This window comes from Microbispora sp. H10670 (genome assembly GCF_014161385.1).
GTDB lineage: Bacteria > Actinomycetota > Actinomycetes > Streptosporangiales > Streptosporangiaceae > Microbispora > Microbispora triticiradicis.
The window spans coordinates 228,793-341,963 of the sequence record NZ_JABBWW010000006.1; the positions used below are offsets into that span (position 1 = coordinate 228,793).

General features: G+C 72.6%; 106 protein-coding genes (2 of these 106 only partly in view). 61 read left to right on the plus strand and 45 right to left on the minus strand.

The window, feature by feature from the left end; all coding sequences use genetic code 11:
- Positions 1-399: the start of a PD-(D/E)XK nuclease family protein gene (locus tag HHX33_RS11650; RefSeq protein ID WP_117410591.1), read on the minus strand. Its footprint begins 462 nt before the window's first position; 399 of the gene's 861 nt are visible here — the first part of the coding sequence; the start codon lies at positions 397-399; its stop codon lies off the left edge, out of view.
- 186 nt (positions 400-585) lie between these two features.
- On the opposite strand from HHX33_RS11650, the gene HHX33_RS11655 reads away from it, so the two are divergent.
- Together HHX33_RS11655 and HHX33_RS37145 are read left to right on the plus strand one after the other, a co-directional pair.
- Positions 586-1,716 carry a site-2 protease family protein gene (locus HHX33_RS11655; protein ID WP_117410590.1) on the plus strand — a complete coding sequence of 377 codons (1,131 nt, stop codon included), beginning with the start codon at positions 586-588 and terminating at the stop codon, positions 1,714-1,716.
- A 250-nt stretch (positions 1,717-1,966) separates the two neighbouring features.
- A complete protein-coding gene (locus tag HHX33_RS37145; RefSeq protein WP_182874586.1) occupies positions 1,967-3,577 on the plus strand; it encodes an FHA domain-containing protein in 1,611 nt (536 codons plus the stop codon).
- A 60-nt stretch (positions 3,578-3,637) separates the two neighbouring features.
- Here HHX33_RS37145 and HHX33_RS37150 read toward each other — a convergent pair whose 3' ends face one another.
- Positions 3,638-4,231, minus strand: coding sequence for a TetR/AcrR family transcriptional regulator (locus HHX33_RS37150; RefSeq protein ID WP_182874587.1), 594 nt, complete (start codon positions 4,229-4,231; stop codon positions 3,638-3,640).
- Between the two features lie 52 nt (positions 4,232-4,283).
- On the opposite strand from HHX33_RS37150, the gene HHX33_RS11670 reads away from it, so the two are divergent.
- Together HHX33_RS11670 and HHX33_RS11675 are read left to right on the plus strand one after the other, a co-directional pair.
- Positions 4,284-5,186: a carbohydrate kinase family protein gene (locus tag HHX33_RS11670; protein ID WP_182874588.1), complete on the plus strand. Its 903-nt coding sequence runs from the start codon at positions 4,284-4,286 to the stop codon at positions 5,184-5,186.
- 65 nt (positions 5,187-5,251) lie between these two features.
- Positions 5,252-6,475, plus strand: coding sequence for an aminotransferase class III-fold pyridoxal phosphate-dependent enzyme (locus HHX33_RS11675; protein ID WP_182874589.1), 1,224 nt, complete (start codon positions 5,252-5,254; stop codon positions 6,473-6,475).
- A 146-nt stretch (positions 6,476-6,621) separates the two neighbouring features.
- On the opposite strand, the gene HHX33_RS11680 is transcribed toward HHX33_RS11675, so the two are convergent.
- Positions 6,622-7,722, minus strand: a complete 1,101-nt coding sequence (locus tag HHX33_RS11680; RefSeq protein WP_182874590.1) for a GNAT family N-acetyltransferase — start codon at positions 7,720-7,722, stop codon at positions 6,622-6,624.
- A 119-nt stretch (positions 7,723-7,841) separates the two neighbouring features.
- Between HHX33_RS11680 and HHX33_RS11685 the strand changes: the two genes are divergently transcribed.
- The 4 genes from HHX33_RS11685 (at position 7,842) to dop (ending at position 13,695) form a co-directional block, all read left to right on the plus strand.
- Positions 7,842-8,705, plus strand: coding sequence for a tRNA (adenine-N1)-methyltransferase (locus HHX33_RS11685; protein ID WP_117408707.1), 864 nt, complete (start codon positions 7,842-7,844; stop codon positions 8,703-8,705).
- Between the two features lie 205 nt (positions 8,706-8,910).
- Positions 8,911-10,674 (plus strand): proteasome ATPase, encoded by a 1,764-nt coding sequence (gene arc, locus HHX33_RS11690; protein ID WP_117408706.1) that lies wholly within the window; start codon positions 8,911-8,913, stop codon positions 10,672-10,674.
- Positions 10,675-10,890: 216 nt separating this feature from the next.
- Entirely contained in the window at positions 10,891-12,102 is a 1,212-nt protein-coding gene (locus HHX33_RS11695; RefSeq protein WP_310741313.1) for an acyltransferase, read from the plus strand.
- A 75-nt stretch (positions 12,103-12,177) separates the two neighbouring features.
- Positions 12,178-13,695, plus strand: coding sequence for a depupylase/deamidase Dop (gene dop / locus HHX33_RS11700; protein ID WP_117408704.1), 1,518 nt, complete (start codon positions 12,178-12,180; stop codon positions 13,693-13,695).
- A 33-nt stretch (positions 13,696-13,728) separates the two neighbouring features.
- Here the strand turns inward: dop and HHX33_RS11705 are convergent, their stop codons facing one another.
- A complete protein-coding gene (locus HHX33_RS11705) occupies positions 13,729-13,899 on the minus strand; it encodes a hypothetical protein (RefSeq protein ID WP_182874591.1) in 171 nt (56 codons plus the stop codon).
- A gap of 343 nt (positions 13,900-14,242) precedes the next feature.
- Positions 14,243-15,361, minus strand: coding sequence for a serine/threonine-protein kinase (locus tag HHX33_RS11710; RefSeq protein ID WP_182874592.1), 1,119 nt, complete (start codon positions 15,359-15,361; stop codon positions 14,243-14,245).
- Between the two features lie 256 nt (positions 15,362-15,617).
- On the opposite strand from HHX33_RS11710, the gene HHX33_RS11715 reads away from it, so the two are divergent.
- Positions 15,618-15,830, plus strand: coding sequence for a ubiquitin-like protein Pup (locus HHX33_RS11715; protein ID WP_117408698.1), 213 nt, complete (start codon positions 15,618-15,620; stop codon positions 15,828-15,830).
- Between the two features lie 97 nt (positions 15,831-15,927).
- On the opposite strand, the gene HHX33_RS11720 is transcribed toward HHX33_RS11715, so the two are convergent.
- The 3 genes from HHX33_RS11720 to HHX33_RS11730 all read right to left on the minus strand — a co-directional run bounded on the left by HHX33_RS11720 (position 15,928) and on the right by HHX33_RS11730 (position 22,047).
- The gene (locus HHX33_RS11720) at positions 15,928-17,490 is read right to left on the minus strand and encodes a phosphatase PAP2 family protein (protein WP_182874593.1); all 1,563 of its coding nucleotides are present in this window, start codon (positions 17,488-17,490) and stop codon (positions 15,928-15,930) included.
- Between the two features lie 107 nt (positions 17,491-17,597).
- Positions 17,598-20,723, minus strand: a complete 3,126-nt coding sequence (locus tag HHX33_RS11725; protein ID WP_310741314.1) for a glycoside hydrolase family 38 C-terminal domain-containing protein — start codon at positions 20,721-20,723, stop codon at positions 17,598-17,600.
- 61 nt (positions 20,724-20,784) lie between these two features.
- Positions 20,785-22,047, minus strand: a complete 1,263-nt coding sequence (locus HHX33_RS11730; RefSeq protein WP_310741315.1) for a Gfo/Idh/MocA family oxidoreductase — start codon at positions 22,045-22,047, stop codon at positions 20,785-20,787.
- A gap of 314 nt (positions 22,048-22,361) precedes the next feature.
- On the opposite strand from HHX33_RS11730, the gene prcB reads away from it, so the two are divergent.
- The 5 genes from prcB (at position 22,362) to HHX33_RS11755 (ending at position 27,352) form a co-directional block, all read left to right on the plus strand.
- Positions 22,362-23,177, plus strand: coding sequence for a proteasome subunit beta (prcB, locus tag HHX33_RS11735; RefSeq protein WP_208759019.1), 816 nt, complete (start codon positions 22,362-22,364; stop codon positions 23,175-23,177).
- Between the two features lie 21 nt (positions 23,178-23,198).
- The gene (gene prcA, locus HHX33_RS11740; RefSeq protein WP_182874594.1) at positions 23,199-24,035 is read left to right on the plus strand and encodes a proteasome subunit alpha; all 837 of its coding nucleotides are present in this window, start codon (positions 23,199-23,201) and stop codon (positions 24,033-24,035) included.
- A 159-nt stretch (positions 24,036-24,194) separates the two neighbouring features.
- Entirely contained in the window at positions 24,195-24,881 is a 687-nt protein-coding gene (locus tag HHX33_RS11745; RefSeq protein ID WP_117408750.1) for a hypothetical protein, read from the plus strand.
- 69 nt (positions 24,882-24,950) lie between these two features.
- Positions 24,951-26,309, plus strand: a complete 1,359-nt coding sequence (pafA, locus tag HHX33_RS11750; RefSeq protein WP_150934758.1) for a Pup--protein ligase — start codon at positions 24,951-24,953, stop codon at positions 26,307-26,309.
- Positions 26,310-26,380: 71 nt separating this feature from the next.
- Positions 26,381-27,352, plus strand: coding sequence for an FKBP-type peptidyl-prolyl cis-trans isomerase (locus HHX33_RS11755; protein WP_182874595.1), 972 nt, complete (start codon positions 26,381-26,383; stop codon positions 27,350-27,352).
- 79 nt (positions 27,353-27,431) lie between these two features.
- Here the strand turns inward: HHX33_RS11755 and HHX33_RS11760 are convergent, their stop codons facing one another.
- Entirely contained in the window at positions 27,432-28,298 is an 867-nt protein-coding gene (locus tag HHX33_RS11760) for a chitosanase (protein WP_310741316.1), read from the minus strand.
- A gap of 232 nt (positions 28,299-28,530) precedes the next feature.
- Here HHX33_RS11760 and HHX33_RS11765 point away from each other — a divergent pair, with 232 nt between their 5' ends.
- Entirely contained in the window at positions 28,531-29,277 is a 747-nt protein-coding gene (locus tag HHX33_RS11765) for a transcriptional regulator (protein WP_310741317.1), read from the plus strand.
- A gap of 14 nt (positions 29,278-29,291) precedes the next feature.
- A complete protein-coding gene (locus tag HHX33_RS11770) occupies positions 29,292-29,768 on the plus strand; it encodes a DUF3291 domain-containing protein (protein WP_138461125.1) in 477 nt (158 codons plus the stop codon).
- On the opposite strand, the gene HHX33_RS11775 is transcribed toward HHX33_RS11770, so the two are convergent.
- The gene (locus HHX33_RS11775) at positions 29,714-30,781 is read right to left on the minus strand and encodes a DUF3866 family protein (protein ID WP_182874596.1); all 1,068 of its coding nucleotides are present in this window, start codon (positions 30,779-30,781) and stop codon (positions 29,714-29,716) included. The genes HHX33_RS11770 and HHX33_RS11775 overlap by 55 nt on opposite strands.
- A 38-nt stretch (positions 30,782-30,819) precedes the next feature.
- Between HHX33_RS11775 and HHX33_RS11780 the strand changes: the two genes are divergently transcribed.
- The 7 genes from HHX33_RS11780 (at position 30,820) to HHX33_RS11810 (ending at position 38,050) form a co-directional block, all read left to right on the plus strand.
- Entirely contained in the window at positions 30,820-31,761 is a 942-nt protein-coding gene (locus HHX33_RS11780) for a helix-turn-helix transcriptional regulator (protein ID WP_117408325.1), read from the plus strand.
- Positions 31,758-32,711: a helix-turn-helix transcriptional regulator gene (locus HHX33_RS11785; protein WP_244301966.1), complete on the plus strand. Its 954-nt coding sequence runs from the start codon at positions 31,758-31,760 to the stop codon at positions 32,709-32,711. Before HHX33_RS11780 ends, HHX33_RS11785 begins: the two co-directional genes overlap by 4 nt.
- Positions 32,712-32,747: 36 nt before the next feature.
- Complete coding sequence (locus tag HHX33_RS11790; protein ID WP_182874597.1) at positions 32,748-32,936, plus strand: hypothetical protein; 189 nt, start codon at positions 32,748-32,750, stop codon at positions 32,934-32,936.
- Between the two features lie 64 nt (positions 32,937-33,000).
- Positions 33,001-33,318 carry a Sec-independent protein translocase subunit TatA gene (tatA, locus tag HHX33_RS11795; RefSeq protein ID WP_182874598.1) on the plus strand — a complete coding sequence of 106 codons (318 nt, stop codon included), beginning with the start codon at positions 33,001-33,003 and terminating at the stop codon, positions 33,316-33,318.
- Between the two features lie 39 nt (positions 33,319-33,357).
- Complete coding sequence (gene tatC / locus HHX33_RS11800) at positions 33,358-34,221, plus strand: twin-arginine translocase subunit TatC (RefSeq protein WP_182874599.1); 864 nt, start codon at positions 33,358-33,360, stop codon at positions 34,219-34,221.
- Between the two features lie 49 nt (positions 34,222-34,270).
- Positions 34,271-35,161, plus strand: a complete 891-nt coding sequence (locus HHX33_RS11805; RefSeq protein ID WP_182874600.1) for a diacylglycerol/lipid kinase family protein — start codon at positions 34,271-34,273, stop codon at positions 35,159-35,161.
- A 171-nt stretch (positions 35,162-35,332) separates the two neighbouring features.
- Entirely contained in the window at positions 35,333-38,050 is a 2,718-nt protein-coding gene (locus tag HHX33_RS11810) for a DEAD/DEAH box helicase (RefSeq protein WP_117408320.1), read from the plus strand.
- Positions 38,051-38,078: 28 nt separating this feature from the next.
- On the opposite strand, the gene HHX33_RS11815 is transcribed toward HHX33_RS11810, so the two are convergent.
- Positions 38,079-38,558 carry a hypothetical protein gene (locus tag HHX33_RS11815; RefSeq protein WP_182874601.1) on the minus strand — a complete coding sequence of 160 codons (480 nt, stop codon included), beginning with the start codon at positions 38,556-38,558 and terminating at the stop codon, positions 38,079-38,081.
- Positions 38,559-38,644: 86 nt separating this feature from the next.
- Entirely contained in the window at positions 38,645-40,072 is a 1,428-nt protein-coding gene (locus HHX33_RS11820; RefSeq protein ID WP_310741318.1) for an RNB domain-containing ribonuclease, read from the minus strand.
- 64 nt (positions 40,073-40,136) lie between these two features.
- On the opposite strand from HHX33_RS11820, the gene HHX33_RS11825 reads away from it, so the two are divergent.
- Together HHX33_RS11825 and HHX33_RS11830 are read left to right on the plus strand one after the other, a co-directional pair.
- Positions 40,137-40,394, plus strand: a complete 258-nt coding sequence (locus HHX33_RS11825; protein ID WP_182874602.1) for an IS3 family transposase — start codon at positions 40,137-40,139, stop codon at positions 40,392-40,394.
- Positions 40,395-40,433: 39 nt separating this feature from the next.
- On the plus strand, positions 40,434-40,889 hold the full coding sequence (locus tag HHX33_RS11830) for a hypothetical protein (RefSeq protein ID WP_182874603.1): 456 nt from the start codon (positions 40,434-40,436) through the stop codon (positions 40,887-40,889).
- Between the two features lie 267 nt (positions 40,890-41,156).
- On the opposite strand, the gene HHX33_RS11835 is transcribed toward HHX33_RS11830, so the two are convergent.
- Positions 41,157-42,116 carry a quinone oxidoreductase family protein gene (locus tag HHX33_RS11835; RefSeq protein ID WP_182874604.1) on the minus strand — a complete coding sequence of 320 codons (960 nt, stop codon included), beginning with the start codon at positions 42,114-42,116 and terminating at the stop codon, positions 41,157-41,159.
- Positions 42,113-42,373 (minus strand): hypothetical protein, encoded by a 261-nt coding sequence (locus HHX33_RS11840; protein WP_182874605.1) that lies wholly within the window; start codon positions 42,371-42,373, stop codon positions 42,113-42,115. Before HHX33_RS11840 ends, HHX33_RS11835 begins: the two co-directional genes overlap by 4 nt.
- 80 nt (positions 42,374-42,453) lie before the next feature.
- Between HHX33_RS11840 and HHX33_RS11845 the strand changes: the two genes are divergently transcribed.
- Positions 42,454-43,086 (plus strand): TetR/AcrR family transcriptional regulator C-terminal domain-containing protein, encoded by a 633-nt coding sequence (locus tag HHX33_RS11845; RefSeq protein WP_182874606.1) that lies wholly within the window; start codon positions 42,454-42,456, stop codon positions 43,084-43,086.
- 66 nt (positions 43,087-43,152) lie between these two features.
- Here HHX33_RS11845 and HHX33_RS11850 read toward each other — a convergent pair whose 3' ends face one another.
- Entirely contained in the window at positions 43,153-43,761 is a 609-nt protein-coding gene (locus HHX33_RS11850) for a TetR/AcrR family transcriptional regulator (RefSeq protein WP_182874607.1), read from the minus strand.
- Between the two features lie 114 nt (positions 43,762-43,875).
- Between HHX33_RS11850 and HHX33_RS11855 the strand changes: the two genes are divergently transcribed.
- Both HHX33_RS11855 and HHX33_RS11860 read left to right on the plus strand, forming a co-directional pair.
- Complete coding sequence (locus tag HHX33_RS11855; RefSeq protein ID WP_182874608.1) at positions 43,876-44,685, plus strand: nuclear transport factor 2 family protein; 810 nt, start codon at positions 43,876-43,878, stop codon at positions 44,683-44,685.
- Between the two features lie 183 nt (positions 44,686-44,868).
- The gene (locus tag HHX33_RS11860) at positions 44,869-46,224 is read left to right on the plus strand and encodes an FAD-binding oxidoreductase (RefSeq protein WP_182874609.1); all 1,356 of its coding nucleotides are present in this window, start codon (positions 44,869-44,871) and stop codon (positions 46,222-46,224) included.
- A 20-nt stretch (positions 46,225-46,244) separates the two neighbouring features.
- Here the strand turns inward: HHX33_RS11860 and HHX33_RS11865 are convergent, their stop codons facing one another.
- From HHX33_RS11865 to HHX33_RS11875, 3 genes are all read right to left on the minus strand, one after another.
- Positions 46,245-47,714, minus strand: a complete 1,470-nt coding sequence (locus HHX33_RS11865) for a PLP-dependent aminotransferase family protein (RefSeq protein ID WP_310741319.1) — start codon at positions 47,712-47,714, stop codon at positions 46,245-46,247.
- A gap of 72 nt (positions 47,715-47,786) precedes the next feature.
- Positions 47,787-48,677, minus strand: a complete 891-nt coding sequence (locus HHX33_RS11870; protein ID WP_182874674.1) for a 5'-3' exonuclease — start codon at positions 48,675-48,677, stop codon at positions 47,787-47,789.
- Positions 48,678-48,702: 25 nt separating this feature from the next.
- Positions 48,703-49,725, minus strand: coding sequence for a PP2C family protein-serine/threonine phosphatase (locus tag HHX33_RS11875; RefSeq protein WP_182874611.1), 1,023 nt, complete (start codon positions 49,723-49,725; stop codon positions 48,703-48,705).
- A gap of 209 nt (positions 49,726-49,934) precedes the next feature.
- Here HHX33_RS11875 and HHX33_RS11880 point away from each other — a divergent pair, with 209 nt between their 5' ends.
- From HHX33_RS11880 to HHX33_RS11905, 6 genes are all read left to right on the plus strand, one after another.
- Positions 49,935-51,059: a M24 family metallopeptidase gene (locus HHX33_RS11880; RefSeq protein WP_310741320.1), complete on the plus strand. Its 1,125-nt coding sequence runs from the start codon at positions 49,935-49,937 to the stop codon at positions 51,057-51,059.
- A 150-nt stretch (positions 51,060-51,209) separates the two neighbouring features.
- Positions 51,210-51,683, plus strand: a complete 474-nt coding sequence (locus HHX33_RS11885; protein ID WP_117408305.1) for an Lrp/AsnC family transcriptional regulator — start codon at positions 51,210-51,212, stop codon at positions 51,681-51,683.
- A 99-nt stretch (positions 51,684-51,782) separates the two neighbouring features.
- The gene (locus tag HHX33_RS11890) at positions 51,783-54,134 is read left to right on the plus strand and encodes a HelD family protein (RefSeq protein ID WP_182874612.1); all 2,352 of its coding nucleotides are present in this window, start codon (positions 51,783-51,785) and stop codon (positions 54,132-54,134) included.
- Between the two features lie 541 nt (positions 54,135-54,675).
- The gene (lnt, locus tag HHX33_RS11895) at positions 54,676-56,244 is read left to right on the plus strand and encodes an apolipoprotein N-acyltransferase (RefSeq protein ID WP_310741321.1); all 1,569 of its coding nucleotides are present in this window, start codon (positions 54,676-54,678) and stop codon (positions 56,242-56,244) included.
- Positions 56,244-56,987 (plus strand): polyprenol monophosphomannose synthase, encoded by a 744-nt coding sequence (locus HHX33_RS11900; RefSeq protein ID WP_138461107.1) that lies wholly within the window; start codon positions 56,244-56,246, stop codon positions 56,985-56,987. Before lnt ends, HHX33_RS11900 begins: the two co-directional genes overlap by 1 nt.
- A 71-nt stretch (positions 56,988-57,058) precedes the next feature.
- Complete coding sequence (locus HHX33_RS11905) at positions 57,059-57,670, plus strand: FxsA family protein (protein WP_310741322.1); 612 nt, start codon at positions 57,059-57,061, stop codon at positions 57,668-57,670.
- A gap of 312 nt (positions 57,671-57,982) precedes the next feature.
- Here HHX33_RS11905 and HHX33_RS11910 read toward each other — a convergent pair whose 3' ends face one another.
- Both HHX33_RS11910 and HHX33_RS11915 read right to left on the minus strand, forming a co-directional pair.
- Positions 57,983-58,867 (minus strand): PRC-barrel domain-containing protein, encoded by an 885-nt coding sequence (locus HHX33_RS11910; RefSeq protein WP_182874614.1) that lies wholly within the window; start codon positions 58,865-58,867, stop codon positions 57,983-57,985.
- 208 nt (positions 58,868-59,075) lie between these two features.
- Positions 59,076-59,777, minus strand: coding sequence for a CBS domain-containing protein (locus tag HHX33_RS11915; RefSeq protein ID WP_117408299.1), 702 nt, complete (start codon positions 59,775-59,777; stop codon positions 59,076-59,078).
- Between the two features lie 257 nt (positions 59,778-60,034).
- On the opposite strand from HHX33_RS11915, the gene HHX33_RS11920 reads away from it, so the two are divergent.
- The 3 genes from HHX33_RS11920 (at position 60,035) to HHX33_RS11930 (ending at position 62,801) form a co-directional block, all read left to right on the plus strand.
- Positions 60,035-60,697: a CBS domain-containing protein gene (locus HHX33_RS11920; RefSeq protein WP_182874615.1), complete on the plus strand. Its 663-nt coding sequence runs from the start codon at positions 60,035-60,037 to the stop codon at positions 60,695-60,697.
- A gap of 69 nt (positions 60,698-60,766) precedes the next feature.
- The gene (locus tag HHX33_RS11925) at positions 60,767-61,756 is read left to right on the plus strand and encodes an Acg family FMN-binding oxidoreductase (RefSeq protein WP_182874616.1); all 990 of its coding nucleotides are present in this window, start codon (positions 60,767-60,769) and stop codon (positions 61,754-61,756) included.
- Between the two features lie 460 nt (positions 61,757-62,216).
- The gene (locus HHX33_RS11930; protein WP_182874617.1) at positions 62,217-62,801 is read left to right on the plus strand and encodes a hypothetical protein; all 585 of its coding nucleotides are present in this window, start codon (positions 62,217-62,219) and stop codon (positions 62,799-62,801) included.
- A 40-nt stretch (positions 62,802-62,841) separates the two neighbouring features.
- Here the strand turns inward: HHX33_RS11930 and HHX33_RS11935 are convergent, their stop codons facing one another.
- The 3 genes from HHX33_RS11935 to HHX33_RS11945 all read right to left on the minus strand — a co-directional run bounded on the left by HHX33_RS11935 (position 62,842) and on the right by HHX33_RS11945 (position 65,569).
- The gene (locus HHX33_RS11935) at positions 62,842-63,222 is read right to left on the minus strand and encodes a hypothetical protein (protein ID WP_182874618.1); all 381 of its coding nucleotides are present in this window, start codon (positions 63,220-63,222) and stop codon (positions 62,842-62,844) included.
- A gap of 289 nt (positions 63,223-63,511) precedes the next feature.
- On the minus strand, positions 63,512-64,474 hold the full coding sequence (locus HHX33_RS11940; RefSeq protein ID WP_396784634.1) for an alpha/beta hydrolase family protein: 963 nt from the start codon (positions 64,472-64,474) through the stop codon (positions 63,512-63,514).
- A 72-nt stretch (positions 64,475-64,546) separates the two neighbouring features.
- On the minus strand, positions 64,547-65,569 hold the full coding sequence (locus HHX33_RS11945) for an aldo/keto reductase (RefSeq protein WP_182874619.1): 1,023 nt from the start codon (positions 65,567-65,569) through the stop codon (positions 64,547-64,549).
- Between the two features lie 199 nt (positions 65,570-65,768).
- On the opposite strand from HHX33_RS11945, the gene HHX33_RS11950 reads away from it, so the two are divergent.
- The 3 genes from HHX33_RS11950 to HHX33_RS11960 all read left to right on the plus strand — a co-directional run bounded on the left by HHX33_RS11950 (position 65,769) and on the right by HHX33_RS11960 (position 68,455).
- Positions 65,769-66,440, plus strand: a complete 672-nt coding sequence (locus tag HHX33_RS11950; RefSeq protein ID WP_220501715.1) for a TetR/AcrR family transcriptional regulator — start codon at positions 65,769-65,771, stop codon at positions 66,438-66,440.
- A gap of 123 nt (positions 66,441-66,563) precedes the next feature.
- Positions 66,564-67,307, plus strand: a complete 744-nt coding sequence (locus tag HHX33_RS11955) for a sensor histidine kinase (protein WP_182874621.1) — start codon at positions 66,564-66,566, stop codon at positions 67,305-67,307.
- Between the two features lie 149 nt (positions 67,308-67,456).
- Positions 67,457-68,455 carry a lactonase family protein gene (locus HHX33_RS11960; RefSeq protein WP_182874622.1) on the plus strand — a complete coding sequence of 333 codons (999 nt, stop codon included), beginning with the start codon at positions 67,457-67,459 and terminating at the stop codon, positions 68,453-68,455.
- A gap of 24 nt (positions 68,456-68,479) precedes the next feature.
- Here HHX33_RS11960 and HHX33_RS11965 read toward each other — a convergent pair whose 3' ends face one another.
- The 3 genes from HHX33_RS11965 to HHX33_RS11975 form a co-directional block, all read right to left on the minus strand.
- Positions 68,480-69,352, minus strand: a complete 873-nt coding sequence (locus HHX33_RS11965) for an SAM-dependent methyltransferase (protein ID WP_310741323.1) — start codon at positions 69,350-69,352, stop codon at positions 68,480-68,482.
- A gap of 92 nt (positions 69,353-69,444) precedes the next feature.
- Positions 69,445-70,260 (minus strand): DUF4253 domain-containing protein, encoded by an 816-nt coding sequence (locus HHX33_RS11970; protein ID WP_182874623.1) that lies wholly within the window; start codon positions 70,258-70,260, stop codon positions 69,445-69,447.
- A gap of 49 nt (positions 70,261-70,309) precedes the next feature.
- Complete coding sequence (locus HHX33_RS11975) at positions 70,310-71,281, minus strand: helix-turn-helix transcriptional regulator (protein WP_182874624.1); 972 nt, start codon at positions 71,279-71,281, stop codon at positions 70,310-70,312.
- A gap of 119 nt (positions 71,282-71,400) precedes the next feature.
- Between HHX33_RS11975 and HHX33_RS11980 the strand changes: the two genes are divergently transcribed.
- Genes HHX33_RS11980 through HHX33_RS11990 form a run of 3 tightly spaced genes read left to right on the plus strand, consistent with a single transcriptional unit; the run spans position 71,401 to position 74,759 of the window.
- Positions 71,401-72,996 carry a peptide ABC transporter substrate-binding protein gene (locus HHX33_RS11980; protein WP_182874625.1) on the plus strand — a complete coding sequence of 532 codons (1,596 nt, stop codon included), beginning with the start codon at positions 71,401-71,403 and terminating at the stop codon, positions 72,994-72,996.
- A gap of 7 nt (positions 72,997-73,003) precedes the next feature.
- Positions 73,004-73,933: an ABC transporter permease gene (locus HHX33_RS11985; protein ID WP_111701538.1), complete on the plus strand. Its 930-nt coding sequence runs from the start codon at positions 73,004-73,006 to the stop codon at positions 73,931-73,933.
- On the plus strand, positions 73,920-74,759 hold the full coding sequence (locus HHX33_RS11990) for an ABC transporter permease (protein WP_310741324.1): 840 nt from the start codon (positions 73,920-73,922) through the stop codon (positions 74,757-74,759). Before HHX33_RS11985 ends, HHX33_RS11990 begins: the two co-directional genes overlap by 14 nt.
- A 53-nt stretch (positions 74,760-74,812) precedes the next feature.
- On the opposite strand, the gene HHX33_RS11995 is transcribed toward HHX33_RS11990, so the two are convergent.
- Positions 74,813-75,373 carry a DUF1707 SHOCT-like domain-containing protein gene (locus HHX33_RS11995; protein WP_182874626.1) on the minus strand — a complete coding sequence of 187 codons (561 nt, stop codon included), beginning with the start codon at positions 75,371-75,373 and terminating at the stop codon, positions 74,813-74,815.
- Positions 75,374-75,551: 178 nt separating this feature from the next.
- On the opposite strand from HHX33_RS11995, the gene HHX33_RS12000 reads away from it, so the two are divergent.
- Entirely contained in the window at positions 75,552-76,886 is a 1,335-nt protein-coding gene (locus HHX33_RS12000; RefSeq protein ID WP_220501716.1) for a hypothetical protein, read from the plus strand.
- Here the strand turns inward: HHX33_RS12000 and HHX33_RS12005 are convergent.
- The 4 genes from HHX33_RS12005 to HHX33_RS12020 form a co-directional block, all read right to left on the minus strand.
- Complete coding sequence (locus tag HHX33_RS12005) at positions 76,874-78,160, minus strand: M20/M25/M40 family metallo-hydrolase (protein ID WP_182874689.1); 1,287 nt, start codon at positions 78,158-78,160, stop codon at positions 76,874-76,876. The two genes, HHX33_RS12000 and HHX33_RS12005, sit on opposite strands and share 13 nt — an antisense overlap.
- Positions 78,157-79,998, minus strand: coding sequence for a S9 family peptidase (locus tag HHX33_RS12010; protein ID WP_310741325.1), 1,842 nt, complete (start codon positions 79,996-79,998; stop codon positions 78,157-78,159). Before HHX33_RS12010 ends, HHX33_RS12005 begins: the two co-directional genes overlap by 4 nt.
- Positions 79,995-81,101 carry a C39 family peptidase gene (locus HHX33_RS12015; RefSeq protein WP_259402353.1) on the minus strand — a complete coding sequence of 369 codons (1,107 nt, stop codon included), beginning with the start codon at positions 81,099-81,101 and terminating at the stop codon, positions 79,995-79,997. The genes HHX33_RS12010 and HHX33_RS12015 overlap by 4 nt, the downstream gene beginning before the upstream one ends.
- Positions 81,102-81,202: 101 nt before the next feature.
- Complete coding sequence (locus tag HHX33_RS12020) at positions 81,203-81,781, minus strand: TetR family transcriptional regulator (protein WP_182874627.1); 579 nt, start codon at positions 81,779-81,781, stop codon at positions 81,203-81,205.
- 64 nt (positions 81,782-81,845) lie between these two features.
- On the opposite strand from HHX33_RS12020, the gene HHX33_RS12025 reads away from it, so the two are divergent.
- Positions 81,846-82,562, plus strand: coding sequence for an alpha/beta hydrolase (locus HHX33_RS12025; RefSeq protein ID WP_182874628.1), 717 nt, complete (start codon positions 81,846-81,848; stop codon positions 82,560-82,562).
- Positions 82,563-82,570: 8 nt separating this feature from the next.
- On the opposite strand, the gene HHX33_RS12030 is transcribed toward HHX33_RS12025, so the two are convergent.
- Positions 82,571-83,305, minus strand: a complete 735-nt coding sequence (locus HHX33_RS12030; RefSeq protein ID WP_182874629.1) for a TNT domain-containing protein — start codon at positions 83,303-83,305, stop codon at positions 82,571-82,573.
- Between the two features lie 124 nt (positions 83,306-83,429).
- On the opposite strand from HHX33_RS12030, the gene HHX33_RS12035 reads away from it, so the two are divergent.
- Entirely contained in the window at positions 83,430-83,663 is a 234-nt protein-coding gene (locus tag HHX33_RS12035) for a hypothetical protein (protein WP_182874630.1), read from the plus strand.
- A gap of 98 nt (positions 83,664-83,761) precedes the next feature.
- On the opposite strand, the gene HHX33_RS12040 is transcribed toward HHX33_RS12035, so the two are convergent.
- The gene (locus HHX33_RS12040; RefSeq protein ID WP_259402355.1) at positions 83,762-84,946 is read right to left on the minus strand and encodes a DUF5925 domain-containing protein; all 1,185 of its coding nucleotides are present in this window, start codon (positions 84,944-84,946) and stop codon (positions 83,762-83,764) included.
- A 160-nt stretch (positions 84,947-85,106) separates the two neighbouring features.
- On the opposite strand from HHX33_RS12040, the gene HHX33_RS37155 reads away from it, so the two are divergent.
- The 4 genes from HHX33_RS37155 to HHX33_RS12060 all read left to right on the plus strand — a co-directional run bounded on the left by HHX33_RS37155 (position 85,107) and on the right by HHX33_RS12060 (position 88,624).
- Positions 85,107-85,886 (plus strand): N-acetylmuramoyl-L-alanine amidase, encoded by a 780-nt coding sequence (locus tag HHX33_RS37155; protein ID WP_182874631.1) that lies wholly within the window; start codon positions 85,107-85,109, stop codon positions 85,884-85,886.
- Positions 85,887-85,979: 93 nt separating this feature from the next.
- Positions 85,980-86,996, plus strand: a complete 1,017-nt coding sequence (locus tag HHX33_RS12050) for a phosphotransferase (RefSeq protein WP_220501717.1) — start codon at positions 85,980-85,982, stop codon at positions 86,994-86,996.
- A 56-nt stretch (positions 86,997-87,052) separates the two neighbouring features.
- Complete coding sequence (locus HHX33_RS12055) at positions 87,053-87,628, plus strand: nucleotidyltransferase domain-containing protein (protein WP_182874632.1); 576 nt, start codon at positions 87,053-87,055, stop codon at positions 87,626-87,628.
- A 117-nt stretch (positions 87,629-87,745) separates the two neighbouring features.
- Entirely contained in the window at positions 87,746-88,624 is an 879-nt protein-coding gene (locus HHX33_RS12060; protein ID WP_182874633.1) for a hypothetical protein, read from the plus strand.
- Positions 88,625-88,742: 118 nt separating this feature from the next.
- Here the strand turns inward: HHX33_RS12060 and HHX33_RS12065 are convergent, their stop codons facing one another.
- The gene (locus HHX33_RS12065; RefSeq protein WP_182874634.1) at positions 88,743-89,489 is read right to left on the minus strand and encodes a VOC family protein; all 747 of its coding nucleotides are present in this window, start codon (positions 89,487-89,489) and stop codon (positions 88,743-88,745) included.
- Between the two features lie 203 nt (positions 89,490-89,692).
- Between HHX33_RS12065 and HHX33_RS12070 the strand changes: the two genes are divergently transcribed.
- From HHX33_RS12070 to HHX33_RS12085, 4 genes are all read left to right on the plus strand, one after another.
- Positions 89,693-91,483: a methylmalonyl-CoA mutase family protein gene (locus tag HHX33_RS12070; protein WP_182874635.1), complete on the plus strand. Its 1,791-nt coding sequence runs from the start codon at positions 89,693-89,695 to the stop codon at positions 91,481-91,483.
- Complete coding sequence (gene scpA, locus HHX33_RS12075; RefSeq protein ID WP_138461086.1) at positions 91,480-93,609, plus strand: methylmalonyl-CoA mutase; 2,130 nt, start codon at positions 91,480-91,482, stop codon at positions 93,607-93,609. The genes HHX33_RS12070 and scpA overlap by 4 nt, the downstream gene beginning before the upstream one ends.
- Positions 93,606-94,667, plus strand: coding sequence for a methylmalonyl Co-A mutase-associated GTPase MeaB (meaB, locus tag HHX33_RS12080; RefSeq protein WP_182874636.1), 1,062 nt, complete (start codon positions 93,606-93,608; stop codon positions 94,665-94,667). The genes scpA and meaB overlap by 4 nt, the downstream gene beginning before the upstream one ends.
- Positions 94,668-94,893: 226 nt before the next feature.
- Positions 94,894-96,846 carry a CehA/McbA family metallohydrolase gene (locus HHX33_RS12085; RefSeq protein ID WP_310741326.1) on the plus strand — a complete coding sequence of 651 codons (1,953 nt, stop codon included), beginning with the start codon at positions 94,894-94,896 and terminating at the stop codon, positions 96,844-96,846.
- 17 nt (positions 96,847-96,863) lie between these two features.
- Here the strand turns inward: HHX33_RS12085 and HHX33_RS12090 are convergent, their stop codons facing one another.
- The 7 genes from HHX33_RS12090 to efeU all read right to left on the minus strand — a co-directional run bounded on the left by HHX33_RS12090 (position 96,864) and on the right by efeU (position 104,920).
- The gene (locus HHX33_RS12090) at positions 96,864-97,484 is read right to left on the minus strand and encodes a hypothetical protein (RefSeq protein ID WP_182874637.1); all 621 of its coding nucleotides are present in this window, start codon (positions 97,482-97,484) and stop codon (positions 96,864-96,866) included.
- On the minus strand, positions 97,471-99,036 hold the full coding sequence (locus HHX33_RS12095; protein ID WP_182874638.1) for a VWA domain-containing protein: 1,566 nt from the start codon (positions 99,034-99,036) through the stop codon (positions 97,471-97,473). The genes HHX33_RS12090 and HHX33_RS12095 overlap by 14 nt, the downstream gene beginning before the upstream one ends.
- The gene (locus HHX33_RS12100) at positions 99,033-100,196 is read right to left on the minus strand and encodes a toxic anion resistance protein (RefSeq protein WP_310741328.1); all 1,164 of its coding nucleotides are present in this window, start codon (positions 100,194-100,196) and stop codon (positions 99,033-99,035) included. The genes HHX33_RS12095 and HHX33_RS12100 overlap by 4 nt, the downstream gene beginning before the upstream one ends.
- A 56-nt stretch (positions 100,197-100,252) precedes the next feature.
- Positions 100,253-101,389: a hypothetical protein gene (locus tag HHX33_RS12105; RefSeq protein WP_182874639.1), complete on the minus strand. Its 1,137-nt coding sequence runs from the start codon at positions 101,387-101,389 to the stop codon at positions 100,253-100,255.
- A gap of 204 nt (positions 101,390-101,593) precedes the next feature.
- A complete protein-coding gene (gene efeB, locus HHX33_RS12110) occupies positions 101,594-102,844 on the minus strand; it encodes an iron uptake transporter deferrochelatase/peroxidase subunit (RefSeq protein ID WP_310741329.1) in 1,251 nt (416 codons plus the stop codon).
- A gap of 58 nt (positions 102,845-102,902) precedes the next feature.
- On the minus strand, positions 102,903-104,045 hold the full coding sequence (gene efeO, locus HHX33_RS12115) for an iron uptake system protein EfeO (protein ID WP_111701561.1): 1,143 nt from the start codon (positions 104,043-104,045) through the stop codon (positions 102,903-102,905).
- Between the two features lie 14 nt (positions 104,046-104,059).
- A complete protein-coding gene (gene efeU / locus HHX33_RS12120; RefSeq protein WP_182874640.1) occupies positions 104,060-104,920 on the minus strand; it encodes an iron uptake transporter permease EfeU in 861 nt (286 codons plus the stop codon).
- Between the two features lie 252 nt (positions 104,921-105,172).
- Between efeU and HHX33_RS12125 the strand changes: the two genes are divergently transcribed.
- Entirely contained in the window at positions 105,173-106,135 is a 963-nt protein-coding gene (locus HHX33_RS12125; RefSeq protein ID WP_182874641.1) for a hypothetical protein, read from the plus strand.
- Positions 106,136-106,208: 73 nt separating this feature from the next.
- Here the strand turns inward: HHX33_RS12125 and HHX33_RS12130 are convergent, their stop codons facing one another.
- A complete protein-coding gene (locus HHX33_RS12130; RefSeq protein ID WP_396784655.1) occupies positions 106,209-106,493 on the minus strand; it encodes a zf-TFIIB domain-containing protein in 285 nt (94 codons plus the stop codon).
- Entirely contained in the window at positions 106,494-107,375 is an 882-nt protein-coding gene (locus tag HHX33_RS12135; RefSeq protein ID WP_310741330.1) for a phosphotransferase family protein, read from the minus strand.
- A 23-nt stretch (positions 107,376-107,398) separates the two neighbouring features.
- Here HHX33_RS12135 and HHX33_RS12140 point away from each other — a divergent pair, with 23 nt between their 5' ends.
- Positions 107,399-108,289 carry a TIGR03619 family F420-dependent LLM class oxidoreductase gene (locus tag HHX33_RS12140; protein ID WP_182874642.1) on the plus strand — a complete coding sequence of 297 codons (891 nt, stop codon included), beginning with the start codon at positions 107,399-107,401 and terminating at the stop codon, positions 108,287-108,289.
- A 73-nt stretch (positions 108,290-108,362) separates the two neighbouring features.
- Here HHX33_RS12140 and HHX33_RS12145 read toward each other — a convergent pair whose 3' ends face one another.
- Positions 108,363-109,424 carry an LLM class flavin-dependent oxidoreductase gene (locus HHX33_RS12145; RefSeq protein ID WP_182874643.1) on the minus strand — a complete coding sequence of 354 codons (1,062 nt, stop codon included), beginning with the start codon at positions 109,422-109,424 and terminating at the stop codon, positions 108,363-108,365.
- Positions 109,425-109,593: 169 nt separating this feature from the next.
- On the opposite strand from HHX33_RS12145, the gene HHX33_RS12150 reads away from it, so the two are divergent.
- The 4 genes from HHX33_RS12150 to HHX33_RS12165 are packed head-to-tail and all read left to right on the plus strand — an operon-like array spanning position 109,594 to position 111,823.
- Complete coding sequence (locus tag HHX33_RS12150) at positions 109,594-110,373, plus strand: HAD-IIA family hydrolase (protein ID WP_182874644.1); 780 nt, start codon at positions 109,594-109,596, stop codon at positions 110,371-110,373.
- A 54-nt stretch (positions 110,374-110,427) separates the two neighbouring features.
- Positions 110,428-111,063: a hypothetical protein gene (locus HHX33_RS12155; RefSeq protein ID WP_182874645.1), complete on the plus strand. Its 636-nt coding sequence runs from the start codon at positions 110,428-110,430 to the stop codon at positions 111,061-111,063.
- Positions 111,064-111,095: 32 nt separating this feature from the next.
- Positions 111,096-111,338 carry a hypothetical protein gene (locus tag HHX33_RS12160; protein ID WP_138461077.1) on the plus strand — a complete coding sequence of 81 codons (243 nt, stop codon included), beginning with the start codon at positions 111,096-111,098 and terminating at the stop codon, positions 111,336-111,338.
- Positions 111,335-111,823 carry an SRPBCC family protein gene (locus tag HHX33_RS12165; RefSeq protein ID WP_117410505.1) on the plus strand — a complete coding sequence of 163 codons (489 nt, stop codon included), beginning with the start codon at positions 111,335-111,337 and terminating at the stop codon, positions 111,821-111,823. The genes HHX33_RS12160 and HHX33_RS12165 overlap by 4 nt, the downstream gene beginning before the upstream one ends.
- Positions 111,824-111,869: 46 nt before the next feature.
- Here the strand turns inward: HHX33_RS12165 and arfB are convergent, their stop codons facing one another.
- Complete coding sequence (gene arfB / locus HHX33_RS12170; RefSeq protein WP_182874646.1) at positions 111,870-112,292, minus strand: alternative ribosome rescue aminoacyl-tRNA hydrolase ArfB; 423 nt, start codon at positions 112,290-112,292, stop codon at positions 111,870-111,872.
- A gap of 203 nt (positions 112,293-112,495) precedes the next feature.
- On the opposite strand from arfB, the gene HHX33_RS12175 reads away from it, so the two are divergent.
- Positions 112,496-113,171: the 5' portion of a hypothetical protein gene (locus tag HHX33_RS12175; protein WP_182874647.1), read on the plus strand. 158 nt of this gene lie beyond the right edge of the window; 676 of the gene's 834 nt are visible here — the first part of the coding sequence; it begins with the start codon at positions 112,496-112,498; its stop codon lies off the right edge, out of view.

Consider the following 113,171-nt stretch of genomic DNA (forward strand, 5'->3'; position numbering starts at 1 on the left):
CACGGCCTCGACGTACATCTCGCGCTCGGCGGGCTCCAGCCGCTGCGGGTCCTCCAGCGTGAAGTAACGCTCGACCATGCCGCGGGCCTGGGTCAGCCAGGCGTCGCGCTCCTCGTCGGTCTCGAACAGCCCCGCGTAGTCGGGCTCCTCGGTCAGCAGCCGCCGCCACTGCGGCTCCAGCAGCTCCTGCGCCGCGGCGACCGTCCGCGCCTCGGCCGGCAGGTCGTACAGCCGCTCCAGCACGGCGTGGACGAGGGTGCCCCGGACCGCGGCCGCCGAGGGACGCTCGGGCAGCTGGTCGATCACCCTGAACCGGTAGAGCAGGGGGCAGGTCATGAAGTCACCGGCCCGGGAGGGGGACAGCGCCCCGATAACGGCGCGCTCTTCGGCGAGGGTCATGCCGGAACTGTAGGACATCGAGCCGACAGAACGCGTCCGCGCCGGCGGTCCCCTCGCCGCCGTCTCCCCGCCGCCGTCTCCCGTACCGCCGGGACGATCGCGTGCTCCGCGGCGGGCGGGCAGCTCTTAGGCTGATCTCACGTCGCGCCGCGTAGCATCGAGGGGCGCGGGAGGGAAGGCGGCCAAATGAGCACACCTGCCAAGGAGTCCACCGGACTGCGGATGGGGCGGCCGTTCGGCATTCCCGTCTACGTCTCGCCGACGTGGCTCATCGTGGCGGCGTTCATCACGGTCAGCTTCCAGCCGCGGTTCGCCGACATGCTGCCCGGCTACGGCGAGTCCGCCACCTACCTGGTCGCGCTGGCCTTCGCCGTGCTGCTGTACGTCTCCGTCCTGCTGCACGAGCTGGCGCACTGCGTGGTGGCCAAGCACTACGGCCTGCCGGTGCGCCGGATCACCCTCTACATGCTGGGCGGCGTCTCGGAGATCGAGCGCGAGCCCGAGACGGCGGGCCGGGAGTTCAACGTGGCCTTCGCCGGGCCGCTGCTGTCGCTGGGGCTGGCCGGGATCGGGGCCCTCGTGGAGGCGTTCGTGGTGCCGCCGGGCGGTCTGGCCCAGGTGCTGATGTGGCAGCTCTGGCTGTCCAACCTGATCGTCGGCGTGTTCAACCTGCTGCCCGGCCTGCCGCTCGACGGCGGCCGGATGCTGCGGGCGGCCGTGTGGAAGGTCAAGCGCGACTCGGGCACGGGCACGATGGCCGCCGCGTGGGTCGGGCGCGGCGTGGCGGTCGCGGTGGTCGTGGTGCCGCTCCTGATGAACCTGATGGCCGGGCAGGAGCCGGCCATCGGCAGCATGCTCTGGACGGTGGTGCTGGCGTCGTTCATCTGGCTCGGGGCCTCCCAGTCGCTGCGGGTCGCCCGCGTACGGGCCCGGCTGCCGCAGTTGCGGGCCCGGGTGCTGGCGCGCAGGGCGATCCCGGTCACCGCCGAGGTGCCGCTCTCCGAGGGCCTGCGCCGGGCGCGCGAGTCCGGAGCCGGGGCGATGGTGGTGGTGGACCACGACGGGCACCCGGTGGGCATCGTGAACGAGGCGGCGGTCAACGCCACTCCCGAGCAGCGCAGGCCGTGGGTGAACGTCGGGGCCCTGTCGCGCACCCTGGAGCCCGCACTGGTGCTCGGCGCCGACCTGGAGGGGGAGTCGCTGCTCGACGCCATGCGGGGCTCTCCGGCGCCCGAATACCTGCTCGTCGAGCGCGGCGGAGAGATCTACGGCGTGCTCGCCACCGCCGACGTCAACCGCATGTTCAGCGGGGTGTGAGCGGCACCCGGGCCTTAGGGGCGCGGCGGGCCGGTGCGCCCGGGGCAGGGCCCGCGCACTCGTCATCGGGACGGCCGGGGGCTAGGGTGCTGAGCGAGACCGGGGCCCGAGCACGCTCGGTCGCCCGTACGCGCGCTCCGGCAGGCCGGTTCACCATACTTTTTGCTACTTTCTGGGGTGATCGATCCGGCACACGGCGTGCCGGCGATGATGCCGGACATCCGGTGGCGTTTCCGGAGGGAGAACTTCTGTGACGGAACAGGGCGTGGGGGTGGTCCGCCCGCTGCCGGGAGAGGGCGTGGTCGCCCATCTGAACGGCTTGCTGCTCGTGTGCGCCACCGGCGGCGACCAGCCGGTCGAGGACCTGCTGAGCGCGTTGCACGAGACCGCCACGACGGGCGGGGACGGCCGGGCGCTGGCCCGGCGCGTGGCCCAGGTGCTCGCGCGCGCCATGGACCGCTCGATCGGGGAGCCGGTGGCCTGCGCGGTCGCCGGTCCCGCCGGGGGAGGCGTGGCCGTGCTGGTCAGCGGGGCCGCGTACGCGAGCGTGTCCGGCCCGGAGGGCGAGGTGCGCCTCGCCGGGCACGACGCGCTGACCTGGACCGACCGCCTCGTCAACGGCCCGGTGTCCACGGTGCTGCTGCGCCTGCCGGGAGCAGGCCCGTCGAGCCCGTACGCCCGGCTGGACGGCGGCGTCGTCACGGGAGCCGGGCTGGAGTGCGACCTCACCCGGCACGGCGACCTCGCCTTCCCGCCGCTGCCCCCGCGCCCGCCGCAGCACCAGCCGCAGCACCAGGGGCAGCACACGGGCGCGCAGCCCCCGCCGGTGGGGGTGCCGGAGCCGATCGGGCCGCGGGGGCCCGTGGTGCCGCCCCCGCCCGTCTCCCCGCCCGCCCAGCCGCCCCTCTCGCCGCCCGTCTCGCCGTTCGGCGGCGGGCCGTTGTCCGGCCCCGGGCCGTCGGCCGAGCACGCGGCGCCCCAGTCGTCCGGTCCGTCGTCCCAGCCGGTCCCCCCGCCCGCCCAGCCGCCGCACGTCTCCCAGCCGCTGCCGCCGTTGCCGTCCGGACTGTCGGACCCGGCGCCCGCGCAGCACTCCGGCCCCCAGCCCGCCCCGCCCTACACCCCGTCCCACTCCGGGCCGCAGCAGTCCCCGGGGCTGCCCGAGCCGTCCGACGACCGCGGCGGGCCCCAGGACGCCCAGGACGGGCCTGCCCAGGACCGGGGAGCACAGGACCGGGGCGGCTCCCCGGACGGGCCGGGAAGCGGACCGCTGGGCGGCCCTTTCGACGGACCCTTCGACGGGCCCTTCGAGGGGGCGTCGCAGTCCTCCGACGACGAGCCGGGGGAGGCGACCCAGCTCGACGTGGCGCCCGACCCGGAGCCGCGGCCCATGGTGTACGGCGTCGACTGCAAGAACGACCACTTCAACGACCCGCGTGCGCCGTACTGCGCGGTCTGCGGCGTCCCCATCGACCAGCGCGCGGTGGTGCCGTACAAGGGCCCGCGCCCGCCGCTCGGCGCGCTGCTGCTCGACGACGGCATGGCGCTGCCGCTGGAGGCCGACTACCTGCTGGGCCGCGACCCGGAGCGGGCCCCCGAGGTGCAGTCGGGCGAGGCCAGGCCGGCCAGGGTCACCAGCCCGGACGGCTCGGTGTCCCGCCGGCACCTGCGGGTGTTCCTGGAGAACTGGGACGTCAACCTGCTCGACCTGGGGTCGGTGAACGGCACGCAGATCCAGCCGCCCGGTGACCCCAACTTCTACGACATCCCGCCGAACGAGCCGGTGCCGATCCTGCCCGGCACGACCGTGCGCATCGGGGTCTCCCGCACCATGCGCTACGAGGCACACCGCCCCGCCTGACGCCCGCCTGAGACGGCGGCCGGACCGCCGGGGACCCGGATACGGGCTCCCGGCGGCCGGTCAGCCGCCGCGCAGGCGGTCGATCTCGCGCAGCAGGAGCCGCTCCAGCCGCTCGGCGGTGACGTTCGCGGGATACAGCAGCCGGTGCACGCTGAGGCCGTCCACCAGCGCGAGCAGCCGTTCGGCCACGTCCTCCGGGTCCTCGTCCGTACGGATCTCACCGGCGTCGGCGGCGGACCTCAGCAGGCTGGTCACCACGTAGCGGAGCTCGGCGGCCTCCCGCCGCTGCACCTCCAGCAGCGCGGGACTGGTCAGGCAGCGCCCCCAGAAGCCGACCTCGAGCCCGGTCTCCCCGGCGCGCTCGCCGTCGAGGGGGACGTTGTCGAGCAGCAGTTCCCGCAGTGCCGCCAGCCCGGTGCGGCCGGACAGCTTCTCCCGCAGCCGGTCGGCGATGCGCCGGTGCGAGGCCTCCAGCGCCGACAGCAGGATCTCGTCCTTGTCCGCGAAGTAGTGCGTGAGCACGCCGTTGGAGTAGCCGGCCTCCTTCGCGATGGCCCGGGTGGTCGCCGCCTCGATGCCGTCGCGCAGGATGATCCGGCGGGCCGCCGCGACGACCTCCCCCCGGCGTTCCTCATGATTGACGATCTTCGGCACGCTCCATCACCTCGGTTGACATCGTAGTCGGGCGCCCGTCTATTATCCGCACATGACGGTTGTGACAGTCGGCGTGCATATCGTCGACGTCCTGGCCCGCCCGGTCGAGTCCATCCCGTCCGGCCAGGACACCCACCTGCTGGAGCAGATCCGCATCACCGCCGCGGGGGCGGCCGCCGGCACGGCCGTGGCCCTCGCGAAGATCGGTGTGCCGGTGGCCACCATGGGCGCCGTCGGCGGCGACGAGCTGGGCGACTTCCTCCTGATGATCATGGCGCGGCACGGCGTGGACGTGAGCGGCGTCGTGCGCCGGCCGGGGGAGCAGACCGCCGCCTCCATCCTGCCGATCCGGCCGGACGGGGGACGGCCCTCGTTCCACGTGCCCGGGGCCAACCTGGGCCTGGCGACCGCCGACCTCGACGCCGGCCGCCTGACCGCCGCGAAGGTGGTGCACCTCGGCGGCATGGACGTCACCTGGGGCCTGCACGACCCCGAGTTCTACGCGCTGCTCGGCAAGGCCCGCGAGGGCGGCACGATCGTCACGCTGGACCTGCTGTCCAACCTGCCGGACCTGATGCCCGCCGTACGGGCGTTCCTGCCGCACGTCGACTACCTGCTGCCCAACGAGGAGCAGGCGCTCATGCTCACCGGCGCCGCGACCCCGGAGGAGGCCGCCGCCGCGCTGCTCGGCGAGGGCCCGAAGGGCGTGATCGTCACCCTCGGGGCCGCCGGCAGCCTCGTGGCCACCGCCGCCGGGCTCACCCGGGTGCCCGCCCTGGACGTGCCGGTGGTCGACACCACGGGCTGCGGCGACGCGTACTGCGCCGGGTTCGCCGCCGGCCTGCTGCGCGGCCGGGACGTGCTCGGCGCCGCCCGCCTCGGCACGGCCGTCGCCGCGCGGGTCGCGGGCGGGCTCGGCTCCGACGCCGGCCTGGACGGCCCCGTCGACGACTGATCTCGCTCCGGTCCCGGTCCCCGCCGCTCCGGTTCCCCCTCCTCCGATACCCCGGGAGTCCGCCCATGTCCGTCGACGCGTCCCTGCGGGCCCGTGCCGCGAAGGTCATCCCCGGTGGCATGTACGGCCACCTCAACGCGGTCCTGCACGGCGACCGCTATCCCCAGTTCTTCGTCCGGGCCGAGGGAGCCCGTCAGTGGGACGCCGACGGCCGCGAGTACGTCGACCTGATGTGCAGCTGGGGACCGATGATCGTCGGCCACCGCGAGCCCCGGGTCGAGGCCGCCGCCGCGGCGCAGCAGGCGTCCGGCGACTGTCTCAACGGCCCCGGCCCGATCATGGTCGAGCTGGCCGAGCTGCTGGTCGACCTGATCCCGTCGGCGGACTGGGCCATGTTCTCCAAGAACGGCACCGACGCCACCACGCAGGCCCTGATGGTGGCCAGGGCGGCCACGGGCCGGACCAAGGTCCTCGTCGCCCACGGCGCCTACCACGGCGCCGACCCCTGGTGCACGCCCGGCCTCTCGGGGGTCACCCCCAACCAGCGGGCGGACACGATCGAGTTCACCTACAACGACCTCGCGAGTGCCGAGGCGGCGGCGGCCGAGGCGGACGGCGACGTCGCCGCGATCCTCGTCACCCCCTTCAAGCACGACTCGTTCGAGGACCAGGAGCCGGCGGACGCCTCGTTCGCCCGGGGGGTGCGGGCGCTGGCCGACCGCCTCGGCGCGGCACTGGTGATCGACGACGTGCGGGCCGGGTGGCGGCTGGACCTGCGCGGCTCGTGGGAGCCGCTCGGCGTGCGCCCCGACCTCACGGCCTGGAGCAAGGCGATGGCCAACGGCTTCCCCATCGCCGCGCTCACCGGCGCCGACGCGCTCCGGGGGGCGGCCCAGTCGCTGTACTCGACCGGCTCGTTCTGGTTCTCCGCGACCGCGATGGCCGCCGCCAAGGCGACGATCGAGATCCTGCGGGAGAGCGACGGGCCCGCGCTCATGCACCGGGCGGGGACGCGGCTGCGCGAAGGGCTCGCCGCCCAGGCCGCCGCCCACGGCTTCGTGGTGCGGCAGACCGGCCCGGTGCAGGTGCCGTGGCTGTCCTTCGAGGGCGACGACACGCTGGAGAAGGGCATCCACTGGGCCGGGGCCTGCCTTGAGGAGGGCGTCTACCTGCACCCCTGGCACAACTGGTTCCTGTCGGCCGCCCACACCGACGAGGAGATCGACCGGGCGCTCCAGGGGACGGATGCCGCCTTCGCCAAGCTGCGGGCCGCGTACGGCGCCGACTGAGGGGCCGGCCGGCATCGGTGTGGCCGGGACGCCCCGGCGGGCGTGGCGGGCCGCGGACGGCCCGCGCTCGGGTGCCGGGTTCCGGGCGGCGCCCGAGCGCGGGCGGGTTGTCCGTTCCGCGATGCTCCACGAGGTCCGGGGAGGGCTCAGTCGCGCGTACGGGCCCATTGGAGGTCGTCGACGCGGGTGCCGCCGGGACCCGGCAGCAGACCCCGCACGAGATGCTCACGGGTGAAACCGGCGCGCTCCAGCACCCGGTGCGACGCCGTGTTGCCGGTCATGGTGCCGGCCACGATCCTGCGCAGCGGCGTCTGCCCGAACGCCCAGTCGACCAGCAGCGTCACGGCCCGCGTCACCAGGCCGCGCCCGCGGAAGGCGGGGAGCAGGCTGTAGCCGAGCATGGCCTGGCCGAGGTCCGGGACGACGCCGGTGAGCTGGATGTCCCCGGCGAACTCCCCGGTGCGGGCGTCCCTGATCGCGGCGTCCACCCGCTGCCCGGTCAGCCATCGATGGCGCGCGTACCGGCAGACGAGCTCGCTGGCGGCGTACACCGGTGGCCTGGGCGGCACGTGCGACTCCGTCACGTCGGGCACGGACGCCAGGGCGAAGTGATCGGCGGCGTCGGCGGCGGTCAGCGGCGTGAGCCGCACCACGCCGTCGGTGAGCGAGCCGCCCGGGAAGAACGGCAGGAAGGGCGTGATCGGGTCGCCGGGGTCGGTGCTCAGCCGCCCGAACACGGCGACGTCGGAGGAGGTGTCGCCCCGGGGGACGCCCGCCCCGCGCAGCACGCCTTCGTGGGCGAACCCGGACCGGAAGGCGACCCGCTGGCTCGGGATGTTGTCCACGTCGGCCAGCAGTGAGATCCGGGTGACGCCCAGGGCGAAGGCCCGCTCCGCGAGCACCCGCACGGCCGCGGTGGCGACGCCGCGCCCCCGCGCCCACGGCGCGAGCCAGTAGCCCACGTCGGACGCGCCGAAGCGGTCGCGCGGTTGCAGCCCCGCGGCGCCGAGGACCTCGTCCGTCGCGGGATCGGCGACGACGAAGTACGCGCCGCCGTCCCCCCACTTCTCGGGCACGGTCTTGGTGATCCACGTCAGCGCGTCGTCCCGCGTGTACGGCGAGGGCATGAACGGGACGTACCGCGGGATGCCGGGGTCGGAGCAGGCGCGGGCGATCTGGTCGGCGTCCCCCTCGACCGGCAGGCGCAGAACGACCGGACCGGCGGGGATGGCCTCTTGGGGCAACATGTCCCATTGTTACCAGCGGTCTCCCCGCCACGGCCAGGCGTTTTCCGGCGGCCGGGGACACCCGGCGCCACCGCTCCGGACGGGCAAACCTCGGCGGTCGCGGCACTAGCCTTTTCCGCATGGGTTTTCGCAGGCACGGTCCGTTCCGGGCTGGAGATCAGGTCCAGCTCACCGACCCCAAGAACAAGCGGCACACGGTGACGCTGAAAGAGGGCGGCGTCTTCCACACGCACAAGGGGTCGATCCCGCACGACGACCTGATCGGGCAGCCCGAGGGGTCCGTGGTGCGGTCCTCCGGCGGCACGTCCTACCTGGCGTTCCGGCACCTGCTGGCCGACTACGCGGTCTCGATGCCGCGCGGCGCGGCGGTGGTCTATCCGAAGGACGCGGCGCAGATCGTCGCCATGGCCGACATCTTCCCCGGCGCGCGGGTCGTCGAGGCCGGTGTGGGGTCGGGCGCGCTCACCTGCTTCCTGCTGCGGGCGGCCGGGCCGGAGGGGAAGGTCACCTCCTACGAGCGGCGCGCGGACTTCGCCGAGGTGGCCACCAAGAACGTGGAGAAGTTCTTCGGGGGCCCGCAGGGGCAGTGGCGCCTGGTGGTCGGAGACTTCGTCGACGCGCTCGACGAGGCCGACGTGGACCGCGTCGTCCTCGACATGCTGGCTCCCTGGGAGTGCGTGGACGCGGCGGCGAAATCCCTCACCCCAGGAGGAGTTATCTGCTGCTATGTTGCGACAACGACCCAGTTGTCCAGAACGGTGGAGGCCCTGCGGGAGCACGGGAGTTTCACCGAGCCCCACGCGTGGGAGACCCTGGTTCGCGACTGGCATGTCGAGGGTCTCGCGGTCCGGCCGGACCATCGGATGGTCGGACACACGGGTTTCCTCGTCACGGCCCGTCGCATGGCGGACGGCGTCACGCCCCCGCCGCGGCGCAGGCGCCCCGCCAAGGGGGCGTACGGAGAGGGGACCGAACAAGTGTGACGATTCGGCCACATCCCGGCAAAGCCCCGTGACACGGGAGCATTCGGGTGCGTTGCTAATGCTGATCCGAATATTCCACCCATAAGGCATCAAACGCCGAACACCCAACGTAACTACACGAACACTGCCCGGCCAGGTTACGTACAGCGCCAAGATAGGTAGGGTCTTGAGTAGTCGTTCTCGACGGGGAAGGAGGTGACGGGGCGTGGCAGCTCGCGACGACGCTGAGGCTCGAGCCGCGCAGCGCGAACGGGAGGTCGCCGATCTCACAACACAGGTCTCCTTCCTGCAGGAGGAGATCACCGCGTTGCGCCGGAAGCTGGCCGAGTCTCCCCGGCAGGCCAGGGTCATCGAGGAGCGCCTCCATGAGGCGCAGGCACAGGTGGCCGCTCTCACGAGCCAGAACGAGCGTCTGGTCGCCACCCTCAAGGAGGCCAGGGACCAGATCGTCGCCCTGAAGGAGGAGGTCGACCGGCTGGCGCAGCCGCCGTCCGGTTTCGGCGTGTTCCTGGAGGCCAGGGACGACGGCACGATCGAGGTGTTCACCGGCGGGCGCAAGCTCCGGGTGAACGTCAGCCCGGCCGTCGACGCCGACTCGCTCAAGCGTGGCCAGGAGGTCATGCTGAACGAGGCGCTCAACGTCGTCGAGGCCCTCGGCTACGAGGACGTCGGCGAGATCGTCATGCTCAAGGAGTTGCTGGAGAGCGGCGACCGTGCGCTGGTCATCTCCCACGCGGACGAGGAGCGGGTCGTCAAGCTCGCCCACTCGCTGCTGGACCAGCCGCTGCGCGCCGGCGACTCCCTGCTTCTCGAACCCCGATCCAACTACGTCTACGAGCGCATCCCCAAGTCGGAGGTGGAGGAGCTCGTCCTGGAGGAGGTCCCCGACATCTCCTACGAGGAGATCGGCGGCCTCAGCCGGCAGATCGAGCAGATCAGGGACGCCATAGAGCTGCCCTACCTGCACGCCGACCTGTTCCGCGAGCACCAGCTGCGCCCGCCGAAGGGCGTGCTCCTGTACGGCCCGCCCGGCTGCGGCAAGACGCTGATCGCCAAGGCCGTGGCCAACTCCCTGGCCAAGCAGGTCGCGGAGAAGACCGGACAGTCCGGCAAGAGCTTCTTCCTCAACATCAAGGGCCCCGAGCTCCTCAACAAGTACGTCGGCGAGACCGAGCGGCACATCCGCCTGGTGTTCCAGCGGGCCAGGGAGAAGGCCTCCGAGGGCACCCCGGTGATCGTGTTCTTCGACGAGATGGACTCGATCTTCCGGACCCGCGGCTCCGGCGTCTCCTCCGACGTCGAGAACACCATCGTCCCCCAGCTCCTGTCGGAGATCGACGGTGTCGAGGGCCTGGAGAACGTCATCGTCATCGGCGCCTCCAACCGCGAGGACATGATCGACCCGGCGATCCTGCGGCCCGGCCGCCTGGACGTCAAGATCAAGATCGAGCGGCCGGACGCCGAGGCGGCCAAGGACATCTTCTCGAAGTACCTGGTCAGCGAGCTGCCGCTGCACCCGGAGGATCTGAGCGAGCACGGCGACAGCCGTGAGGGCACGATCGCCGGGATGATCCAGCGGACCGTCGAGCGGATGTACGCCGAGAGCGAGGAGAACCGCTTCCTCGAGGTGACCTACGCCAACGGCGACAAGGAAGTCCTCTACTTCAAGGACTTCAACTCCGGCGCGATGATCCAGAACATCGTCGACCGGGGCAAGAAGATGGCCATCAAGGAGTTCCTCGACACCGGGCAGAAGGGCCTGCGGATCTCCCACCTGCTGGCCGCCTGCGTGGACGAGTTCTCCGAGAACGAGGACCTGCCCAACACCACCAACCCCGACGACTGGGCCCGCATCTCCGGCAAGAAGGGCGAGCGGATCGTCTACATCCGCACGCTCGTGCAGGGCAAGCAGGGCACCGAGGCCGGCCGTTCGATCGACACGGTCGCCAACACCGGTCAGTACCTATAGGCATCCGTAGTCGGCATCGTCCGGCGCCGGCCTGGCCGGCGCCGATGCCGAGAAGGACACGGAGGAGGAGCGGCGCGATCCCGGATCGCGCCGCTCCTCCCGTTTTCCGGGGGTCGTCCAAAGATCGTGGATCTCGGAGGGAACCGGAAGGGCATGTGATCACGTCAAAGATGGCGTGATCTTTCTTGGCGCGCGCGGGTGGGTCCTGTGAGTCCTGTGCGACATTCCGTTCCTCCCGCGGGCGCGCCGGACGCGCCCGGCGACGGCCGGTCCGCGAAGGGCCGCCGCCTCGTCGAACTCGACGTCCTGCGCTTCGTCGCCGCGTTCGCGGTCATGTCCTTCCACTACATGGCGGCCAGCAAGTCCCTGTGGGACGAGTTCCCCACGAAGCTGTTCGCGCCGGTCGCCCGCCTCACCACGCTGGGCATCCTCGGCGTGGAGTTGTTCTTCCTCATCAGCGGGTTCGTCATCCTGATGAGCGTGTGGGGCCACACGGTCGGCGAGTTCGCCGTGTCCCGGGTCTCCCGGCTGTACCCGGCGTACTGGTTCGCCGTGATCGTGATCTTCATCCTGTACCGGTTCAGCGGGGTCTCCGGGTTCGACCCCAAGCTCAGCACCGGGGAGTACCTGCTCAACCTGACCATGCTGCAGGGGGCGTTCGACGTCGGGCACGCCGGCGGCGTCTTCTGGTCGCTCTGGGTGGAACTGCGGTTCTACGTCCTCCTGGCGCTGTTCTCCCTTGTGGGGATCACGTTGCGGCGCTGCCTGGTGTTCCTGGCGGCCTGGGCCGGCCTGGCCCTGCTCGCCGAGTTCACCCAGAACGACGTGCTGGTCTTCGTCTTCATGCCGAGGCAGGCGCCGTACTTCATCGCGGGCATGGCCTTCTTCCTGATCCACCGCTTCGGGGCGCGGTCGGCGGCCTTCGTGCCGTGGCTGCTCGTGGCGGCCGGCTACGGGATGTCCCTGCACGCCGCCCTGGAGCGCGTGGGGGAGCGGGTGCGCCTGATCGGGATCGCCCGTTACCCGGCGCCGCCGGAGGCCGTCATCGTCGCGATCACGCTCATCTACCTCCTGATGGCCGCGGTCGCCCTCGGCTGGCTGCGGTGGGTGCGCTGGCGTCCCCTCGTCACCGTCGGCGCCCTCACGTACCCGCTCTACCTGCTGCACCAGACGATCTCCGCCGTCCTGATCCCGGCGTACCGGGACGTGCTGGACCCCTGGCTGCTGACCGGGATCACGATGACGGTCTCGATCGCGCTCGCGTACGCGGTCTACCGGCTCGTCGACAGGCCCGGCCAGCGGTGGCTCCGGTCCAGGCTGGGGGCCCTGCTCGACCGCTCGCGCGGGTCCCGCCGGCGCGGCCGGGGCACCCCTTCCCGGACGGTGCCGCCGATTCCGGCGCAAAGTCCCGAGGCATCTGTGCCGTAACTGTTCGGTAGCAGGGCATAGAGAAAGGGCTAGGCTCGGATATGACGACGACGGCCTGACACGGGCGGGGTGGGAATGACGGTTCGGCGGGTGATGGGCATCGAGACCGAGTACGGCATCGCCGTGCCCGGTCAACCGGGGGCGAACGCGATGGTGACCTCTTCACAGGTCGTCAACGCGTACCTGGCGGCGTCGGCCGCCCGCGCCCGCCGGGCCCGATGGGACTTCGAGGAGGAGAACCCGCTCCGCGACGCCCGGGGATTCGATCTCGCCCGTGAGGTGGCCGACCAGAGCCAGCTCACCGACGAGGACCTCGGGCTCGCCAACGTGATCCTCACCAACGGCGCGCGTCTGTACGTCGACCACGCCCATCCGGAGTATTCGACGCCCGAGTGCACCAACCCCAGGGCGGCGGTCATCTGGGACAAGGCGGGCGAGCGGGTGATGTACGACGCGGCGGTCCGGGCGTCCGCCGTCCCCGGCAACGCGCCCATCCAGCTCTACAAGAACAACACCGACGCCAAGGGCGCCTCGTACGGGTGCCACGAGAACTACCTCATGCGCCGGGCCACGCCGTTCGCGGACATCGTCCGGCACCTGACCCCGTTCTTCGTGTCGCGGCAGGTCATGTGCGGCGCGGGGAAGGTCGGCATCGGCCAGGACTCGCGCGGCGAGGGCTTCCAGATCAGCCAGCGCGCCGACTTCTTCGAGGTCGAGGTCGGGCTGGAGACCACGCTGAAGCGGCCGATCATCAACACCCGGGACGAGCCGCACGCCGACCCGGAGAAGTACCGCCGCCTGCACGTGATCATCGGCGACGCCAACATGTCGGAAATTTCGACATATTTGAAGCTCGGTACAACGGCCCTGGTCCTGGCGATGATCGAGGAGGGATTCCTCACCATCGACCTGGCGCCGGAGTCGCCGGTCGCGGCGCTGCGCGCGGTGTCCCACGACCCGACCTGCAAGTACGAGATCGCGCTGCGTAACGGGCGGAAGATGACCGCCGTGCAGCTGCAGATGGAGTACCTGGAGCAGGCCCGCAAGTACGTCGAGGACCGCTTCGGCTCCGGCGTGGACGACCTGACCAAGGACGTGCTCAACCGCTGGGAGTCGGTGCTCACCCGGCTGGCCGAGGACCCGATGCAGCTCTCGCGGGAGCTCGACTGGGTCGCCAAGCTGGAGATCCTGGAGGGCTACCGCACCCGCGACAACCTGCCGTGGTCGCATCCCCGTCTGCAACTGGTCGACCTGCAGTACTCCGACATCCGGCCCGACCGCGGGCTGTACAACCGCCTGGTCGCCCGGGGCCGGATGCAGCGCCTGGTGACCGACGAGGACGTCGACCGCGCGGTCGAGACGCCGCCCACCGACACCCGGGCCTACTTCCGCGGCCGGTGCCTGCGTCAGTACAGCGAGTCGGTCGCCGCGGCCTCCTGGGACTCGGTGATATTCGACATCCCCGGCCGAGAGTCGCTCCAGCGCGTGCCGACCCTGGAGCCGCTGCGCGGCACCAAGGCGCACGTGGGCGACCTGCTCGACCGGTGCCGCACCGCGGCCGACCTCGTCGCGGCCCTCACCGGCGAGGCCTGACCCGCCACCGGCCACGAGAGGACGCCGGCGGGGTCAGACGTGCCGGGAGATTCGAGGGGCCGGCACGCCGCCGGGGCAGCGCACCTCGATCTCCAGCCTGCCCTCGTCAGACTGGAACTTCACGCGGGCGCGGTCGTCCGGGCCCGGGTCGACGTCGTCGACCCGGAAGCCCTGGGCAGGGGTGGGCAGTACCAGCGCGGGCACCGTGACCCGGCCTCCCGCGACGGCACCCGGTTCTCGTGCGTCCACCCCGGGTGCGGGTGGGCCGGGCATGCCGACACCAACGCCGCGATCAACATTCGCAACGCCGCAGGAACTGCGGTGTCAGGACGTGGAGACCTCGGGACTGCCCGGTCTGCGAAGCGTCAACGCCCGCACGCCGCCTGACGGCGACACGACGGGAGAAGCTCCGGCCTTCAGGCAGGAGAGGAGTTCAAGTCTCGATCGCCACCGGACGGACGGATCGTCAAGTTCCGCACCCACCACGGCTGACCGAGGAGCACGATCCGGCCGTCCTTCGCGCCGGGCCCGGGGGGTGGCCCAGGCGTCACAGGGGGGCGGCCGGCGGGCGTGGGCCGTCCGGGTGACCTCCACCGAGATTCCGGGGAAAGCCCGGACCGGAGGGACTGGTCAGGCCGCCGGCACCGCCGGGACGGCGCGGACGGCCGGGCGGCGCGGGCCAGCGTGGAAGGCCGCCACGCTGGCGGTTCTCTCCGTGCGGCGGAAACCCGGCGGTCAGCTCGCCCTGCCGAGGGGGTGCGCCGAGAGCGGGGGAGTGCCCGTACGGGTTGGTCCTGGCGCGGCTGGGCAGCTCACCGGAGGTCCGGCCCGGCGCGGCGGCGGGGATGCCCTGCCGCCGCAGCACCTCCACCAGCATCTGCATGGCCTGCTCGATCGTGAGGCGGTCCAGCGGATCACGTCGCAGCAGGCCCTCGATCAGGGGCCGCAGCGGGCCCGCCCGGCGCGGCGGGTCCGGCTCGCGGCCGAGCATCATCCCGGCCGACAGCGGGCCCATGCTCGGGTACGGCGGCCTCCCCTCCACACCGCAGTACAGCGTGGCGCCGAACGACCACAGGTCGGCGGTGGGGGTGAGGGCCTCGCCACGAAGGCGCTCGGGTGCGAGATAGGCCCCCGACCGCGTCACGGGCACCGTCGCCGGTCCCGTCACATCCCGGTCGAAGGCGGCGATGCCGAAATCGGTCAGCACCACCCGGTCCTCGGTCAGCGTCACGTTGCCCGGCCGGATGTCCCCGTGGACCACGCCCATCGCGTGCGCGTGCCGTACGCCCGAGAGGAGCTGGAAACCGACCCAGGCGGCCCAGTGGACCGGCAGCCGCCCGAGATGACGCACGGTGTCCCCGAGCGTGAGCCCCTGGAGCAGTTCGGTGACGATCCAGAGGCGGCCCTTGTCCTCCAGCAGGTCGTGCACGGTGATCACGGCCGGATGGCTCAGCCGGGCCGCCGAGCGGGCCTCCCGCAGCGCCTGCCTGCGGGCGGCCGGCAGGTCCGCCACGTCCACACGGTACGGCGGCTGCACTTCCTTGATCGCGACGTCGCGTTTGAGGCGAAGGTCATGGGCCTGCCACATGATCCCTCCGCCGTCCCGCCGGAAGGGCGTCAGCAGCTTGTACCGATCCGCCAGCAGTTGCCGTGCGTGCGATGCCATCGACCACCCGTGCGCTAGAGCCAGCCCAGATCCGTGATCCCCCATTGTCGTCCCGTAGGTGGGGGCACGACGACGAAAGACGGCCACGAAGAGTGTGACGTCGATAACGATCCGATGTAGAGAAGGCCCACGCCGAGGGCCGATGTGCCCGCCGCGGGCACCGTTCCAAAGATCGCGTGCCCCGGGGCGCGCATTGTCGGTCGGTTCGGGGAAGATATGGGGAGAGGCGTCCCCCCGAGCAGCGGAGGTGTCAGGGATGGCGACCAAGGAAACCGGTGGCGGCCAGAAGCAGACTGGCCGCCAGGAGAACGAGGTCGAGGAAGTCGAGGCGCAGGCGTCTTCGGACGTGCAGGAGCGCCACGAGAAGCTCACTGACGATGTCGACGCGATCCTGGACGAGATCGACGAGGTCCTGGAGGAGAACGCGGAGGAGTTCGTCCGCTCCTACGTGCAGAAGGGCGGACAGTAACCCAGGGGGGAGACGTCTGGGCCGGTGGCGGCGCCCGGGACCTCCCGGTGCGCCGGCCGCCGCGCCCCCGTTGCCGGCCGGGCGAGCGCCCGGCCGGTCACCGGCTTCGGCGACCGGACGGTGTGGGCTGAGTGGCTGGTGGCCGGTGTGTTCGGTGTGGCCGGTCGCGGAGCAGCACCCACCACGCCACGGCGACCCACGGAAGCGCCAGCAGCGCGCTCGCGAGCACGCCTATGGGGTGCTGCGTTCCTCGGTAGATCTGCGACAGGGCGCACAGCAGCGGGACGAGCACGGCCGCCGCGCCCGCGGCCAGTAGCCAGGGGCGGCGTGCCGCACTGTGCCGGACCAGCACCACGATCGCCGTGAAGAGGGCCACCACGCCGGCGACCTGGCCGGAGGGGAAGCCGGACGTCAGCGGCCAGGACTCGTGCACGGCGACCGCCAGGCCGGCCGCCGGATCGCCGGGCGGGGCGACCGGCGGGGCGGTGGGCCGGACGATGGTCAGGTCGCCGGGCAGACGGACGGGCTCGGCGGGCTGGGAGCGGCCGACGGCCGCCGCGGCGGTGAGGACCAGGGCCAGTTGCCCGGCCGTCGCCACGAGCAGGAACAGCGCCGGCCGTGCGCGCCGCAGCACGGCCAGGGCGAGAGCGCAGGCCGCGAGGGCGCCGGCGAGGATCCACGGAGTGCCGCCGATCCGGCTGCCGAACGCGGCCACCCCGTCCAGCACCGGACCGCGTAGATCGGCGACCCACCGGACGACCACGTGATCGGCGACCGCCAGGGCCGTGCTCCCGGACGCCCGGGTGAGCAGCAGCCCGGTCCCGAACAGCGCCCCGAGGACGAGCACCCAGGCCGTGAGCGCCTCCGCCGCGGCGCGCCAGGGATGCGGCAGCGGCTCCCGGCCCCCAGGCTCCCGGCCCCCGTCCTGTCCGGGGGCGCCCTCCAGGACCGGTCCCTCGTCCGGTGACGTGCCGGGCACGGCCTCCGGACGCCAGGGCCGGAAGGCCGCGGCGGTGACCCACAGCCAGACCAGCCCGAGGAGCCAGCCGCCGATCACGTCGCTCAGGTGGTGTACGCCGAGCGCGACGCGGGTGAAGCCGACGAGCACGACGAGGCAGGCGACCGCGGCGACGGCGAGGGCACGCGCCCGGCGAGGCGCGAGCGGCGCGAAGACCAGCAGCAGCACGCCGTAGGAGACCAGGGAGCTCATGGAGTGCCCGCTGGGGAAGCTCAACCCGGTCGCCGTGGCCACGGGCTCGGCCACGACGGGACGCAGCCTGCCGATCAGCAGCTTCAGCACGGGGTAGAGGATCAGCGAGCCGAGCGACGTGGCCACGACGTAGGCGGCCTGCCGTACCTCGCGCCGGACGAGCAGGAGAACGGTGGCGAGGACCAGCACACAGGTGAAGACGGTGCCGCCGCCGAAGTCGGTCAGCGTGCTGAGGATCTCCAGGGTGAGCGCGTCGCCGGCCACCAGCCGGTTGAGATCGTCGGTCACGGCCCGGTCGGCGGCGTACAGCGGCTCCCACCGGCCGGCCACCAGACCGGTCAGGAGTGCGAAACCGGTGCCCGCCAGGCTCACCGCGGCCAGTCCCGGCGCGCCGCGGAGAGCGAAGCGTTCCAGGCGGCCCGGCTCCAGGCGGTGCGACCGGTCCAGCATGCCCTCCTCCTGTCCCACTGGTGCTCGCCCGGTGCCGGAGGCGAGTGGATATCTCCCCTACCCCGGCCGGGCCGTCGGAAAAGCGCTGGCCGGGAGGGCGCGCCGGGTCAATCCTCCGACAGGTGGATCGTGGCGATCTCGAAGGGCCGCAGGCGGAGCCGTACGCATCCGTCCCGCACCGGCAGCGGACGCACCGGGAAGCCCAGCGTGTCGGCCGTCCAGGCCGCGGTGAAACCGCCCCGCACGACCGCCTCGGTGGCCGTGGGATGCTCGGCCACCAGGCGGACCTCCAGCCGTCCGTCCCGCTCGCGCAGCGCCGCCATCACCACGCCCTCTCCCGACACCGACAGCCCGCCGCCCGGTCCGGCGTCCGGCCCGCGACCGGGCTGAGCCGCCCGGCCGGCGCCGGCGCCCGGTACGGCGAGCAGATCGTGGCGGAACTCCTCCGCGAGTCTCGGCAGCCCCGCCTCGTGCCACTCGCCCGCGTACGGCAGGACGGCGAGGCGCACCGACAACGGCCCCTGGCACTGGGCGGCCGGAGCAGGGATCTCGGGGCCCGCCGGCTCGTCCCGGTAGGGGTTGCGGTTCCTGGACAGATGGCCGACCGACCGGACCAGCGTCACCGCCAGCTCCGTCCCGCCCTCGGTGATCTCGTATTCGCTGACATGGTCGAGCAGCACGGCCAGGCCGCCCGCGGCGGCGAACGACTCCGCGGGGAAGACCGGGATCGGCCGCTCGCCGCCCCCGCCCTCGGCCGTCAGGCCCCGCCGCACCACCGCGAACTGCCCCTCCGCGTGCGACTCCGCCGCCGGCCGCGGCAGCGGTGCGTGCCAGCGGACGCGGTGGTCGCGGCAGCGCACGTCCATGGTGATCTCGCACCGCGCGTACGGCTCGCCCGCCCGCAGCTCCACCCGCGTGGTCACGGCCGTCCGGACGTCCGCGCCGCCGGACCGCTCTGTGTTGCCGGACCGCTCTGTGTTGCCGGACCGCTCTGTGCCGCCGCCGATCGCGGCGGGCCAGTCGTACTCCCGGACGATCTCGTACACCCCGGTGAGCGGGCCCGAGCAGATCTCCTCGACGGAGACGCTCACAGGCCGGTCGAGGAGCCGGTCGATCGGCGGCGGGGCGTGGTTGTAGGTGTCGCCGACGTCCCCGCCGTGGACGACGCGCCCGACCCCGTGGACCTCGGTGCCGTCGGCGGCGAGCAGTGAGAGCGTCCCGTCCGCGGCCACGGACACCCGCAGCAGCCCGTTGTCGAGCACCGGGTCGAAGCCGTACGGATCGACCCGCAGGGGGTGCGCCACAGCGGCCGGCTCCGCGGGCCCGGCGGTCTCCTCCGGGACGGCGGCCTCTTCCGGGACGGCGGCCCCGGCAGGCGCGGTGCCTCCGGAAGGCTGCGGGGCTTCGGCGCGGGCGGCGTCGTCCCGGTCGACGGCGGGTGCGGGGGACCGGGCGGTGAGGACGGCGCGGCCGAGCGGCGGCACGGTGACGAGCGCCGCGACGGTGACCACGGGCTCGGCCACCGTGCGGACGACCCAGAACCCCGGGCTCGCCTCCAGGATCGCCCGCCGCAGGTCCTCGTAGGCGTAGCGGCCGGAGGCGTGACGGCTCACGGTCACGGTGAAGACGCCGTCCGCCGCGTCCCAGGAGACGATCTCGTGGCCGTAGAGCTCACGCTCGTGGACGCGGCCGAGGAGCAGCCGCAGGTCGTCCATGACGGTCTCGTCGAGCAGCGTGGGCGCGTGCCCGAGCCGCTGGAGGGGGACCGCGCGTCCCGCCGCGTCCACCAGCCGGGCGCGGCCTTCCGGCAGGTCGGCGAGCACCAGGCCGGTCCGTTCGAACGGCGAGGGGTTGACGACCACGAGGGAGCCCTTCGGCGCCGCCTCGGCGAGCGCGGCGGCGACGAGGTCCACGACCGCCTGGGCCGTCTGCCCGGCCTCCGCGATCCGCGCGGCCACCTGGAGAGCGGTCTCGTCGGAGCCGCACCCGGTGACGGAGTCGTGCCCGCCGGCGGCGATCACCGCCCGCCACGCCATGTCGAGCAGCCGTCCGGCCGGAGCCTCGCCGAGAGGTTCGCGGCCGGGACCGAGGGGGTTCGCGCGGGCGGCGGACCCGGGCGGCCGTTCCTCCTGGGCATGGCCGGCGGCGTGCCGCCGGGACGGCCGGCCCGCGAGCCACAGTGCGGACAGCGGCTCGGCGTAGCGGATGAGAGTCCGTTCGGCCCGCGCCATGGCCTGTTTGAGCGGGACACGCGCCGAGACGACGCCGGGCAGGATGTTCGCCCGTGCGTGCGAGCGCAGCTCACCCTGAACCCGCGGCACCGCCGGGCCGGTTCCGCCGCCGGACCCGCCGTCGTCGGCGAGGGCCTCGGCGAGGGTGGCGACGCGCAGTCCGGACGTGGTGATCTCCCGGACGGGGGCCGAGTGGTCGCCGCCGCACATCGCCAGCAGGGTCCCTCCGGCCGCCCAGCCCTCCATGGCGGAGGCGAAGGCGGCGACCCGGTCGGGCAGGCCCTCCGGCGGGCCGGTGAACAGGCCCGACGCGTTGCCGTACCCGCCGGGCAGGTATCTCGTCCTGATCGTCGTGCCGTCGGCGCCGGTCCAGTCGAAGACGTCGCGGTCCACGCGGGCCGGCACGCCGCGCCACACGCAGGCCCGGCGCAGCCCGGCCAGCGCGAGCATCTGCGGCATCTGGGCGCAGTGGCCGAACTGGTCGGGCAGGTAGCCGACCGGCATCGCCCCGCCGAGCGCGGCGGCGCCGCGCATGCCGTACTCCAGGTTGCGCAGCAGGGTCTCGCCCGAGCACAGGAACTCGTCGGCGAGGATCAGCCAGGGTCCGGCGGCCAGCCGCCCCTCGGCGACGAGACGCGCGATGTCTCCGCGCCGCGACGGCCGGAGCTCCAGGTAGTCCTCGATCGCCGCGAGCTGGCCGTCCATGGTGAACCGGTAGGCGGGATCGGCCGTCATGGCGTCCAGGACCTCGTCGAGCACGCGCACCAGCCCGGCCCGGAACCGCTGGAAGGGGAGATACCACTCGCGGTCCCAGTGCGTGTGCGGAACCACCACGATCTCCCGGCCCGCGCCCGGCACGTCCCGCGCGGGCACGGGCTCCGCCGCGCCGGCCGTGGCGGAGCCGGCAGGGGGTCGCAGGTGACCCGCGTTCGCGGACCGGAGTCCGGCAGCGGCGACGGCAGGCGTGGTGGCGGGGGCGGGTGCGCATTCGTCCGCGTTCACGGGCCGGGGCTCCGCCGCGTCGGCGGGGGCGGGAGCGGGGTCCGCCGGGCCGGCGGGGGGCTCACGGTCGGCTGACGCGCTCCTCGGCGTGACCGGCTCCACTCGCGCCCTCCTCGGCTTCGCTGCTGTCGGCGCCCCCGGCGGTCGCCTGCGGCGGGGCGCCGGTGGGCTCGCCCGCGCACTCCCCGGCGATCGGGATGCCCGCCCACCGGGCGTACCGGTGGACGATCCGCTGCGCCGTGACGATATCCTCCAGGGCCCCGTCCAGTCCGGTGAGCGGACGTTCGTCCTGCGTGACGAACCGGTGGAAGGCGAGAAGCTGCCGCTCGAACGACTCGGCGACGTCCTCGTGGACGATCGTCCGCTCGGTGGTCCCGACCCGGCACGCGACCGTCAGCCGGGTGGGCGCGTTGAGCAGGTAGGGCGAGGGGAAGCGCAGCTCCATCGAGCCGTGCTCGTGGTGCAGCGTCACGATCTCGTGGTAGGCGGGGTAGCTCGGCAGGTGGTGCCAGCGCACGCCGTACCTGCCGGAGCCCTCGACGGGCAGGGTCCCGCTCAGCTCGACCGACGGCGGGAAGGCGTCGGCGGGCCACACGGCGACGTGGTCCACGGTGTCGGGCGACCCGGTGAACAGCCGCATGAGCGACAGCTCGTGGCAGAGGCTGCCCAGCACGACCTCCGCGTACAGCCGCCGCAGCCGCTCCGACGACGTGCCGAGCGCGGCGGTGAGCGCCTCCTCGTCGGCCTCGGCGTAGGGGGCGACGCGCTCGGGCGCGGGACGTCCGCGGCGCACGCGGGCGAACAGCAGCTGGGAGTCCTCCGACGGGTGCAGCACGGTGGCGTCCAGGTGGCGGACGACGCCCGGCCCGCCCGCCTCGTGCAGCGCCTCCAGCAGCCGCTGGGAGGCGGGGTCGTACTGCTTCATGTAGCCGGCCATCAGCCGGTCGCCGGGCAGGCCGTCCAGTTCGGCGCGGCTGTAGGCGAGCGGCTTCTCGGCCAGCACCCACAGGCCGCGTTCGAGCGCGGCCCGCACCAGCGGGCCGTGGGATCCCGGCGTCAGCACGAGGACCGCGTCGAGCCCGCCCCCGCCGGGTCCGCCCCCGTTGAGTCCACCGCCGCCGATTCCACCGGCTCCGTCGAGCATCGCCAGCGGGTCGTCGTACGCCGTCGCCCCGGCCTCCCGGCCGATCGCCTCCGCGTGGTCGCGGTCGAGGTCGCACACGGCGGCGATCCGGAACAGGTCGCGCCGCCGCGCCAGCAGGGGCAGGTAGACGGCCTGCGCGATCACGCCCAGCCCGGCGATGCCCACGTTCACCGTCTTCACGTCCTCACCCTCCCCGGCTCGGCGTCCGGCCTCCCGTGCCCCTGCACCTTCCCCACCGGCGGCGGCGCACAACCACGCCCGGCCCCCGCCCTTCCCGTACGCCCTGACGTGCGGACACGCCGGCCGGGGCGGACGATCACCTCCGCGTAAAGAGAAGGTCCGGCGAGCGAGCCGGGGTCGTGGACCGGCGCGCCGGGTGATCTCGGTTCGCGCTGAGCTGATCGGGAAGAGTGCAACCAGTGCGCCGACCTGAGTAGGGTCGGGCGTAACAACGCATGCTTGGAGGGAGTCGCGTGGCATCTCAGCCGGCCTGGATGAACAGCCTCTTCATAGACACGGGGTCGTCGTCGTTCACCGAGTTCCTCGGCGCGCACGCGCCGAACCTGCTGCCGACCCGCGCGCAGACGCTGGCGGCCCCGGTGGGCGAGCAGATCCCGCACGCGACCACCATCGTCGCGGCGACCTGCGAGGGCGGCGTGGTGATGGCGGGTGACAGGCGGGCGACCTCCGGGAACATCATCTCGCAGCGGGACATCGAGAAGGTGTTCCGCACCGACGACTACTCCTGCATCGGCATCGCGGGCACGGCGAGCCTCGGCATCGAGGTGGCCCTCCTTTACCGGGTCGAGCTTGAGCACTACGAGAAGCGGGAAGGCCGCTCGCTGTCCACTGAGGGCAAGGCGCACCGCCTGGCCACCATGATCCGCGAGAACCTGCCCATGGCGATGCAGGGCCTGGCGGTCGTGCCGCTGTTCGCGGCCTACGACCCGGCCCGCGACGGCGGCCGGATCTTCAGCTACGACGTGGGCGGCGGGCCGTACGAGCAGTTCGGCTACCACTCGATCGGCTCGGGCTCGATCTTCGCGCGGGGCTCCCTGAAGAAGCTGTACCGGGAGAACAGCAGCCCGCAGGACGCCGTCCTGGCCTGCCTGCACGCGCTGTACGACGCGGCCGACGACGACTCGGCGACGGGCGGGCCCGACGTCACACGGCGGATCTGGCCCGTGGTGGCGGTCATCAACGCCGACGGCTACCGCCGCCTGCCGGACGACGAGGTCGCCGAGTTCGTCGAGTCGATGCTGGAGACGCGGATGACCGCTCCAGAAGGCCCGACCGCCCCGCTGCGCTAACCCAAGAGAGGATCACCCCCGGTGTCCATCCCCTTCGGAGGATATGCCTCACCCGAGCAGATCATGCGGGACAGGGCGGAGTACGCCCGAAAGGGCATCGCCCGAGGTCGCAGCGTGGTCGTCATGCAGTACGCCGACGGCATCCTGTTCGTGGCGCCCAACCCGTCCAGGGCGCTGCACAAGATCAGCGAGATCTACGACCGCATCGGCTTCGCCGCGGTCGGGCGGTACAACGAGTTCGAGTCGCTGCGGCTCGCCGGCATCCGCTACGCCGACATCAACGGCTACACCTTCAACCGCAGCGACGTCACCGGGCGCGGCCTGGCCAACCTGTACGCCCAGCACCTCGGCATGATCTTCACCGAGTCGATCAAGTCGCTCGAGGTCGAGATCGTCGTGGCCGAGGTGGGCGACGTGCCCGAGGACGACCAGATCTACCGGCTCACCTTCGACGGATCGGTGTTCGACGAGCAGGGCATGGCCGTGATCGGCGGCCAGGCCGAAGCCGTGGCGGGCCGGCTCAAGGAGCGTTACCAGGAGGGGCTGCCGCTGCCGCGGGCGCTCGACGCCGCACTGGCCGCCCTCACCGAGCCGGGCGGCGAGCGCCCGCCCGCGACGCAGCTTGAGGTCGCCGTGCTCGACCGGGCCCGGGAGCACCGCAAGTTCCTGCGCCTGACCCCTCCGCGGCTGGAGCGGATCCTGCAGGAGGGCCGGGAGAGCGGCGGAGGCGCCACGAGCGGGGAGCCCGCGGGTGACGCCACCGCCGAGCGCGCCCCCGACACCACTCCCGCGGCGCCGCCGCCCACCGCCCCGCCGATCGCGCCCGAGGGCGACATCGACACGGGCTCCGGCGAGTAGGGCACTCCTCGCCGTACGCGTGTCACGGCGCCGCGTCCCTCTCCCGGGGCGCGGCGCCGCCGCCGTGTCCGCGGGCTCGTCCGCGGGCCGCGTCAGGGATTGGGCCGCATTGGGGATTCCGGCTCAACCAAAGCCCTGTTTCGCTAGTCTCATCCGGTTGTGACGACATTTGATCTTTTCCGGCGTGCGGGCGTCCCGGCCGTCGCCGTCGCCCTCCTGTCGCTGACCGCCTGCTCCGGCTCCTCCGGCGCCACGGCCACGGCCACCGCCACGGTGACCGTGACGGCGCCGGCCTCCCCGGCGGAGCCGTCCGGCAACACCCCGGAGGCCTCGCAGGCCCCCAGCACGTCGGACGCCCCCGTACCCGCGGCCACGACCCCCGCTCCCCGGAAGACGGAGAAGGCCGGTCCGCCGATCACCGCCGCGACACCCGACGTCTTCGGCGAAACCTTCCAGTCTGACCCCGGGCACGACTTCACCAAGGGCCTCAGCCCGAGCAGGGACGGCGTGCTGCGCGGGCAACTGGTCACGATGCAGGACGAGAACGTCGCGGAGTACCGGCCGATCAGATTCGTGCCGGAGGTCGGCGGCAGCACGAACGGCCACTTCGAAGGACCGCCCGAAGGCGACGTGATGGCCTTCGCCGCGCCCCTCGCGAAGAGCGTCGTGTTCCTCAGCGCCGTCGGATGCAAGGGCGACGACCAGACCATCAACAGCCGTTATGTGGGCACCCAGCGCTGCCCCCGCGACAAGCTGATCCTGCGGGCCGACGCCGGTGACCTGCGGGCACTCATCACGGTGCAGAGGGGGCAGATCGTCAAGGTGGTGGAGATTTACGCCCCCTGAGAGCACCTCCGTCGCATTCCCCCGCCTGATCACTGTTCGGCCGCCGGTTCCGGGGAATAGGGTGAGGTGATGGATCGACGCATATTCGGGCTGGAGAACGAGTACGGCGTCACCTGTACGTTCCGCGGGCAGCGGAGGCTGTCGCCGGACGAGGTGGCGCGGTACCTGTTCCGGCGAGTGGTGTCCTGGGGCCGATCGAGCAACGTCTTCCTGCGCAACGGTGCGCGCCTGTACCTGGATGTGGGCAGCCATCCCGAGTACGCAACCCCTGAGTGTGACAACGTCGTGGAGCTGGTGACCCACGACAAGGCGGGGGAGCGGATCCTGGAGGGTCTCCTCGTGGACGCCGAGAAGCGGCTCCGCGAGGAGGGCATCGCGGGAGACATCTACCTGTTCAAGAACAACACCGATTCGGCCGGCAACTCCTACGGCTGCCACGAGAACTACCTCGTGGGCCGGCACGGGGAGTTCGGGCGGCTGGCCGACGTCCTGATCCCCTACCTGGTGACGCGGCAGATCATCTGCGGCGCGGGCAAGGTGCTGCAGACCCCGCGCGGAGCCGTCTACTGCGTCTCCCAGCGGGCCGAGCACATCTGGGAGGGCGTCTCCTCGGCGACCACCCGGTCCCGGCCGATCATCAACACCCGCGACGAGCCGCACGCGGACGCCGAGCGGTTCCGCCGGCTGCACGTCATCGTGGGCGACTCGAACATGAGCGAGACCACGATGCTGCTCAAGGTCGGTGCCACCGATCTGGTGCTGCGCATGATCGAGGCCGGGATCGTGATGCGGGACCTGTCCCTGGAGAACCCGATCAGGGCGATCCGGGAGGTGTCCCACGACATGACCGGGCGCCGCCGGGTGCGCCTGGCCAACGGCAGGGAGGCGTCGTCCCTGGAGATCCAGCAGGAGTACCTCACCAAGGCGCGCGACTTCGTCGACCGCCGCGGCGGGGACGAGACCGCCAAGCGGGTGCTGGAGCTGTGGGAACGCACGCTGCGCGCGGTCGAGACCGGCGACCTCGACCTCGTCTCGCGGGAGATCGACTGGGTCACCAAGTACCAGATGATTGAACGTTACAGACAGAAGTACGACCTGCCGCTGTCCTCGCCCCGGGTGGCGCAGCTCGACCTCGCCTACCACGACGTCCACCGTAAGCGCGGCCTGTTCTACCTCCTGCAGAAGAGGGGAGCGGTCGAGCGGGTGGCCGACGACGTCCGGATCTTCGAGGCGAAGTCGGTTCCGCCGCAGACCACGCGGGCCAAGCTGCGCGGAGAGTTCATCCGCAAGGCGCAGGAGAAGCGGCGTGACTTCACCGTTGACTGGGTCCACCTGAAGCTCAACGACCAGGCCCAGCGGACGGTGCTGTGCAAGGATCCGTTCCGCAGCGTGGACGAGAGGGTCGACAAGCTCATCGCGGGTATGTGATCTCTTACACCGCTCTGACGGCGGGTTCGGGTAGCCTGGCCCGGACCCGCTGTCTGTTTGAGGATTCCCATATGCGCCGTCGTACGGCACTCGTCGCCGCCCTACCTCTCCTGCTCGCCGCCGCCTGCGGAACCGCGCAGAAGAGCACGTCCACCGCGAGCCCCGGGAGCGCCGCCTCCAGCGGCCAGGCCGCCGCCTCGGCCATCAAGGTGACCGGTGCGGCCGGCCAGAAGCCGACCCTGACCTTCCCCTCGGGCAAGCCCTCCCTCACCTCCGCCTCTCTCAAGGTGCTCGACGGCCAGGGGACGCCCGCCAAGGACGGTGACGTCCTCACCGCGAAGGTGACGGTCTACAACTGGGACGGCAAGGAGAACAAGGCGGCCGGTTCCGACTACGACCAGAACAAGTCGGAGTTCGTGACGGTCAGCCCGCAGCTGCCCAAGGCGCTGCACGAGGCGCTGGTCGGCGCCAAGCCCGGCGGCCGGGTGATGGCCGTGGTCGCCAAGGACAACCTCTCCGCCGACCAGCTCACCCAGGCCAAGCAGCAGGGCCAGGACTTCGACAGCACGTCGCAGGTGCTGGTCATCGACGTCGTCTCCGCCACGCTGAAGTCGGTCCAGGGCACCGCGGTCGACCCGGGCGTCACCGGCGTCAAGCTGGACGGCTCCGCCGGCGACAAGGCCCCCGGGCTGACCACCAAGACCAGCGAGAAGGCCCCGAAGAAGCTCACGGTCAAGACCGTGATCAAGGGCGGCGGCCCGGAGGTGAAGGCCGACCAGACGGTCCTCGCCCACTACGTCGGCAAGATCTGGGGCACCGACAAGAAGTTCGACTCCAGCTGGGACCGCGGCCAGCCCGCGACGTTCGCCCTCAACCAGGTCGTCAAGGGCTGGGCGCAGGGCCTGACCGGCGTCCCGGTCGGCAGCCGCGTGCTCCTGACGATCCCGCCGGAGCTCGGCTACGGCAAGAAGGGCAACGAGCAGGGCGGCATCAAGGGCACCGACACCCTCGTCTTCGTCGTCGACGTCCTCGGCGCCGCCTGACCGCGCCGCACCACCGGCGCCCCGATCCCCGGCCCCGCCCGCTCGCCGGACGGGCGCCGGGCGGATCGGGGATGACGGATCAGCCGGGGATCTCGTAGGCGTCGCCGTACACCTTCCAGCGCAGCGGAGGGTCGAGGTCGAGGTTGCCGTTCCTGAGGAACACCCGCTGGGCCGTGTCGACCCGGCTGGTGTCGGCGTGCGCCTCCTCGGTCCTCATCACCGCCTTCCGGGCGTCGAGGAACGCGTTGAGATAGGCGACCTCGTCGCCGCCCTGCGCCGGGGTTCTCGCCTTCCTCATGGCCGTCCTGCGGATGCCGCCGAAGCTGACCGGGTCGGCGCCGGGACCGTGCATGACGATCGCGTCGTAGTAGACGAACTGGCCGAGGGCGCGCAGACCGTCGGCCTCGGCCCGCGCGACGGCCGGGCCGAAGTAGACCCGGTCGCGTTCGTCGTCCTGCGCCCGCCGGAAGACCGGGTCGGTCGCGGCGGCGCGCCAGGCCTTCACGAAGCCGGGGCCGAGTCCCCGGTGCGAGGCGGTGCCGTTCACCTTTCGCAGCGCCGGGAGATATCCGGCGAGCGCGTTCCCGGGCCTGCGCCTGGTGTAGACCTCCACCAGGTCGAGCATGTCGCCGGTGCCGGAGCAGAACCCGATGACGCCCGCCGTGTAGCCGCGCCCGTCGTCGATGTCCTCGATGTACGCGTACTGGGCCTTCCAGTCGAGCGAGGAGTTCTCCGCGCTGGAGACGATCTCCATCGCGATCTCCTTCTTCCTCGCGTCCGTGAGGCCGGTCGGCGCGGGCCGTACGGTGATCGACAGGGCTGGGCCGGGGGAGGCGCCGGGGGCGGGGGCCGCGTGCGCGCCCGGCGCCGCCGCGGGGACGACGGCCGCGAGGGCCAGCAGCAGGGCCGCGCGCCGGGGGACATGCCTGATCAGGGGGGTCTGCACGTACGTCGCTCCGTTCTGCGCCCGCGCCGGGCCGCCCGCCCGGAACCCGCGGAGGAGAGGCGGGGAGGCGGAGCGGGGTGCGCCTGCGGGGGACCGGCCAGGAAGGTTTCCTAACAAATCAGCGCCGCCACGGCGGTGTCAACGCCGCCCGCACCCGTGCCCGCGGCCCGCGCGCGGCCCGCACGCGACCGGCGCGGAAAAGGCCGGCGGGAGGGGCACCTAGACTCCCGCTGTGGTGAGCGACGACCTGGAGTCGATGAGCGCGCTGGGCGATCCGGTGCGGCGGGCGCTGTACCGGTTCGTGAGCGAGCGGGGGCGGGACGTGGGCCGCAACGAGGCGGCCGAGGCCGTCGGGGTCCAACGGACGCTGGCGGCCTTCCACCTCGACAAGCTGGTGGATGCGGGCCTGCTGGAGGCGGGCTTCCGGCGGCTCACCGGCAGGACGGGTCCGGGCAGCGGGCGTCCCGCCAAGGTCTACCGGCGGGCCCGCGAGGAGCGGTCCGTGAGCCTGCCGCCCCGCGACTACCGCACGCTCGCGCTCGTGCTGGCCGAGACCGTCGACCTGCTGGGCGGCGAGGAGAAGGCGGAGGAGGCCGCCCGTCGCACCGGCGAGCGCCTCGGGGCCGCCCAGGCGGGCGGCGGCCTGGTGGGCGGACTGATGGAGGCGCTGCGCGAGCGGGGCTACGAACCCTACGAGGAGGAGGGGCGGATCCGGCTGCGCAACTGCCCCTTCCACGTGCTGGCCGAGAGCCATCCCCTGCTGGTGTGCTCGATGAACGCCGCGCTGTGCGAGGGGCTGCTGGCCGGGCTGGGGGAGACGGGGATGACCGCCATGCTCGACCCGCGCCCGGAGGAGTGCTGCGTCGCCTTCGGGCCTGACGCCCCCTCCCGGAACGCCGTCGCTCCCGAAAGCACCGCCCCCTCCCAGAAAGCCGCCGCTTCCCAAGACGCCGGCTCTTCTAAAAACAACGAAGATTGACTTAGAATCGGGGCATGCATCTCGCCCAGCTCAACGTCGCCCATCTCAGGGAACCCCTCGACTCCCTCACACTGGCGGACTTCGTCGCCGCCCTGGAACCGATCAACGCGTTGTCGGACGCCGCCCCCGGATTCGTCTGGCGCATGAAGGGGGGCGAGGATCCCACCGACACGATCAGGCACGACTACGGGGACGACCTGCTCGTGAACTTCTCGATCTGGGAGTCGCGCGAGACACTGTGGAACTTCGTCTACCGCAGTGCGCACCTGCCCGTGATGCGGCGCCGCCTGGAGTGGTTCCACCGGGCGGCCGAGCCGTACACCGTGATGTGGTGGGTGCCCGAGGGCTATCGGCCGTCGCTCGCCGAGGCCATGGCGCGCCTGAGCGTCCTCCGGGCCGAAGGGGCGGGCCCGGAGGCGTTCACGTTCCGTGAGTTCTACGACAGCAGCGAGGCGGCGTCCCGCCCGGCGGCGGCCGAGGTGAGGAAGTAGGCGAGATCCTCCTCCAGGCCGCGGCCCATCGTCGACAGCCGCACGGGTGACGCCTTCAGCGCCTTGTGCAGGCCGTCCACCGGCACATTGACGATCTCGTGCCGGCCGGCGAGGGTCGCGGCCTGCTCGCTCACGGTGGCCCCGAACGGGCCGGGCAGGACGGGCACGGCGACCCGGGCCGGGGCCAGCGCCACCCGGCCGTACGCGGTGAGCGAGTGGTGCGACACCCCGACGTGCCGCTCGCGCAGGTCGCCCTCGCTCACCCTGAGCGCGGCCACGGCCCGGCCGGACAGCACGGCCGCGGCGTTCACCGCCTCGCCCGCGGCGACGCCGGAGAACCCCCAGCGGGTGCCGGTGCCGAGGTTGCCCGGGCCCTGCGCGACGACCGCGACGTCCGCGCCGAGCACGTGGCGGGCCGCGAGGAGACCGGTGTGCAGCGTGACCGCCTCGACGTCACCGCCGAACGACTGGCCGGTCGTCACGACCCCGCACAGCCATTCGACCTCCCGCAGCTTCGCGCACGACATGGAGAACCAGGCCGGCAGCGCCCCGCCGTCCTGCATCACGTACGCCACCCTGATCCCCGGGGAGTCCGCGTACAGGCCGCACAGGATCGCGGGCAGCGCGGAGTGCAGGTCGGCGACCACGACCGGCATGCCGTCGAGGGAGTCGGCCTCGCGCAGCGCCTCGTGGTGGGGGGAGCCCTGCTCGTCCGCGCCGAGCACGGTGGCCTGCAAGGGGGTGTAGCGTGCCTTCACGAGGTGGCCGGGGCCGGAAGGATCTTGCGGCAAACGGTCGGGGACGGCCACCACCATGGCGTACCCTCCCGTACCGAGGCCCATGGCGAGGGCGGTCGTGTTGAGCAGGACGGTGTCGCCCACCTCAGGGCGTCCGACGAGCGGGGGATAGGCGAGTGCCCGGCACTCGCCTTCGGCGACGGCGACGTCGAGTTCCACCGCCCCCGGCCACTCGCGCCGAACCCGCACCACCTCGCCCTTGCGCCATCTGATCACGCCGGAAAGGGTAGCGTTTCCGGCGGAAGGGAGGCCCCATGTCGCGGCGGAAGACCGAGCGGCTGCTCAACCTGGTGATCTGCCTGCTCGCGACGCGGCGGCCGCTGAGCGCGGAGCAGATCCGGCAGGCCGTGCCCGGGTACGACCCGGACAACGACGAGGCCTTCCAGCGCATGTTCGAGCGCGACAAGAACGAACTGCGCGAGATCGGCATCCCGATCGAGGTCCACAAGGACCCCTGGGAGGACGATCCCGGCTACCGGATCAGCCGCGAGTCCTACGAGCTGCCCGAGATCACGCTGGAGCCGGACGAGGCCGCCGTCATCGGCCTGGCCGCCCAGGTGTGGCAGCGGGCCAGCCTGGCGGAGGCCGCCAGCGGGGCCCTGCTGAAGCTCACGGCGGGTGGCGTGCACGCCGACCTCCCGGAGAGCCCTCTGGAGCTGCGGGTGGACACCCGCGATCCGGCGTTCCCCGCCCTGTGGGAGGCCGTGCGGGACCGGCGGGCCGTGACGTTCGACTACCGCTCGGCCGGCAGCGAGTCGGTGCTGCGGCGGACGGTCGAGCCGTGGGGCGTCGTCAGCCGGCGCGGCAGGTGGTATCTCGTCGGCCACGACCGCGACCGCGGCGCGCCCCGGGTCTTCCGGCTCAGCCGGATCACCGGGGCCGTCTCCACTCTCGGGCGTCCGGGCGCCTTCACCGTCCCCGAGGGGCTCGACCTGCGGTCGATGGTGGGCTACCAGGACCTGCCCAGGGAGCGGGTCGCGCTGGTGCGCGTGCGCAAGGGGACCTGCCTCGGGCTGCGCCACGCCGCCCAGGCCGTACGCACCGGGCCGGAGGAGTGGGACGAGGCCGAGGTGACCTTCGCCGACCCCGAGCGCCTGGCGGGCTGGCTGGCCAGTCTCGGCCGCAACGCCGTGGTGGTGGAGCCGCCGGACGCCCGCGAGGCCGTGATCCGCCGTCTGAAGGGAGCCCTGCAGTGAGCTCGGACCGGCTGCCGCGGCTGCTCGCGCTCGTGCCGTACCTCATGTCGCACCCGGGCGCGCAGGTGCCCGAGGTGGCGCGGCTGTTCGGCCTGTCGGAGAAGCAGCTCGTCGACGACCTCCAGCTCGTCTGGATGTGCGGGCTGCCCGGCCACACCCCCGGCGACCTGATCGACGTCTCGTGGGACGGCGGCGAGATCCTCATCGACAACGCCGACGCGATCGCCCGCCCGCTGAAGCTCGGCGTCGACGAGGCGAGCGCCCTGCTCGTCGCGCTGCGCATGCTCGACGAGCTGCCCGAGTTCCAGGACCGCGACGTGCTCGGACGGGTCATCGCGAAGCTGGAGCAGGCGGCCGGCGACGGCGCCGCCACGGTGAGCAGCCAGGTCCAGGTGGAGATCGGCGCGGCCCCGGACGCCCACGCGGTCATCACCGACGCCGCCCGGCGGGGCCGCAGGCTCTCGCTGCGCTACTACGTGCCGGGCCGGGACGAGATCACCCCCAGGGAGGTCGATCCGCTGCGGGTGGTGCTCGTGGACGGGCAGCACTACCTGGAGGGCTGGTGCTACCGCGCGGAGGCGATGCGGATGTTCCGCGTCGACCGGATCAAGGACGTCGAGGTGCTCGACGTGGCCGCAGACCCGCCGGCCGAGGCGGAGCCGATGGACGTCACCCGCGGGGTGTTCCGGCCGTCGGACGGAGACGAGGTGGTGGAGCTGGAGCTCACCCCCGCCGGGCGCTGGGTGGCCGAGTACTACCCGTGCGAGGAGGTCGCCGAGCTGGGGGAGGGCCGCCTCCGCGTATCGTTGCGGGCTCGTGACCAGTCCTGGCTCGTACGGCTCGCGCTCCGGCTGGGCGACAGCGGCCGGGTGGTGTCCCCGGCGTCCCTGGCCGAGCGCGTGTCGGCCGCCGCCACCGAGGCGCTGGCCGCCTACGAGACCGCCGTCTGACCCCCGGCACCCCGTCTGACCTGCGAGAGGACCGGAATGACCTGGATCTTCGCCCTCACCGGGGCGGCCGTGGCCGGGCTCGCCGTCCTCGCCTGGCCGGCCGCCCGGGTGTTCGCCGCCGCGCGGGCGCTGCGGGCCGAGGCCGACCGGGCGAGGAGCCGCGTGCGGGCCCGGGAGGAACTGTTTCCCAAGATCAGCCCAACAGCGGATTCGGACAGCAGGTGAACTTCAGGCCGTTCTGCGCGTACGATCGGTGTAGTAGGTACGGCCCTCGCGGTAAGGACACGACATGCCCAACCTCGGACCCATGGAATGGATCCTGATCCTCCTGGTTCTGATCCTTCTTTTCGGCGCCAAGAAGCTCCCCGACACCGCGAAGGCTCTGGGGCAGTCGCTGCGCCTGTTCAAGAAGGAGACCAGCAAGTTGAGCGACGAGGACGAGGCGAAGGCGCGGGCCGAGGCCCAGACCGTCGCCCCGCCGCCGGCGCAGATCCCCCCGGCCACCCCGTCGGTCGACGAGCGGCTGCGCGCGCTGGAGGAGGAGAACCGGAGGCTGCGTGAGACGCAGCAGCCGGTGAGCTCGCAGAACGAGCCGCGCTCCAACTAGCCACCGCCGCACACCCCCATCGATCCCAGGACGAGCTAGATGGCGCTGCTGAAACGGTCCACCCCCGTCACGTCGGAGGACGGGCGGATGACGCTCATGGAGCATCTCCGCGAGCTGCGCAACCGGCTGGTGAAGGCCATCCTGGCGGTGGTCGTCGGGACCGCCGTCGGGTTCATCTACTTCGATCCCATCTGGAACTTCCTCAAGCAGCCGTACTGCCGCCTGCCGCAGGCCCACCAGTTCAACAAGGACCAGTGCATCCTGGTGGTGAACGGAGTCTTCGACTCGTTCTTCGTGAACCTCAAGGTCGCGGTCATGTTCGGCCTGGTGGTGTCGGCGGTGTTCTGGATCTATCAGCTCTGGGCCTTCGTGACCCCGGGCCTGTACCAGAACGAGCGCCGGTACACCGTGGCGTTCCTCGGCCTCTCCGTGCCGCTGTTCACGGCCGGAGCGGCCCTGGCCTACATCACCATGGACAAGGGCCTGGCGCTGCTGCTCGGCTTCGCCCCCGACGGCACGCTGACGCTGGTGAGCATCAACGAGTACCTCAGCTTCGCGCTGGCGATGCTCATCATCTTCGGCATCTCCTTCCTGATGCCGCTGCTGCTGGTGTTCCTCAACGTCATCGGCGTGGTGCGCTACCGGATGGTGTCGAAGCACACCCGCATGGTCGTGTTCCTGATGTTCGTCTTCGCCGCCGTCGCGACGCCGAGCCAGGACCCCATCACCATGCTGGCCCTGGCGCTCCCGATGGTCGCGTTGTTCTTCGTCGCGATGGCCTTCATGTACTTCCACGACAAAAAGCGCGACGCCGCCGACGCGGCCCACGCACGTGCCATCGAGGAGGAGCTCGACGGGCCGTCCGCCGCGGCGGACTCGGCCTCGGTCGACGCCCGGGACTGACCGGAGAACTGCTCTGGTGCCGCCGCGCGGGCGGCGGTAGGTTCCGCCTGTGCGCGATGACCTCGTCGTCCTGGTGAACCCCGCCGCCCGCGGCGGCCGTACGCTGCGCCTGCTCGCCCCGGTGCTGCGCCGGCTGCGCGCGGGCGGCCGCCCGGTCTCGGTGGTCGTCGGCACCTCGGCGGCGGACGCGCTCGACCGGGCCCGTGCGGCCGTCGCCGCCGGCCCCGCCGCACTCGTCGCGTTCGGCGGCGACGGCCTGGTCCACCTCGCCGTACAGGCCGTGGCCGGGACGTCCGTGCCGCTCGGCATCCTGCCCGCGGGCACCGGCAACGACATCGCCGCCGCCCTCGGCGTCCCCCGCCGGGACCTGCTCGCCGCGGCGGACGTCGTGACCCGCGGCGCGTCCAGGGCCGTGGACGCGGGCAGGACCGGTACGGGGGAGTGGTTCGCCGGGGTCCTCGCCTGCGGGTTCGACTCCCGCGTCAACGAACGGGCCAACGTCATGACGTGGCCGCCCGGCATGGCCAGGTATCTCGTCGCGCTCGCGCGGGAACTGCGCTCGTTCACGCCGATCCCGTTCCGGATCACCCTCGACGGCGAGGCCGTCGAGCGCGAGGCGATGCTCGTGGCGGTGGCCAACACCCGCTCGTACGGCGCCGGGATGCGGGTGTGCCCCGACGCGCGGCCCGACGACGGCCTGCTCGACGTCCTCGTGCTCGGAGCGATCCCGAAGGCGGAGTTCCTCCGCACGTTCCCCCGGGTCTACCGAGGCAGTCACGTCGGACACCCGGCGGTGACCCTGCGTCGGGCCCGGCGGGTGGAGATCGAGGCCCCGGACACCGTCGCCTACGCCGACGGCGAGCGGATCGGCACCGCCCCCCTCACCTGCGTGGTAGAGCCGGCCGCCCTCCACGTCCTGGTCCCCGAATCTACAATGTAAAGGAATACGCCGCGGGCATAAGAAGAGAAGGTCCGAGCGAGCCGGAGGGGCGCGCCGCCGATCTGGACTGAAGAGCGAGGAACGAGCGACGAGGGAAGACGGCGGGTGTGAGCGCCCCGACGGTGAAGCGGGAAGGGCTGCCCGGAATCCCGTTATCGGTAGGGTTGACGTATGAGTACGCCAGCGGAACGCTACGCCGCTTTCCGTGAGGGGCAGTCCGGTGCCGGGCCGGCTCTCGCCTCGTTCCGCGAACTTTACGACTTCGAGCTCGACGAGTTCCAGATCGACGCCTGCCAGGCGCTGGAGGCGGGGGACGGCGTGCTGGTGGCCGCGCCCACCGGGTCGGGCAAGACGGTGGTGGGGGAGTTCGCCGTCCATCTGGCCCTGGAGCAGGGCCGCAAATGCTTCTACACCACGCCCATCAAGGCGTTGTCCAACCAGAAGTACAACGACCTGGTCCGGCGGTACGGCGCGCGCAAGGTCGGTCTCCTCACCGGTGACAACAGTGTCAACGGCGAGGCCCCGATCGTCGTGATGACCACCGAGGTCCTGCGCAACATGCTGTACGCGGGGTCGAACACGCTGACCGGCCTCGCGTACGTCGTGATGGACGAGGTCCACTACCTCGCCGACCGGTTCCGCGGAGCGGTCTGGGAGGAGGTCATCATCCATCTGCCGGAGTCGGTGCGGGTGGTGGCCCTGTCGGCGACGGTGAGCAACGCCGAGGAGTTCGGCGAGTGGCTGGGTGAGGTGCGCGGCGACACCACGGTCATCGTCGACGAGCACCGGCCGGTGCCGCTGTGGCAGCACATGCTGGTCGGCAACCGGATGTACGACCTGTTCGTCAACGAGGGCGACGGCGTCCTGCGGGTGAACCCGTCCCTGATGCGGATCTCCCGCGACGAGATGCGGCTGGCGCAGGCCCGGGGCAGGCGGGGCTACTCGCGGCCCGGCCGGGGCACGACCCCGAGCCGCTCCGACGTGATCGAGAAGCTCGACGCCGAGGGCCTGCTTCCGGCGATCACCTTCATCTTCTCCCGCAACGGCTGCGACGCCGCGGTCATGCAGTGTCTCTACTCCGGGCTGCGCCTCACCACCCAGACCGAGAGCCACGAGATCCGCCAGATCGTGGACGAGCGCACGGCCCACCTGCCCGACGAGGACCTCGCGGTGCTCGGCTACCTCGAATGGCGCGACTGCCTGGAGCGCGGCCTCGCGGCCCACCACGCGGGCATGCTCCCCGCGTTCAAGGAGGTCGTCGAGGAGCTGTTCACCAAGGGCCTGGTGAAGGCGGTCTTCGCGACCGAGACGCTGGCGCTCGGCATCAACATGCCGGCCAGGTCGGTGGTGATCGAGAAGCTGGACAAGTGGAACGGCGAGACCCACGCCGACCTCACCCCGGGGGAGTACACCCAGCTCACCGGGCGGGCCGGGCGGCGCGGCATCGACATCGAGGGCCACGCGGTGGTGGTCTGGCAGCCGGGGATGGACCCCCTCGCGGTCGCCGGCCTCGCGGGCACCCGCACCTATCCGCTGCGCTCCAGCTTCAAGCCGTCGTACAACATGGCGGTCAACCTCGTCGGGCAGGTCGGCCGGGAGCGGGCGCGCACGCTGCTGGAGGACTCCTTCGCCCAGTTCCAGGCCGACCGGGCTGTGGTCGGGCTGGCCCGCCAGCTCCGCAAGGCGGAGCACGCCCTTGAGGGCTACTCCGAGGCGATGACCTGCCACCTCGGCGACTTCCAGGAGTACGCGGCGATGCGCAGGAAACTGTCGGACCGCGAGGCGGAGCTGTCGCGCCAGCGGGGCGCGGCCCGGCGGGCCCAGGCCGTGCAGTCGCTTGAGGAGCTGAAGCCCGGGGACGTCATCCGGGTGCCGGGCGGGCGGCGCGCGGGCATCGCGGTCGTGCTCGACCCGGGCACCAACGCCCGGGGCCACGAGGGGCCGGCGCCACTCGTGCTGACGATCGGCAAGCAGGTGAAGCGGCTGTCGGCGGCCGACTTCCCGGTGCCGGTGGAGCCGGTCGACAAGATCAGGATTCCCAAGGGCTTCAACCCCCGCTCGCCCAAGGAACGGGCGAACCTCGTCTCGACCGTGCACGCGAAGCTGGGCGACCGCGACCTCGGCAAGCCGCCCCGGGCACGCGACCACGCCGCGGAGGACGAGGAGATCCTCCGGCTGCGCCGCGAGCTGCGGCAGCATCCCTGTCACGGCTGCGACCAGCGCGAGGACCACGCCCGGTGGGCCGAGCGCTACTACAAGCTGCTCCGCGAGACCGAGGGCCTGCGCCGCCGGGTCGAGGGGCGCTCCCACGTCATCGCGCGGACCTTCGACCGGGTCTGCGGGGTGCTCGACCAGCTCGGCTACCTGGAGGGCGAGACCGTCACCCAGGAGGGCCGCAGGCTCGCCTCGCTCTACACCGAGCTCGACCTGCTCACCTCCGAGTGCCTGCGGGCGGGGGTGTGGGACCGGCTCGACCCCGCCGAGCTCGCCGCCTGCGTGTCGGCGCTGGTCTACGAGTCGCGGCAGTCCGACGACATGCGCAGCCCCAAGATCCCGGCCGGCGCCGCCCGGGACGCGCTCGCGGAGATGGTGCGCCTGTTCGGCGAGCTGGAGGGCATCGAACAGGATCACGGCCTGTCGTTCGTCCGCGAGCCCGACGTCGGCTTCGCCTGGGCGGCCTTCCGGTGGGCCAAGGGCCACAGCCTCGACGCCGTGCTGACCGACTGCGACCTCGCGGCGGGCGACTTCGTCCGCTGGATCAAGCAGCTCCTCGACCTGCTCGGGCAGATCAGGGAGGCCGCGCCCAGGGGCGGCAAGGTCGCGGAGAACGCCGGCAAGGCCGTCGACGCCATGCGCCGCGGAGTCGTCGCCTACTCCTCGGTGAGCTGACCCGCGTTCCGCTGAGGGAAGGGCTCCCTCAGCGGCCCGCCTTCCGGTCCGCGTACCACGCGAACCCCACGTGGACGAGCCCCGCGGCGCCGGTCAGGCCGGTGCCGAGCAACAGGCCCGTGAACAGGTAGGAGAAGGTGGAGGCCGGCTGGATCAGCACGCCGCACACCGCGGTCAGCAGCGCCAGGCCGAGCAGCGTCAGGGACAGCGCGAGGTACTGCCGCAGCGTCCGGCTGGCCCGCAGGTCCTGGCAGAGGTACAGCAGGGCCGGCGCGGCGGTCATCCGGAGGCCCTCGGCCGCGTACCCGAGAGCCCGCAGGGGATCGGCGGCGAAGAACCGCGCGGTGGCGACGATCCCGGAGGCCCACACGGTGTCCGGCGGCTCGCAGTTCTCCTTCAGCCACTGGGTGACGCCCCACAGGACCGCGAGACCGGCGACCATGAGCGCGTATTCGCCCCAGGGGCGGGGGCCGCGGCCCGCTTCGGGCGCGGAGCCGTCCGTCGTCATGTGCCCTCCGCCGGTGGCCTGCGTCGGCAGGATAACGACGGCCGCCCCTCGCAGGCGGCGAATCGCCGGATCACGCCCGCCTCGGGTCAGGCGGCGGTGAAGCGGACCTCTCGGGTGGCGGGGTCGGCGCGGGTGAGCCGTACGGGGATGCGCTCGCCGAGCGGAAGCCGGTCGCCGTCGCAGCGCGCGATGACGGCCGGGTCGGCCACCTGGACCTGCCCGCCCGGTTTACCGTCGGCGACGTCGATGACGACCGCCTCGAAGACCTGGCCGATCCGGGGCCGCAGCACGGCCGCCTCGACGAGGTCGACGCAGGCCCGCTCGACCGCCGCGGCCCGTCTGCCGCCCTCGGCCATCCGCCCGGGCAGGTCGGGTAGCGCCCGCGCGACATCCTCGGGGACCGGCCGGCCCGCCGTCGCCGCCAGGCAGACCTCCGTGCCGTACCGGTCGACCAGCCGCCGCAGCGGCGCGGTCACGTGCGCGTACGGCGCCCCGACGGCGGCGTGCAGCGACTGCTCGGGCGGGCTGCCGTCGAAGGCGGTGTAGGCCGCGCCGCGCAGCAGCACGGTCGACTCGTGCAGGAACGCGGCGTGCCCGGGAAGCGCGGGATCGAGGCCGTGTACGACGTCGGCGTACGTCGCGCCGTCCGGCCAGGGCACCCCGAGCGCGGCGGCCACCCGGCGGACCTTGGCGACGTCCTCGGGGCCGGCCTGGGGGAGCACCCGCAGCACACCGACGCCCGCCTCCAGCATGATCCGGGCGGCGGCGATACCGGTGAGCAGGGAGATCTGCGCGTTCCACGCCTCGCAGGGCTGGTTGCCGCGGAACTCCAGCCGGTAGCCGCCGGCGCCGTCGGCCACCACCTCCTGGTCGGGCGTCGGCAGCGACAGCCCGCCCCTGGCCCGCTCCCGTTCCAGCCGCAGCGGCCCCACCTCGGCGAGCAGGGCCAGCGTGCCCTCCGCCCGCCCGGCGTCCACGGCGGCCTGGACCGTCTCGTAGTCGAGCCGATCGCGGCTGCGGACCAGCGCCCTGCGCAGGTCGACGGCCTCGATCTCGCCGGCCGCGTCGAGGTCGAGCCGCCACAGCACGGCGGGACGGGTCTGCCCGGGGAGCAGGCTGGCCGCGCCCTCCGACAGGACCGGGGGATGCAGCGGCACCCGGTCGTCGGCCATGTAGACGGTCTCGCCGCGGCTCCGCGCCTCGCCGTCGATCGCCCCCTCCGGCCGGACGAACGCCCCGACGTCGGCGATCGCGTACCAGACGCGGTAGCCCGGCCCGCGCCGCTCGATGCACAGCGCCTGGTCGAGGTCCATCGAGCCGGGCGGGTCGATCGTCACCAGCGGCAGGCCGGTACGGTCCTCGGCGGGTACGGCCGGAGCCTTCGCGGCCCGCTCGGCCTCCTCCTGCACCGGTCGGGGGAAGCCGTCCGGGAGGTGGAAGTCACCGCGGATGCGGGCGAACCCGTCCCGGAGGCCGTTCGCGGTGTCCCGGAGGCGGATCGTCGTGTACGGCACGCGATCAACCTACCCGAGCCCGGACATATCAGGCCGTAAACGACCTGCGAAGATCACGCCACGGATGCCTGCCGAGTCGACGCCGAACCTGGGCGAGAAGGTCAACCGCAAGCGCGTCGAACGGCTGATGCGGGCGGCCGGCCTGCAGAGCGTCTACCGGCGCAAGCGCCGCCGCAACCTGGTGAACCGGGCCATCGAGGAGGACCTGGCGCAGCGCTGCTTCGTCCAGGCGCCCGATGCGCTGATCGATGGTGCGAACCGCATGGCTCCTGGTAAGAACTGTCCCGACTATATCCAGCCCCAGGGTTTACCGGTTACCTAACCAGATTCCGGTCCTGCGAGGCGCGAGGGCGGGCATTTCATGGAATTGTCCAGTGAAAAGTTCGAGGGCAAGAATATCATCGATATGATTCGCAGCGGTGAGTTGCGGGTGGACCAGTCGATCGAAGACCCCAACTTGGGGACGCGTGAGATTTTTTGGGATTCAATAACAGAGGCGCGCTCACTGATCACAGAGTTGGAAGATAACGAGGCCGAAGAGGCCGCAGAGGTAGGCCGAGAGCCATTCGTCACCATATCTACCTATGTGATCAACCTACTAGTTATCTTCGAGGAGGCCGCAGAAAAGGGGCAGCTTGAGACTGTTGATCACTTCCTTGATGCCTACGAGAAGATCCTCGAGATAAACGACGAATGCACGAACTCGGTGATCGACGACTGGGTGATCAAACGAGTCCGTCGTCTCGGCGAGAAGGTGAAGTCGCGCTGTGGCCCTCTTCTGGGGGCGCGGGCCTTTCCGGAGGAACAGCAGGAGTGAACGGCCCGCGTCCGGCCCGCCGTACTGGCGCGCTGTCGTCACCGATCGCGCCCGTGATGCGGCCGCTCTTGTCGATCACTAAACACCGGCTCGCTGGTGATGCCGGGCTCGGCGAGGGTCTCCAGCCAAGCTGAATCAACCCGCACCGGGCAGGTACCAGGATGGGAGCCGTACGGCAGCGGCACGCTGACGCCGCGGGCGTCGTGGGCGGGGACGGCGACGGGACGCTTCCCGGTGATCAGCGCTGGTGTGTCGTGGGCGGGCCGGTCATGGGATCACGACGAGGCGCCTGCCTTTGAGGTCGCTTCGCTGCCAGGCGGTCCCGATGTCGCTGAGCGGGACCTTCTCCACGTCGAAGGTGAGCTCGCCGGCCCGCGTCCACGTCACGATCTGCTGGTACGCCTCGTCCATGGTCTGCGGGTCGAGCCCCTTGGCCGCGCCGTAGATCTCCACGCCGGAGGTGCGCAGGCTCGACCCGGCGAGGGCGAGCTCACCTCCGGCCGACTCCCCAATCTGGACCACCCGGGTCGGCTTGGCGAACGCGAACGACCGCGGCACCAGTGCGCGTAACAGGATCTCGCTGGGCCTGCCCCACAGGTAGTCCACGACGACGTCGTAGCCGTCCCCCCTGGCGTCGAGGTAGGCCTGCGCCAGAGCCTCGTCGGAGACCGCGGTGTTGATCACCGCGTCGGCTCCGATGGCCTGCACCTCGCGCAACTGGTCGTCGTCCCGGCCGGTGGCGACGATCCGGCCGGCGCCCAGCAGCCGGGCCACCTTGACCGCGAGCCGCCCGGCCGCCCCGGTGGCGCCCTGCACCAGCACCGTCTCCCCGGGTACGAACCCGGCGGCCGTTCTCATCGACATCGCCGTGACGGCCGAGGCCATCACGGCCACCACGGCCGGGTCGATGCCGTCGGGGATCCGCACGTAGGAGCCCCGGGGCACCACGGCCTTCTGGGCGAGCGCGCCATAGGGCGGGCGGATGCCGCCGAACCCGACGAGCGTGCCGTCCGGGAGGGCGCCGATGCCGTCGAAGCCGGGGATCGCCGGAAACCGGCCGATGTACTTCTCGCTGGCATAGTGCGTGCCGGCCGCGATCGCCTTGTCGACGTTCTCCACGGCGACCGCCTTGACGTCGATGATCACTTCGCCGTCGCCGGCCACCGGATCGGGGAAGTCCTCATAGCGCGGGATGCCGCCGGCCTCGTGGAGTACCGCTGCCTTCATGCCGGCTCCTGGCCTGACAAGCGGGCGATCCGCGTCTGCCACGACGCCAGGACGCGAGGCGGACGGGCCGGAGAGTGGTTGAACCCTTGGCGGTGCGAACGGTGGTGCGAACGGTGGTGCGTGGGCGAGTGCCGCCACCCATGGCCGTGGCGGGCCTGGCCCTGGTGCCCGGTGGGCCGCTCGGTGTGCGCGGGGATCCCCGGAATGCGATGGGTCGCCCAGTGCAGCAGGTCGCGGAGCGAGTGCCGGTGTCTCATCGTCGCCTCCTCTGGTGCCGAAGTCTCTATCACTGATAGGGGACTCTACCACTGATAGGGTGCGGAAGGGAGGTGCCGGGATGGCTCTGGACAAGCAGCGGATCGTCACCGAGGCCGTCGCGCTACTGGACGCCGAGGGTCTCGACGGTGTGACCACGCGCAAACTGGCCGCCCGGCTCGGCGTACAGTCGCCGACCCTTTACTGGCACTTCTCGAACAAGGCGGCGCTGGTCACCGCGATCGCCGAGGCGATTCTCGAGCAGCAGTTCCCCGAGCCGGCGCCGCCCGCGCCGGACGAGTGCTGGCAGGACTGGCTGATCGGCCTGGCCGGGCGGCTGCGGCGCGCGTTGCTGGCCCACCCGGACGGAGCCCGGATCATCGCGGCCTCCCAACTGTCCCTCAAGATGGCCGACATCTCCGAGCTGGCGATGAGCACGCTGGTCGGGCGGGGCATTCCCCTGCGGCAGGCGCGCCTGATCGTGTTGACGGTGTTGCGCTTCACCGTCGGCTACGTCCTGGAGGAACAGGCCGGCCGCCCCGACGCGGACGCCCTGGACGGCTTCGACATGGCCGCGTACGCCGCGGCGTACCCCACCGTGATGGCCGGTGTGGCCGAGTACTTCCAACCCGGCCGCACCGTCGACGACCTGTTCCGCGACTGCCTGGAACAGATCATCCATGGTCCTGCCGCGCGGTCCGGTCCCGCGTCCTGACCGGTCAGCCGCTCCGCAGGCGGGTGAGCTTCTCCGGCGTCTGCTGCCACGGCTCGCACGGCATGGTCATCGGTGGACGCCGCCGTGGCGGAGTCCGTTCATGAGGAGGGCGAACAGGCGATCGGCCTGAGCTGAGCTGTCGGGGGCGTCCTGTGCGGCCCAGGCGATAGCGCCGATCATCTTCATCACGTCCGCGTCGTTCGCGTCGGAGACGATCACGCCTGTCTGCCGCGCCCTCGCCAGCAACGCCGCTCCCGCCTCGAACAGCTGCGTGTGCCAGGTCGACACCGGGCCATCCTCGTGATTGAGGGCCGAGTCCATCACGGCGGCCGACAGGCCCCGATAGGTCAGGCCATGCCTGAGCACGGCACGCATCCAGGTGGACAGCGCGTCGAATTCGTCCTCGGCCGTCAGCAGCCGGTGGCCAAGGTCGACCAACTGGGCTATCTGCTCGGAGAGCACCGCCTCGACGAGATCCAGCCGCTTGGGGAAATGCCGGTACAGCGTCCCGCTGGCCACCCCTGCCCGCCGAGCGATCTCGTCCAGCGAGGCGTCCACGCCGAACTCGGCGAACGCGATTTTCGCCTGCTCGATCAGCTGCTCGTAGTTCCGCCGGGCGTCCGCACGTCTCGGACGCCCGGCGGCCGGCCGTGGATCGTGGCCTGCCGACACCATGCGCGCACCTCTCCTTGCTAACCGGGGACATGGTCCGTTACCGTGATCACATCGAACCGGACCATGCCTCACTTTACTGGTATGGATCAGCCAGAGCATGGAGGGCCGCCCCCAATGGCGCTGACGGAGCAGGACCGCATCGACATCACCGACCTGATCAATCTCCATGGCCACCTCACGGACGCCGGCAGGCTGGACCAGGCGAGCGAGCTGTTGACCCCGGATGTCACCTATGACCTGGACGACTTCGGCCTCGGCTCGTTGCACGGGACCGCGGCCATCCGTGAGGCCGCGCTCGCGTTGGGCAACGCCAACCCGGTCGGCCATCACGTCACCAACATCGTGATCACTCAGATCGACGACCGCTCGGCGCGTGTCCAGTCCAAAGGAATCGGCATCAAGGCCGACGGAACGGCCGGCAGTGTCGTCTACGACGACATCGTCACGCGCCGGCCCGACGGCTGGAAGATCGGCTACCGCAGGGTGACCGCCAGGCGAGCGGCACTCGGCGGGCGACAGGCCGGTCCACGTGAGGTTCTGGAGCGTTACCGCCAAGCCGCCATCAGCCAGTCCGCCGATGAACTGAGGCGCGTCTACGCCCTCGACGCGTCCCACGAGTTCCCGTTCACACTCCCCGGCCTGCCGTCCCGGCTCGCGGGCAGGGACCGAATCGTGAACTGGATAACCGCCGGGTGGAAGGATCACCGGCTGAAGTACGAGGGTTACCGCACCCTTGCCATCCACGACACCGGCGACCCAGAGACGATCGTCGTTGAGCAGGAAGCCCTCGGGACCAGTGTGACCACCGGCGACTTCGCGCTTCCCAACCTCGTTGTGCTCACCGTGCGCGACGGGCAGATCACCCGCCTGCGCGACTACGTCAACATCCCCGCAGCCACGGCCGCCATGGGACGGGATGTGTGAACGCGCCGCCGCTTTCCCGAAGACGCCTCCGCGGCCTTCGGAAAGCCGTCTCGGAGAACATGCGCTGCCGGCACGGACCCGCCTGATGTTGATCGCCCTGCCGGGCGTCGTCCGAATTGGTCCTCCGTGCGCCTGTGGAATCGGACCTTATCGAGGGTACCGATTCCTGTCAGCCTGAGTGGCATGAGAACGACAGCGACCCGCTTCGACGGCCGGCTCCTCACGCCTGGCGACGCCGGCTACGACACCGCCCGTACCGTGTGGAACGCCATGGTCGACCGGCGTCCACGCATGATCGTCCGCGCGGCGGGCGTCTCCGACGTGGTCGCCGCCGTGCGCCTGGCCCGGGAACTGGACCTGGAGATCGGCGTGCGCTGCGGCGGCCACAACGTCGCCGGCTTCGCCGTGCCCGACGGTGGTCTCATGATCGACCTGACGCTCATGGGGGGCGTGCGGATCGACCCGGTCCGTCGCCGGGCCCGGGTGCAGGGCGGCGCGCTGCTCGGCGCGCTCGACCGGGCGTCCCAGGCGTACGGCCTGGCGACCACCGCGGGCAACGTCTCGCACACCGGCGTCGGCGGGCTCACGCTCGGCGGCGGCATGGGCTGGCTGGCCCGTCAGTACGGCCTGGCCTGCGACAACGTCGTCTCCTACACGATGGTCACCGCCGAGGGGGACGTGGTGACCGCGAGCCGCAGCGAGAACCCCGACCTGTTCTGGGGCCTGCGCGGCGGTGGCGGCAACTTCGGCGTCGTCACCGAGTTCGAGTTCCAGTTGCATCGCGTCGGCACGCGGACGCTGGTCGCCGAGTTCGACTTCCGCGCCGAGGACGCCGTCCCGGTCATCGAGGGCTGGCGCGACCTGAACGCCGTCGCGCCCCGGCAGGCGACGTTCACCGCCGATGTCGGCAGCGGCCCCGCCGGCCCGATCGCCACGCTGGGGTTCGTGTGGGTCGGCGACCCGGCCGAGGGCCGCCGGCTGCTCCCCGCGATGCGGGCGCTCGGACGTCCCGTCGCCTCTCGGGTCACCACACCGTCGTACCTCGAACTCCAGCGGCGTGACGACTCCACCGGCGGTCACGCCTACCGCCGCTATTCCAAGGCGCACTACCTGCGGAGCTTTCCCACCGCGGCGATCGAGGCGTTCCTGCTGCGCGGCGCCGCCGACCTGAGCGCGAGCCCGGACCTGCCGGGCGTCGGCCTGCAGGCGCACGGCGGCGCGATCGCCGACGTTCCGGAATCGGACGCGGCGTTCGGTCACCGCGGCACGATGTTCGAGTTCGGGGCCGGCTGCCGCTGGAGCGACCCGGCCGAGGACGACGCCAGGATGGGTGCCGCCCGCGCCGCCGGCGCGTCGCTCGAGCCGTACGCGAGCGGGGTGTACGTCAACTCGTTGACGGCCGACGAGCTGGCCGATGGGCAGCACGGCGTGCGGCGGGCGTATCCGGCCGCGAAGCTGGCCCGGCTGACCGCGGTGAAGACCGCGTACGACCCGGCCAACGTGTTCCATCTGAACCAGAACATCCGCCCGGCATCCTGACGCGCAGCGCTTATGCGGGATCAGGGCTCCCGTACGTCTCTGATGGCCGTCGCCAGCAGCGCGACCCCCTCGGCGATGGCGGCCTCTCCGAGGGTGGCGTAGCCGAAGATGAGGCCACCCGGTCCGGTGCCGGCGATCCGGTAGGGGCCGACGCCGTGGATGGCGAGCCCGTGCCGGGCGGCGGCCGTCACCACCGCCGCCTCGTCGAGGCCGGGCGGGAGCCAGGCGACCACGTGCTGCCCGGCGGCGATTCCGGCCGGTTCCAGATCGGGCAGGTGGGTGCGCAGGGCGCCCAGCAGCGCGTCGCGGCGGCGGCGGTACACCGGACGCATCCGGCGCAGGTGGCGGTCGAACTCGCCGCGGGCGAGGAAGTCGGCGAACGTCAACTGGTCGATGACCGGCGAACCGCGGTCGGCGAGCACCTTCGCCGCGGCGACGTCGGCGACCAGATGGGGAGGCACCACCAGCCAGCCGAGCCGCAACCCCGGCGCGAGCGTCTTGCTGGCCGTGCCGCAGTAGACGACATGATCGGGCGCCAGGCCCTGCATGGCGCCCACCGGCGACCGGTCGTAGCGGTACTCGGCGTCGTAGTCGTCCTCGACCACGATCGCGCCGCGGCGTTCCGCCCAGCGGATCACCTCGGCCCGCGCCGCGGCGGACAGCACTCCTCCGGTGGGCCACTGGTGCGACGGCGTGAGCACGACCGCATCGGCGTCGGCTCGATGGAGGGCGTCGACCTGAACGCCGTCCGGCCCCACCGGGATGCCGACCACGTCCAGACCGGCGGCGCCGGCCAGCACCCGGGCGTCGTCGTTGGACGACGGGTCTTCCAGGGCGATCCGCCTGGCGCCGTGCCGGACGAGCACCTGGATCAGCAGCGAGATGCCCTGCCCGTAGCCGCTGCAGATCACCATGTTGCCGGGGACGGCCGCTGTGCCGCGCACCCGGTTGAGGTAGTCGCACAGGGTTTCGTGCAGTTCAGGCACGCCACGCCCGTCGAGGTAGGCGAACCGGTCGTTGGGCGTGGTGGTGAGCACGGTCCGGACCGAGCGCAGCCATGCGGCCCGCGGGAACTGTGAGACGTCGGTGCGCCCGTACCCGAAGTCGACCCTGCGGCCGGCACCGAGGCCGGCACCGAGGCCGGCACCGAGGCCGGCACTACGCGCGGCCGGCTGCGCCGTCGAAGCCGCGGAAGCCGCGGAGGCCGCGCCGGCCGGCGGCATCGACGCGGCGACCTGGGTGTAACCGCCCGATCGGCTGACGAGGTAACCCTCGGCGACGAGCTGCTGATAGGCCTCCACCACGACCCCGCGGGAAACCCCGAGCCCTGTCGCGAGGGTGCGGGTGGGCGGCAGCGACGCGCCCGCTCGCATCAGGCCGGCCCGGATGCGGGCGCGGATGGACGTCTCGATCTGCCGGTGCAGGGGCACCCCGGCGTCGCGGTCCAGCTTGATGAGCAGCTCGTCGGCCGGCCCGGAATTGGTCCTCACGCGCCCCACGGGATCGGACCCTACCGGCGTGTACCGATTCCTGCCAGGCCGAGTGACCTGCCGGCGCTGCGCCTACCCCAGGGTGGCGAGCAGGCGGTTGAGCGGGCTGTCCAGGCCGTACTTCTGCGCCAGCGCGACCAGCCTCTCGGGGTCGCGGGGCGCGGCGGGGAGGCTGACGTCGACGTCCGGCAGCGGCACGTCGTGGGCCACCCTGACCACGGCGGGGGCGACCTCCAGGTAGTCGCGGGCGGCGGCGAGCCTGGCCCGCGCGCCCGCCGGGAAGCCGTCGGCGCCGCCCTCGTCCAGCGCGGCGAGCAGCGCGGGGAGGGAGCCGAAGCGGGTGATGAGTGCGGCGGCCGTCTTCTCGCCGACGCCGGGGACGCCGGGCAGGCCGTCGCTCGGGTCGCCGCGCAGCGTCGCGAAGTCGGCGTACGCCCGGCCGGGGATGCCGTACTTCTCCCGGACGAAGGCCTCGTCGACGACCTGCAGGTTCCGGATTCCCCTTACTGTGTAAAGGGCCCGGCACGGCTTGTCGTCGTCCACGAGCTGGAACAGGTCCCGGTCGCCGGTGACGATGTCCACGGCCGTGCCGGCGGCGGTCGCGTACGTGCCGATGACGTCGTCGGCCTCGTAGCCGTCGACCCCGACGCGGGCGATGCCGAGCGCGTCCAGGACCTCCTCGATGACCGGCACCTGCGGGGCCAGTGTGTCCGGCACCTCCTCCTGGTCGCCGCTCGCCACCCGGTGGGCCTTGTACGACGGGATCGCCGCCACCCGGAACGCGGGACGCCAGTCGGCGTCCATGCACGCGACGATCTCCCGGGGCGAGTGCTGCCGGACCAGGGTGGCGATCATGTCGAGGAGCCCGCGCACCGCGTTCACCGGCATGCCGTCCGGCGAGGTCACCGAGTCCGGAACCCCGTAGAAGGCACGGAAGTACAGCGACGGGGTGTCGAGAAGCATCAGCACCCGACCATTGTCACGCCTGTCAGGCCGTGCGCGGGCCGTCTCCGGTCACCGCCACCGCCAGCAGGCAGGTGTCGTCCTCGGGGTTGGGGCCGCCGATCGCCTCCAGCAGGCGGTCGAGGCTCGCGTCGAGGTCGGCTCCGGTCGCGCCGGTCGAGGCGGCCGCCCGCATGACGAGCGACACCCCGGCCCCGATGTCACGCGAGCGTCGCTCCACGAGGCCGTCGGTGAACATCAGCAGCAGGTCGCCGGGCTCGAGGCGGACGTCGGCCACCCCGTACGGCAGGCTCGACGTCGCCCCGAGCACGACTCCCCTGGGCGCCCCGAGCTGGCGCACGCCCCCGCGGCGCACCAGGATCGGGGCGGGATGCCCCGCCTGTGCCCACGTGAAAAGGCGGGACGCCGGGTCGAAGTGGCCGCACACCGCGGTCGCGGTCGTGTCGTCCAGGCGCGTGAGTACCAGGGCGTTCAGCCACGACAGCAGCATGCCGGGGGAGGCCCCGGTCATGCTCAGGCCGAGCAGGGCGTGCCGCAGCTGCGCCATCTCCGCGATCGCGGGCAGGCCGTGCCCCGACACGTCGCCGACGGCGAGGAACATGCGGCCGTCCGGGAGCGGGGCCGCGTCGTACCAGTCGCCCCCGAGGCTCGACTCCCGGCCGGCCGGGACGTACCGGACCGCGATCCGGGCGTACGGCAGCTCGATCGAGGCGCCGGGCTCGGGCAGGATCGCCTCCCGCAGCGCCAGCGTGACGCGCCGTTCCTCGGCGGCGCGCTCCCGCGCCTCCTGTGTCTGCCGCCAGGACTCGGTCACCACCAGCTCCGCCCACCGCCGTCCGCCGGCGTCCGCGACCGTCTCCGGCACCCGCTCGGGGACGGGCTCCAGCAGCGCCGGAGGCGGTCCGTACTCGGCGGGTCCCGGCTCGGGCATGGCGACGCCCGAGGGCGCTCCGGCGGGAAGGGTGCCGACGGGGGTGGCGACGGGAGTCACGTCCGGGCTGTCCGCGGGGGGAAGGGCGGGCTTCGCGCCGCCCACTACGCCGACCATCTGTCTCGCTCTCGATGCCGCTCTTGCACTGTCGTGCGGACGATTCGTGATCGTCCTGACGCGGAGCGTAGCAGTAGTGCTTACCCCGAGGATTGGAATTCTTCTACGGCGTGGAATAAGCCGCTGCCTCTCGCGGCCCGCCCGCGTGCGTCTGTGCTAAGGGTCCCCCTGTACGCCATCGGGGTCCGGATCTCGTTAGATTGGGCGTCGTGACAACGACGTCTCCGGATGCCTCCGCCCTGTATCCCACGACCCGCCCGGCCGCCGTGCGCGAGGCCGCCGGCCGCGCCGGTCTCGACGCGCTGCTGCTGACGCCCGGCCCGGACCTGCGCTACGTCACCGGGTACGACGCCATGCCGCTCGAACGGCTGACCTGTCTCGTCGTGCCGGCGTCCGGCGAGCCGTTCCTGATGGTGCCGCGCCTCGAACTACCCGCCGCGGAGCACTCGCCCGCCTCCCGGCTCGGTGTCGAGTTCGTCGCCTGGGACGAGACCGACGACCCGTTCGCCGAGGTGGCCCGCCGCCTGGGCCCGGTCGCCCGGGTCGGGCTCGCCGACCGCATGTGGGCGCTGCAGTCGCTGCGGTTCCGCGCGGCGATGCCCGGCGCGGAGCAGACGCTGGCCGGCGACGTGCTGCGTGAGTTGCGGATGCGTAAGTCGCCCGCCGAGAAGGCGGCGCTGGCGGAGGCCGGGGCGGCCATCGACGCCGTGCACGCCCTCGTCCCCGGGCTGCTCAAGGCGGGCCGCACCGAGCGCGAGGTCGGCAGGGACATCGCCGAGGCGATCGTCGAGGCGGGGCACGCCCGGGTCGACTTCGTGATCGTGGGCTCCGGCCCGAACGGCGCGAGCCCGCACGCGGAGCTGACCGACCGGGTGATCCGGCCCGGGGAGCCCGTCGTCGTGGACATCGGCGGCACGATGCCGAGCGGCTACTGCTCCGACTCCACCCGGGTGTACTGCGTCGGTGAGCCGCCGGCCGACTTCGCGGCGTACTACGAGGTGCTCAGAGCCGCCCAGGAGGCCGCCTGCGCCCACGTGCGGCCCGGGGTGACCTGCGAGTCCGTGGACGCCGCCGCCCGCGAGGTGATCGCCGAGGCGGGGTACGGAGAGTACTTCGTCCACCGCACCGGGCACGGCATCGGCCTGGAGACCCACGAGGAGCCGTACATCGTCGCGGGCAACACCGAGGAGATGCGGCCGGGGTTCGCGTTCTCCGTCGAGCCCGGAATCTACCTGCCGGGACGTCACGGCGCCCGGATCGAGGACATCGTCGTCTGCGGCGAGACGGCGGGCGAGCGGCTGAACGGCACCACCAGGGAGCTCGTCGTCGTGTGATCGCCGAGATCGTCCCGCCCGCGCCACCCGGCGGTCACGACCGGCCCGGGTGGCGCGGGCGGGGCACATCCGGGAGTGAGACCGTTCCATCGCGGAAGGGGTCCGGCGGCGATTCCCCGGCCGGGTCCCGCCGCCGCTACCGTTGCTGGGGTGGAGGAGATAGATCGCCGCATCGTCACGCTGCTGGCGGCGGACGGCCGGATGAGCTTCACCGATCTGGCCAAGGAGACCGGGCTCTCGGTCTCCGCCGTGCACCAGCGCGTACGCAGGCTCGAAAAGCGCGGAGTGATCCGTGGATACGCCGCGCTCGTCGACTACGACGAGATCGGGCTTCCCCTCACGGCGTTCGTCTCGATCAAGCCGAACGACCCCTCCGCGCCGGACGACGCCCCGGTGCGGCTCAGCCATCTGACCGCGATCGAGGCCTGCCACAGCGTCGCGGGGGATGAAAGTTACATCCTCAAGGTGCGTGTCGCCTCGCCGCTCGGCCTGGAGGAACTGCTCCAGCAGATCCGCGCCTCCGCGAACGTCAGCACCCGCACGACGGTCGTCCTCAGTACGCCGTACGACTACCGCTCCCCGGTGCTCGGAAGAGAACCGGAGGCAGGAGCCGCCGAGGGGTGACCGGCCAAACCAGTCAAACGGCCCGCCAGGGTGCACAGTGGGACGACGTCGCGCCCGATGATGGAAAAGGGCGGGACGGCACGTAGAATCTGGCGGCCTATGCCACCATCTTCGACGGGCGAGCTGGCCCGGGAGCAGAAGTACGTCGCGGCGCTGTACGAGCGCCTCGACGTGCTGCGGGAACGCACGCGCGGGCAGCTCGACGCCGTGCTGGCCCAGGGGGCCTCCGGCACCCACCAGAACCGTTCGGAGCGCGACTCGTTCGCCGGCATGTACGCCCAGCGCCTCGCCCGTCTGTGGGCCGTGGAGCACGGCCTGTGCTTCGGCCGGCTCGACCTCGCCGAAGAGAACGAGAACGAGGCGGAAGAGAGCCACGCGGAAGAAGGCCGGGCCGGTGAGGGCCGGGCCGACGAGAGGCGGCTCTACATCGGCCGCATCGGCCTGTCGGACGACGACCAGCACCGGCTGCTCATCGACTGGCGGGCCCCGGTGGCGCAGCCGTTCTACCGGGCCACCCCGGCCGCCCCGATGGGCGTCACCCGGCGGCGCCACCTGCACAGCCGGGGCCGCACGGTCACCTCGATCGACGACGACCTGCTCGACCTCGACCGCATCAGCGACGCCGACCGGGCCACGCTGAACGGCGAGGCGGCCCTGCTGGCCGCGCTCGGCGAGAAGCGCACCGGCCGGATGCGCGACATCGTCGCGACGATCCAGGCCGAGCAGGACAAGATCATCCGCAGTGACCTGAACGGCGTGCTCGTCGTCCAGGGCGGGCCGGGCACCGGCAAGACCGTGGTGGCCCTGCACCGCGCGGCCTACCTCCTCTACACCTACCGGGAGCGGCTGGAACGCCGTGGCGTGCTGATCCTCGGGCCCAACCTCACGTTCCTGCGCTACATCGAGCAGGTGCTGCCGTCCCTCGGCGAGACCGACGTGCTGCTGTCCACGGTCGGCGAGCTGTACCCGGGTGTCACCCCGGGCAGGCGGGAGTCCGCCGAGGCCGCCGCGGTCAAGGGCCGGGGCGCGATGGCCCGCGTGATCGAGCGGGCCGTGCGGGAGCGCCAGCGGATGCCGCGCACGCCCGTGGAGATCAGGCTGGACAAGTTCACCCTCTCCCTGGACCGGCAGACGCTGGAGGCGGCCCGCTCGAAGGCCGGCCGCTCGCGCCGCCCGCACAACCAGGCGAGGGCCGTGTTCGTCCGGCACCTGCTGACCGCGCTCACCCGGCAGGCGGCCCGGCACCTCGGGCGGGGCTCGCTCGACGAGGCCGACTTCGCCGACCTGCGCGAGGAGCTGCGCACCGAGGAACCGGTGCGGGTGGCGCTCAACCGGCTGTGGCCCTACCTCACGCCCCAGCAGCTGCTGATCGGCCTGTTCACCGACCGCGGCCGGATGGCCGCGGCGGGACTGGACGCGCGGGAGTGCGACCTGCTGCTGCGCGAGCCGCCCAGGACGGGCGAGAGGCCCGGGGACGGGCGCGGCGAGAAGGCCGGAGACAAGCAGGGCGAGAACTGGTGGAGCGAGGCCGACGTGCCGCTGCTCGACGAGGCCGCCGAGCTGCTCGGCGACATCGACGAGGGTGTGCTGCGCGCGGCGCGCAGGGCCGAGCAGGAGCGCGAGGAGCGCATCGCCTACGCCCGCGAGGTGCTGGAGCTGACCGGCCTCGCCGACGTGATGGACGCCGAGCGCTTCGCCGAGCGGCACCAGGCCGACGACCCCTACCTCACCACCGCCGAGCGGGCCGCCCGGGACCGTACGTGGGCCTTCGGCCATGTGATCGTGGACGAGGCGCAGGAGCTGTCGGAGATGGCCTGGCGGATGGTGATGCGCCGCTGCCCGAGCCGGTCGATGACGATCGTCGGGGACATCGCGCAGACCGGGTCGGCCGCGGGCGCGGCGAGCTGGGGCCGGGTCCTCGACCCGTACGTCGCGGGCCGCTGGCGCGAGGAGCGCCTCACCGTCAACTACCGCACCCCGGCCGAGCTGATGGAGGTCGCCGCCCGCGTGCTCCAGCTCGTCGGCCCCGACCTCAAGGCGCCGGAGTCGGTGCGGGAGACCGGGGAGCGGCCGTGGGCTCTGCCGGTCGCCTCCCTGGCCGAGACGGGCCCGCTGGCCGCGGCCGAGGTGGTCGAGGAGGGCCGCGTCGTGGTGATCGTCCCGGCGGGCATGGCGGCGGAGATCGGGGAGATCGTCCGCTCGGCGGTGCCGGGCGCCGCCGTCGGCACGGGCCCGGCCGCGCTGGACGCGCCGGTCGCGGTGCTGCCGGTCGCCGAGGCCAAGGGGCTGGAGTTCGACGCGGTGATCGTGGTCGAGCCGGGGCTGATCCTGCGTGAGTCGTCCCGCGGGCCGAGCGACCTCTACGTCGCCCTCACCCGCGCCACGAGCCGTCTCGGCGTCGTCCACAGGGGTGAGCTGCCGCAGGTTCTGGAGGGACTGGGACGGCGCTGATCCAGGCCCCCTTCCCACCTGCGGAAACGTGGTGTCTGCGCTGGTCAGGGAGTGGTTGACAACTGCGCTGAGGTCGGTAGTTTGCTGCGCAGTCCAGCACGGGACTGACCGGTTGGCCGTACTGTGGCGCCGTCGGCTCCTGCGTCGATGGCGGAGCGTGGCTCCCGGGCCTGACCTGGGGATACCTCCGTCAGCACACCAGGCGTAGAGCCGCGTCCCGCCTAGGCGGGGCACCCCAGCCGGCCGGGGGGTTGGACCCAGGAGGGGCCCGGGCGCCCAGTAGACAACGGAGCTCCGCGCCCGCCGCCGACGGGACGGAACCGGTCCGAAGGGCGCCCGGGACCCCTTACCCCCTCTCCTCTTCGCGAAGATCACCACTGTGGCGGCCGTAGAGTGGCCGGGGCTCGGTTTGGCGGGCTCCGGAGTCGTCTGCGACGCTGGACCTCGGTGAGTACGGGCAGGCGTGGCACCGGCTCGCGGCAGGTCATCGGGCACACGACAGATGCCCCGGTGCTGGGAAGAGGCGAGGAGAGACCGCTCCGTGGCAGTGAAGACGGCGCAGGAGCCGGCGGCGGCCGCCTCCCGCGCGGGCTCGTGGCGGGTGCCGGAGGCACCGGCCCGCCTCGCCGCATCCGTCGCGGGCGGCGTACTGCTCTATCTGGCCTTCCCGCCGCTCGGCTGGTGGTTCTGCGCCCCGCTGGGCGTGGCGCTGCTCGCCCTCGCGCTGCGCGGCGCCCGACCGCGCCGGGCCGCCTGGATCGGGTACGCGGGCGGGCTCGCGTTCCTGCTGCCCGCGCTGGCCTGGGTCCGTCCCATCGGGGACGACGCCTGGCTGGCCCTGGTGGGCGTCGAGAGCCTGTTCTGGGCGGCGCTGGCCGTCGCGGCCGCGCTCGTGATGCGGCTGCGCCTGTGGCCGCTGTGGGTCGCCTGCCTGTGGGTGGTGCAGGAATGGGCCCGGGGACTGTTCCCCGTCGGCGGCTTCCCGTGGGCGCGGCTGGCCTTCAGCCAGGGCGAGTCGCCGTACACGGGCTTCGCCGCCCTGGGCGGCGCGCCGCTTGTAACTTTCACTGTGGCCCTCACAGGCGCGCTGGTCGCCGCGCTGGTCAGAGGGCGTCCGCCGAGGTGGCGCGCGGACCGGGTGGTTGCCGGAACGTTCCTCGCCGCGATAGCCGTACCAGTGCTGGGGCTGATCGTGCCCCGGCCCGGCGACGAGGGCAGGACTGTGCGGATCGGGGTCATCCAGGGCAACGTCCCTGGGCGGGGGATGAACTTCCTCGGCGACGAACCCGCTGTCGTGCTGCGCAACCACGCCGACGAGACGCACCGCATGGCGCAGGCCGTACGCGCCGGGACGCTTCCGCGCCCCGACATCGTGGTCTGGCCGGAGAACTCCACCGACATCGACCCCTACGACAGCGCGTACGCCCGGGAGGTCATCGACTCGGCGGTCAAGGACGTCGGCGTGCCGGTCCTGGTCGGCGCGGTCGTCAAGATCGGGGCCGAGAACCGGGCCACCCGTGGCGTGGTCTGGGACCCGGTCACCGGCCCCGGCGCGTACTACGACAAGCGGCGGCTGGTGCCGTTCGGGGAGTACACCCCGTTCAAGGACCTGTTCCTGGCCCTGTCGTCGCGGGCCAACCTGGTCGGCCGGCAGTCCGTCGCGGGCGACCGGCCGGGCGCGCTGCGGATGGGGCCGGTCACGATCGGCGCGGTGGAGTGCTACGAGGTCGCGTTCGACGGCACGGTGCGCGACGCGGTGCTGGCCGGCGGCACGCCCCTGGTGGTGCAGACCAACAACGCCAGTTACGCGCTCACCAACCTGCCCCCGCAGCAGCTCGCGATGTCGCAGCTGCGCGCGGTGGAGTTCAACCGCGCGGTGGTCACCGCGGCGACGACGGGGATCTCCGCGTACGTCGGCCCGGACGGCCGGGTCGGCTGGCGGACCGGTGAGCTCGTGGCGGGCATGAACGTGCTGGACGTGCCGGTCAGGACGCAGAAGACGGTGGCGGCAAGGGTAGGTGCGCTACCGGAGTGGGTTTTGGTACTCATGGGAGCCGGAGCGACGGTGGCGGCCGTCTCTGGGGCCATCTCTGGGCGGAGGAGAAGCTGATGGAGCGGACCCCAGGGCGGGTGCTCGTTATCGTCCCCACGTACAACGAGCGGGAGAACCTCCCGTTGATCACGCGGCGGCTGCGAGAGGCGCTGCCCGACGTCCACCTCCTCGTCGCCGACGACAACAGCCCGGACGGCACCGGCCGGATCGCCGACGAGCTGGCGGAGCGGGACGACCACGTCCACGTCCTGCACCGGACGAGCAAGCAGGGGCTGGGCGCGGCCTACATCGCCGGGTTCCGGTGGGGCCTCGCCGAGGGCTACGACGTGCTGGTCGAGATGGACGCCGACGGCTCCCACCAGCCCGAGGAGCTGCACAAGCTGCTCGACGCGGTGGCCGACGGCGCCGACCTGGCCATCGGCTCGCGCTGGGTGCCCGGCGGCAAGACCGTCAACTGGCCGGCCTCGCGCGAGTTCCTGTCCCGGGGCGCGAACACCTACGTCAGGCTGGTCCTCGGCATCCCGGTCCGCGACGCCACGGCGGGCTTCCGCGCCTACCGCGCGGCCACCCTGGAGAAGATCGAGCTGGACGGCGTCGAGTCGCAGGGCTACTGCTTCCAGGTGGACCTCACGCTCCGGACCGTGCGGCAGGGCCTGCGGGTGACCGAGGCGCCGATCACGTTCGTCGAGCGCACCGTGGGCAGCAGCAAGATGAGCCGTAAGATCATCCTTGAGGCGTTCTGGCGCGTCGCCCTCTGGGGTATCGCCGGCCTGGGGGAGCGGTTTCGCCCACGGCGATAGGCGCGGGGGAGATCCCCAGGAACCCCGGCGGGCGCGGGGACGTTGACCGCAACGTACGGGTGCCGGGGTGAGTGGGGCGAGAAATGGTGCGGATCGGGCTGTTCCTGGGGTTCCTCGTGGTGCCCGTCCTGGAGATCTGGTTTCTGATCCGGGTGGGCAGCGTGATCGGCGGGTGGCAGACGGTCGCCCTGCTCATCGCCGACAGCCTCGTCGGGGCCTGGCTGGTGCGCCGGGAGGGACGGCGGGCGTGGGCCGCGTTGCGCAGCGCCGTCGAGTCGGGGCGGATGCCCGACCGTGAGCTCGCCGACGGCGCGATGATCGTGGCCGGCGGCACCCTGCTGCTGACCCCCGGCTTCCTCAGCGACGTGTTCGGGTTCTTCCTGATCCTGCCGTTCACCCGGCCGATCGCCCGGCGGTGGCTGTCGTGGTTCCTCGGCCGCCGGGTGCGGTCGCTCGCCGCCCGCTCGCCGTACGCGCCGCTGTTCGGCCAGGTGGAGTCCGACCCGGCGGGATTCGGCCCCGCGGGGTCCGACCGGGCACGGTCCGGTCAGGCAGGGTTCGGTCAGGCAGGGTTCGGTCAGGCGCGGTCCGGTCGCACGGAAGGCTCCCGCAACAGGGTGGTGCGCGGCGAGGTGATCGAGGAGGACCCCTTCCCGGCCCCCGGCGACGGCCGCTCGCACTGACCCGAGCCCCGGCCCAAGACGCCTCGCCACCGCGTTCCGGCCCCGGCCTTGGTCGACGCAGTGGGCCGACGCGGCGGGGGAGCCCTGCGAGTGCCCGGCGACGGCCGGTCGTACTGCCCTGGCTCGCTTCGCCGGGGCCGTCCCAGCCCCGGCACGAATCGACGCGGTGGGTCCGACGCGGTGGGTCCGATGCGGTGGGTCAGACGCGGTGGGGCTCCGGGCACGCCGCTGCCCCGGCGGCGGAGGCACACCGGGGCAACGGGGCTGGTGACGGGCGGATGCCCGTTCAAGGAGCCGGGATCGGCGGCCGGATCAGAGGCCGGGGCCCCGATGATCGCGGTCCCGCTCGGCGTCCGGATCCTCGTAGCGGTCGCGGGTCTTCGCGTCGGTGCCGAAACGCTGCCCGGCGCGGATGTCCGGATCGGCGTCGAAGCGCTTCTCGGCGCGGGTCTCGGCGTCGCCGACGAACCGTTCCCCGGAGCCGCTCACGGGGTCGCCGCCCTCGAACCGCTCCTTCGACCTGGTCGCCGGGTCGTCCATGTCGTACGGCTCGCTGGAGGAGACGCCGGTGTCGCCGCCGCCGAAGAGCTCGCCGGAGCGGGTCGCCGGGTCCCGCGGCGCGAGCGGCTCACCGGGCCGGGTGCCGGGGATCTCGGCGTCCAGCCGGTCCATGGAGCCGAGCGACGGGTCGTCGGTGCCGTACCGCTCCCCGCGACGGGTCACCGCGTAGTCCGTCCCCGTACCGGCGTAGTCCGTGCCGTCGCCGGCGCGGTCCGCGGTCTCGCCGGGGTGGCCCAGGCGCTCACGCTCGCGGCGCCCGCCGCTGTCGGCCCAGCCGGTCAGGCTGCCGGGCTCGTTGGCGCGTTCCCAGGCCTCGTCCCAGCCCATGTCGTAGTGGCGGTAGAGCAGGCGCTCCTGCTCGGCGGACAGGTGCCCGCCCTCGTCCAGGTCGACGTCGGGGGCGTTCTTGACGTGCTCCTTGTCGTACGGAACCTCGATCCCGCCGGCCGTCACGTTCGCCTCGTGGAGGGGAACGAAGGCCTCCTTGGTGTGCAGCAGGCCGGTCTTCACGCAGAGCCACTTCGGCAGGCCGGTCGCGTCGTCCAGGAAGACGTGCGCGACGTCGCCGATCTTGTCGCCGTTCGAGTCGTGGACCGGGTGGTCGAGCACCATGGGGATCTGCTCGTGGGTGATCACGTGCTTCTCCTTGTCTCTCGCTTGATCGGTCTCTTTTCTCGCTACCGCCGATCGGCCGGCGAAAACCACTCCCGCGGAAAAACACGGGCGGCCGCGTCTCCGCCGTACCCGTTCTCCGTCCGCGTCTGCCCAGGTCAACGGTGACCGCCGCGGCACGGGATCCGGCGGAAAATTCGTCGTCCCCCGTCCCGGGCGGTGGCCGCCTCCGTCAGTGCCCTTCCCAGGGGCCGAGGTCGTCCTCCTTCCATTCGAGGCGATCGGCCACGCCGAGCACGCCGTTGGTCCGCTCGACCATCCGGGTGAGGACCCGCGCCTGCGAGCGGCGTCCGACGGCGCCGGTGAGGGTCACGACCCCGTTCTCGACCGACACCTCGACGCCCGACAGGTCGGCCCACAGGCAGGTGCCGACGATGTCCTCGCGTACCTCGCGGGCGATGTCGGCGTCGCCGCGGGCGAGGACCTTGAGCAGGTCGTGGCGGCTGATGATGCCGACGAGCACGTCCTCGTCGTCCACGACCGGCAGGCGCTTCACACCGTGCTCGCTCATCAGGCGGGCCGCGCTGACCACGCTGGTGTACGGCCGGGTGGTGACCGCGGGCGCCGACATGAGTTCGGCCGCGGTCACGCCACGGGCCCGCTCCTGGGTCCGTACGGTCCCGTGGCCCACGGCCTCGCGGAGACGGGCGCGCAGGGGCGGCCGGTAGCCCTCGCGGTAGAACTGCTCGCGGAACTCCTCCTTGCGCAGCAGGTCGGCCTCGGAGACCAGGCCGATGACGTGCCCCTCGCCGTCCACGACGGGCACCGCGCTGACTCCATGGGCGATCATGATCTCGGCCACGTCGCGGAACGGCGTGCTGCCGTTGACGGAGGCGACCTCACTCGTCATGACGTCCCGCACCTTCATGTGCATGACCGGCTCCTTCCGGACGGGTCCCTTCATCTCCCATCGCATCGCGCCGCGGACCGGGCGCGAAGGGACCGACGACCCTCCCGGCCGGGCCCTTCGCCACCACCCCGCCGCCCGTCCGGCCATCCGTCCAGCCGCTGACGCGCCCGCCCCGGAGCCGCGGATCGGTGGCCGAAAGTCCCGTCCACTCGGGACCTTCACCGCTCACCCGCGGGAACGCGGGCGGGGCACGCTGGCATGGAGAGACGGGAGGCGTCGTCATGACGGCGAAGGTGAAGGATGTCATGGGCAGGGTGGCCATCGCGGTGCGGATGGACGCGTCGTTCGCGGACCTCGTCGCCACCATGCGGCGGTTCGGAGTGGGCGCGGTCACCGTCATCGACGCCGACCGGCGCCCGGTCGGGGTGGTCTCCGAGGACGACATGCTGCTGAAGGAGATCGACCTGGGCGAGCGCGTCTTCAGCGGTCCGCGCCGGCGCGTGGAGCAGCGCAAGGCGGCGGGCGCGAACGCCGGGCAGATCATGACGCGGCCGGCGATCACGGTGACGGGCGGCACCCCCGTGCGCGACGCGGCCCGGCTGATGCACCGCAACCGCGTGAAGCAACTCCCGGTGATCGACGCGGTGAGCGGCCGCATCGTGGGCACCGTGCACCAGGGCGACCTGCTGCGCGTGTTCGCGCGGCCGGCGGCGGAGATCCGGGCCGAGATCGAGCGGGTCGTCGACCGGATGGATCTCGACTTCGGCGACCTCGACGTCGACGTCTCCGGCGGAGTGGTGACGATCAAGGGGCAGGTGCCCCGCAGGTCGGCCGTCAAGCCGCTGCTGCACGCCGTCCGCCGGGTCGAGGGCGTCGTCGAGGTCGACGCCGACGACCTCGCCTTCCTCGTCGACGACCTGCTCATCGCGCCGCCGCTGCTGTAGCGCGGCGCGCGGCGGCACGCCGCGGCGCTTCGAGGCCGGGCGGTACGCGCCCTGTGAGAGGGAAAGATCGTGAACACTCGGACATCTGAGGGGATCGCGCAGGCGGCGCGGGAGGCCGTGGAGGCCGCCCTGTGGGCGCCCTCGATCCACAACACCCAGCCCTGGACGTTCGCCGTCTCCGGCGACGAGATCAGCCTGCGCGCCGACCCGGACCGGAGGCTGCGCGTCTCCGATCCCACCGGTCGGCAGATGACCATCAGCTGCGGCGCCGCGCTGTTCAACGTGCGGATCACGCTGATGGCGCTCGGGTACGAGCCCGAGGTGCGCCGGCTGCCCGATCCGGAGGGTCCGATGCTGCTGGCCACGGTGCGGGTGCGGCCGGGGCGCGAGCCGGGCGAGCACACCCGCCTGCTGTACGGGGAGGTCCAGCGCCGCCGCACCCATCGGGCCGGGTTCACCGCGCTGCCCATGCCCGACCCCCTGACCGACGCGCTCGTACGGGAGGCCGCGGCCGAGGGGGCGCACCTCGCGCCCGTCAGGTCGGACGCTCCGGCACGGGTGCTCGCCGCGCTCACCGGGGCCGCCCAGGACGTGCAGGCGCAGGACCGGCAGTTCGTGCTCGAACTCATGCGCTGGGCCCGGCCTCCGGGCAGCGCGCGGCGCGACGGCGTGCCGGTGGCGGGCTACCCGACCGATCCCCGGCGGACCTACCCGCAGCACTTCGCGTCCCGCGACTACAGCAGGGGAAACGAGTGGGGGGCGGCCACCGAGGAGCGGGTCTCCACCTCGACCGGCCTCGTGGCGCTGCTCTGCACGCCGGGCGACGCCCGGGAGGACTGGCTGATCGCGGGGGAGGGGTTGCAGCGGATGCTGCTGCACGCCTCCGCGTACGGCGTGAGCGCCGCCTTCCACACCCAGGCGCTGGAGATGTGCGAGCTGCGCGAGTTCATCCGCAGGCACCTGTGCTCGGGCGAGGCGCCCCAGATGATCATGAGGATGGGGTTCGTCCTCGACGAGAGCGAAAGCGTCCGGCGCACCCCTTCCGACGTCCTGGAGTAAGCTCCGCCGAGCGCCGAGCGCCGAGCGCCGAGCGCCGAGCGCCGAGCGCCGAGGCTCGCCGGCGAGAATCCCGGCAAGCCGCACAGGCCGCTCGACCGTCCGGTACGCCGGCACGGCGGCACGCCGGAGAGCCGACGCCCTGCTGAGACCTGGTTCACCGATCCGGCTCACCCCGGGTGCACCCCGCGACGCGAGTCGCTTCCTTCTCCCTCCGGTCCGCATCAGCGGCACACCTGGTTCGCGGGCCGGGATCTCCTCACTTCCGGGTGGCTCGCGCGTGCGTGGAAGGCGGAGCCGTGGGCAGTGGACGCGGACCGCCGGCCCGCCCGAGATCCCGCCCACGCCGTCTGGTTCCGCCGGACTCCCGGCAGCGGCCCTCAGGCTCACTCTGGGGGACGCTCCGGGGGGCACTCTCCTGGGAGCCGACGGTGGCGCGAGAACCATGCCTGGGAGGTGTGCCATGAGATCGATCGCCGTCTGGGTCGTTGCGGGGCTGCGTCGTTACCGGCCCGACCGCAACCCGTTGCGCCGCCGGTCGGACCGGGTCGAGGCGGGGTTCGTGGCGGCCGCGCTGGTCGCCGTCCTCCTCGCGGTGTGGCCGGCCGCGCTGGCCGCCCGCGCGGCGTACGGCGGCGGGCCCGCGGCAGGGCCGGGGGCGCGGCACCTGGTCGAGGCGACGCTGACGGGCGAGGTCACCGCGAGCGCGGCCGACGCGCACGTCCTGCTGGGGGCGACCGAGGCGCGCTGGACGCTGCCGGACGGCGGGGTCCGCGAAGGCATGGTTCCGGCGGCTCTCCTGCTGCGGGACGGGCCTCGGGCCCGGCTGTGGATCGACGGTCAGGGCAGGCCGGTCGCGCCGCCGCCGCATCGGGCCGAGATGACCGCCAGGGCGGGGCTCGCCGCCTCCGGCGTCATGGCCGCCGCGGTCGCACTCGCCGCCGCCTGCCTCGTTCTGACGCGGCGGCGACTGGACCGCGCCCGATACCGGGAGTGGGACGCGGCCTGGGCGGACGCCGACCAGCGGTGGCGCAGGCACCGGATCTGACCGGCGGAGCCGGTGGGGCGACCACCGGCCGCCGTCGTGGTCACCGCATGAACTGGCAGACGTCGCCGCCGCCGTAGGCGTTCTGCACGTTGTTCTGCCCGGCGTTGGTGACGGTGCTCTGCTGCGGGCCGCCCAGGAAGGACGGCGTGTAGACGCCGAGGAGGTTCTGGTTGTACCGGCCGTTGCCGGACCGGTAGGCCCTCACGTGGGTCCGGGAGCCCCGGGCCACCTGCCGTACGCTGTGGCCGTGTTTGGCCGCGGCCGCGCGCGGCCGGTGGCGGTGCGCCGTGGCGGCGTCCGCCGGAGGCGGCACCGCGAGGGTGACCGCGGCCGCCGCGGCGGCCAGCAGCGCGGCCAGGCCGAGGCGCAGGACCGGCGGGACCGGTTCGGATCGGAGAGCTTCCGTGCGGAGAGGAGCCACCGGAGAACCCCCTATCAAATCCGGTGCTAAGCGAACAGATGCGGCATAAGTTCCGTACCCGCACTATTGGGGCCTGACATGCGTCTTGGGGAAGCGGAGAACCGGAAATTACCCGCGTGACGGCGATTCGCCGCGTCAGCCGGGGCGCTCCTGCCCCTTGCCCGACGCCGCCGCCCGACGCCGCTGCCCGAGCCCGCTGCCCGAGCCCGCTGCCCGAGCCTGCCGCCCGGCCTCGGCGGCCCGTAGGGCGGGCAGGCCCGCGCGGAGCCGCCAGGACCAGGTGACCGGTTCACTTCGACTCGACCGTGCCCAGCGGATCGGGCATGCCGTTCAGCGCGGCGATCGCGTCGCTCCAGGCGGAGTCGCCGGGATAGAGCGTGGTGCGGAGATAGGCCCAGACGAGCGCCCGCAGCGCGGCGACGCGCTCGGGGTTCTCGTCGGTCGTCTCCGCCGCGTCGTACATGCCGACGCCGCCGAGGCCGTGCTCCGCCCCGGACAGCGTCAGCAGGCTCTTGGGGCCGGGGCTCAGGTGGTACGCGTCGGCGCGCCAGTCCTCGCGATCGGAGAACGCCGGGTTCCGGTCGTTCTCGCCGACGACGACGAGGGCGGGCGTGGTCATCGCGGTGAAGCCGGTGGTCCTCAGAACCGGATAGTGCGCGGCCGCGAACGCGGCGAGGTCCTCGCCTCCGCCCGGCGGGGCCATGAGCACCCCCGCCTTGACGCGGGGGTCGGAGAGGTCCACCGGCGTCCCGCCGGCCGGATCGGCGACCCCCTGGCCACACAGCAGGCCTACCGTGTGCCCGCCCATCGAGTGCCCGGCCGCGGCGATCCGGCTGTGGTCCAGGCGTCCGCCGAGTCCCGGTACGGCGGCCTCGATCTGATCGAGGTGATCCAGGATGTGGCGCATGTCCTCGGCCCGGGACCGCCAGTACAACGGCGCCTCCGGGTCGTCCGACTCACGCAGACCCAGCGTCATCGAGTCCAGGTGGGTGGGCTGGATCACGACGAAACCGTGAGCGGCCCAGAAGTCCGCGAGGGGGCCGTAGCCGTGCAGGGAGGACACGAAGTTCGACGGCCCGTGGCCGTGCGACAGGAGGATCACGGGCAGGTCGCTCCCACTGGCGGGCGCGGAGACCTTGATCCGCAGATCGACGGTCCGGCCCGGGACCGGCAGCACGACAGGGCTGAAGGTCATGACAGGCGTGGGATCGCCGACGGGAATACCGGCGGCTTCGGTGAACGGCGCGCTCACAGGTCCTTCTTCCAAGAGGTTCGTCGCGGTTTTCCGGCCGGTGCGGAGTGGGACCGGCCGCGAGGGTCGTGGTCAGGCGGCGGCGCGTTCGGTGACCGGCCGGCGCCGGAGCTCCGGGCGCAGCAGGGCCGGGGGCAGGTAGGCCTGGTCGAGCGTGCCGACGTCGGTGCCGGGCGGGACGATCTCGTCGATCTGGTCGAGGATCTCGTCGGTGAGCGTGACGTCGACGCCCGCGAGCAGGTCGTCGAAGTGCTCCATCGTGCGCGGCCCGATGATCGCGCTGGTCACGCCGGGATGGGCGATCGCGAACGCCATCGCGAGGTGGGTCATCGGCAGGCCCGCCTTCTCGGCGATCGGGATGAGCCGTTCGACGGCGTCGAGCCGGCGCTCGTCGTTGAGGTGCCGGAAGAGGCTCGCGCGGCGCAGGTCGTTGTGCTGTCCCCTGCGGACGCGGCCGGTGAGCAGTCCCTGCGCGAGCGGGCTCCACACCAGCGTGCCCATCCCGTGGCGTTGCGCGACCGGCAGCACCTCGGTCTCGATGGCGCGGTTGAGGATCGAGTAGGGCGGCTGCTCGGTGTGGAACCGTTCGAGGCCGCGCCGCTCGGCGACCCACTGCGCTTCGACGATGTCGGAGGCGGGCATCGTGGACGATCCGATCGCACGGACCTTCCCGCTGCGGATCAGGTCGGTGAGCGCGGAGAGGGTCTCCTCGATGTCGGTGTCGGGGTCCGGCCGGTGGATCTGGAAGAGGTCGATGTGGTCCGTCCGCAGCCGGCGCAGCGAGTTCTCGACCGCGATCATGATCCAGCGCCGCGAGGCGCCCTGCTGGTTGGGATCGTCGCCCATCGGGCGGCTCATCTTGGTCGCGAGGACGACGTGGTCGCGACGTCCCTGGAGCGCTCTGCCCACGACCTCTTCTGAGTCGCCGTAGACGTCGGCGGTGTCGATGAAGTTGATCCCCGCGTCGAGCGCCTTGTGGATGATGCGGATCGAGTCGCCGGGGTCGGGATTGCCGAAGGACGTGGCGAACATCATCGCCCCGAGGGCGAAGGGGCTGACCTTGATGCCGGTGCGGCCCAGGGGTCGGTAACGCATTGCGTCTCCCGTGATGGCGAGTGGGTGGCAGAGACCGGGCGGCGGCCGCCGGTTGTGCGGGCCGGGGCTGCAGGCCGGGGATGTGAAGCCCGAGGCGGAGGACGCCAGGGCGTGCCGTATCCTGAAGCAAAGCGGAACGGCTTTCCGGAAACGACTATACGGAATGGCTTTCCGGTTACGCAAGCGAAGGAGGGGCGTGGTGGAGAACACGGCGCCGGCCGGACCCGGCAGCACGGACGGCACCGCAGGCGGTTCCACGGGCGGTTCCACGGGCACCGGCGCGCCCGGGCGCGTGCCCCGTCGGCTGCGGGCCGACGCGCAACGCAACATCGACTCCCTGCTCACGGCGGCGAAAGCCGTCTTCGCCACCTCGGGCGTGGACGCGCCCGCGAAGGAGATCGCCGATCTGGCCGGCGTCGGAGTCGGCACGCTGTACCGGCACTTCCCGCAGCGCTCCGACCTGGTCAAGGCCGTGTTCCAGCGAGAGGTGGACGCCTGTGCCGAGGCGGCCCCGGTGCTGATGGAGGAGCACGACCCGGGAGAGGCGCTCGCCCGCTGGCTCCACCGGTACACCGAGTTCGTCGCGACCAAGCGAGGACTCGCCGCCGCCCTCCACTCGGGCGATCCGGCGTTCGACGCCCTGCCCGGCTACTTCCAGGGGCGTCTCGGACCCGCACTCGGATCTCTGCTCGACGCCGCGGCGGCGAGCGGCGAGATCCGCGCCGACGTCAGCCCGGAGGACCTTCTCTACGCCGTCGCCAACCTGTGCCTGCCCGTGGCGGGCGAGGGGGCGGCCTTCAGCCGGCGCATGGTCGGACTGCTCGTCGACGGGCTACGTTATGGCGCCGATGCGAGCCGGGCTCACTCTTGAGCGCTTGGATCGGACCTTTTCCTTCCCATATGTCGGATATTAGGTAAAAACTGGGCCCCTGCAACCCCATAACCCTTCTTGTCGTATATGCCTAAAGAAGAGATAGGGGTACGGGGCATTCTGATGCGGACTAAGCGAATCTCGGTGTGGGCGGTGGCGAGCGTGCTGGTGTGCGCGGCCGCCGCCGCGACGATGGAACGACGCGCGCGGAAGGCCCTCGCCGCGGAGTGCGACCGGCTGCGCTGGTTCGCCGCCGACCTGTCGCACGAGCTGCGCACCCCGCTCACGGCCGTACGGCTGGAGCTGGAGGACGCCGCCCAGGACGCCGAGGCCGACGTCGCGTCGCTGACCGGGCGCCTGCTGCCCAGCCTCGACCGGGCGGAGGCGGTGGTGACGAGCATGCTGCTGCTCACCGGGCGGCAGGCCGGCGAGGAGGGGCGCGAGCTGGTCGACCTGAGTGACCTCGTCGGCCGGGAGGTCGCCTCGCGCCGCGACCCTCACCCGGTCACGGTCCGCCTGTCCGGGCAGGTCAACGTCAGCGCCGTACGCGAGCAGATGCGTCAGGTGCTCACCAACCTGCTGGACAACGCCCAGCGGTACGCCCGCCGCGGTGTGGTGGTGGAGGTGTCCCGGCATGACGGGATCGCGCGGATGCTGGTGGACGACGACGGGGACGGCGTCCCCGAGGCCGACCGGAGGTGGGTCTTCCAGCGGTTCACCCGGGCCGGCGGCCACCGCGGCCACGACGGCGGCGGGCTCGGGCTCATGATCACACGGGTCATCGCCGAGGCCCACCGCGGCAGCGTCGAGGTCGAGGAGGCGCCGTCGGGCGGCGCCCGGTTCGTGCTCCGCCTGCCCGCCGCCTGACAGGCCCTTCCGGCCGTCCGACAGAGTCCTTGACAGGGCCCCTGACGGCGCATCTGACCCGCCGCCTGACGGGCCCTTGACCGATGAGGGCCGCCGCGCCGATAGCATTCGATCACCTGACCGGCCCGACTCATCCCCCTGGAGTGACGATGCCCCGACCCGGCGACCTGGTGATCGGCGGATACACGCCCGACACGGAGGGATCGGGCCCCGGTCTGACGGTGGCCCGGCCGGACGCGGAGGGGCGGCTGGAGGCGGTGGCCGAGACGGCCGTCTCCGGGCCGTCCTTCGTCGCCGGGCACCCCCGGCTGCCGCTGCTCTACGCCGTGCTCGAACGTGACGGGGAGGGCGGACTCGCGGTCCTCGCCGCCGGCGAGGACCGGGCCGCCCCGCGCCTGCTGGCCGAGCACCCGAGCGGCGGGTCGCTGCCCTGCCATCTCGCGATCGACGACCGGGGCGAATGGCTCGCGATCGCCAACTACGGCGACGGGACCGTCACGGCGTACCGGCTGGGGGAGGACGGCATGCCGGAGCCCGGCCCGCTGACGTTCCCGCACGAGGGCCGGGGCCCCCACCCCGAACGGCAGGAGGGCCCGCACGCCCACATGGCCGTCTTCGGCCCCGACGGCGTCCTGTACGTGACCGACCTCGGCACCGACGAGGTCCGCCGCTTCCTGCCCGGCATGCGCCCGCACCCGGAGGGTTCCGTACGGCTGGCTCCCGGCAGCGGACCCCGGCACTTCCTGCACCACGAGGGCCACTGGTACGTCACCGGCGAGCTCGACGGCACCGTACGCGTCTACGACGCCTCCTGGCGGGAGGCGGGGATGGTCCGGGCGAGCGGCGCCGAGGGGGAGAACCTGCCGTCCCACATCGCGCTGTCCGCCGACGGCCGGCACCTGTACGTCGCCAACCGGGGGCCGGACACCGTCGCCGTCTTCGCCGTCGGCGGGCCCGGGCTCAGGATGGTGGCCGAGGCGCCCGCGGGGGGCCGGTGGCCCCGGCACTTCGCGATCGACGGCGACCGTCTCTACGTGGCCTGCCAGCGGTCGGACGCGGTCGTCGCGCTGGGGCTGAAGGAGGGGCTGCCGGAGCACGGCGGCCAGGTGCTGGCCGTGGGCACCCCCTCGTGCGTGCTCGTCCGCTGACCGGCCCGCAGCGCGGCGCGACGATCAGGGGACGCGGCCGACGCCGCCGACGATCCACACCCGCTGGGCCCGCGCGACGCTCTCCCGCGCCTCCGGCCGCCACTGCCGGATGTAGACGAGGCCGGGCTCGACGAGTTCGGTCCCGTCGAAGAAGCGCAGCACCTTCTCCCTGGTCCGAGGCACCTCGTCGGCCCGGGCCACGATCTGGCGGAACAGCTCGACGAGCGGTGCGGCCAGCTCGGGACGGGTGTCGAAGACGGCGTGGCCGAGGGCCAGGTAGCTGCCGGAGGGGAGGTGGTCGCGCATGTGGGCCACGCACTTGTACGGCTCGTCGGAGTCGGGGAGATACTGCAGCCGGGCCGGGATCAGCAGCCCGACCGGCTCCCGGAAGTCGACGAGCCTGAGCATCTCGGGGTCGGCCAGCATCTCCGCCGGGCGCAGGAGCGAGCCCTTGACCACCCCGGTGCCGGGGGTGCGCGCGAGCAGGGCCCGGGCGTGGCTGAGCACCACCGGGTCGTCGTCCACGTAGACCACCCGCGCGTCCGGCGCGAGCTCCTGGGCGACCTCGTGGGTGTTGCGGCGGGTCGGCAGGCCGGACGCCACGTTGAGGAACTGCCGCACGCCCTGGTCGACGAGGAAACGGACCACCCGTTCCGTGAACGTCCGGGTGTCCACGGCCATCGTCTTCACCTCGGGGGCGATGGCCATCAGGCTCTCGGCGAACTCCCGGTCGGCGGCGAAGTTGTCCTTGCCCCCGAGCAGGTAGTCGCTCATCCGCGCGATGTTGGCCCGCCCGACGTCGAGGCCCGCCACCCTGGCGGGCCGCGGGTCGCCCGGGTCCGGGCCGCCCCGATCCGGGCCACCCGCGTTCAGGCCACCCAGTTCCGCGCCGTCCACTCGGCCTCCCTCGCTCCGGATCAACCAAGAATGATTATTCCGGTAAGTTCGTTGTGTCGAATGCCGATCACCCCGGAAAACGGCGAGAACCTTCAATCCCACCAGAATGACCAGGCATTGCTGCCTACAAGCTGTTCGGCGTAGTCGGCCAGCGTGCCCGGCCCCTGCAGGACGCTGTCGGGGCAGAACGTCCAGTGCTCCGCCGCGACGTGCAACGCGTGCGCCGGCGTGGCGGGCGGCGCGGCGACGCTGAGGTCGAGGGTGTTGAACCCCATGCCGACGACCCGCGCCCCGAACCGTTCCTCCCAACTGCGCACGACGGCGGCCAGCGGCACGGTCCATTCGTTGTGGTGCAGCGCCCCCTGCCAGCCGATCGCGACCATCGCGTCGGCGCCCCGGCCCACGGCGGCCAGCCCCAGGAGCGTCATGCGCTCGGCCACCACGTCGGCGTACCAGTCGGCCACCACGTCAGGGTCGGCCACCGGCGCGGCGGGCGGCGCGGGCCCGGGGCACTCGGCCCCGAACGGCGCGAGGTAGGCCTCGTGGCCCAGCAGCAGGTCCTGCCACGCCTCGGCCATGAACCCGGCCGCGGTGAAGTAGTCGACCTGGTCGGGCGAGTCGGGCGCGATCTGCCCGGCCGACCAGGGCTGCACGCCGTCCTCCAGCAGCACCGGCCACAGGCCCGAGCGGGGGTGCTCGGCGCGCAGCCGGGCCCACAGCCCGGCGGGCACCGGCTCGTCGCTCAGCCAGAACGACGGGCGGTGATGGGTGCGCATCCGGTCGTAGTCGGGGTCCGGCCACACGAGGGACCCCGGCGGCAGGCCGGCGGACAGCACCCGGCCGTCGCCGCCGTCGCCGAACAGCAGCTCCAGACCCGTGGGGAGGCGCCGACGCTCGTGAACCGACATGCGCCAATAATGTCGGACCTGGCCCCGGCGCGTCCCGCCAGGGCGATCATTATGCGATGTCGAGCCGGCCCAGTCCCTCGGCGAGGACCTTGGTCGTCAGACGCGTACGGCTGTCGCAGCCCAGCTTCGCGAAGATGTGCTCCAGATGAGTGGTCACGGTGCGCACGCTCAGCACCAGCGCGGCGGCGATCTGGGGGTTGGAGTCGCCCCGCGCGACCCGGGTCAGCACCTCGACCTCCCGGGTGGTCAGGTCGTACGGCAGCGCGCATGGACGTTCGGCGAGGACCGCGCCCTGGATGGAGCCGTGGAAGCCGACGCCGGCCCGGTGCAGGCGCATCTCCCGCCACTGGCCCGCGCCGTCGAGCCACAGCCCGCGGCGCGACAGCTCCCGCGAGTCGATGAACTCCCGCGCGAGGTCCGCCATGGCCGGCTCGGCGGCGAGGGCCCGCGAGGGCGGCCAGCCCGCCACGTCGCGCCGCCGCCCGCCGCGCTCGAACGCCAGCGCGTGGAAGCCCGGAGGCAGGCCGAGAGGATCGACCACGCAGCGGGTCACGTCGGTGAGGTGGGCCAGGGCGGGCGACACCGCGCTGATCACCGCGGGCGCCTCGGGCGGCAGGTCCGCGCGGGAGCCGACGTGCAGCAGGCCGGTGTAGCGCCCGCCGGTGAGGAACAGCGGCGTGGTGATCCCCGAGCGCCAGCCGTACGGCTCAAGATGGCGGCGGAAGTAGCGTTCGGTGCCGGGAGAGCCCATGACGACCGGCGTGCGCGCGGACATCGCGCGGCGGTAGGCGTCGAGCCCGGCGTACTCCTCGGCCGCGTCGTCGTCCACGCGGGTGTACCCGGCCGCGACCAGCGAGCGGTGCCGGCCGGTCGCCGGGTCGAACGCGACGAACTCGTAGGCCTCCACGGGGATGACCTCGCCCAGCGCGGTCATCGCCCCGTGCGCCCCCTGCCGGGCCACCTGGAAGCCCAGCTCGGCGACCGCGTGCAGGCCGCGCGCGCTGAGGCTGATTGGGTCCATCGATCCTCCACGCTCAGACTGCCCGGTAAAGATCCCGCGAGCAATACGTAAAGTCTCCGATGCAGACCGCGGCCCCGTTTCCTACCCTCACCCGCAACACCACGGAGAGGCGGAGCACAGTGCGGGTCACGACAAGCCGGGCGGCCGCCCTCGCCGCGGCCGCGGTCATGCTGAGCGGCGGCTGTGGAGGATCCTCGTCCGGCGGCGCGAAGGGCGCGGACGCCGACCGCTTCTCCGTCGCGCTGACCGAGCCCGACCACCTCACCCCCGGCAACACGTCCAGCGACTACTCGATCACCGTGCTCGACACGCTCTTCGAGACCCCGGTCTCCATCGACGCCGCCAGCGGCAAGCCGGTGATGCGCGCGGCCGAGTCGGTGACCAGCACCGACCAGAAGGTCTGGACGATCAAGATCAGGCAGGGGGGCGCGTTCAGCAACGGCGAGCCCGTCACCGCCCAGAGCTTCGCCGACTCCTGGAACGCCACCGCCTACGGCCCGAACGGGTGGACCAACAACTACTACTTCGCCAACATCGAGGGCTACGACAAGCTCAACCCCGAGAAGGGCGACCCGTCCACCGACACGATGAGCGGCCTCAAGGTCGTGGACGACCACACCCTGGAGGTCACGCTCACCGCGCCGTTCAGCCAGTTCCCGATCACGCTGGCGTACATCGCGTTCGCGCCGATGCCGAAGGCGGCGTTCGCCGACCTCAAGGCGTACGACCAGGCGCCCGTCGGCAACGGGCCGTTCGTCCTCGACGGCGCCTGGGAGCACGACCGGCAGATCAAGGTCAAGCGGTCACCGGCGTACAACGGCGAGCGCAGGGCGAAGGCCGGCGGAGTCACCTTCAAGATCTACGCCGGCCGTGACACCGCCTACACCGACCTGCGGGCCGGCCGGGTGGACCTGCTGACCACGATCCCGCCGGCCAGCACGGCCGAGGCGCAGCGGCTGCTCGGCGACCGGTTCCTGCGGACCCCCGACGGCACGATGGACTACCTGGGCTTCCCGACCTTCGACAAGCGGTTCGCCAGCCGCGACCTGCGCCGGGCGTTCTCGATGGCGATCGACCGGAAGGCCATCGTCGACGCCGTCTACGACGGCGCGTTCAAGCCGATGGCGTCGCTGCTCGCGCCGCTGGTGCCCGGCTACCGGGAGAACGCCTGCGGCGAGGCCTGCACGTACGACCCGGCCAAGGCCAAGGCCCTGTTCGACCAGGCCGGTGGCTTCAGCGGCACCCTGACCCTGTGGTTCTCCAACGCCGACCCCAGCTACGAGCACTGGATGACCGCCGTCGCCAACCAGCTCAAGCAGAACCTCGGCATCTCCGACATCAAGCTGCGCAAGGTCCCCGCCTCCGACTACCTGTCGTCGCTCCGCGAGCGCAAGGAGGACGGCCCGTACCGGAACAACTGGGTCATGGACTACCCCAGCCCGCAGGACTACCTGGAGTACATGTGGGGCGCGGGCAACCGGATGGGCTGGGAGAACAAGGAGTTCGACGACCTGATCAAGCAGGCCAACTCGGCGCCCGGCCTCGACGCCAGCCTGCCGCTCTACCAGAAGGCCGAGGACGTCGCGCTCGCCGAGATGCCGATGATCCCGCTGTGGAACTGGCAGAACCAGGTCGGCTTCTCCGGCCGGATCAGCGGCGTGAACGTGACCCCGTACAGCAAGAACCTCTACGCGATCAGCGTGAAGCAGGGGTGACGCGGGAGTGAGGTACGCCGCGCGGCGCCTGGCGCAGGCGGTCCCGGTCTTCGTCGTGACCACCTTCCTGATCTACACGATGGTGTTCGCGCTGCCCGGCGACCCGATGCTGGCGCTCGCGGGCGACAAGCCGGTGCCCGAGCAGGTGCTCGCCGTCATGCGGCAGCGCTACCACCTCGACGAGCCGCTGCTCGTGCAGTACGGCCACTACATGCTCGGGGTGTTCCGCGGCGACCTGGGGGAGACCTTCACCGGGCAGCCGGTGAGCGAGCTGCTCCAGGACCGGTGGGCGGTCACCGCGCAGCTCGCGCTGACCGCCTGGGTCTTCGAACTCGTCGTGGGCATCGGCCTCGGCGTCCTCGCCGGGCTGCGCCGGGGCGGGGCCGCCGACACGGCGGTCCTCGCCGGCACCACCTTCGTCATCGCGGTCCCGGTGTTCGTGGTCGGGTACACCGCCCAGATCGTGCTGGGCCTCAACCTGGGACTGTTCCCGACGGCGGGGACCGACGACGGCTGGCCGGGCAGCTACCTGCTGCCCGGCATGGTCCTCGGCTCGTTCGGCCTGGCGTACGTGGCGCGGCTCACCCGCACCTCGCTGGTGGAGAACCTGCGCGCCGACTACGTCCGTACGGCGACCGCGAAGGGGATGGTCCGGCGGCGGGTCGTCGGGCTGCACGCGCTGCGCAACTCGCTGATCCCGGTCGTGACCTACCTCGGCGTCGACTTCGGCAACCTCATGGCGGGCGCGGTCGTCACCGAGGGCATCTTCAACCTGCCCGGGATCGGCCAGCAGGTGTTCCAGTCGATCCAGCTCCAGGAGGGCCCGGTCGTCGTCGGCGTCGTCACCCTGCTCGTCATGGTCTTCATCGCCGCCAACCTCGCCGTCGACCTTCTGTACGGCGTGCTCGACCCGAGGATCCGCCGTGCTCGCGCGTGACGCCTGGCTGGAACTGCGCGGCCGGGTGGTCTTCTGGCTCTCCGCCGCCGTCCTGATGGTCGCGTCGGCGATGGCGGCCTTCCCCGGGCTGTTCGCCGCCCTGGGGCCGAACGAGCGCTGCGACCTGCGGATGTCCAAGCGCGGCCCGCAGACCGGCGCGCTGTTCGGATACGACCTGCAGGGCTGCGACTACTGGTCGCAGGTCGTGCACGGCACCCGGGCGTCCGTCGTGGTCGGCGTCGCGGTGACCGTGTTCGCCCTGCTGATCGCGATCGTGCTCGGGCTCGTCGCCGGGTTCTACGGGGGCCTCGCCGACGCACTGATCTCGCGGACCACCGACGTGTTCTTCGGCATTCCCTTCGTGCTGGGGGCGACGGTCGTGCTGGTGGCCTTCCCCGACCACGGGATGTGGGCGATGACGCTGGTCCTCGTCCTGCTCGGCTGGACGACGATGACCCGCCTGATGCGCGGCCAGGTCATCGCGATCAAGCACATGGACTACGTCGCCGCCGCCCGCATGCTGGGCGCGAGCGACCGCAGGCTGATGGTCCGGCACATCCTGCCCAACGCGGTCGCCCCGGTCTTCGTGGTCGCGATGCTGAACGTCGGCAACGTGATCGCGGGCGAGGCGACGCTCGACTACCTCGGCGTCGGCCTGCAGTACCCCGACGTGTCCTGGGGCCTGCAGCTCAACACCGCGCAGACGTTCTTCGCCGAGCACCCGCACCTGCTGGTCTTCCCGGCGCTGTTCCTCACCGCGACCGTGCTGAGCTTCCTCATGCTCGGCGACGTCGTCCGCGACGCCCTCGACCCCCGCCTGCGCTGACCCCCCGCTTTCGCGGCGGCCATCGCCGGAAACCGCGGCGGGGGCGGCCCGTGCTATCGCACGACGATGGTGCCAGGGCCGATCTTCCCCGTCACGTGGACGCGCAGCCGAACCGGCGTGCCGGGGGCGACACGCGTGCGATTCTGTACGCTGCCACTGCCCACCGCCACATCCTCGACGTCCACGAGGACGTCCGGCGGAACCACCAGCGTCACCGATCCGCTGCCCACCGACGCCTCGATCTCCAACGTGGGGGACGTGATGACGGCGCCGGTGAAGTCGAGGAGGACGGATCCGCTCTTGCACTCGACCTGCATGCGCTGCGGCACCACCCAGGCGCCGTCGCGCTGCGCGCTCGCGCTGCCGACCGCGATCCGCGTCATCTCCTTCGGAAGACCGGCCGCCAACGCCCGTCCGGCCGCGGGGAGGTCCGTGATCAGCGCATCGAGCTCCCCATAGGTACGCGCCGTCAGCGCCGCTTCGATCCGTTGGTCCAACTCCTCCGAGCTCAACCGGCCGTCTCCGGCGGCGACTCGCAGCAGCTCCACGACCTGCTCTCGATCCTTGTCAGACGCGCGCAGCTCGCCCCGACCGGGCACCGTTTCACCAGACATATCTTCACTCTAATGATGTGTCCGTTCCCCGTCCCTGGGCTTGCGGAGCTTTAGGGGGTACGTAGGGGCGTCAGGTCAGGCCGCCGCCGGCCCCAGGGCCGAGGCCTGCCGACAGGTGACTCCAGATTCGCCACGCAAAGAGCACGGGCGATCACTGTACGTGAGATAACGTGCGCGGGTGACTCCCGAGACCCCCGTGGCCCGGCACGACCCGGGCGCCTTCGACCTCACCCGGGATGTGGCCCCGGGCCTGCCGTTGACGCTGGTGGAGCAGTGGCGGGCGAGCGGCCGTACCGCCGCCGACGCGCGGCGGCTGCTCGGCGCGCACGTCACGACCGGCTACAGCGTGGTGTCCGACTCGGCCGGGCTGACCAGGCTCAGCCGCAGCCTCGGCCTGCTGGAGGTGCTGGCGCTCATCGACGGCCCGAAACGCCTCCTGCACGCGTACGGCACGGCGGCGGGAGGCCGGGCGGTCGGCGTCTGGGCGGCGGACAACGCGCAGATGTTCCATCCCGCCTCGACCGGCGCTGACGTGCTGCTGTCGGCCCTGCTGCGGACGCAGGACGAGATCGTCCGCCGCTGCCGGGTCCGGATCGGCGTCGGCGTCCACCACGGAAGCTTCTACGACCTGGACGGCGGCCTGTACGGCGCGGAGGCCGACGCCGTCGAGGTCCTCGCGGAGAACCACACCGAAGGCGGCGAGATCGCGGTGACCGAGGCGGTCGCAGAGCGACTGCCGGCGGGTCACGGCTTCGTCCTGCACAGGAAGGACGTGCCGGGCGTCACCGGCGGCCCGCTGCGGGCCGTTTACCGCGTGCTCGACGGCCCGCGCGCCGGCAAGGCCGTGTCCGGCGACGGGGCGGCGCGGTATCCGATCCCGTACTCCGCCGCCTTCTACGAGGACCTGCTGCGCCTGGAGCGCGCCCCGGAGGACGCCGGGCTCGCCGCGACGCTCGCCGAACGGCACCTTCGCGAGCGGACGGTGGTCCTGGTCGAGCGCGGCGAAGCGGACGCCGGTGACCGCGGCGTTGTGACCGAATCCGTGACCCGGTCCGTGGACAGGTCCGCCGCCGGCACCGGGGACGGCGGGTCCGAGGCGGCGATCCTGCGGGAGCTGGATCTGTCGGTCGCCATGCGCGAGACCGGGCTGCGTCTCCTGCCACCTGCGGGCGCCGTCGAGATCAAGGTCGCCGGCCCGCTGGGCATCTACCTCTTCGACGAGCCCGCCGCCGCGGCACGCTTCGCCCGCGACCTGCGGGCCGCCCTGGCCGAGGCCGGGATGACCTGCCGGATCGGGGTGGACACCGGTCCGGTGCTCGCCGGTCCGACGCCCGGCGGCGGGTGGGACGTGGCCGGCGCGCCGGTGAACCTGGCGTCCAAGATGGCGCAGGACCTCGCCGCTCCCGGGCTGGTCTGCCTCAGCGAGGCGGTCGGCGCGCACACCGGCCTGGACGGGTTCACCCTCGCCCGGCACACCGTCTCCGGCGTGGACATGACCTTCTACCAGGGCTGACCGCTCACCAGGAGGCGGTCGAGGACGCGGACGCCGAACTCCAGGCCCTCGACGGGGACCCGCTCGTCCAGCCCGTGGAACATGCCGAAGTAGTCGAGGCCGGGCGGCAGCAGCAGCGGCGCGAAGCCGTATCCCCGGATGCCGATCCTGGCGAACCACTTGGCGTCGGTGCCGCCGGTCATCACGTACGGCACGGGCCTGCCGGTGGGGTCCTCGGCGAGCAGGGCGGCGGTGAGCTCGTCGAACAGGCCGTCGGCGGGGGAGGAGACGGCCTCCTCGAAGCTGACGAACTCGCGGGAGACCTTCGGGCCGAGCAGCCGGTCGATCGTCTCCAGGAACTCCTCGCGCTGTCCCGGCAGGAAACGGCCGTCGACGTGGGCCTCTGCCGTGCCGGGGATGACGTTGACCTTGTATCCCGCGTTCAGCATCGTCGGGTTGGCCGAGTTGCGCAGCACCCCCTTGAACAGGGCGGCCGCGCGGGGCAACCGCTCGATCTCCTCGTCCAGCCGGTCGACGTCGATCGGCCGGCCGAGCGCCCGCGACAGCTCCTCGATCAGCCGGGCCACCTCGGGCGTGAGCCGTACGGGCCAGTCATGGGCGGCGACGCGGGCGACGGCGGCGGCCAGCTCGGCGACGGGGTTGTCCACGGCGGGCTTGGACCCGTGCCCCGGCACGCCGCGGGCGGTCAGCCGCATCCACGCGGTGCCCCGTTCCCCGACGGCCACCGGATAGATGCGGACATCGCCCTCGTACCAGGAGAAACCGCCGGACTCGCTGATCGCCTCGGTGCAGCCCTCGAACAGGTCGCGGTGCCGCTCCACCGCGTGTCCCGCGCCGTACTCCCCGGTGGCCTCCTCGTCGGCGAGGAACGCCAGCACCAGGTCGCGCCGGGGCCGCACGCCCCGGCGCGCGTTCTCGCGCGCCCACGCGAGCGTCATCGCGAGCGTGCCCTTCATGTCGACCGCGCCCCGGCCGTGTACGCAGCCGTCCTCGATCTCCCCGGAGAACGGGTGCGTACTCCACTCGGCGGGGTCGGCGGGCACGACGTCGAGGTGCCCGTGCAGGAGCAGCGCGTCGGGACTGTCGCCGGGGATGCGGGCGACCACGCTGGTGCGGCGCGGCGCCGACTCGAACACCACCGGTTCGATCCCGGCCTCGGCGAGCAGGGACGCCACGTATTCGGCGGCCCGCCGTTCGCCCGGGCCGTCGCCCGACCCGTCGTTGGTGGTGTCGATCCTCAGCAGTTCCGAACAGATCCCCGCGACCTCGCTCAATGTGCCTCCCCGTCGTGCAGCGTCAGCGGTGGGACCTCGGGCGTGGGAAAGCCGAAGACTATCCCGTAGAACGCGAGCTCCGCCTCCAGCGCCCGGACGATGGTGTCCTCCCGCCGCCATCCGTGCTGTTCCCCCTCGAAGGTGAGGTACGCCCACCGGTGGCCGTGCCGGGCCAGCGCGGCGGCGAAGCGCTCGGACTCGGCGGGATCGACCACCTTGTCCTCCAGCCCGTGCAGGAGCAGCGCCGGGCCCGACGCCCGCGCGGCGTGCCGTTCCGGCGACCGGTCGAGGTACCGGTCACGGGTCTCGGGCAGCGGGCCGATCAGCCCGTCGAGGTAGTGCGACTCCAGGTCGTGCGTCTGCGCCGCCCAGCGCTCCGGGTCGGAGATGCCGTAGTGGGACACCGCCCCGCAGAAGACGTCGCTGTGGACGAGGGCGGCCATCGAGGTCCAGCCGCCCGCGCTGCCGCCCCTGATCGCCACCTTCTCCGCCCGCCCGGTGCGCAGCAGCCACCGCGCCACGGTCTCGCAGTCGCGGACGTCGACGACCCCCCAGTTGTGCCGCAGGCGCTCGCGGTAGGCCCGGCCGTATCCGGTCGAGCCGCCGTAGTTGACCTCGGCGACGCCGATGCCCCTGCTGGTGAAGTAGGCGATCTCCAGGTCGAGCACCGGCGCCGCCGACCCGGTAGGCCCGCCGTGGACGAACAACACGTACGGCGCGGGGCCGCCGCCGGGTGGGGCGTACACGTGGGCGTGGACGCCGTCGACGGTCACGGCCTCGGGCGTGGGCAGCTCGGCGTCGCCGGGGACGGGTTTGCCGGGGGAGAGCACCTCGTGCCGCCCGGTGTCCAGGTCGACCCGCACCACCTCGTACGGCCGGTGCGGCGAGGCCGCGACGCCGACGACGTGGGAGCCCTGGGCCGACAGGGTGGGCGCCCAGAAGGTGTAGCCGCCGCCGACGTCGCGGATGGCGGCGCCGCCCGAGCCGTTCGGCAGGGGCCGGTCGAGCACGCCGAGCCGCCGTTCGTCGGCGGTGCCGTACACGGCGGCGATCCGCCCGCCGGCGACGGCGAAGAACGTGCCGCCGATCTTCCAGGTGGCGTCGCCGAACTCCAGGGGGACGGGGGTGAGGTCGCACGTCGTGCCGTCCAGCCCCACGAGGTGGATGTTCCACCAGCCGGTGGGATCGGTCACGACGTAAAGGCTCCCGTCGTCGCGCCACTCGGCCTGGCAGGTGGACACGCCGGACAGCAGCACCCGGTGCGGGCCGCCGGCGACGGGCGCCACGCACAGTTCGGTGGCGTCCCAGGGCATGTCGGGGTGGTTCCAGCCGATGTAGGCGAGCGTGCTGCCGTCCGGCGACACCCGGGGGTTCATCAGGAAGCGGTGGGACGCGACCACGCCGCGGAGAGGGGAGCCGTCGAGCGGCACCACGACGATGTCGCGGTCCGCGCTCCGGGGGCCGCCCTGCTCCCGCACGCACCAGACCTCGTCGCCGCGCACCACCAGGTCGGCGTAGCGGGCAGGGCCCTCGGGGGTGAGCGGGACCGGTTCCCCGCCGGGGGAGCACAGGTGGATCCGGCCGTCCGCCCAGTCGGTGAACACCAGCCGGCCCTCGTGCGCGCGCCAGGACCGCCCGCCGTACTCCATCACCCGGTTCCGGGCGTTCCAGCCCTGCGGCAGCACGTCCTCGATCGCGCCGCCGGCCGTCCGCCGCACCACGCAGCGCCGGCCGCCCTCGTGCGGCCGGGGCTCGTCCCACCAGACCTCGTCGCCCGAGATCTCCACCCACAGCGGGCGGTCGTCCACCCGCGCGACGTCCACGGCCCGAATCGTCACCAGTTCCCCCCCGAGTCCGGAAGAGTCGTACCCGGCGGGTGGACGATGTGCACGATCCCCCCGCTGCTCGTGCCGCGCAGCCAGACGCTCTCGAAGGCGGCGCGCGGGTAGATCCGTCGTACGCCGTCGTCGTCCGGCGCGGCGGGGTCGTTCGCGATCACGTCGCCCTCCGCCGTGAACCCCGTGACGACCATGATGTGGCCGCTCGTGGAGTATCCGGCGCCGGGAAGCTCGTGCTCGCGGAACGCCTGTGAGGTGATCACCGGGATTCCGGCGGCGATGAAACGCTCCAGTTCGGCCAGCGAGCGCAGCCGCGTGACGAAGCCGTCCAGCCCGTAGCGGCCCGCGTACGCGACGCCGAACGGCCAGTTGCCGGTGCCCTGGTAGCTGTGGTCGTACATGTCCCTGGCGGCGTGGTCGACGGCCGGGCACGGATCGCCGGGGGCCACCCAGGCGAGGTCCGCCGGAGCGGGCCCGCGTCCCCAGTAGCCGAGCACCATGGTGAACGCCGCGGGGCTGCACCACGACTCCCCGCCGCCGTCCCACTGCGGGTAGTGCCCGAGGTGCGCCTTCTGCGACCGGCGCGGCACGTCCAGTTCGACCCCCCGCGCGCCCGGTGCTCCCGTGGTTCCCGGCGCGCCGCCGCCCGTCGTGCCCGGCCGTACGGAGGAGGCCATCACGGCGAGCGACCGCACGTGGCCGCCGCCGCCGTACAGGGTGACCCGCACCCGGTACGACGTGACGGGCCGGGCCGCGACGAGGGTGTCCACTGCCACGTCGCCGTCGGCGTCCCCCTGGCCCGGCAGGGACGTGCGGTGGATGTCGGCGTCGCTCTCGGCCCACCGGCCCATGACGTACCACTTGGTCAGGGCGCCGCTCACGGTCCGGGCCCGCATCTCGATCTCCAGCCACGCGCCGGGGGGCGTGGCGGCCGTCCACGACGGCACGAGCTGGGTGGCCGGGAAGCCGATCTCCCGCTCCTCGGAGGTCCAGCGGGTGTAGGGCCATTCCCGCTCACCGCCGGGCGCGAACGGGTCCAGGTACTTCGCCGTCCCGTCCTCCTGCCCGCCGACGGACCATCGGTGCAGGACGACGAGGCTCAACTGGGGCTCCGCTCGGCATACAGCAGGGTGACCACCTCGCCGATTGTGGTTTCCGCCCTGACCTGGCGCATCGGATGGTTTACGTATCCGACACACGGACGCTACGGCATCGCGCGCCGTGCTCCGTCCGGGCCGAGCAGGCGCAGGAACGCGGCGAAGGCGGTGGCCGTGCGGCCGTCGTCTCCCGTGGTGTCGCGGTCCAGGAGCAGCCCGCGTACGACCGCCAGCGTCGCGGTCGCCAGGGCGGGGGCCGCCTCGCCGTGCTCGGGCCGCAGGCCCTCCTCCAGCACCCCGAGCCAGTCCGTGGTGGCGGCCTCGCGGAAGTCCGGCCACAGGGCGGCCCCCTCGGGCGTGCCGTGCACCATGCCGAACAGCCGGAGGAACGGCGCGCCTTCCGGGCCGGTCAGCGTGCGCCAGGCCCGCTCCAGCGTCCGCGCGTACGGCTCGTCCCGGGGCGCGAGGGCCTTCCGGAAGAACGCGAGCTGACGGGTCCTCGCCTGCTGGAGCGCCTCGCGCAGCAACCGTTCCCGGGTGCCGAAGTGGTAGATCAGCATGCGCGGCGAGGTGCCGGCGCTCGTGGCGAGGGCGGCCAGGCTCGCGGGCAGGCCGTGGGCGAGGAGGTGGTCGGCGCAGGCGGCGAGCAGCCTGGCCCTGATCTCCGGCTGGGGACGCCGGGGCATCGCGGCCGCCTTTCACGTAACAGGCATTACGCTTATAAGCCTACCGTCGTCGGAGGAGGCCGTCGTGCGTGTCGTGTTCGTCCACGGAGCCTGCGTACGGGACGGAGCGTGGTGGTGGCACCGCACCGCCGCGATCCTGGAGTCCGAGGGGGTCCCCAGCGGCGCGCCGCCCCTGCCGAGCTGCGGAGAGGGCCATGAGGAGGGCGGGCGGCTCCCGGGTGCCGGCGGGCCGTCGCTGCCCGACGACGTGGCGGCGGTTCGCGCGCATCTCGCGTCCGTCGCCGGTCCGGTCGTGGTGGTGGCGCACAGCTATGGGGGCGTCGTCGTGGCCGAGGCCGCCGCGGGGCTGCCCTCGGTGCGGCACCTGCTGTTCGTGACGAGCTTCCTGCCCGAGCCGGGCGAGAGCCTGTCGTCCTTCGGGGACGGCGGGCCCTCGCCCTACCTCGACTTCGGCTCCGACGGGACGTTCGGCGTGCGCCCGGAGACGGCGACGGAGACGTTCCTGCAGGACTGCGACGAGGAGGCCGTCGCGGGGGCGCACGCCCGCCTGGTGCGGCAGACCGCCGCCGTCACCGTCCGGCCGGTGGGCGCCGCCGCCTGGAAGGAGATCCCCTCGACCTACCTCGTCTGCGCCCGTGACAACGGGACGCCGCCGCCCCTGCAGCGCGCCCAGGCGGCGCGGGCGGACCGGGTGGTGGAGATCGACGCGGGCCACCACCCGTTCCTGTCGCGCCCGGATGAGGTGGCCGGCCTGGTCCTGCGCCTCACCGCCGACGGATGACGGGGCCGTCAGTTGAGAGGGAGGAGGTAGCCGTTTCCGACCAGCCAGCCGATGGAGACCTCGCCGTCGGGGTTGGCCGGCGCGCCGGGGATGTACCGGGCGATCGTGTGGAACTGCTCGCCCTGGCCGGGCTGCTGGAAGGCCGGGGCCGCCGGGCCGCCGTCGACGTAGAACGGCCGGATCACCGGGTAGACGTGGTAGTTGCACAGGTGTGGGTCGTTGGGCGCGTTGTTGAGGTTGCTGGGCGGCAGCGCCCGGGCGGGGAACGGCGTGCCGTAGGGGGCGAGGAACGCGCCGGTCTCCCCGCCGAAGCGGTCCACCTTGTATCCGATCGGCAGTTTGACCTGCGTGACGAGCACGCGGGCGTTGCTGAACCCGTCCGCGTGCGCGAAGCCGGAGTCCGGAGGGAAGCGGTAGAAGTTGGTGGCCGGGTTCAGATAACGGCGCAGGAAGTCGGCCGGAATGAGGCCGCCGTACCGCCGGTAGCCGGCCAGGATCTCGCTCAGCGGGGAGGTGTGCGGCAGGACCACCGGTCCGAGGAGCTTGTCGTCCTGCACGAACGGCGGTCCGCAGGGCGTGCCCCAGTTCGCGCTCCGGGCCGGAGGCGCGGCGGCCGGGACGCCCTTGGCGGACCCGGCCGCGGCCTTCCCGGATGCGGCCGAGGCCTGGGCCGGGGCTCCGGTCAGGGCCGCCACGGTGAGGGCGCAGGCGGTCAGGGACGTTTTGCGAGAAAGAACGCGCACGAATTCTCCCGAGAATGCGCATACAGCATGCGATCTGGACATGGCGCATCAGATCGAGCTGTTTCTGGGAAATCCCGTGATCGCTCTGACGCGATGAACTCGTGCCTACCCGATCTTCATTCAGATGCAGCGCAAGGAATTCGCCGTGACGATCAAAACCCCTGGTCGGCCGGATGTGTCAACGCTGAAAAAAGCGGATAACGGCAGGTGCGGGCAATGGCGGCAGGTGGTGGGCCGTGCCATTGCGGCGATTCGCGCGGAGGTGGCCGAAATCGAAATGCACGCCGAGATGCTCCCTGCCGGCGAGAGTGCGCGGGGGTGTCCGGATGGTGCGGTCAAATGCCCGGCCCGCGCCTGATCACGTCGGCCGAGCGGTCTCGGCGCCCCGAGCGGCGTCCGTGATCGATTCGCCGGCGGACGCAGGTCCCCGGCCCCGGCAGGCCGGGGACCTGTCGTTCAGAGGTACTGCCCGGTGGTGGCGGGCGGCTCGGGGAGGGGCGCCGGACGGCCGTCCCGCAGGGCGAAGAGCTCGGCGAGCGTGGCGCCGTCCGGGGGAGTCGCCGTCGCGCCGTCCAGCCACTCCGCCGCCTGCGGCCGGTCGAACCGGCCGACCTCGATCTGGGCGAGGCACCGGCCGGGCCGTACGACGGCCGGGTGGAGCCGGCTGAGGTCCTCGTTCGTCGTGATGGCCACGAGCACGTCCCGGCCCTGGCCGAGCAGCCCGTCGGTCAGGTTGAGCAGGCGCGAGAGGCCCTGGCCCGTCGACTGCTTGGCCTCGGCGCGGATCAGTTCGTCGCAGTCCTCCAGGACGAGCAGCCGCCAGCGCGGCTCCTCGTCGTCGTCGTCCGGGCCGTCCCAGCCGACGGCGACGTCCATCAGGTAGCCGGGGTCGTTGAAGAGCAGTTCGGGGTCGAGCACGCAGTCGACCTGGCACCACGACGCCCACTCGCGCGCCAGCGTACGGAGCAGCGTCGTCTTGCCGGTCCCCGGCGGGCCGTGCAGGAGGATCAGCCGGCCGGCCACGTCGTGGGAGTTGACCGCCATGAGCGCGTCGAGGCGACCGGCGGCCGCCGCCGGGTAGTTCCGCCTGATGTCCTGCCAGGACGAGGTGGTGATCGGCTTGGCGGAGCGGCGGGGGCCGTGGCCCGAGCTCCACCAGAAGCCCATCCGCACGTGGTCGCCGCCCGGCGGCTCCTCCTCCGCGCCCTTGGTCGCCTGCTCCAGGACCGTGCCGGCGAGCTCCTCGCTGACGGCCGTGGCGGTGAGCATCGCCGACCGGTTGAGGTTGCGGACCACCCGCAGCGTCCACCCCTCACCGGCGAAGAGCCGGGTCTCGTACCCGTCGGTGTGCTGTGCCACGCGCAGCAGGCGGCCACCCTCGGCCGCGAGCGGGGCGTCGGCGCGGACCCGGCTGAGGTTGGTCGTACGCGACCAGGGCTGCTCCCCGGTGGCGAACGGCGACAGCGCGAGGGCGTCGATCACGTCGGCCGGGCTGTCGGCGTCGTCGAGCCAGATCCGCATCGGCAGAGCCGGCGGTCCGGAGGACGGCCCCAACGGCCCGGAGGGTCCGGAAGGCCCGGACGGCGGCGGGGGCGTGGGCATGGACGGCGGAGTGAAGTCGACCTCCCTGACAACGGACATACGGTCATGATCTCGACGTTCGACATGGATTGTCGACGGATTTATCACTCTATTCAGTTTGCTTGCCGTTTAAGCGGTTTCTTATCGGCAAAAGGCAGTGGTTGCTGAGGAGTTACCGCTACCCTCGGTGTCCAGTTGTACGGCTTCTACGGAGAGAACTGTGGCCATCGATCTCGTGTCCCGCGCCGACTGGGGGGCGCGCTCGCCCAGGGGCTCGTACTCCTCGCTGGCCTCCACCCAGGGCGTGAAGGTCCACTACACCGGCGGACGTGTGGACCCCGGCATCGTCCGCGACCACGCCAAGTGCGTGGCCATGGTCAAGTCGATCCAGAACTTCCACATGGACGGCAACGGCTGGCTCGACATCGGCTATTCGATGGTCGCGTGCCCGCACCGGAAGGTGTTCGTCGGCCGCGGGCCGGGCCACCTGCCCGCCGCCAACGGCCCCGGCCTCAACTCCGGCCACTACGCCGTGCTCGGCCTGGTCGGCAACGCCGGGCTGGTCCAGCCCACCGACGGGATCCTGCACGCCATCCTCGACGCGGTGGAGTACCTCCGTGCGAAGGGCGGCGCGGGCAAGGAGATCAAGGGCCACCGCGACGGCTACTCCACCGACTGCCCCGGCGACGCCCTGTACGCCTGGGTCAAGAAGGGCGCCCCCCGCCCCGGCGGCACCAGCCTGCCCGATCCCAAGCCCGGACCGCGGCCCACCCAGAAGTGGCCCGGGCGGCTGCTGAAGTATCCCCCTGTCATGCACGGCGACGACGTCCGCGCCTGGCAGTCGCGGATGAAGACGCTCGGCTACGACATCACGGTCGACGGCGCGTACGGGCCGGACTCCCAGGAGGCGTGCCGCCGGTTCCAGAAGGACAAGCACCTCGACGTCGACGGGATCGTCGGCAAGCAGACCTGGGACGCGGCCTTCGCCGCCAAGTCCTGACCCCGGATCCGGCCTCGGCGCGCACGGCCGCCGATCCCGCCATGCGAGAAATGATCCGCGTCCGGGCCCCGGGATCGGCCACACTTTCGGCGTATGAGGGACAGACCGGCCGACCTGGCGGAGGCCGAGCTCACGATCGCGCTGGCCGAGGGCTGGGGCATGGAGCCCCGCTCAGCCGAGTACCTCCCGGTGGGCGCGGGCAGCCATCACTGGTCGGTGGCGGATCGGCGGGGGCAGGCGTGGTTCGTCAAGGTGGACGACCTCGGCGCCGGGGACGCCGGACGCGATGACGCCTTTTACGGCATCGAGCGGGCGTTCGGCGTCGCGCTGGCACTGCGCCGGGACGCGGGGCTCGACTTCGTGCTCGCGCCGATCCCGGCCGCGACCGGCGCCCTGGTCCGGCGGTTGACCTCGCGGTACGCCCTGTCGGTGTTCCCGATGGTGGAGGGCGCCGCCGGGCACTTCGGCGCGCACCGGCCCGAGGACCGCGCCGAGCTGGCCGGCCTGCTGGCCGCGTTGCACGAGGCGACCCCGCTCGTGGCGGACGTCGCGCCCCGGTCCGACCTGGCGCTGCCCGGCCGGGACGGGCTGGTGGAGGCGCTGCGGGACCTCGATCGCGAGTGGACCGGCGGGCCGTACGCCGAGCCGGCCCGTGCGCTGCTGACCGCCCACGCCGGGCAGGTACGAAGGTCGCTCGCCGAGTTCGATTCACGCGCCGAGCAGGTGCGTGACTCCGGAACGCCGTGGGTCGTCACACACGGCGAACCGCACCCCGGCAACATCGTGCGTACCCCGGCCGGTCCGCGGCTCATCGACTGGGACACCGTGCTGGTCGCTCCTCCGGAGCGGGACCTGTGGATGCTCACCCCGGCTCTCGCCCGCATGCTCGGCGAGGACGAGACCGGCGACGGCGGCGAGGTGCTCGCTCGCTACACCCGCCTCACCGGCCGGGCCGTCACGGCGGCCGGCCTCGCTCTCTATCCTCTGTGGTGGCGGCTCGCCGACATCGCCGCCTTCGTCGACGACCTGCGCCGGCCGCACGGCCCCGGCGGTGACACCGCCGCCGCGCTGACCTACCTGACCGGTTATCTCGAATCCGGCCGGGACTGACCCGGTACGCCCGGGGGAGTGCCCAAGCGTAAAGATCGTGGCGTAGCGTCCCATACGTGGATGAAGAACGCGCGGCTCGGCACCTGCACGCGATCGACGAGGTGATCGGCCTTGCGGGGGAGATCGGTGTCCAGGTCTGGCTGCGCGGCGGCTGGGCGATGGACTTCTACCTCGGTGAGATCACCCGCGACCACAGGGACGTCGACTGGTTCGTCTGGGCGGAGGACGCGCCCGGCCTGGCCGCGAAGCTGACGGGGCGCGGTTACGAACCGATACCCGGCCCGCCGCCCGAGCAGCAACTGGACTTCGGCCGTGGTGATGTGGAACTGAGCTTCGCTCTTCTGGCGACGGACGGAGACGGCCGGGTGGTGGTCGCAGGCGGCCCGTGGAAGGGGGAGCCCTGGCCGGAGGGAATGCTCGACGCGGAGCCCGGCCGGCTGGGCCGGTTGCGGTGCCCGATCATCAGTCCCGCCGCGCAGATCGAGATCAAGCGGATGATGCCGGTCTGGGTTCCCGGAGTGCCCCGCCGCCCCAAGGACCTCGAAGACGTCGCCCGGCTGCAGGCCGCCATGTACGAAAGAAGGCACAGGCAATCGGACGTCGGGCACAGAAGCCGAAGCCCCCATTCCTGACGCCGGGAGCGCTTCCCGCCGCCTCGATCACTCCGAGAGACGCACGCTCAGGAAGCCCCCCACAGGTTCGCCAGAACTCAAAGTAATCAATGAGCAACTCATAGTAATATCTCGGCCATGCCAGGACTCGACCACGAGATGCCCATCGCTCTCATCCACAACCGGCCGGAAACCGCGCTGGAACTCCTCCACGTCGCGACCGGGACCCCGATCCCGCCCTTCACGGCCGCCCGGGTGGAATCGGTGGACAGCACCCAGCCGGTGCCGGTCGAACGCCGCGCCGACTCGGTCGTCGTGGTCCGCGACGAGGCCGGAGCGGCGACACTGGCCGTGATCGTGGAGGTGCAGCGCGGCCACGACCGAGGGAAGCGGTTCAGCTGGCCGGTCTACGTCACGACGCTGCGCTCCCGCTACAAGTGCGACACCGCGCTGCTGGTCATCTGCCCCGACCGGGCCGTGGCCCGCTGGTGCCGGCAGGCCATCGGCCTGGGCCCGGGCGGCGTCATCACCCCGCTGGCGATCGAGCCCGGCGACATCCCCCTGGTCACCGACCCCGAGGCCGCGCGCACCTGCCCGGAACTCGCGGTCATGTCGGTCGTGGCCCACCCCGAGGAAGCCGAGGACGGGCCCGCCCTGGAAGCGCTGCTGGCCGGGCTCGCGACGCTTGACGAGGACCGGGCGACGGTATATTTGAACTACGTATTCAACTCGCTACCCATGGTGACGGCCAAGCGTCTGGAGGAGATGGTGACCACCATTCAGGACTTCGAGCACCTCGGCGAGAAGTACTTCTCCCACTGGCTGGCCAAAGGACGCACGGAGGGACACGCCGAGGGCGAGATCGATGCGATCCTCAGCGTGCTGGAGACCCGGGGCCTGGAGATTCCCGACGACGTACGCGAGCGGATCCGCCGGTGCCAGGACCTGGACCAGTTGCGGACCTGGGTACGCCGGGCCGTCACCGTCACCTCGGCCCACGAGCTGTTCGCCGAGTAGCGCTTCGCCGGTGAGCCGATTCACCAGCCCGTACCCGCGGTAGCCGTTGTCCGCGGTCCGGGCGGGGCGCGGCGGCACCTCCCGCCCGCACACCGGAGAGTGCCGTTCAGGCTAAGCGTCAGGAGAGGGCGAGGACGCAGAACTCGTGGCCCTCCGGGTCGGCCAGGCACGTCCACGGGACGTCGCCCTGGCCGAGGTCGAGGTCGGTGGCGCCGAGGGCCCGCAGCCGGGCCACCTCCGCCGCTTTGTCGTCGCCGGGATACGGCAGCAGGTCGAGATGGACGCGGTCCGGCACGGTCTTCACGCCGGGCGTACGGAGGAACTCCAGATATGGGCCGACACCCTTGGCGGAGCGCAGCGTCGCCTGGTCGCCGGTCACCTCGTGCAGGGTCCAGTCCAGAGCCTCGCCCCAGAACCGGGCCATGGCCCGCGGGTCCGCGCAGTCGACCACCACCGCGGCGATCGGGCCGGTGTCCCGGTACCTCTCCCGGGGCTCCAGCACGCAGAACTCGTTGCCCTCCGGGTCGGCGAGAACCGTCCACGGCACTTCGCCCTGGCCGACATCCGCCGGCGTCGCACCGATATCCACCAGGCGCGCGACCAGGTCCGCCTGATGGGCCGCCGAGGTGGTGGCGAGATCGAGGTGCACCCGGTTCTTCTCCGTCGTCTTGGGTTCCGGGACGGTGACGACGTCGACGCACACGGCGACCGGGTGCGGCCAGACGAGGTCGCCGGCGGGTGCGGCGTAGGTGGTCACGCCGGATCCTCCGCTGTGAGCGGTCCAGCCGAGCGCCTCCGCCCAGAACCGGCCGACCGCCGAGTGCTCGACGGCCTTGATGTTCACCATGACAGGTCGCAGCGCCATGCCGCCCGATCCTAGGCGCCCTGCGACGACATCCGCGGGCGCCGTCGCCACACGGAGTCCGGCTCTCTCCCGCGTCGCCGGTGCCGGGGACGCCTCCGTGAGGCGTCCGGGCGACGCTCGCCGTCCCCAGATTCGGGACCCGGGGACCCCAGACTCGGGGGCAGTTGCCCCGCCGACGCGAGAATCCCCATAGCATCCGGTTCATGACGGTGCCGCCTGTTGAACTCGACGACCTCGCCGATCCCACCGCAGGATTTCCGCAGGCAACGCGGGAACGGTGGCGCGCGCTCGCGCTCGGGGTGCTGCGCAAAACCGGCTGGGAGGGGACGGACGACGCGGCCGAGGACGCCCTGTCGACCATCTCCTATGACGGTGTCCGGATCGCCGCGCTGTACGACGCGAGCGACCTGCCCGACGCGCCGCGCGTGGTCCGCGGACCCGGCCTGTGGGACGTGCGGCAGCGGCACGCCGACCCCGACCCGGCCGTCACCCGCGAGGCGATCCACGCCGACCTGGAGAACGGCGTCACCTCCCTCTGGCTCGACCTGACCTCGATCGACCCCGCCGCGCTGCCGGCCGTGCTGGACGGCGTCCTGCTCGACCTCGCCCCGGTCGTCCTCGACGCCGGACCCCGTACGGCGGAGGCGGCGGACGCGTTCCTGCGCCTCGCCGGGGACGTGGCGCTGCCCGGCGGGAACCTCGGCGCCGACCCGATCGGGCTGGCGGCCCGCACCGGCGCGCCGGCCGTCCTGGACGACGCGGTGACGCTCGCCCGCCGCTGCGCGGCGGATCACCCCGGCCTGCGGGCGATCACCGTCGACGCGCTGCCGTACCACGACGCGGGCGGCGCGGACACCGACGAGCTCGGCTGTTCGATCGCGACAGGCGTGGCCTACCTGCGGGCGCTGACCGGCGCGGGACTGACGGTGGAGCAGGCGCTGGGCCAGATCGAGTTCCGGTACGCCGCGACCGCCGACCAGTTCCTCACGATCGCCAAGCTGCGGGCGGCGCGGCGGATGTGGGCGCGGGTGGCCGAGGTCGCCGGAGGGCCGGGGCGCCAGCTTCAGCACGCCGTCACGTCCTCGGCGATGATGACGGTGCGGGACCCCTGGGTGAACATGCTGCGCACGACCCTGGCCTGTTTCGCGGCCGGGACGGGCGGGGCCGACGCGGTGACCGTGCAGCCGTTCGACGCCTGCCTCGGGCTGCCCGACGCGTTCGCCCGGCGCATCGCGCGCAACACGCAGGCGCTGCTGGTCGAGGAGGCCGGCGTCGCCCGGGTCGCCGATCCCGCCGGGGGCTCGTGGTACGTGGAGCGGCTCACCGACGACCTCGCCCGCCGTGCCTGGGAGTGGTTCCAGGAGATCGAGCGGTCCGGCGGGATGGCCGCGGCGCTGGAGCGGCTGGTTCCGGAGCGACTGGCGGAGACGCGCGCCGCGCGGGCGGTGAACATCGCCCACCGGCGGGACCCGATCACCGGGGTCAGCGAGTTCCCCGACCTGGGGGAGAGACCGGTCACCCGGAGGCCGGGCCCCGGCCTCGCCCGTACGCCCGGCGACGGGCTGCCGCTGGTGCGCCACGCCGAGGAGTTCGAGGCGCTGCGCGACCTCGCCGACGCGCAGCCGAGCCGGCCCACGGTGTTCCTCGCCACGATCGGGCCGATCGCCGCGCACACCGCGAGGGCGACGTTCGCGGCCAACCTGTTCGCCGCGGGCGGCATCGCGACGGTCGCCGGCGGGCCGGGCGCCGACCCGGCCGCGATCGCCGCGGCGTTCCGCGAGTCCGGCGCCCCCGTGGCCTGCCTGTGCTCCAGCGACCGCCTGTACGGCGAGCACGCGGCGGCGGTCGCGGCGGCGCTCCGGGAGGCGGGGGCGCGGAAGGTGTGGCTGGCGGGGAAGGGCGAGTATGAAGGGGTGGACGCCAACGTGTACGCCGGATGCGACGCGCTCGGGGTGCTCCGCGCGACGTTCGACGACCTGGGAGTGAGCCGATGATTCCGGATTTCTCGGAGATAGATCTGGGATCGGGCGCCGCCGCGCCGGAGGTCCCAGGCGGCGGGCCGGCGTGGGAGACCCCCGAGGGCATCGCGGTGAAGCCGTTCTACACGGCCGCCGACCTCGGGGCGGACGGCGCCCCGCGGACCTATCCCGGTCTCGCGCCGTTCCTGCGCGGCCCGTATCCCACGATGTACGTCACGCAGCCGTGGACCATCCGGCAGTACGCCGGGTTCTCCACCGCGGAGGCGTCCAACGCGTTCTACCGGCGCAACCTCGCCGCCGGGCAGAAGGGCCTGTCGGTCGCCTTCGACCTCGCGACCCACCGGGGCTACGACTCCGACCACCCGCGCGTCGCGGGCGACGTCGGCATGGCGGGCGTGGCGATCGACTCGATCTACGACATGCGGCAGCTGTTCGAGGGGATCCCGCTCGACCGGATGAGCGTGTCGATGACCATGAACGGGGCGGTGCTGCCGATCCTGGCGCTCTACATCGTCGCCGCCGAGGAGCAGGGGGTCACGCCCGACAAGCTGGCGGGGACCATCCAGAACGACATCCTCAAGGAGTTCATGGTCCGCAACACCTACATCTACCCGCCGGGCCCGTCGATGCGGATCATCTCCGACATCTTCGAGTACACCTCCCGGAACATGCCGAAGTTCAACTCCATCTCGATCTCCGGCTACCACATCCAGGAGGCCGGGGCGACCTGCGACCTGGAGCTCGCGTACACGCTGGCCGACGGCCTGGAGTATCTGCGGGCGGGCGTCGGGGCCGGGCTCGGCATCGACGAGTTCGCGCCGCGGCTGTCGTTCTTCTGGTGCATCGGCATGAACTTCTTCATGGAGGTGGCCAAGCTCCGCGCCGCCCGGCTGCTGTGGGCCCGCCTGGTGAAGGGCTTCGGGCCGGAGAACCCCAAGTCGCTGTCGCTGCGCACGCACAGCCAGACGTCGGGCTGGTCGCTGACCGCGCAGGACGTGTTCAACAACGTCGTACGGACCTGCGTGGAGGCGATGGCGGCTACCCAGGGGCACACCCAGTCGCTGCACACGAACGCGCTGGACGAGGCGCTCGCGCTGCCGACCGACTTCTCGGCGCGGATCGCGCGCAACACCCAGCTTCTGCTCCAGCAGGAGTCGGGCACCGGCCGGGTGATCGACCCGTGGGGCGGCTCCCACTACGTGGAGTGGCTGACCCGCGAGCTGGCCCGGGCGGCGTGGAAGCACATCCAGGAGGTCGAGCAGGCCGGCGGCATGGCGAGGGCCATCGACCAGGGGCTGCCCAAGATGCGCATCGAGGAGGCGGCGGCCCGCACGCAGGCCCGCATCGACTCCGGCGGCCAGCCGGTGATCGGCGTCAACAAGTACCGCCTCGAGGCCGACGAGCCGATCGAGGTGCTGAAGGTCGACAACACGGCGGTGCGCGACCAGCAGATCGAGAAGCTGCGCAGGCTCCGCGAGGAGCGCTCGGCCGACGCGGTCGCCGGGGCGCTGGAGGCGCTGACCAAGGGCGCGGCGAGCGGGGAGAACCTGCTGGAGCTGGCGGTGAACGCGGCCAGGGCCAAGGCGACCGTCGGGGAGATCTCCGACGCGCTGGAGAAGGTCTTCGGACGGCACGCCGCCCAGATCCGTACGATATCGGGGGTGTACCGCGCGGAGGTGGGCGGCGCCGCGGACCAGGTCCGCGAGGCGAGCGCGCAGTTCGAGAAGGCGGAGGGCCGCAGGCCCCGGATCCTCGTCGCGAAGATGGGCCAGGACGGCCACGACCGGGGGCAGAAGGTGATCGCGAGCGCCTTCGCCGACCTCGGCTTCGACGTCGACGTCGGCCCGCTGTTCCAGACGCCCGAGGAGGTCGCCCGGCAGGCCGTCGAGGCGGACGTCCACGTGGTCGGGGTCTCCTCGCTCGCGGCCGGGCACCTGACGCTGGTGCCCGCGCTGCGCGAGGCGCTCGCCGGGCTCGGCGCGGCGGACATCATGATCGTGGTCGGCGGGGTGATCCCGCCCGGCGACGTGGCGGAGCTCCGGGCCGCGGGCGCCTCGTCGATCTTCCTGCCCGGCACGGTGATCGCCGACGCCGCGCTGGAGCTGCTGGGCGAGCTGTCCGCACGGCTGGGCCACAAGTGACCGCACCGGTGGTCGAGGACTACGTCGAGGGCGTGCTGTCGGGCGACCGGCGGTGGACCGCCCGGGCGATCACGCTGGTGGAGTCGACCAGGGCCGATCACCGGGAGCTGGCGCAGCGGCTGCTGGTCGAGCTCACCCCGCACGCCGGGAAGGCCCGCAGGGTCGGGGTGTCGGGGGTGCCGGGGGTCGGCAAGTCGACCTTCATCGAGGCCCTCGGCACCTATCTCACCGGCCAGGGGCACCGGGTGGCCGTGCTGGCCGTCGACCCCTCGTCGCGGCGCTCGGGCGGCAGCATCCTGGGGGACAAGACCCGGATGGCCAAGCTGTCGGCCGACCCGGACGCCTTCATCCGGCCGTCCCCGACCGCCGGGACGCTCGGCGGCGTGGCGAAGGCCACGAGGGAGGCCGTCGTCGTCGTGGAGGCGGCCGGCTACGACGTCGTGCTCGTCGAGACCGTCGGCGTCGGCCAGTCGGAGACCGCGGTCGCCGACATGGTCGACACGTTCCTGCTGCTCACCCTCGCCCGTACGGGAGACCAGCTCCAGGGGATCAAGAAGGGCGTGCTGGAGCTCGCGGACGTGATCGCGGTCAACAAGGCCGACGGCGAGCACGAGACGGCCGCGCGCCGGGCCGCGCGGGAGCTGTCCGGGGCGCTCCGGCTGCTGCGTTCGGCCACGCCGGTGCTGACCTGCAGCGGGCTCACCGGCGCGGGCCTGGAGGAGCTGTGGGCGCACGTGGTGCGTCACCAGGAGGGCGCCGACCTCGCCGGCCGGCGCAGCCGCCAGCAGGTCGAGTGGACGTGGGCGCTGGTCACCGACCGCCTGCTGGCCATGCTGCGGGAGACGGTCGCGCCGCTCGCGCCGGAGATCGAGCGGCGGGTCCTCGACGGCACCCTCACCCCGGCTCTCGCCGCCGACCGCATTCTCGCGGCCTTCCTGCCCGCCGCTCCCGACGCCTTGAGCACCAGCGGGGGCACCAACGGGGGCGCCACCGGCCCGGACGCCGGGAAGAGCCCGGCGCCCGGCGCGGGCACCGCCGCGGAGGCCCCGCCCGCCTGACGCACGGGCCCCCCGCCTGACGCACGGGCGCCGCCGGGACCCTCCGCGTGTGCCTCCGGAAGGGCGGGAACGGAACGCCGGTGGAATCCTGGGGGCACTCGGGTCATCACCTTTCCCCCCGGGTGAGACAGATCGCTACCCGCGGGCCCGGGAACGCGCCGGCGCACGTTTTCCCCGGCCGAAACCGTGCCACGATGTGGCCGCTTTCGACTACGGGGAGGTGCGAATGACCCACGACCCGATGACGCCGCCACAGGTGGAGCGGGCGCTGCGGGAGTACGGCGCGCTGCTGTCCGCGCACGGGATCACCTGGGGTGAGCCGCCGCTGGGATACGTCCGGATGATGCCGTTCCTCCGGTTTCCCTCGGTGGCCGGGCGGATGGCTCACGGGCCCGACCTCGACGCGGCCTTCCGGGACGCGCTGGGCGGAGAGGTCCCCCGGGGCCTGGTGGTGCTGCGACTGACCCCGGACGGCCGCCGCCTGGAGCACGGCCCGGCCCGGCCGCTGCTGTCACCGGGGGCCGTCCCCGTCGTCCTGCTGGTCGACTCCGCACTGCCGGGCCCGGTGGAGGTGACGGCCGGCGGCGTGCCGTACGCGATCGCCGCGGGCGGCGCCCGGCTCCTCGACGTCACGACCGCGACCACGCTGACCGTGGACGGCGAGGCGGTGGACCTGTCCGGGCTCACCCGGCCGGCGCGGGCCGCGCGGCTGCGCCTGCGCGCGGGCTTCCCCTGTCGCTGGAGCGTGACGTCCCGGGACGGCCAGGGGTGGTACCCGGAGGGCGCGCCGGAGCGGCGGGACAACGACGACGTGCCGTTCTTCCACGGCGACGACCTCGTGCTCGCCGTCCCCGCCGAGCCCGTCGCGATCAGGGTGACCCGCGGCATGGAGTACGGCGTGGCCGAGACCACGGTGGTCCCGAGGGAGGGGGAGGAGACGCTGGTCGGGCTGACGCCGCAACGGCTGTACGACGCCGCCGCCCGGGGCTGGTACGGCGCGGACCTGCACGTCCACCTGAACTGGGCGGGTGACCTGGTCGCGGCCCCTTCCGAGGCGGCGGCGGCGCAGCACGGCGAGGACCTGCACGTGCTGAACCTCGTCGCCGGGAACGTCGCGGGCGACCGGGTCTACGACCTGGAGGCGTTGCGGCACTGGGCCGGTCGCGACCTGCCGTGGTCGGACGCCGGGCACGTGGCCCGGATGGGCGTGGAGTACCGCAACGACCTCTTCGGCCACGTCCACGTGTTCGGGATCGCCGCGCCGCCCGCCGTCTGCCACACCGGCTTCGGCGCGGACGCCGACTGGCCGCCCAACGGGACCGTCTGCGGCGACCTGCGGGAGCCGCGCGCCGTGCTGGGGTACGCCCACCCCTTCCACGGGCCGGTCTCCTCGCCCGAGGACGTCGTCGCGGGCGGCGCCAGGAACTGCTCCGGCCGCGCCCTCGTGGTGGACGCCGCGCTCGGCCTGGTCGACGGGATGGAGGTGCTGCACTTCAGCGACCTGTCGGCCACGCCGGGGACCGCCGAGGTCTACCGGAGGCTGCTCGGCGCGGGCAACCGCCTCGCCGCGCTCGCCGGGACCGACGCCATGCTGTCGTTCACCCGCCAGGACACGGTCTCCAGCCCGCCGGGCTGGGAACGCGTCTACGCCCGCGTGGACGGCCCGCTCGGCGCCGAGTCGTTCGCCGAGGCCGTACGGCGGGGCCGCACGTTCGCCACCACCGGCCCCTGGCTGGAGCTCACGGTGGACGGCCTGGGCCCGGGGGAGACGCTCAACCTGGACGGCGGCGAGACGGTCACGGTCCGGGCGCGGGTCGTCGGGCCGGAGGTGGAGCACCTGGAGATCCGCACCGCGGACGGTGTGACGGCTGAGGGACCGGGTCCCGAGATCACCGTGTCCCTGACGGTGGACGCGCCGGCCTACGTGGTCGCGGTCGCCCGCGGCGGCGCCCATCCGCGGTCCCCCGGCGGCCGGGCGTACGCCCACACGAGCCCGGTCCACCTCGACGTGCGGGGACGGCACGTGGCCCGCCCGGAGGACGTCCGATGGTGCCTGCGCTGGCTCGACCTGCTCGACGAGCTCATCAGGGGCCGGGCCCGGCTGCACACCAGGGCCCAGCTCCGCGACCATCTCGATCTCGTCGAGAAGGCCAGGGCGGTGTACGAGTCGCGCCTGTGACCGCCGGCCCTCCCGCTCTACAAGTCGAGTGAAGAGCCGCCGAAGCGGTCCCGCAGGAACCGGCCCTGGTCCCTGAGGGCCTGCTCGTCCCCCTGGTAGACGGCCTCCGCGACGGCCGACAGCCCCGACTCCAGCAGGCCGAGCTGGGCCATCAGCTCCTCGTGCGCGCTGCGCTCACGCGACCCCCGCCGGGTCAGCGCGTACGACCTGGGCAGGTTGGCGTACGCCTCCAGGCTGGTGGGCAGGTAGTCGCGGACGGCCTGCGAGACGACGTGCAGGTGGTCGGGGGCGGAGGTGAGCGCCTCCGCCCTGGCCAGCACCTCACGCAGGATCCCGGCGAGGTCGCCGACCTTCGCCACCACGTCCTCGGGGAAGCGGGCGGTCGTCACCTTCGCCACGAGGGCGTCCAGGTCGGCCCGCAGCGCGCGCGTCTCCACCTCCGCGTGGGAGATCGTCAGCCGGACCCGGTCGGGCGGGGTGAGCAGGGCGCCCACGCCGTACAGCCCGGCGACGACCACCGGCCACAGCGACCCGGCGAGTCCGAGGAAGTGCAGCGCGAGACCGCCGAGTGCGAGCGCGGAGCCGACGATGTTCCGCAGCGAGCCGAGGTAGGCGAGGACGCGGTCACTGGTAGCCACGGATCTCCTTGAACGCCGAGGCGAGGGACGCCTGCCGGGCGTCGAACACCGCGCCGCCGGTCAGATCGGAGACCTGGCGCATCTCGGAGACGTCGCTGTCGCCGAACAGCACGACGAACGTGGGGACGTGGGTGTTCAGCGTCCGGTGGAAGGCGGCGAAGTCCTCGTAGGAGGAGCCGTCGGTGTTCTCGCCGTCGGTCATCAGGACCACCGAGGTGAAGCTTCCGCCGTCCTGCTCGCTCCCGAGCGTCTGGTATGCCGCGCGCAGGCCGTCGTAGATGGCGGTGCCGCCCCCGGCCTCCAGGCTGTCGCCGTACGCCCGGATCCGGGCCAGGACCGGTGCGGGGTCGCCCTCCGGCACCGTGAACGTGCTCCCCGGGCCGGTCCCGGTGTTGAACGGCAGCAGGGTGACCGTCTCCCGGTCGCGGAACCGGGAGAACCGCCCAGACACGGAGGTGTCCGCGCCGGTCAGCGTGGCGAGCGCCGCCCTGAGCGCCGCGATGCGGTCGCCCTCCATCGACCCGGAGGTGTCCAGCACGAACAGCGTGCGCGACGGGCGGCGCACCTTGTTCAGGTACGCGCTGATCAGCGCGTCGGCCGCGCTGCGCCGGTTGGGGAAGGGCAGCTCCAGCAGCGGGGCCGTGCCGAACCTGGCGTCGGGCGGCACCTCGGGCACGATGGGCCGGCGGGCCGTGGTCGTCATGATCTCGCGCTGCGCCGCCGGGGTGCGCAGCCAGGCCGCCAGCTTGCCGTACTGCGCCTTCTTCGGCGAGGACGCGAGCAGCGTGAGCGGGTAGTCCGCGGTGACGACGCCGTCCGCAGGGTAGACCAGTGTGAGCGGCTCGCCTCCGGCGGAGCGCAGGCCGAGCAGCACGGACTCGTAGTTGATCAGCCCGTCCACGTCGGCGCGCCGGCGGAAGGCGTCGGCGAGCCAGCCGGAGGAGCCGGCGGTGAGGGTCTGGGCGGCGAAGAACCCGGTCAGCTTGGGGGTGACGGCCGTGATCTGGGCCTGGTCGAGCGCCTCGCCCGCGTCCGACAGCGCCGCCGCCACCCCGACCAGGGCGGAGAAACCGGAGTTGGACGACGCGGGGTTGGTCATGCCGAAGGTGAAGCGGTGTCCGGCGGCGGCTTCGGCGATGTCGGTCCAGGTGACCTCGCCGGTGTCCCAGTGCAGCTCGCGGGCCTTGGCGCGGGTGAGGCCGAGGACGACCGGGGACACCATGATCTTGGTCTGGGTGGACAGGCGCGCGGTCGCCCCGTCGATCAGGGACAGGTAGCGGTTGGAGGAGAACCAGACGGCGTCGTAGCGGCCGTCCGCGGCGCCGCTCGCCACCTGCTCGGCGCCGTCCAGGGTGCCGGTGTAGGAGAGCGACACCTTCACGCCCGCCGCTCCGGCCGCCTTGGCGAGCAGCGGCTCCAGGTCCTTGATCTCGCTGCCCGCCAGGACGCGCAGTACGGCGGGGTCGTCCGGCGGGGACTCGGCTCCGCCGCCCGAGCAGGCGCCCGTGGCGGCCAGCAGCAGGGCCAGGGCGGCCGTGACCGCTCGCCTCATGACGCGGCCTCGTCGGCGCGGCGGGACCGCTCCAGGTAGGCCCGGGCGTGGTCGAGCTCCACGGTGAGGTTGCCGACGGTGACGGCCATGCTCTCCACGGCCTTGGCCCGGAAGCCGTCGATCATGTCCATCGTCGAGTAGACGTTGTCGAACGCCTTGCTCAGCGTCTCCATGCTCACCGTCGTGGCGGCGGCCTGGGTCTGGATGTCCCCGGCCTGGGTGCGCAGCATCTCACTGGTCGCGAGGATCAGGTCGGAGGTGGTGGCGTTCAGCGCCGTGATCTGGTCGAGCACGAGCTTCTGGTCGGCCAGGGCCTGGGCCACGGTGACGGCCGTGCGCAGCGCCGCGATCGTCGTGGTGGTCGCCCGCTCCACCCCCTTGATCAGCTCCAGGTTGTTCTTGCGCACCAGGTCGAGCGCGAGGTAGCCCTGGGCCGACACGGCGAGCTGGGTCAGCAGGTCCTGGTGCTTCTGGCGCACCCCGAAGAGCGCGTCCGACCGCAGGGCGTTCGCCTTCTCCGGGTCGGTGGGCTCGATCCGGTCGATCCGCTCCTGGAGGGCCGAGTCGAGCGCCGCCGCCAGCACGGCGTACTCCTGGAGCTTCGTCATCGACTCCCAGAGGTTCGCCTTCTCGCCCTCGATCGCCGCGTTGTCCTTGCGCAGCTCGTCCTGCCCGGACTTCAGCGCCCGGATGATGTCGTCGATGTGCTTCTGCGCGCTGCGGTACCTGGCGAAGTAGTCGCGCAGCCGGTCGCCGAACGGGATGACGCCCAGCAGCCGCCGGGTGCCCGCGGTCGCCTGCTTCGGGTCGAGGTCGACGATCGTCCGGCGCAGCGCCACGAGCTGCCCGGCGACCCGCGCCTGACCGTCGGCGCCCTCACCCTTGGCCGAGGCCAGCGCCGCCACCGGGCGCCTAAGCATCCGGTTGGCCACCTGGGACGAGGCGCGGATCTCCGAGTCGCCCATCGAGGTGATGTCGTGCACCTTCCTGGTGAACTCCGGCGACCTGTGGTCGAGCGTGCCGAGCTCGTCGGCGAAGCCGGCCGCCTTCCGGGCGAGCTCGCCGGCGCGCTCGCCGGGGAGCGGCAGCATGGTGGCCGCCTTCTCGACCGGCACCGCGGCCACCGGGGCGGGCGGGGTCAGCACGAGATCTTCGGACACGGATGTCCTCTCTTCCTGGGACTCTTCCTGGAAACTGTCTTCCTGGACAAGGGGGGTCAGGACGACGGCTTCGCACCGGCCAGATAGCGCCGCTCGATGGTCGCGACGAGCTCCTCCAGACGGTCGTAGGCGGGCGGCTCGACCACGTCGACCAGGCTTCCGGGGACCGGCGCCTTCGCCTTGGCCGCCAGGCCCGCGAACACCCCGGGATCGGCGGTGCGGAAGCCGTGCCTCGCGGCGAGCCGGGCGAACTCCGGGTCCTCCTGCAGCAGCCGCCCGACCTCGGCGGCCCGGGCCGTGAGCGGCACGAGCGTGTGCTTGCTCAGCACGGTCGGCGCGGGGTAGATCAGCCGCATGTCGGGGCGGACGGCCCCGCCGCCCGCGAACAGCCGCGCGGCGTACTGCGCCTCGTAGATCACCACCATCGGGGTCTTGCCGATCCCGAGCGCGAGATAGTCCTCGAAGGGCGCCTCGGTGCTCGACTCGGAGTAGCCCTGGTCGAGGAAGAGCGGCGCGATCTTCGCGGCCGCGGCCGCGACCTGCTCCCGGGAGCTCACGACGTCGTCGCCGTTGGCCACGTAGCTGGTCGCCGCGAGGTACATGGCGGCGGAGTTCGACGTGCGGACGTCGGTGGTGGTCAGCAGGACCCGCTTGCGCGCCCGGTAGGCGGTGTTGCCGGGCAGCGCGTCCCAGCGGGTGCCCCGGGCGACGAGGTCGAGGAACCGCCGCAGGTCGAGGACCTGGTAGCCCGAGCCCGAGTCGCGCACCACCCCCGCCTTCGCCAGCACGTCCACGATCGGCTGGAAGGTCGCGACGGCCATCGGCGAGTAGAACGGCGAGTACGTCCGGGCGATCTTGCGCGTCTGCCGGATCTTCTCCGCCGCCGGGACGCTGGAGGGGAAGGCGAAGTCGTACGGGCGCAGGTCCACGGTGGACGCGATCTCGCGGGAACCGGCGGTGTCGACCTCGACCCGCAGCCCGTGCCTGGCGAACGCCGCCCTGACCGCGGCGTCGTCGAAGAAGGGTTTCTTCTCCGAGCCGATGACGCCGCGGACCGTCGTGAGCGCTCCCTGCCCGTCGCCCCGCCCGTCACCCTGCCCGTCACCGTCGCCCCGGTCGTCGCCGAGCACGAGGGCGAGGACGACGGCCACACCCAGCAGCAGCGCCAGCCCGACCCCGATCCAACGCTTCATTCCCGGTTTCCTTCGCCCCGTGGCTCTGAATTCCCCGTACCCGAATTATGGGAGAAAAGGGAAATTCGCGGGCGGAAGAAAAGAGGGATCCCGAGGAATTCCGCGCATGTTCACGGTGAATTCATCGACGCGACGATCGGGGTCTCTCCGGCCGGAATTCGGTTGTCTCGAAAAGGGACAAAGCGCTATTTCAACGACACGCGCTCAGGTGAACAGCGTGCGGCCCCAGTAGTCGCCGCCGTCGACCACCCCGGGCGGGCAGGCGAACAGGCCGCTGGAGACGTGCTTGATGTACTCGTTCAGCGAGTCCTTCTGCGACAGCATGCGCTGGATCGGCACGAACTGCTTGCGCGGGTCGCGCTGGTAGGCGATGAAGAACAGGCCGGCGTCGAGCCGTCCGAGGCCGTCGGAGCCGTCCACGAAGTTGTAGCCGCGCCGCAGCAGCCGCGCGCCGCCGTGCGCGTCGGGGTGCGCGAGCCGTACGTGCGCGTCGCCGGCGATCGCCGGCTGCCCGTCCGGGCCCTTCGCGGCGAAGTCCGGCGCGTCGAACTCGTCCTTGCCGGTGAGCGGCGCGCCCTTGCCCTTGTCCCGGCCGAAGATGGCCTCCTGCTCGGCCAGCGGGGCGCGGTCCCAGGTCTCGATGTGCATTCTGATCTTGCGGGTGACGAGGTAGGCGCCGCCGTCCATCCAGGCCGGTCCGTCGCCGGGCGCGGCCCACAGGTGGTCGCGCAGCATGGAGGTGTCCTCCAGCTTGAGGTTGTTCGTGCCGTCCTTGAAGCCCATCAGGTTGCGCGGCGTCGCCTGGGCCCGGGAGGTGGACGAGGTGCGGCCGAAGCCGAGCTGCGAGTAGCGCACGGAGACCTTGCCGAAGCCGATGCGGGCGAGGTTGCGGATCGCGTGCACCGCCACCTGGGGGTCGTGCGCGCACGCCTGCACGCAGATGTCCCCGCCCGAGATCTGGGGCTGGAGGTCCTCGCCCGGGAAGGCGGGCAGGTCGGCCAGCGCCGGAGGCCTGCGGTCGGCGAGGCCGAACCGGTCGTCGAACAGCGAGGGGCCGAAGCCGACGGTCAGCGTCAGGCCGGACGCGGGCAGGCCGAGGGCCTCGCCGGTGTCGTCCGGCGGCGCCTCCGGCGCGCCGCCCACGGCGCCGAAGGTGCCGGCGTCTCTGCCCTGGGTCATCCGGGCCGCGGCCGCCGTCCACTCCTGGAGCAGCTCCACCAGTTCGCCCCGGTCCTTCGTGATCACGTCGAAGGCCACGAAGTGGAGCCGGTCCTGGGCGGGTGTGGTGATGCCGGCCTGGTGGGCGCCGTAGAAGGGGACGGCGTCGGAGGCGGCGGAGGCGTACGCGACCGGCTGCTCCGCGAGGGAGCGGGTGGCGAGCGCACCCGCCCCGACGGCGGCCACTCCCGCCGCGCCGAGGCCGAACAGCCGCCTGCGGCTCAAGCCCTCGCTCACGGTGCCTCCCTCACAGTGCCTCCCCGCCTCGCCATGCCTTCCGGAGCGCCTTCCGGGCTCACTTGACCACCACCGCCGCGACCCTGCTGATCGGCTCGGCCAGCGCGTTGATCGCGTCGGACAGCGCCCGCAGGTCGTCCTTGGACAGCTCGGTGTGCAGCTTCCACCCGTCGCCGTCACGGTGCCGGCCGAGCGCCGCCTCCGCGTCGGCGAACTTCGCGTCGAGCGTCTTGACCAGATCGGCGTCGCGCTCCTCCAGGACCGGGCGCAGCGCCTGTACGGCCGCCTTCGAGCCCTGCAGGTTGGCGTCGAAGTCCCACAGGTCGGTGTGCGAGTAGCGGTCCTCCTCGCCGGTGATCTTGCCGGTGGCCACCTCGTCCAGCAGCCCCTTGGCGCCGTTGGCGAGCTGCACGGGGGAGAGGTCGACCGTCGCGGCCTTCGTCACGATCGTGTTCACGTCGGTCATCAGCTTGTCGGCGATCGGGCCGTCTCCGCCGACGTCCTTCTTGACCCACAGGTCCTTCTCGATGCGGTGGAAGCCGGTCCACTCCTCGCCGTCCGGCACGTCGTTCTCCCGCGCGTCGATGGCCGGGTCGAGGTCGCCGAAGACCTCGGCGACGGGCTCGATCCGCTCCCAGTAGGTGCGGGCGACCGGGTAGAGCTCCTTGGCCCCGGCCACGTCGCCGGCCTTGACCGCCTCGGTGAACTCCTTGGTCTTGTCGAGCAGCGTGTCGGACTGGCTCTTGATGTAGCGCTTGTAGCTGGCCACGGCCTCGGCGAGCCCGGCGTCGCCGCTCAGCGGCTTGTGCTCGCCGCTGACCTTGAGCGGGCCGCGGATGCCCTTGCCGGTCATCCCGGGCTTGCACGCGGTCTCGTACATGCCGGCGGGGAGCTCCATCACGACCTCGCGGGTCAGCCCGGGCACGATGTTCTCCACCTCGCCCATCACCCGGTCGCCCGGCGCGTACACGTAGAACTCGGTGACCTTCGTGCCGCTGTTGGTGATGGCGAAGGTCGAGGTGCCGGCCGCGAGGTCGGACTTCGCCACCTTGCACTCGGTGTCGGTGGCGGCCACGGCGATCGCGCCGGAGCCGGCCGCGGTCGCCTCGGTGCCGGCACCGGCGCCGGAGCCGGTGGACGAGCAGGCGGTGAGGCCTGCCAGGGCCATGGTCGCCACGGCCAGGACAGTGGGGGTGCGCATCGGGTCGACTCCGGTCACGAAGCGGGCTGGGGAGACTGGGGCTGCTGAGACTGGGGGGCGGTGCCGGCGGGCGCCTTCGCCGAGGGCCGCCGCAGGAACAGGACGAGGACGGGCACGGCGTAGGCGACCCAGGCGACGGTCTCCAGCACGCTCGGCTGCGCGGTGATGTTGAACATGCCGCTCAGCAGCGTCGAGTACCAGGCGCCGGGGTCGAGCAGGCCGCTGATGTCGAAGGCGTACGTGCTCAGACCGGGCAGCAGGCCCGCCTCCTGCAGGTCGTGCACGCCGTACTTGAAGATCCCGGCGGCGACCAGGATCAGCAGCAGACCGGTCCAGGTGAAGAACTTGGTGAGGTTGATCCGCACCGCGCTGCGGTACAGCCCGTAGCCCAGCGCGACGGAGGTGAGCAGGCCGAGCGTGATGCCGGTGAGCGGGCTCGCGCTGGTGGTCGCGCCCTGGACGGCGGCGAACCACAGCAGGGCGGTCTCCAGCCCCTCGCGGGCGACCGACAGGAAGGCCACCACGACCACGGCCGCGGAACCGAGCCGCAGGGCGTCGCCGAGCTTCTCGCGCAGGTCGCCCGACATCCGGCGGGCCGCCGTACGCATCCAGAAGATCATGAAGGTGACGAAGACGGTCGCGGCCAGCGAGGCGAAGGCGTCGAACATCTCGTGCTGCCGCGAGCCGAGGTTGGCCGCGGTGAAGGTCAGCAACGCCCCGAACGCCACGGAGAGCGCCACGGCGGCTCCGACACCGGCCCAGACCAGCGGCAGGCGGTCGCCCTTGCCGCTCTTCACGAGGAAGGCCACCAGGATGGAGACGACCAGGGTCGCCTCCAGGCCCTCGCGAAGGCCGATGAGGTAGCTCGCGAACACATCGCCCTCCGGATAGTCGGTAAGCCTTACCTAAGTTAGGTCAGGTTCACCTTAGCGACAAGAGCCCGGACGTGAGTAACCGGGTAGGGCCTTTGTCACCTCAAGGGACCGCTGGGGTGGGCGGGCGCGGCCGTGCCGCACCGTCGTCCGTCAGCTCTCTCACCCCGCCGGATGGGCGTCGGAGGTCTCGGTTGGCGACCTATGCCCTGAATCGTGTTGACAGGGTCCGCCGACAGGCCGACAGTGTCTCGGGTGATCTTCCCCCGGACCCTCACACGCCCCGTTCCCGGCGTCGTCGTCGTGCTGGCCGCGACCTGCGCGCTCGCCGCCTGCACAGCGCGGCCCGGCGCAACGGGCGGGAACGCCTCCGGCGGGACGGCGGGGCCGTCGGCCGCCTCCTCCACGGAACCGGCGGCGATGACCCCGGAGGCCTACCGGAGCGCGCTCGCCGCCGCCCGCCCCGCGGGCACGACCCTCGCCGCCATCGCCAAGGCGCGGACCTTCAAGTCCCTCCACCAGCGCATCGGGCGGGCGGAGAGCGCCCTGGAGTCCGCGGTTGCGCGGCTCGGGGCCCTGCGGCCTCCCCAGGACGTCGCCCCCGAGCACACCGACTACGTGGCGGCGCTGCGCGCTCTCAACGGCAGGCTCGGCGCACTGGACCAGGACGTGTCGTCGCACGCCCTGTGCAACGGCACGGCCGTGCTGGCCAAGCTGGGGGCGTCGGGCGACTTCACGACCTTCCGGGCGTCCGCGGACGACCTGGCGAAGGCCGGGGACTACCCGGTGGTCGCGCTCAAGCCGCCCGCCCGGCACACCCGCCGCCTCGGCAACGGCACGGTGCTGCTGTCGGCGATCCGCGGCGGCCGGGGCGCACTGACCGTGAAGAACGGCGGATCGCACGACGGCGTCGTCACCCTCGTACGCGGAGGGCGGAGGGCCGTCAGCTTCTATGTGCGCAAGGGGGCGAACGCGAAGCTCGCGAACGTCCGGGACGGGACCTACCGCGTCTACTTCACGACCGGGGCCGACTACGACAGGAGCGCCCGCGCGTTCACCAGGGACTGCGGCTTCTCCAAGTTCGACGATCCGCTGCGGTTCCGCACCGTCTACTCGGCGGGCCGGGTGAGCTGGGACAACTGGACCCTCACCCTCAACACCGTGTTCGGCGGGAACGCCAGCACGAGCGACGTCGACCCCGACGCCTTCCCCATGTGACCGTACGGAGGACGCGAACGAGGCCGCGGCCCGGGTGACCGGGCCGCGGCCTCGTTCGCGACGGGGGCGGTGCTCAGCTGGAGAACAGCATGCCGACCCAGCTGTCACGGCGGTGGCCGTGGTGGCCGTGGTGGCCACCGTGGTGGCCGCCCCAGGCGGGGCCTCCGTGCGCCGGCGGCGGGGGAGCGTAGGTCTGCTGGGCCCACTGGGCCTCCATGCGCGTCAGCGTCTCCAGCTCGCCGTAGTCCAGGAAGACGCCGCGGCAGTTGTCACACTGCTCGATGTGGACCCCGTTGCGGTCGAACGTCCGCATCCGGCCACGGCACTTGGGGCACTGCATGTACGAACTCTCCCTCATTCAGGTCCCGGCACGGGCGGCCGCGACGATCCTTTCGCAGGCGGACACCAGGGCCTCGGCGGCGTCGTCGGGTGGTTCCCCGGCTCTCGCCCCCGCGGCCACCGCCGTCGCGGCCAGCTGAACGGTCAACGCCCGGGCCGGCGCGTCGAGTTCCCGCCACGGGTCGTCCGCGGACACCGCGGTCCCGCCCGCCGCGAGGTAGGCCGTGAGCAGCCGCTCCCAGTCGTCCGGGGCGAGCAGCCCGGCGGCGAACCAGGCGGCGGGGCGGGCCAGGTCCCAGGCCGGGTCGCCCGGTCCGAGGTCGTCGGGGTCGATCAGCAGCCAGCCGCCGCCGTGGCGGACGATCTGGCCGAGGTGCCAGTCGCCGTGGGTCAGCGCGCCGCCCTCCCGGGCCGGCGGCAGCGTCGCGTACGCCTCCAGGATCGGGGCGGCGACGGGAGCGGGAACGCCGGCCGACGCCAGGTCGGCCATGGCCCGCGGCAGCCGCGACGGGCCCCCGGCGGGCGGCAGGCCCGCGGGGACCGGCCGGGCGTGCAGCAGCGCGAGCAGCCGGCCGCCCTCCTCCCACGGCGTCGTCCCCGCCTCCACGTCGTCCATGGTCAGCGGCTCGCCGGCGGGCCAGATCGTCACCAGGCGGCCGTCCAGCCGTTCGAGGCCGAGCGGGGCGAGCATGATGCCGTCGAGGGCGCGGGCCGCGTCGAGCCGGGCGCGCAGGGCCCTCTCGTCGGTGCCGGGCGGATGCGCCTTGACGACCACGTCGCCGGCCCGGACCACGAGCACCTTGGTCCGCTTGAGAACCGTGGTCCGCTTGAGCACCGTCACCGGCCCGTCGCGCCCCGCCAGCCGGGCCAGCTCGCCGGCCTGTAAGCGATGATCGTCCACGGCGGACACCCTAGTGTGCGGGTATGAGGATTGGATTTGCCGTGCCGGTGTCGGGCTCGTGGGCGACGCCGGAGAACATGAGGCGGATCGCGCGCCGCGCCGACGAGCTCGGCTACCACGGGGTGTGGGCGTTCCAGCGGCTGCTCTACCCGGAGGGCCACGCGATGGGGCCCGTCTACCGCAGTGTGCAGGACCCGGTCGTCGCGCTCGCGTACCTGGCGGGGATCACCGAGCGGGTGCGGCTCGGCGTGGCCGTGCTCAACCTGCCGTTCGTCAGCCCGGTGCTGCTGGCCAAGCAGCTCGCGACCCTGCAGCAGGTGTCCGGCGGCAGGCTCGACGTGGGCCTCGGGCTGGGCTGGCTGCCGGAGGAGTTCACCGCGTCCGGCGTGCCGATGGAGCGGCGGGGCAGGCGCGCGGAGGAGTACGTCGGCCTGCTGCGGCGGCTGTGGACCGAGGACGTCGTCGAGCACAGGGGCGAGTTCTACGAGGTGCCGCGCTCCCACCAGGACCCCCGGCCCGCCACGCCGCCGCCCGTCCTGCTGGGCGGCACCGCGCGGGTCGCGCTGGAGCGCGCCGGGCGGATCGCGGACGGGTGGATCAGCTCCAGCCGCGCCGACCTCGGCACCATCGACCAGCAGATCGCCATCGTCAAGGAGGCGGCCCGGGGGGCCGGACGCGACCCGGACGCGCTGCGGTTCGTCGTGCGCGGCGTCACCCGCGTCCGCCCGGCGGACGAGGGCCCGCTGACCGGGTCGTACGACAAGATCCGGCGGGACGTGGAGGAGCTCGCGGCCAGGGGCGTGACCGAGGTGTTCCACGACCTCAACTTCGACCCCGAGATCGGTGACCCCGAGGCCGACCCCGGAGAGTCACTGCGCCGCGCGGAGGAGGCCCTCGACGCCCTCGCCCCGTAGCGGGCGCCGCCGTGGGCGTGGACCCGGGCGGCCGGGTCGCGCACCACCGCCCGGTCCGCGCGGCGGCCGGGCGCTAGACCATGCCGTACGCGCGGGCGACGAGTTCGTGGGAGCGCAGCCGGGCCGGGGCGCCGTGGACCATCGTGGTGATCATGAGCTCGTCGGCCCCGGTGCGCTTGCGCAGCTCCTCCAGCCCGGCCCGCACGGTCTCGGCGTCGCCGTGCACGACGGTCGACAGCCGGTCGCGGACGAACTCCCGCTCGATCGGGGTGTACGGATAGGCCAGCGCCTCCTCGGGGGTCGGCATCCGGCCGGGCCGGCCGTGGCGCATCCGCAGCCACGACAGCGCGCCCGGCATGACCTGGCGCAGCGCCTCCTCCTCGGTGTCGGCGGCGACCGCCGCCACCCCGATCAGCGCGTACGGGCGGTCGAGCACCTCGGAGGGGCGGAAGGAGGAACGGTAGAGGTCGAGCGCGGGCTCGGTGTTGGCCGCGCTGAAGTGGTGGGCGAAGGCGAACGGCAGCCCCAGCAGCCCGGCCAGCCTGGCGCTGAACCCGCTGGAGCCGAGCAGCCAGATCGGCGGCCGGCCCGTGTCCGCCGAGTCGGGGCCGCCCGGCACGGCCCGGATCCTCTCGTACTGGTGGCCGGGCGGGAACGAGCCGTCGAGGAATCCGGTCAGCTCGGCCACCTGCCGGGGGAAGTCGTCGGGGTCCACCTCGGCGGAGCGGCGCAGGGCGTTCGCCGTCGCCATGTCGGTGCCCGGGGCGCGGCCGAGGCCGAGGTCGATGCGGCCGGGGTGCAGCGCGTGCAGCGTGCCGAACTGCTCGGCGATCACCAGCGGGGCGTGGTTGGGCAGCATCACGCCGCCCGACCCGATCCGGATCGTCCGGGTGGCCGCCGCGAGATGCGCGATGAGCACGGCCGGGGAGGAGCTCGCCACCCCGGGCATGCCGTGGTGCTCGGCGACCCAGATGCGGTGATAACCCCACTCCTCGGCCCGCCGGGCCAGCTCGGTGGCGTCGCGCAGCGACTCGGTGGCCGTCTGGCCCTCGCCGACGGTCGCGAGCTCCAGGATCGACAGCGGCACTCCGGCCGTCCCGCGCGGCACGCCGCGGATCTCGTCCTCGCCGCTCATGCCACTCCCTCGCCTCGCACTTCGGGACCGCGTGGGCCGGTCAGGCCGTGTGTGCCGTCCTGCCTGTTTCGCTCGCTCATGTTCGGCCCAACCTGAGGTCGCATCCGGATATTTCCGGCTGTCTGGTGAAATGTGCTTCGATGCCCCGCCACCTGCCATGCTTGGACGCATGAGCGAGCGAAAGCCCATTGAGTCGTGGTTGTCTGATATGGATGGCGTGCTGGTCCACGAGGGCCAGCCGGTGCCGGGGGCCGACGAGTTCATCAGGCGGCTGAAGGAGTCGGGGAAGAGGTTCCTCGTCCTCACCAACAACTCGATCTACACCGCCCGCGACCTGTCCGTACGGCTGCGCGCGGCGGGGCTGGACGTGCCCGCCGAGTCGATCTGGACCTCCGCGCTGGCCACCGCCAAGTTCCTGGCCGACCAGCGGCCCGAGGGCTCGGCGTACGTCATCGGCGAGGCGGGGCTGACCACGGCCCTGCACGAGGTCGGCTACGTGCTGACCGACCTCGACCCCGACTACGTGGTGCTGGGCGAGACCCGGACCTACAGCTTCACGTCGATAACCCGGGCGATCCGGCTGATCGACAACGGCGCCCGGTTCATCGCGACCAACCCCGACCCCATCGGCCCCTCCAACGAGGGCTCGCTCCCGGCCTGCGGCGCGGTCGCGGCGATGATCACCAAGGCGACCGGGGTCGAGCCGTACTTCGTCGGCAAGCCGAACCCGATGATGATGCGCAGCGCGCTCAACCAGATCGACGCGCACAGCGAGAGCACCGCCATGATCGGCGACCGCATGGACACCGACGTGGTCTGCGGCATCGAGGCGGGCCTGAACACGATCCTGGTGCTCACCGGCGTCACGCAGAAGGACCAGATCGACCGGTACCCGTTCCGGCCGACCCAGGTGGTCAACTCCGTGGCCGACCTCATCGACCTCGTCTGAGCCGGCCGGGAGAACCTGACAGGGGGCGGCAGGTATGGCTGCCATGCTGGCCCCATGAACCACCGTGTCTATCTGGAGATCGGGCCCAAGAGGGTCTTCGCCTGCTCGGCCGACTGGCCGGGCTGGTGCCGCATCGGCAGGACCGAGGAGGCCGCGATCGGGACCCTCGCGGACTACGCGCCGCGCTACCGCGTGATCGCCGAGCGGGCCGGGCTGGAGTTCGCGCCGGGGGACCCGGAGGTCGTCGAGCGGGTCAAGGGCGACAGGACCACGGACTTCGGCGCGATCTCCGCGATCCCCGGCCTCGACCGGGAGCCGGTGGACGCGCCGGAGGCCGCCCGCACGGTCGCCCTCGCCCGGGCGGCGTGGGAGGTCCTCGCCGAGGTGGCCGCGGCGTCCCCGGAGGAACTGCGCAAGGGCCCGAGGGGCGGCGGCAGGGACCGGGACAAGATGGTGGCCCACGTCCGCGAGGCCGAGCGGTCCTATGCCAGGAAGATCGGCGTACGGCACAAGCCGTTCAAGGACGCGGCCGGCCTGACCGCCATGCGCGACGACATCGCCCGCGTCCTGTCGCGGCCGTCGGACGGCGGGCCGCTCGCCGAGGGCGGATGGCCGGCCCGCTACGCCGCCCGCCGGATCGTCTGGCACGTGATCGACCACATCTGGGAGATGGAGGACCGGAGGGTCTGATCTGATCCGATGTACGGTGGTAACTTGGTACCATGGTAACAGTAGAGCGGGCCCAGACCGGCCTCCGCATCGAGCGCAACACGCTGAAGGTGCTCAAGGGCCTGGCCGAATACCTGGACATCTCCCTCGGTGACCTCGTGGAGGGGATCGTCCTGCACGCCTTCGAGGGCAGGCCGCCGTTCGGGCCGGAGACCCTCACCAAGATCGAGCAGCTCAGAGAGGTCTACGGCCTGACGCTCACGGCCGCCGACGCCCACCTGCTGGAGGAGAGGTGAGCGCCGCGCCGCGGCGCCGCCGCCTCACCGGCGGCCTGCGGGTCGCGCTCCCGCCGGCCGAGGCGTTCCGGCTCTTCACGCCGTACGGCGAACGGGAGTGGGTCGAGGGCTGGGAGCCGCGCTTCCCCGAGGGGGTCGCGGACGACACGGCGCCGGGAACGGTCTTCCAGACCGGCGCGGACGGCGCGGCCACCACCTGGATCGTCCTGCACCGCGCCCATGACCCCCACGAGCCCGGCTCGTCGGTCTCCTACGCCCGGGTGCGCGAGGGAGTCCACGCCGGGACGGTCGGCGTCGTGCTCGCGCCGGACGGGAGCGGGCACAGCGACGTGACGGTCACCTACGACCTCACTCCGCTCACCGTCGCGGCCGAGGCCGAACTGGCCGGGTTCGCGGACGGCTACCCCGCGTTCCTGCGCTCCTGGGAGGAGGCCATCGCCGCCCACCTCGCCCGTACCGCGGAGACGCCCCGAGGGCACCGGTAGAGGCGCGGCCGGTGGCGTGGCCCCGGCCGGGTGCCCGCCGGTCGGCTCAGTCCGCCGTACGGCGCAGGCGCTTGAGGTCGGAGCGCTGTTTCTTGGCCGCCAGGCGGCGCTCGACCGCGCCCCTGGAGGGCTTGGTGGAACGGCGCCGCTTGGGCGGCGGCGCGATCGCGTCGCGGAGCAGCGCGGCCAGCCGTTCCCGCGCCGCCTCGCGGTTGCGCAACTGCGACCGGTGCTCCGAGGCCGTCACCGTGATCACACCGTCGACCAGCCGGGGGGCGAGCCGTTCGAGCGCGCGCGCCCGAAGCGCCGGGCCGAGGGCGGTCGTGCGCGCGACGTCGAAGCCCAGCTCGACCCGGCTGTCGGTGGTGTTGACGCCCTGGCCGCCCGGGCCGGACGAGCGGGAGAAACGCCAGGTCAGCTCGGCCTCGGGCACGACGATCGAGCCGCGGACGTGCAACGGGCCTGTCATGGCGATTCCTCTTCGGTCGGACGGGCGGGGCGAACAGGGGGATTAACGGACCGGACGAACAACTTATCCACGTAGATACCACTGGCGCGCGTCATTTATCACCGTAAACGCGGCTTGTGGTTGTCACGGTCCAGCGCCTCGTGCACAGTGACGTCCGGAAAACCGGGACCTCCGGAAACCGGGCGACATTGTGGGGCGGGAGCATGACCTCGATCGTCGGCGTGCACGGCATAGGCAAGTACCACTACTACGAGGACGCCGGCGGATCGGCGGACGGTGCCGCCGCGGCCGTGCGGGCCAAGTGGAACGCCTACCTGCACCAGGGACTGGGCGGCTGGGCGGGCGGCGCCGGCGACTACTTCACCGAGATCGCCTACTACGCCCACCATCTCCACAGCGGCCCGCCCCGGCCGGTCCGGCAGATGGGCACGCCCTCGAAGCTGGTCTTCGCCGACTGGGCCGCCCAGCTCGGCGGCCCGTTCCGGGACGCGGCGGGGGAGTCGCTGACCGGCGTCGCGCACCTGCTGGCCGAGTGGCTGCTGGCGAGGCTGGGCCCCGCGGCGGTGCGCTTCGCGCAGGACTTCTGCCCGGAGGTGGCCACCTACCTCGGCGGCGGCGCCCCGCGCGTACGGGCCCGCGACACGGTGGCCGACGTCATCCGCCGGCGCCGGCCCCGGGCGGTCGTCGCGCACTCCCTCGGCAGCGTGGTCACGTACGAGGCGCTGTGGGCCCATCCCGACCTGTCCGTCGACCTGCTGGTCACGCTGGGCAGCCCGCTCGGCATGCGCCGCGTCGTGTTCGACCGGCTCGCCCCCGTGCCGGTCCGGGGCCGGGGAGCGCGCCCGCCGGGCGTGCGCCGCTGGATCAACATCGCCGACA

Bases quoted from the DNA above. Each gene is read 5' to 3' on its own strand.
- HHX33_RS11655 (WP_117410590.1), top strand. From the start codon at position 586: ATGAGCACACCTGCCAAGGAGTCCACCGGACTGCGGATGGGGCGGCCG.
- HHX33_RS11670 (WP_182874588.1), top strand. From the start codon at position 4,284: ATGACGGTTGTGACAGTCGGCGTGCATATCGTCGACGTCCTGGCCCGC.
- HHX33_RS11675 (WP_182874589.1), top strand. From the start codon at position 5,252: ATGTCCGTCGACGCGTCCCTGCGGGCCCGTGCCGCGAAGGTCATCCCC.
- HHX33_RS11680 (WP_182874590.1), bottom strand. From the start codon at position 7,722: ATGTTGCCCCAAGAGGCCATCCCCGCCGGTCCGGTCGTTCTGCGCCTG.
- HHX33_RS11685 (WP_117408707.1), top strand. From the start codon at position 7,842: ATGGGTTTTCGCAGGCACGGTCCGTTCCGGGCTGGAGATCAGGTCCAG.
- dop (WP_117408704.1), top strand. From the start codon at position 12,178: ATGACGGTTCGGCGGGTGATGGGCATCGAGACCGAGTACGGCATCGCC.
- HHX33_RS11710 (WP_182874592.1), bottom strand. From the start codon at position 15,361: ATGGCATCGCACGCACGGCAACTGCTGGCGGATCGGTACAAGCTGCTG.
- HHX33_RS11715 (WP_117408698.1), top strand. From the start codon at position 15,618: ATGGCGACCAAGGAAACCGGTGGCGGCCAGAAGCAGACTGGCCGCCAG.
- HHX33_RS11720 (WP_182874593.1), bottom strand. From the start codon at position 17,490: ATGCTGGACCGGTCGCACCGCCTGGAGCCGGGCCGCCTGGAACGCTTC.
- prcB (WP_208759019.1), top strand. From the start codon at position 22,362: ATGAACAGCCTCTTCATAGACACGGGGTCGTCGTCGTTCACCGAGTTC.
- pafA (WP_150934758.1), top strand. From the start codon at position 24,951: ATGGATCGACGCATATTCGGGCTGGAGAACGAGTACGGCGTCACCTGT.
- HHX33_RS11755 (WP_182874595.1), top strand. From the start codon at position 26,381: ATGCGCCGTCGTACGGCACTCGTCGCCGCCCTACCTCTCCTGCTCGCC.
- HHX33_RS11770 (WP_138461125.1), top strand. From the start codon at position 29,292: ATGCATCTCGCCCAGCTCAACGTCGCCCATCTCAGGGAACCCCTCGAC.
- HHX33_RS11780 (WP_117408325.1), top strand. From the start codon at position 30,820: ATGTCGCGGCGGAAGACCGAGCGGCTGCTCAACCTGGTGATCTGCCTG.
- HHX33_RS11790 (WP_182874597.1), top strand. From the start codon at position 32,748: ATGACCTGGATCTTCGCCCTCACCGGGGCGGCCGTGGCCGGGCTCGCC.
- tatA (WP_182874598.1), top strand. From the start codon at position 33,001: ATGCCCAACCTCGGACCCATGGAATGGATCCTGATCCTCCTGGTTCTG.
- tatC (WP_182874599.1), top strand. From the start codon at position 33,358: ATGGCGCTGCTGAAACGGTCCACCCCCGTCACGTCGGAGGACGGGCGG.
- HHX33_RS11810 (WP_117408320.1), top strand. From the start codon at position 35,333: ATGAGTACGCCAGCGGAACGCTACGCCGCTTTCCGTGAGGGGCAGTCC.
- HHX33_RS11815 (WP_182874601.1), bottom strand. From the start codon at position 38,558: ATGACGACGGACGGCTCCGCGCCCGAAGCGGGCCGCGGCCCCCGCCCC.
- HHX33_RS11825 (WP_182874602.1), top strand. From the start codon at position 40,137: ATGCCTGCCGAGTCGACGCCGAACCTGGGCGAGAAGGTCAACCGCAAG.
- HHX33_RS11830 (WP_182874603.1), top strand. From the start codon at position 40,434: ATGGAATTGTCCAGTGAAAAGTTCGAGGGCAAGAATATCATCGATATG.
- HHX33_RS11835 (WP_182874604.1), bottom strand. From the start codon at position 42,116: ATGAAGGCAGCGGTACTCCACGAGGCCGGCGGCATCCCGCGCTATGAG.
- HHX33_RS11840 (WP_182874605.1), bottom strand. From the start codon at position 42,373: ATGAGACACCGGCACTCGCTCCGCGACCTGCTGCACTGGGCGACCCAT.
- HHX33_RS11845 (WP_182874606.1), top strand. From the start codon at position 42,454: ATGGCTCTGGACAAGCAGCGGATCGTCACCGAGGCCGTCGCGCTACTG.
- HHX33_RS11850 (WP_182874607.1), bottom strand. From the start codon at position 43,761: ATGGTGTCGGCAGGCCACGATCCACGGCCGGCCGCCGGGCGTCCGAGA.
- HHX33_RS11855 (WP_182874608.1), top strand. From the start codon at position 43,876: ATGGCGCTGACGGAGCAGGACCGCATCGACATCACCGACCTGATCAAT.
- HHX33_RS11860 (WP_182874609.1), top strand. From the start codon at position 44,869: ATGAGAACGACAGCGACCCGCTTCGACGGCCGGCTCCTCACGCCTGGC.
- HHX33_RS11870 (WP_182874674.1), bottom strand. From the start codon at position 48,677: ATGCTTCTCGACACCCCGTCGCTGTACTTCCGTGCCTTCTACGGGGTT.
- HHX33_RS11875 (WP_182874611.1), bottom strand. From the start codon at position 49,725: ATGGTCGGCGTAGTGGGCGGCGCGAAGCCCGCCCTTCCCCCCGCGGAC.
- HHX33_RS11890 (WP_182874612.1), top strand. From the start codon at position 51,783: ATGCCACCATCTTCGACGGGCGAGCTGGCCCGGGAGCAGAAGTACGTC.
- HHX33_RS11900 (WP_138461107.1), top strand. From the start codon at position 56,244: ATGGAGCGGACCCCAGGGCGGGTGCTCGTTATCGTCCCCACGTACAAC.
- HHX33_RS11915 (WP_117408299.1), bottom strand. From the start codon at position 59,777: ATGCACATGAAGGTGCGGGACGTCATGACGAGTGAGGTCGCCTCCGTC.
- HHX33_RS11920 (WP_182874615.1), top strand. From the start codon at position 60,035: ATGACGGCGAAGGTGAAGGATGTCATGGGCAGGGTGGCCATCGCGGTG.
- HHX33_RS11930 (WP_182874617.1), top strand. From the start codon at position 62,217: ATGAGATCGATCGCCGTCTGGGTCGTTGCGGGGCTGCGTCGTTACCGG.
- HHX33_RS11945 (WP_182874619.1), bottom strand. From the start codon at position 65,569: ATGCGTTACCGACCCCTGGGCCGCACCGGCATCAAGGTCAGCCCCTTC.
- HHX33_RS11955 (WP_182874621.1), top strand. From the start codon at position 66,564: ATGCGGACTAAGCGAATCTCGGTGTGGGCGGTGGCGAGCGTGCTGGTG.
- HHX33_RS11960 (WP_182874622.1), top strand. From the start codon at position 67,457: ATGCCCCGACCCGGCGACCTGGTGATCGGCGGATACACGCCCGACACG.
- HHX33_RS11970 (WP_182874623.1), bottom strand. From the start codon at position 70,260: ATGTCGGTTCACGAGCGTCGGCGCCTCCCCACGGGTCTGGAGCTGCTG.
- HHX33_RS11975 (WP_182874624.1), bottom strand. From the start codon at position 71,281: ATGGACCCAATCAGCCTCAGCGCGCGCGGCCTGCACGCGGTCGCCGAG.
- HHX33_RS11995 (WP_182874626.1), bottom strand. From the start codon at position 75,373: ATGTCTGGTGAAACGGTGCCCGGTCGGGGCGAGCTGCGCGCGTCTGAC.
- HHX33_RS12020 (WP_182874627.1), bottom strand. From the start codon at position 81,781: ATGCCCCGGCGTCCCCAGCCGGAGATCAGGGCCAGGCTGCTCGCCGCC.
- HHX33_RS12035 (WP_182874630.1), top strand. From the start codon at position 83,430: ATGCAGCGCAAGGAATTCGCCGTGACGATCAAAACCCCTGGTCGGCCG.
- HHX33_RS12040 (WP_259402355.1), bottom strand. From the start codon at position 84,946: ATGTCCGTTGTCAGGGAGGTCGACTTCACTCCGCCGTCCATGCCCACG.
- HHX33_RS12050 (WP_220501717.1), top strand. From the start codon at position 85,980: ATGAGGGACAGACCGGCCGACCTGGCGGAGGCCGAGCTCACGATCGCG.
- HHX33_RS12060 (WP_182874633.1), top strand. From the start codon at position 87,746: ATGCCAGGACTCGACCACGAGATGCCCATCGCTCTCATCCACAACCGG.
- HHX33_RS12065 (WP_182874634.1), bottom strand. From the start codon at position 89,489: ATGGCGCTGCGACCTGTCATGGTGAACATCAAGGCCGTCGAGCACTCG.
- HHX33_RS12070 (WP_182874635.1), top strand. From the start codon at position 89,693: ATGACGGTGCCGCCTGTTGAACTCGACGACCTCGCCGATCCCACCGCA.
- scpA (WP_138461086.1), top strand. From the start codon at position 91,480: ATGATTCCGGATTTCTCGGAGATAGATCTGGGATCGGGCGCCGCCGCG.
- HHX33_RS12085 (WP_310741326.1), top strand. From the start codon at position 94,894: ATGACCCACGACCCGATGACGCCGCCACAGGTGGAGCGGGCGCTGCGG.
- HHX33_RS12095 (WP_182874638.1), bottom strand. From the start codon at position 99,036: ATGAGGCGAGCGGTCACGGCCGCCCTGGCCCTGCTGCTGGCCGCCACG.
- HHX33_RS12105 (WP_182874639.1), bottom strand. From the start codon at position 101,389: ATGAAGCGTTGGATCGGGGTCGGGCTGGCGCTGCTGCTGGGTGTGGCC.
- efeO (WP_111701561.1), bottom strand. From the start codon at position 104,045: ATGCGCACCCCCACTGTCCTGGCCGTGGCGACCATGGCCCTGGCAGGC.
- HHX33_RS12130 (WP_396784655.1), bottom strand. From the start codon at position 106,493: ATGAGGGAGAGTTCGTACATGCAGTGCCCCAAGTGCCGTGGCCGGATG.
- HHX33_RS12140 (WP_182874642.1), top strand. From the start codon at position 107,399: ATGAGGATTGGATTTGCCGTGCCGGTGTCGGGCTCGTGGGCGACGCCG.
- HHX33_RS12145 (WP_182874643.1), bottom strand. From the start codon at position 109,424: ATGAGCGGCGAGGACGAGATCCGCGGCGTGCCGCGCGGGACGGCCGGA.
- HHX33_RS12150 (WP_182874644.1), top strand. From the start codon at position 109,594: ATGAGCGAGCGAAAGCCCATTGAGTCGTGGTTGTCTGATATGGATGGC.
- HHX33_RS12155 (WP_182874645.1), top strand. From the start codon at position 110,428: ATGAACCACCGTGTCTATCTGGAGATCGGGCCCAAGAGGGTCTTCGCC.
- HHX33_RS12160 (WP_138461077.1), top strand. From the start codon at position 111,096: ATGGTAACAGTAGAGCGGGCCCAGACCGGCCTCCGCATCGAGCGCAAC.
- arfB (WP_182874646.1), bottom strand. From the start codon at position 112,292: ATGACAGGCCCGTTGCACGTCCGCGGCTCGATCGTCGTGCCCGAGGCC.